This is a genomic window from Aliiroseovarius sp. Z3 (assembly GCF_029105185.1).
GTDB lineage: Bacteria > Pseudomonadota > Alphaproteobacteria > Rhodobacterales > Rhodobacteraceae > Aliiroseovarius.
The window spans coordinates 57,163-168,471 of the sequence record NZ_JAFMZK010000004.1; the positions used below are offsets into that span (position 1 = coordinate 57,163).

The 111,309-nt window shown below is 58.3% G+C and carries 115 protein-coding genes, 1 tRNA gene and 2 pseudogenes (2 of these 118 cut by a window edge); 52 read left to right on the top strand and 66 right to left on the bottom strand.

Features of this window, described 5'->3' with window-relative positions:
- From J3R80_RS08380 to J3R80_RS08440, 13 genes are all read right to left on the bottom strand, one after another.
- Positions 1-214, bottom strand: the beginning of a protein-coding gene (locus J3R80_RS08380; protein ID WP_275393322.1) for a 2Fe-2S iron-sulfur cluster-binding protein. It extends 851 nt beyond the left edge of the window; the window shows 214 of its 1,065 coding nt (coding positions 1-214); it begins with the start codon at positions 212-214; its stop codon lies beyond the left edge, outside the window.
- 19 nt (positions 215-233) lie between these two features.
- Positions 234-695 (bottom strand): 1,2-phenylacetyl-CoA epoxidase subunit PaaD, encoded by a 462-nt coding sequence (gene paaD, locus J3R80_RS08385; protein ID WP_275393323.1) that lies wholly within the window; start codon positions 693-695, stop codon positions 234-236.
- A 1-nt stretch (position 696) separates the two neighbouring features.
- Positions 697-1,458, bottom strand: coding sequence for a 1,2-phenylacetyl-CoA epoxidase subunit PaaC (paaC, locus tag J3R80_RS08390; protein ID WP_275393324.1), 762 nt, complete (start codon positions 1,456-1,458; stop codon positions 697-699).
- Entirely contained in the window at positions 1,458-1,742 is a 285-nt protein-coding gene (gene paaB / locus J3R80_RS08395; protein WP_108856777.1) for a 1,2-phenylacetyl-CoA epoxidase subunit PaaB, read from the bottom strand. Before paaB ends, paaC begins: the two co-directional genes overlap by 1 nt.
- Positions 1,743-1,753: 11 nt before the next feature.
- Positions 1,754-2,746, bottom strand: coding sequence for a 1,2-phenylacetyl-CoA epoxidase subunit PaaA (gene paaA, locus J3R80_RS08400; RefSeq protein ID WP_275393325.1), 993 nt, complete (start codon positions 2,744-2,746; stop codon positions 1,754-1,756).
- Between the two features lie 2 nt (positions 2,747-2,748).
- Entirely contained in the window at positions 2,749-3,951 is a 1,203-nt protein-coding gene (gene pcaF / locus J3R80_RS08405; RefSeq protein WP_275393326.1) for a 3-oxoadipyl-CoA thiolase, read from the bottom strand.
- A 156-nt stretch (positions 3,952-4,107) separates the two neighbouring features.
- Positions 4,108-5,049, bottom strand: a complete 942-nt coding sequence (locus tag J3R80_RS08410; RefSeq protein WP_275393327.1) for an AEC family transporter — start codon at positions 5,047-5,049, stop codon at positions 4,108-4,110.
- The gene (locus J3R80_RS08415) at positions 5,046-5,858 is read right to left on the bottom strand and encodes an MBL fold metallo-hydrolase (RefSeq protein ID WP_275393328.1); all 813 of its coding nucleotides are present in this window, start codon (positions 5,856-5,858) and stop codon (positions 5,046-5,048) included. The genes J3R80_RS08410 and J3R80_RS08415 overlap by 4 nt, the downstream gene beginning before the upstream one ends.
- Positions 5,858-6,661: a TatD family hydrolase gene (locus J3R80_RS08420; RefSeq protein WP_275393329.1), complete on the bottom strand. Its 804-nt coding sequence runs from the start codon at positions 6,659-6,661 to the stop codon at positions 5,858-5,860. Before J3R80_RS08420 ends, J3R80_RS08415 begins: the two co-directional genes overlap by 1 nt.
- Before the next feature lie 16 nt (positions 6,662-6,677).
- Entirely contained in the window at positions 6,678-7,808 is a 1,131-nt protein-coding gene (locus tag J3R80_RS08425) for a DNA polymerase III subunit delta' (RefSeq protein WP_275393330.1), read from the bottom strand.
- Positions 7,805-8,443, bottom strand: coding sequence for a dTMP kinase (tmk, locus tag J3R80_RS08430; RefSeq protein WP_275393331.1), 639 nt, complete (start codon positions 8,441-8,443; stop codon positions 7,805-7,807). The genes J3R80_RS08425 and tmk overlap by 4 nt, the downstream gene beginning before the upstream one ends.
- A gap of 7 nt (positions 8,444-8,450) precedes the next feature.
- Entirely contained in the window at positions 8,451-9,650 is a 1,200-nt protein-coding gene (locus J3R80_RS08435; RefSeq protein ID WP_275393332.1) for a D-alanyl-D-alanine carboxypeptidase family protein, read from the bottom strand.
- A gap of 48 nt (positions 9,651-9,698) precedes the next feature.
- Entirely contained in the window at positions 9,699-10,556 is an 858-nt protein-coding gene (locus tag J3R80_RS08440; RefSeq protein ID WP_275393333.1) for an SPOR domain-containing protein, read from the bottom strand.
- Positions 10,557-10,755: 199 nt separating this feature from the next.
- On the opposite strand from J3R80_RS08440, the gene J3R80_RS08445 reads away from it, so the two are divergent.
- Positions 10,756-10,845: transfer RNA gene (locus tag J3R80_RS08445), tRNA-Ser, on the top strand.
- Between the two features lie 48 nt (positions 10,846-10,893).
- Here J3R80_RS08445 and J3R80_RS08450 read toward each other — a convergent pair.
- The 8 genes and pseudogenes from J3R80_RS08450 to J3R80_RS08480 form a co-directional block, all read right to left on the bottom strand.
- Positions 10,894-11,391 carry a GMC oxidoreductase gene (locus J3R80_RS08450; protein ID WP_275393334.1) on the bottom strand — a complete coding sequence of 166 codons (498 nt, stop codon included), beginning with the start codon at positions 11,389-11,391 and terminating at the stop codon, positions 10,894-10,896.
- A complete protein-coding gene (locus J3R80_RS08455; RefSeq protein WP_275393335.1) occupies positions 11,375-11,722 on the bottom strand; it encodes a GMC family oxidoreductase N-terminal domain-containing protein in 348 nt (115 codons plus the stop codon). Before J3R80_RS08455 ends, J3R80_RS08450 begins: the two co-directional genes overlap by 17 nt.
- Positions 11,701-11,874, bottom strand: a pseudogene (locus J3R80_RS17285) (hypothetical protein); the annotation flags it as partial. The gene J3R80_RS08455 and the pseudogene J3R80_RS17285, both read right to left, overlap by 22 nt.
- Positions 11,796-12,113, bottom strand: a pseudogene (locus J3R80_RS08460) (GMC family oxidoreductase N-terminal domain-containing protein); the annotation flags it as partial. The pseudogenes J3R80_RS08460 and J3R80_RS17285, both read right to left, overlap by 79 nt.
- 631 nt (positions 12,114-12,744) lie before the next feature.
- Positions 12,745-14,580 carry a Na+/H+ antiporter NhaA gene (gene nhaA, locus J3R80_RS08465; RefSeq protein ID WP_275393337.1) on the bottom strand — a complete coding sequence of 612 codons (1,836 nt, stop codon included), beginning with the start codon at positions 14,578-14,580 and terminating at the stop codon, positions 12,745-12,747.
- A 63-nt stretch (positions 14,581-14,643) separates the two neighbouring features.
- Positions 14,644-14,829: a PLD nuclease N-terminal domain-containing protein gene (locus J3R80_RS08470; RefSeq protein ID WP_275393338.1), complete on the bottom strand. Its 186-nt coding sequence runs from the start codon at positions 14,827-14,829 to the stop codon at positions 14,644-14,646.
- Positions 14,830-14,914: 85 nt separating this feature from the next.
- Positions 14,915-15,721: a formate/nitrite transporter family protein gene (locus J3R80_RS08475; RefSeq protein ID WP_275393339.1), complete on the bottom strand. Its 807-nt coding sequence runs from the start codon at positions 15,719-15,721 to the stop codon at positions 14,915-14,917.
- 3 nt (positions 15,722-15,724) lie between these two features.
- Positions 15,725-17,113, bottom strand: a complete 1,389-nt coding sequence (locus tag J3R80_RS08480) for a mechanosensitive ion channel family protein (protein WP_275393340.1) — start codon at positions 17,111-17,113, stop codon at positions 15,725-15,727.
- Between the two features lie 171 nt (positions 17,114-17,284).
- Between J3R80_RS08480 and J3R80_RS08485 the strand changes: the two genes are divergently transcribed.
- The 3 genes from J3R80_RS08485 (at position 17,285) to J3R80_RS08495 (ending at position 19,783) form a co-directional block, all read left to right on the top strand.
- A complete protein-coding gene (locus J3R80_RS08485; protein WP_275393341.1) occupies positions 17,285-17,752 on the top strand; it encodes a CreA family protein in 468 nt (155 codons plus the stop codon).
- 90 nt (positions 17,753-17,842) lie between these two features.
- Positions 17,843-18,958, top strand: coding sequence for a hypothetical protein (locus J3R80_RS08490; protein WP_275393342.1), 1,116 nt, complete (start codon positions 17,843-17,845; stop codon positions 18,956-18,958).
- A gap of 9 nt (positions 18,959-18,967) precedes the next feature.
- The gene (locus tag J3R80_RS08495; protein ID WP_275393343.1) at positions 18,968-19,783 is read left to right on the top strand and encodes a mechanosensitive ion channel domain-containing protein; all 816 of its coding nucleotides are present in this window, start codon (positions 18,968-18,970) and stop codon (positions 19,781-19,783) included.
- A gap of 296 nt (positions 19,784-20,079) precedes the next feature.
- Here J3R80_RS08495 and J3R80_RS08500 read toward each other — a convergent pair whose 3' ends face one another.
- From J3R80_RS08500 to J3R80_RS08520, 5 genes are all read right to left on the bottom strand, one after another.
- Positions 20,080-20,499: a CBS domain-containing protein gene (locus J3R80_RS08500; RefSeq protein ID WP_275393344.1), complete on the bottom strand. Its 420-nt coding sequence runs from the start codon at positions 20,497-20,499 to the stop codon at positions 20,080-20,082.
- A complete protein-coding gene (locus J3R80_RS08505; RefSeq protein WP_275393345.1) occupies positions 20,496-20,849 on the bottom strand; it encodes a P-II family nitrogen regulator in 354 nt (117 codons plus the stop codon). The genes J3R80_RS08500 and J3R80_RS08505 overlap by 4 nt, the downstream gene beginning before the upstream one ends.
- Positions 20,846-21,628 (bottom strand): DUF1538 domain-containing protein, encoded by a 783-nt coding sequence (locus J3R80_RS08510; RefSeq protein WP_275393346.1) that lies wholly within the window; start codon positions 21,626-21,628, stop codon positions 20,846-20,848. Before J3R80_RS08510 ends, J3R80_RS08505 begins: the two co-directional genes overlap by 4 nt.
- Positions 21,625-22,368, bottom strand: coding sequence for a DUF1538 domain-containing protein (locus tag J3R80_RS08515; RefSeq protein ID WP_275393347.1), 744 nt, complete (start codon positions 22,366-22,368; stop codon positions 21,625-21,627). Before J3R80_RS08515 ends, J3R80_RS08510 begins: the two co-directional genes overlap by 4 nt.
- 160 nt (positions 22,369-22,528) lie before the next feature.
- Positions 22,529-23,437 carry a LysR substrate-binding domain-containing protein gene (locus J3R80_RS08520; RefSeq protein ID WP_275393348.1) on the bottom strand — a complete coding sequence of 303 codons (909 nt, stop codon included), beginning with the start codon at positions 23,435-23,437 and terminating at the stop codon, positions 22,529-22,531.
- Between the two features lie 115 nt (positions 23,438-23,552).
- On the opposite strand from J3R80_RS08520, the gene J3R80_RS08525 reads away from it, so the two are divergent.
- The 7 genes from J3R80_RS08525 to J3R80_RS08555 all read left to right on the top strand — a co-directional run bounded on the left by J3R80_RS08525 (position 23,553) and on the right by J3R80_RS08555 (position 30,638).
- The gene (locus J3R80_RS08525) at positions 23,553-24,614 is read left to right on the top strand and encodes a dipeptidase (RefSeq protein WP_275393349.1); all 1,062 of its coding nucleotides are present in this window, start codon (positions 23,553-23,555) and stop codon (positions 24,612-24,614) included.
- A 51-nt stretch (positions 24,615-24,665) separates the two neighbouring features.
- The gene (locus J3R80_RS08530; RefSeq protein WP_275393350.1) at positions 24,666-26,261 is read left to right on the top strand and encodes an ABC transporter substrate-binding protein; all 1,596 of its coding nucleotides are present in this window, start codon (positions 24,666-24,668) and stop codon (positions 26,259-26,261) included.
- A complete protein-coding gene (locus J3R80_RS08535; protein ID WP_275393351.1) occupies positions 26,262-27,335 on the top strand; it encodes an ABC transporter permease in 1,074 nt (357 codons plus the stop codon).
- A 14-nt stretch (positions 27,336-27,349) separates the two neighbouring features.
- The gene (gene nikC, locus J3R80_RS08540) at positions 27,350-28,258 is read left to right on the top strand and encodes a nickel transporter permease (protein WP_275393352.1); all 909 of its coding nucleotides are present in this window, start codon (positions 27,350-27,352) and stop codon (positions 28,256-28,258) included.
- Entirely contained in the window at positions 28,258-29,115 is an 858-nt protein-coding gene (locus tag J3R80_RS08545) for an ABC transporter ATP-binding protein (protein ID WP_275393353.1), read from the top strand. The genes nikC and J3R80_RS08545 overlap by 1 nt, the downstream gene beginning before the upstream one ends.
- The gene (locus J3R80_RS08550; protein ID WP_275393354.1) at positions 29,112-29,852 is read left to right on the top strand and encodes an ABC transporter ATP-binding protein; all 741 of its coding nucleotides are present in this window, start codon (positions 29,112-29,114) and stop codon (positions 29,850-29,852) included. Before J3R80_RS08545 ends, J3R80_RS08550 begins: the two co-directional genes overlap by 4 nt.
- Before the next feature lie 132 nt (positions 29,853-29,984).
- Entirely contained in the window at positions 29,985-30,638 is a 654-nt protein-coding gene (locus J3R80_RS08555) for a Crp/Fnr family transcriptional regulator (protein WP_275393355.1), read from the top strand.
- Between the two features lie 310 nt (positions 30,639-30,948).
- Here J3R80_RS08555 and J3R80_RS08560 read toward each other — a convergent pair whose 3' ends face one another.
- A complete protein-coding gene (locus tag J3R80_RS08560; RefSeq protein ID WP_275393356.1) occupies positions 30,949-33,831 on the bottom strand; it encodes an AAA family ATPase in 2,883 nt (960 codons plus the stop codon).
- A 7-nt stretch (positions 33,832-33,838) separates the two neighbouring features.
- Positions 33,839-36,751, bottom strand: coding sequence for an acetoacetate decarboxylase family protein (locus tag J3R80_RS08565; protein ID WP_275393357.1), 2,913 nt, complete (start codon positions 36,749-36,751; stop codon positions 33,839-33,841).
- A 405-nt stretch (positions 36,752-37,156) separates the two neighbouring features.
- Between J3R80_RS08565 and J3R80_RS08570 the strand changes: the two genes are divergently transcribed.
- Together J3R80_RS08570 and J3R80_RS08575 are read left to right on the top strand one after the other, a co-directional pair.
- Positions 37,157-37,609: a MarR family transcriptional regulator gene (locus J3R80_RS08570; RefSeq protein ID WP_275393358.1), complete on the top strand. Its 453-nt coding sequence runs from the start codon at positions 37,157-37,159 to the stop codon at positions 37,607-37,609.
- A gap of 142 nt (positions 37,610-37,751) precedes the next feature.
- The gene (locus J3R80_RS08575) at positions 37,752-39,002 is read left to right on the top strand and encodes an imelysin family protein (RefSeq protein WP_275393359.1); all 1,251 of its coding nucleotides are present in this window, start codon (positions 37,752-37,754) and stop codon (positions 39,000-39,002) included.
- A 54-nt stretch (positions 39,003-39,056) separates the two neighbouring features.
- On the opposite strand, the gene J3R80_RS08580 is transcribed toward J3R80_RS08575, so the two are convergent.
- Complete coding sequence (locus J3R80_RS08580) at positions 39,057-40,160, bottom strand: CaiB/BaiF CoA-transferase family protein (protein WP_275393360.1); 1,104 nt, start codon at positions 40,158-40,160, stop codon at positions 39,057-39,059.
- Positions 40,161-40,168: 8 nt separating this feature from the next.
- Positions 40,169-40,750: a cupin domain-containing protein gene (locus J3R80_RS08585; protein WP_275393361.1), complete on the bottom strand. Its 582-nt coding sequence runs from the start codon at positions 40,748-40,750 to the stop codon at positions 40,169-40,171.
- A 137-nt stretch (positions 40,751-40,887) separates the two neighbouring features.
- Here J3R80_RS08585 and gabT point away from each other — a divergent pair, with 137 nt between their 5' ends.
- Both gabT and J3R80_RS08595 read left to right on the top strand, forming a co-directional pair.
- Positions 40,888-42,183, top strand: a complete 1,296-nt coding sequence (gabT, locus tag J3R80_RS08590; RefSeq protein ID WP_275393362.1) for a 4-aminobutyrate--2-oxoglutarate transaminase — start codon at positions 40,888-40,890, stop codon at positions 42,181-42,183.
- 3 nt (positions 42,184-42,186) lie between these two features.
- Complete coding sequence (locus J3R80_RS08595) at positions 42,187-43,398, top strand: acyl-CoA dehydrogenase (protein WP_275393363.1); 1,212 nt, start codon at positions 42,187-42,189, stop codon at positions 43,396-43,398.
- Positions 43,399-43,451: 53 nt separating this feature from the next.
- Here the strand turns inward: J3R80_RS08595 and J3R80_RS08600 are convergent, their stop codons facing one another.
- Positions 43,452-43,604 carry a hypothetical protein gene (locus J3R80_RS08600; RefSeq protein ID WP_275393364.1) on the bottom strand — a complete coding sequence of 51 codons (153 nt, stop codon included), beginning with the start codon at positions 43,602-43,604 and terminating at the stop codon, positions 43,452-43,454.
- Positions 43,605-43,644: 40 nt separating this feature from the next.
- Between J3R80_RS08600 and J3R80_RS17290 the strand changes: the two genes are divergently transcribed.
- Both J3R80_RS17290 and J3R80_RS08610 read left to right on the top strand, forming a co-directional pair.
- Complete coding sequence (locus tag J3R80_RS17290; RefSeq protein ID WP_343075819.1) at positions 43,645-44,022, top strand: metal ABC transporter permease; 378 nt, start codon at positions 43,645-43,647, stop codon at positions 44,020-44,022.
- Positions 44,023-44,041: 19 nt separating this feature from the next.
- Positions 44,042-44,914: a phosphate acyltransferase gene (locus J3R80_RS08610; RefSeq protein ID WP_275393365.1), complete on the top strand. Its 873-nt coding sequence runs from the start codon at positions 44,042-44,044 to the stop codon at positions 44,912-44,914.
- On the opposite strand, the gene pta is transcribed toward J3R80_RS08610, so the two are convergent.
- The 6 genes from pta to J3R80_RS08640 form a co-directional block, all read right to left on the bottom strand.
- Entirely contained in the window at positions 44,911-45,915 is a 1,005-nt protein-coding gene (gene pta, locus J3R80_RS08615) for a phosphate acetyltransferase (RefSeq protein WP_275393366.1), read from the bottom strand. The two genes, J3R80_RS08610 and pta, sit on opposite strands and share 4 nt — an antisense overlap.
- Positions 45,916-46,022: 107 nt before the next feature.
- Entirely contained in the window at positions 46,023-47,795 is a 1,773-nt protein-coding gene (gene xsc, locus J3R80_RS08620) for a sulfoacetaldehyde acetyltransferase (protein ID WP_275393367.1), read from the bottom strand.
- Between the two features lie 106 nt (positions 47,796-47,901).
- Positions 47,902-49,380: a PLP-dependent aminotransferase family protein gene (locus tag J3R80_RS08625; RefSeq protein ID WP_275393368.1), complete on the bottom strand. Its 1,479-nt coding sequence runs from the start codon at positions 49,378-49,380 to the stop codon at positions 47,902-47,904.
- 55 nt (positions 49,381-49,435) lie between these two features.
- A complete protein-coding gene (locus tag J3R80_RS08630) occupies positions 49,436-49,738 on the bottom strand; it encodes a hypothetical protein (RefSeq protein ID WP_275393369.1) in 303 nt (100 codons plus the stop codon).
- Between the two features lie 120 nt (positions 49,739-49,858).
- Positions 49,859-50,449: a GNAT family protein gene (locus J3R80_RS08635; RefSeq protein WP_275393370.1), complete on the bottom strand. Its 591-nt coding sequence runs from the start codon at positions 50,447-50,449 to the stop codon at positions 49,859-49,861.
- Positions 50,450-50,550: 101 nt separating this feature from the next.
- The gene (locus tag J3R80_RS08640; protein ID WP_275393371.1) at positions 50,551-51,948 is read right to left on the bottom strand and encodes an aminotransferase class III-fold pyridoxal phosphate-dependent enzyme; all 1,398 of its coding nucleotides are present in this window, start codon (positions 51,946-51,948) and stop codon (positions 50,551-50,553) included.
- Positions 51,949-52,182: 234 nt separating this feature from the next.
- Between J3R80_RS08640 and J3R80_RS08645 the strand changes: the two genes are divergently transcribed.
- Complete coding sequence (locus tag J3R80_RS08645) at positions 52,183-52,833, top strand: GntR family transcriptional regulator (protein WP_275393372.1); 651 nt, start codon at positions 52,183-52,185, stop codon at positions 52,831-52,833.
- Between the two features lie 6 nt (positions 52,834-52,839).
- On the opposite strand, the gene J3R80_RS08650 is transcribed toward J3R80_RS08645, so the two are convergent.
- Positions 52,840-53,547 (bottom strand): type 1 glutamine amidotransferase, encoded by a 708-nt coding sequence (locus tag J3R80_RS08650; RefSeq protein WP_275393374.1) that lies wholly within the window; start codon positions 53,545-53,547, stop codon positions 52,840-52,842.
- An 87-nt stretch (positions 53,548-53,634) separates the two neighbouring features.
- Here J3R80_RS08650 and J3R80_RS08655 point away from each other — a divergent pair, with 87 nt between their 5' ends.
- Genes J3R80_RS08655 through J3R80_RS08670 form a run of 4 tightly spaced genes read left to right on the top strand, consistent with a single transcriptional unit; the run spans position 53,635 to position 56,992 of the window.
- The gene (locus J3R80_RS08655) at positions 53,635-54,894 is read left to right on the top strand and encodes a cytochrome P450 (RefSeq protein WP_275393375.1); all 1,260 of its coding nucleotides are present in this window, start codon (positions 53,635-53,637) and stop codon (positions 54,892-54,894) included.
- A gap of 46 nt (positions 54,895-54,940) precedes the next feature.
- Complete coding sequence (locus tag J3R80_RS08660; protein ID WP_275393376.1) at positions 54,941-56,230, top strand: glutamine synthetase family protein; 1,290 nt, start codon at positions 54,941-54,943, stop codon at positions 56,228-56,230.
- Positions 56,231-56,257: 27 nt separating this feature from the next.
- Complete coding sequence (locus tag J3R80_RS08665) at positions 56,258-56,575, top strand: 2Fe-2S iron-sulfur cluster-binding protein (RefSeq protein WP_275393377.1); 318 nt, start codon at positions 56,258-56,260, stop codon at positions 56,573-56,575.
- Between the two features lie 48 nt (positions 56,576-56,623).
- A complete protein-coding gene (locus J3R80_RS08670) occupies positions 56,624-56,992 on the top strand; it encodes a VOC family protein (RefSeq protein WP_275393378.1) in 369 nt (122 codons plus the stop codon).
- Between the two features lie 49 nt (positions 56,993-57,041).
- Here J3R80_RS08670 and J3R80_RS08675 read toward each other — a convergent pair whose 3' ends face one another.
- Both J3R80_RS08675 and J3R80_RS08680 read right to left on the bottom strand, forming a co-directional pair.
- Positions 57,042-58,394, bottom strand: coding sequence for an aspartate aminotransferase family protein (locus tag J3R80_RS08675; RefSeq protein ID WP_275393379.1), 1,353 nt, complete (start codon positions 58,392-58,394; stop codon positions 57,042-57,044).
- Position 58,395: 1 nt separating this feature from the next.
- Positions 58,396-59,196, bottom strand: coding sequence for an IclR family transcriptional regulator (locus J3R80_RS08680; RefSeq protein WP_275393380.1), 801 nt, complete (start codon positions 59,194-59,196; stop codon positions 58,396-58,398).
- A 169-nt stretch (positions 59,197-59,365) separates the two neighbouring features.
- Between J3R80_RS08680 and J3R80_RS08685 the strand changes: the two genes are divergently transcribed.
- The 8 genes from J3R80_RS08685 (at position 59,366) to yciA (ending at position 66,635) form a co-directional block, all read left to right on the top strand.
- Positions 59,366-60,307, top strand: coding sequence for a tripartite tricarboxylate transporter substrate-binding protein (locus J3R80_RS08685; RefSeq protein WP_275393381.1), 942 nt, complete (start codon positions 59,366-59,368; stop codon positions 60,305-60,307).
- Positions 60,308-60,362: 55 nt separating this feature from the next.
- Positions 60,363-61,052, top strand: coding sequence for a tripartite tricarboxylate transporter TctB family protein (locus J3R80_RS08690; protein ID WP_275393382.1), 690 nt, complete (start codon positions 60,363-60,365; stop codon positions 61,050-61,052).
- A gap of 7 nt (positions 61,053-61,059) precedes the next feature.
- Positions 61,060-62,700 carry a tripartite tricarboxylate transporter permease gene (locus tag J3R80_RS08695; protein ID WP_275393383.1) on the top strand — a complete coding sequence of 547 codons (1,641 nt, stop codon included), beginning with the start codon at positions 61,060-61,062 and terminating at the stop codon, positions 62,698-62,700.
- Complete coding sequence (locus J3R80_RS08700) at positions 62,628-64,049, top strand: aldehyde dehydrogenase (protein WP_275393646.1); 1,422 nt, start codon at positions 62,628-62,630, stop codon at positions 64,047-64,049. The genes J3R80_RS08695 and J3R80_RS08700 overlap by 73 nt, the downstream gene beginning before the upstream one ends.
- Entirely contained in the window at positions 64,046-65,278 is a 1,233-nt protein-coding gene (locus J3R80_RS08705; protein ID WP_275393384.1) for a Tm-1-like ATP-binding domain-containing protein, read from the top strand. Before J3R80_RS08700 ends, J3R80_RS08705 begins: the two co-directional genes overlap by 4 nt.
- Before the next feature lie 74 nt (positions 65,279-65,352).
- Positions 65,353-65,751 carry a 5-carboxymethyl-2-hydroxymuconate isomerase gene (locus tag J3R80_RS08710; protein ID WP_275393385.1) on the top strand — a complete coding sequence of 133 codons (399 nt, stop codon included), beginning with the start codon at positions 65,353-65,355 and terminating at the stop codon, positions 65,749-65,751.
- A complete protein-coding gene (gene hpaR / locus J3R80_RS08715) occupies positions 65,748-66,173 on the top strand; it encodes a homoprotocatechuate degradation operon regulator HpaR (RefSeq protein WP_275393386.1) in 426 nt (141 codons plus the stop codon). The genes J3R80_RS08710 and hpaR overlap by 4 nt, the downstream gene beginning before the upstream one ends.
- Positions 66,174-66,245: 72 nt before the next feature.
- Positions 66,246-66,635: an acyl-CoA thioester hydrolase YciA gene (gene yciA, locus J3R80_RS08720; protein WP_275393387.1), complete on the top strand. Its 390-nt coding sequence runs from the start codon at positions 66,246-66,248 to the stop codon at positions 66,633-66,635.
- A 1-nt stretch (position 66,636) separates the two neighbouring features.
- Here the strand turns inward: yciA and J3R80_RS08725 are convergent, their stop codons facing one another.
- The 3 genes from J3R80_RS08725 to ettA form a co-directional block, all read right to left on the bottom strand.
- Positions 66,637-67,128, bottom strand: a complete 492-nt coding sequence (locus J3R80_RS08725; protein WP_275393388.1) for a histidine phosphatase family protein — start codon at positions 67,126-67,128, stop codon at positions 66,637-66,639.
- A 252-nt stretch (positions 67,129-67,380) separates the two neighbouring features.
- Positions 67,381-68,226, bottom strand: coding sequence for a hypothetical protein (locus J3R80_RS08730; RefSeq protein WP_275393389.1), 846 nt, complete (start codon positions 68,224-68,226; stop codon positions 67,381-67,383).
- A 115-nt stretch (positions 68,227-68,341) separates the two neighbouring features.
- Entirely contained in the window at positions 68,342-69,997 is a 1,656-nt protein-coding gene (ettA, locus tag J3R80_RS08735) for an energy-dependent translational throttle protein EttA (protein ID WP_275393390.1), read from the bottom strand.
- A gap of 75 nt (positions 69,998-70,072) precedes the next feature.
- On the opposite strand from ettA, the gene mgrA reads away from it, so the two are divergent.
- The 3 genes from mgrA (at position 70,073) to dacB (ending at position 73,326) form a co-directional block, all read left to right on the top strand.
- Positions 70,073-71,104 (top strand): L-glyceraldehyde 3-phosphate reductase, encoded by a 1,032-nt coding sequence (gene mgrA / locus J3R80_RS08740; RefSeq protein ID WP_275393391.1) that lies wholly within the window; start codon positions 70,073-70,075, stop codon positions 71,102-71,104.
- Positions 71,105-71,143: 39 nt separating this feature from the next.
- Positions 71,144-71,752 (top strand): nicotinate-nucleotide adenylyltransferase, encoded by a 609-nt coding sequence (locus tag J3R80_RS08745; RefSeq protein WP_275393392.1) that lies wholly within the window; start codon positions 71,144-71,146, stop codon positions 71,750-71,752.
- Positions 71,753-71,835: 83 nt separating this feature from the next.
- The gene (gene dacB, locus J3R80_RS08750; RefSeq protein WP_275393393.1) at positions 71,836-73,326 is read left to right on the top strand and encodes a D-alanyl-D-alanine carboxypeptidase/D-alanyl-D-alanine-endopeptidase; all 1,491 of its coding nucleotides are present in this window, start codon (positions 71,836-71,838) and stop codon (positions 73,324-73,326) included.
- Between the two features lie 33 nt (positions 73,327-73,359).
- Here dacB and J3R80_RS08755 read toward each other — a convergent pair whose 3' ends face one another.
- Entirely contained in the window at positions 73,360-74,058 is a 699-nt protein-coding gene (locus tag J3R80_RS08755) for a glutathione S-transferase N-terminal domain-containing protein (RefSeq protein WP_275393394.1), read from the bottom strand.
- 79 nt (positions 74,059-74,137) lie between these two features.
- Positions 74,138-74,539, bottom strand: a complete 402-nt coding sequence (locus tag J3R80_RS08760) for a tellurite resistance TerB family protein (protein ID WP_275393395.1) — start codon at positions 74,537-74,539, stop codon at positions 74,138-74,140.
- A 142-nt stretch (positions 74,540-74,681) separates the two neighbouring features.
- Between J3R80_RS08760 and J3R80_RS08765 the strand changes: the two genes are divergently transcribed.
- The 5 genes from J3R80_RS08765 to J3R80_RS08785 all read left to right on the top strand — a co-directional run bounded on the left by J3R80_RS08765 (position 74,682) and on the right by J3R80_RS08785 (position 82,703).
- Positions 74,682-76,328 carry a lysine--tRNA ligase gene (locus tag J3R80_RS08765; RefSeq protein WP_275393396.1) on the top strand — a complete coding sequence of 549 codons (1,647 nt, stop codon included), beginning with the start codon at positions 74,682-74,684 and terminating at the stop codon, positions 76,326-76,328.
- A 211-nt stretch (positions 76,329-76,539) separates the two neighbouring features.
- Complete coding sequence (locus J3R80_RS08770; protein ID WP_275393397.1) at positions 76,540-78,831, top strand: glycosyl hydrolase family 28-related protein; 2,292 nt, start codon at positions 76,540-76,542, stop codon at positions 78,829-78,831.
- 145 nt (positions 78,832-78,976) lie between these two features.
- A complete protein-coding gene (ppk2, locus tag J3R80_RS08775) occupies positions 78,977-79,960 on the top strand; it encodes a polyphosphate kinase 2 (protein ID WP_275393398.1) in 984 nt (327 codons plus the stop codon).
- A gap of 149 nt (positions 79,961-80,109) precedes the next feature.
- Positions 80,110-81,258, top strand: coding sequence for a lytic murein transglycosylase (locus J3R80_RS08780; RefSeq protein ID WP_275393399.1), 1,149 nt, complete (start codon positions 80,110-80,112; stop codon positions 81,256-81,258).
- Positions 81,259-81,329: 71 nt separating this feature from the next.
- A complete protein-coding gene (locus J3R80_RS08785; protein ID WP_275393400.1) occupies positions 81,330-82,703 on the top strand; it encodes an MATE family efflux transporter in 1,374 nt (457 codons plus the stop codon).
- Here the strand turns inward: J3R80_RS08785 and J3R80_RS08790 are convergent.
- From J3R80_RS08790 to J3R80_RS08800, 3 genes are read right to left on the bottom strand one after another with little or no spacing between them, the layout of a single operon-like run.
- Positions 82,700-83,101, bottom strand: a complete 402-nt coding sequence (locus tag J3R80_RS08790) for a hypothetical protein (protein WP_275393401.1) — start codon at positions 83,099-83,101, stop codon at positions 82,700-82,702. The two genes, J3R80_RS08785 and J3R80_RS08790, sit on opposite strands and share 4 nt — an antisense overlap.
- Entirely contained in the window at positions 83,101-83,484 is a 384-nt protein-coding gene (locus tag J3R80_RS08795; RefSeq protein ID WP_275393402.1) for a bleomycin resistance protein, read from the bottom strand. Before J3R80_RS08795 ends, J3R80_RS08790 begins: the two co-directional genes overlap by 1 nt.
- Positions 83,484-84,686, bottom strand: a complete 1,203-nt coding sequence (locus J3R80_RS08800; RefSeq protein WP_275393403.1) for a pyridoxal phosphate-dependent aminotransferase — start codon at positions 84,684-84,686, stop codon at positions 83,484-83,486. The genes J3R80_RS08795 and J3R80_RS08800 overlap by 1 nt, the downstream gene beginning before the upstream one ends.
- A 108-nt stretch (positions 84,687-84,794) precedes the next feature.
- On the opposite strand from J3R80_RS08800, the gene J3R80_RS08805 reads away from it, so the two are divergent.
- The 3 genes from J3R80_RS08805 to J3R80_RS08815 all read left to right on the top strand — a co-directional run bounded on the left by J3R80_RS08805 (position 84,795) and on the right by J3R80_RS08815 (position 86,106).
- Complete coding sequence (locus J3R80_RS08805) at positions 84,795-85,199, top strand: helix-turn-helix domain-containing protein (RefSeq protein WP_275393404.1); 405 nt, start codon at positions 84,795-84,797, stop codon at positions 85,197-85,199.
- Positions 85,196-85,504, top strand: coding sequence for a succinate dehydrogenase assembly factor 2 (locus J3R80_RS08810; protein WP_275393405.1), 309 nt, complete (start codon positions 85,196-85,198; stop codon positions 85,502-85,504). Before J3R80_RS08805 ends, J3R80_RS08810 begins: the two co-directional genes overlap by 4 nt.
- Before the next feature lie 104 nt (positions 85,505-85,608).
- Complete coding sequence (locus tag J3R80_RS08815) at positions 85,609-86,106, top strand: winged helix DNA-binding protein (RefSeq protein WP_275393406.1); 498 nt, start codon at positions 85,609-85,611, stop codon at positions 86,104-86,106.
- A 19-nt stretch (positions 86,107-86,125) separates the two neighbouring features.
- Here J3R80_RS08815 and J3R80_RS08820 read toward each other — a convergent pair whose 3' ends face one another.
- Positions 86,126-86,866 (bottom strand): DUF1194 domain-containing protein, encoded by a 741-nt coding sequence (locus J3R80_RS08820; RefSeq protein ID WP_275393407.1) that lies wholly within the window; start codon positions 86,864-86,866, stop codon positions 86,126-86,128.
- Complete coding sequence (locus J3R80_RS08825; RefSeq protein ID WP_275393408.1) at positions 86,833-87,261, bottom strand: VOC family protein; 429 nt, start codon at positions 87,259-87,261, stop codon at positions 86,833-86,835. The genes J3R80_RS08820 and J3R80_RS08825 overlap by 34 nt, the downstream gene beginning before the upstream one ends.
- 154 nt (positions 87,262-87,415) lie before the next feature.
- On the opposite strand from J3R80_RS08825, the gene thyX reads away from it, so the two are divergent.
- Together thyX and J3R80_RS08835 are read left to right on the top strand one after the other, a co-directional pair.
- Positions 87,416-88,324, top strand: a complete 909-nt coding sequence (gene thyX / locus J3R80_RS08830) for an FAD-dependent thymidylate synthase (RefSeq protein WP_275393409.1) — start codon at positions 87,416-87,418, stop codon at positions 88,322-88,324.
- A gap of 110 nt (positions 88,325-88,434) precedes the next feature.
- The gene (locus J3R80_RS08835; RefSeq protein ID WP_275393410.1) at positions 88,435-89,196 is read left to right on the top strand and encodes a hypothetical protein; all 762 of its coding nucleotides are present in this window, start codon (positions 88,435-88,437) and stop codon (positions 89,194-89,196) included.
- A gap of 196 nt (positions 89,197-89,392) precedes the next feature.
- Here the strand turns inward: J3R80_RS08835 and J3R80_RS08840 are convergent, their stop codons facing one another.
- Entirely contained in the window at positions 89,393-89,611 is a 219-nt protein-coding gene (locus J3R80_RS08840; RefSeq protein ID WP_275393411.1) for a cold-shock protein, read from the bottom strand.
- A 279-nt stretch (positions 89,612-89,890) separates the two neighbouring features.
- On the opposite strand from J3R80_RS08840, the gene J3R80_RS08845 reads away from it, so the two are divergent.
- Positions 89,891-90,223, top strand: coding sequence for an ArsC/Spx/MgsR family protein (locus J3R80_RS08845; protein WP_275393647.1), 333 nt, complete (start codon positions 89,891-89,893; stop codon positions 90,221-90,223).
- A gap of 37 nt (positions 90,224-90,260) precedes the next feature.
- Positions 90,261-90,617, top strand: a complete 357-nt coding sequence (locus tag J3R80_RS08850) for a hypothetical protein (protein WP_275393412.1) — start codon at positions 90,261-90,263, stop codon at positions 90,615-90,617.
- 6 nt (positions 90,618-90,623) lie between these two features.
- On the opposite strand, the gene J3R80_RS08855 is transcribed toward J3R80_RS08850, so the two are convergent.
- The 5 genes from J3R80_RS08855 to thrS all read right to left on the bottom strand — a co-directional run bounded on the left by J3R80_RS08855 (position 90,624) and on the right by thrS (position 95,617).
- Entirely contained in the window at positions 90,624-91,172 is a 549-nt protein-coding gene (locus J3R80_RS08855; RefSeq protein ID WP_275393413.1) for a DoxX family protein, read from the bottom strand.
- Positions 91,173-91,192: 20 nt separating this feature from the next.
- Positions 91,193-91,981: a DNA-binding domain-containing protein gene (locus J3R80_RS08860; protein WP_275393414.1), complete on the bottom strand. Its 789-nt coding sequence runs from the start codon at positions 91,979-91,981 to the stop codon at positions 91,193-91,195.
- Positions 91,978-92,847, bottom strand: coding sequence for a DUF692 domain-containing protein (locus J3R80_RS08865; protein ID WP_275393415.1), 870 nt, complete (start codon positions 92,845-92,847; stop codon positions 91,978-91,980). Before J3R80_RS08865 ends, J3R80_RS08860 begins: the two co-directional genes overlap by 4 nt.
- 111 nt (positions 92,848-92,958) lie before the next feature.
- Entirely contained in the window at positions 92,959-93,267 is a 309-nt protein-coding gene (locus J3R80_RS08870) for a DUF2282 domain-containing protein (protein ID WP_275393416.1), read from the bottom strand.
- Between the two features lie 403 nt (positions 93,268-93,670).
- On the bottom strand, positions 93,671-95,617 hold the full coding sequence (thrS, locus tag J3R80_RS08875; RefSeq protein ID WP_275393417.1) for a threonine--tRNA ligase: 1,947 nt from the start codon (positions 95,615-95,617) through the stop codon (positions 93,671-93,673).
- Positions 95,618-95,785: 168 nt separating this feature from the next.
- Between thrS and J3R80_RS08880 the strand changes: the two genes are divergently transcribed.
- Together J3R80_RS08880 and J3R80_RS08885 are read left to right on the top strand one after the other, a co-directional pair.
- Positions 95,786-96,535: an alpha/beta hydrolase gene (locus J3R80_RS08880; protein ID WP_275393418.1), complete on the top strand. Its 750-nt coding sequence runs from the start codon at positions 95,786-95,788 to the stop codon at positions 96,533-96,535.
- A gap of 96 nt (positions 96,536-96,631) precedes the next feature.
- Positions 96,632-97,342, top strand: coding sequence for an alpha/beta fold hydrolase (locus tag J3R80_RS08885; protein ID WP_275393419.1), 711 nt, complete (start codon positions 96,632-96,634; stop codon positions 97,340-97,342).
- Positions 97,343-97,411: 69 nt separating this feature from the next.
- On the opposite strand, the gene phaZ is transcribed toward J3R80_RS08885, so the two are convergent.
- A complete protein-coding gene (gene phaZ / locus J3R80_RS08890) occupies positions 97,412-98,731 on the bottom strand; it encodes a polyhydroxyalkanoate depolymerase (RefSeq protein WP_275393420.1) in 1,320 nt (439 codons plus the stop codon).
- 103 nt (positions 98,732-98,834) lie between these two features.
- Here phaZ and phaC point away from each other — a divergent pair, with 103 nt between their 5' ends.
- The 3 genes from phaC (at position 98,835) to phaR (ending at position 101,955) form a co-directional block, all read left to right on the top strand.
- Entirely contained in the window at positions 98,835-100,628 is a 1,794-nt protein-coding gene (gene phaC / locus J3R80_RS08895) for a class I poly(R)-hydroxyalkanoic acid synthase (protein WP_275393421.1), read from the top strand.
- A gap of 133 nt (positions 100,629-100,761) precedes the next feature.
- Positions 100,762-101,205, top strand: a complete 444-nt coding sequence (locus tag J3R80_RS08900; RefSeq protein WP_275393422.1) for a Phasin — start codon at positions 100,762-100,764, stop codon at positions 101,203-101,205.
- 186 nt (positions 101,206-101,391) lie between these two features.
- Entirely contained in the window at positions 101,392-101,955 is a 564-nt protein-coding gene (gene phaR / locus J3R80_RS08905; RefSeq protein ID WP_275393423.1) for a polyhydroxyalkanoate synthesis repressor PhaR, read from the top strand.
- A gap of 85 nt (positions 101,956-102,040) precedes the next feature.
- On the opposite strand, the gene lexA is transcribed toward phaR, so the two are convergent.
- The 6 genes from lexA to J3R80_RS08935 all read right to left on the bottom strand — a co-directional run bounded on the left by lexA (position 102,041) and on the right by J3R80_RS08935 (position 106,985).
- On the bottom strand, positions 102,041-102,739 hold the full coding sequence (gene lexA, locus J3R80_RS08910; RefSeq protein ID WP_275393424.1) for a transcriptional repressor LexA: 699 nt from the start codon (positions 102,737-102,739) through the stop codon (positions 102,041-102,043).
- 156 nt (positions 102,740-102,895) lie between these two features.
- The gene (glp, locus tag J3R80_RS08915) at positions 102,896-104,068 is read right to left on the bottom strand and encodes a gephyrin-like molybdotransferase Glp (protein WP_275393426.1); all 1,173 of its coding nucleotides are present in this window, start codon (positions 104,066-104,068) and stop codon (positions 102,896-102,898) included.
- The gene (gene moaC, locus J3R80_RS08920; RefSeq protein ID WP_275393427.1) at positions 104,068-104,550 is read right to left on the bottom strand and encodes a cyclic pyranopterin monophosphate synthase MoaC; all 483 of its coding nucleotides are present in this window, start codon (positions 104,548-104,550) and stop codon (positions 104,068-104,070) included. The genes glp and moaC overlap by 1 nt, the downstream gene beginning before the upstream one ends.
- Complete coding sequence (gene trpC, locus J3R80_RS08925; RefSeq protein ID WP_275393428.1) at positions 104,547-105,347, bottom strand: indole-3-glycerol phosphate synthase TrpC; 801 nt, start codon at positions 105,345-105,347, stop codon at positions 104,547-104,549. The genes moaC and trpC overlap by 4 nt, the downstream gene beginning before the upstream one ends.
- A gap of 46 nt (positions 105,348-105,393) precedes the next feature.
- Positions 105,394-106,407, bottom strand: a complete 1,014-nt coding sequence (gene trpD / locus J3R80_RS08930; protein ID WP_275393429.1) for an anthranilate phosphoribosyltransferase — start codon at positions 106,405-106,407, stop codon at positions 105,394-105,396.
- Entirely contained in the window at positions 106,404-106,985 is a 582-nt protein-coding gene (locus J3R80_RS08935) for an aminodeoxychorismate/anthranilate synthase component II (RefSeq protein ID WP_275393430.1), read from the bottom strand. Before J3R80_RS08935 ends, trpD begins: the two co-directional genes overlap by 4 nt.
- 131 nt (positions 106,986-107,116) lie before the next feature.
- Between J3R80_RS08935 and J3R80_RS08940 the strand changes: the two genes are divergently transcribed.
- Complete coding sequence (locus J3R80_RS08940; protein ID WP_275393431.1) at positions 107,117-108,448, top strand: polysaccharide deacteylase family 2 protein; 1,332 nt, start codon at positions 107,117-107,119, stop codon at positions 108,446-108,448.
- Between the two features lie 5 nt (positions 108,449-108,453).
- Here J3R80_RS08940 and J3R80_RS08945 read toward each other — a convergent pair whose 3' ends face one another.
- Entirely contained in the window at positions 108,454-108,879 is a 426-nt protein-coding gene (locus J3R80_RS08945) for a cupin domain-containing protein (protein WP_275393432.1), read from the bottom strand.
- 43 nt (positions 108,880-108,922) lie between these two features.
- Here J3R80_RS08945 and J3R80_RS08950 point away from each other — a divergent pair, with 43 nt between their 5' ends.
- Positions 108,923-109,147 carry a hypothetical protein gene (locus J3R80_RS08950; protein WP_275393433.1) on the top strand — a complete coding sequence of 75 codons (225 nt, stop codon included), beginning with the start codon at positions 108,923-108,925 and terminating at the stop codon, positions 109,145-109,147.
- A gap of 204 nt (positions 109,148-109,351) precedes the next feature.
- On the opposite strand, the gene eno is transcribed toward J3R80_RS08950, so the two are convergent.
- Both eno and J3R80_RS08960 read right to left on the bottom strand, forming a co-directional pair.
- Positions 109,352-110,626, bottom strand: coding sequence for a phosphopyruvate hydratase (eno, locus tag J3R80_RS08955; protein WP_275393434.1), 1,275 nt, complete (start codon positions 110,624-110,626; stop codon positions 109,352-109,354).
- Between the two features lie 79 nt (positions 110,627-110,705).
- On the bottom strand, positions 110,706-111,309 hold the 3' portion of the coding sequence (locus tag J3R80_RS08960) for a DMT family transporter (protein ID WP_275393436.1). Its footprint extends 272 nt past the window's final position; only the last 604 of its 876 coding nucleotides appear in the window; its start codon lies beyond the right edge, outside the window; the stop codon is at positions 110,706-110,708.

Below are 111,309 nucleotides of genomic sequence, written 5' to 3' on the forward strand. Positions count from 1 at the left end.
GCTTGATACCCACCTGCAGCTTGCCGTCGTCCAGACCCGAGCAGATCGAGTATGACCGGCGCAGTTCCTGCCCGTCAAAGTCGCGACGGAAGGTGATGTATTGGCCTTGGGTGAAGTCGAACGCCTCGGGGTCGTCAGGGGTCAGCGTCACCACCACCGCGTCGCGGATGGTTTTCTGGATATCGGTCACAGTAAGATTGTGGAAGCGCGCCATATTGGGTCTCCTCAGTGCGTTAGATGCACTTGAAATAGTCAAAGGGTTCAAGGCAGTCGCGGCATCGCCAGAGTGCCTTGCATGGGGTCGAGCCAAACTGGCTGGTGCGTTCCAGATTATGGCCGCCGCAATTGGGGCAGCGGTCTGGTTCACCTTTGGGCGAGGGCGGGGCGATGCCGTATTCTTCAAGCTTCGCGCGGCCCTTGTCCGACAGCCAGTCGGTGGTCCACGGGGGGGACAGTTGTTGTGTCAGGGTCAGCTTCTCGATCCCGCGGTCGCGCAACGCGGTTTCGATATCGAAGTTGATCACGGACGTGGCCGGGCAGCCGGAATAGGTGGGGGTGACGGCAACCTGCAGGGTGTCGCCCTTCCATTTCACATCCCGGATGATGCCCAGATCAACCAGCGAGATCACGGGGATCTCGGGGTCGGGCACCTGATCCAGCCAATCCCAGATCGTATCAACTGACGGCTGACCCATCTTACCAGGTCGCGCCCGGATAGGCGCGCTGCAGCCATTGCATCTGGGTCAGCAGATGGCCCAGATGTTCGGTGTGCATATAGCCCGTGCGCCCGCCCTTGTGGTGGAACGTGTCGGTCGGGATGGTCAGGGTTGCTTGGCCCAGAACCTTAGCCACCAGCGCATCGTATTCTTCGCGCAAGCTTGCAGGGTCGGGGGCAATGCCTGCCTTGACCATGGCCGCATCAACCTCGTCGCTGTCAAACATCTCGCCCACATAGGGCCAGAGGTAATCGAGCGCGGCCTGCATGCGGGCATGGCTTTCCTCGGTCCCGTCACCAAGGCCAACAACCGTGTCGCCCGAGCGTTCCACGTGATAGGCCACTTCTTTCGACGCCTTGGCCGCGATTTCGGCCACGCGTGCGTCGGACGACGTCATCAGGCGCCCCAGCATGATCGAGGACCACGCGTCATAAAGGAATTGACGCATCAGGGTCTGACCGAAGTCACCATTGGGCAGCTCACACAGCAGCACGTTGCGGAAATCCCAAGCATCGCGCAGGAAGGCCAAGTCATCGGCCGTGCGGCCCTTGCCTTCGACTTCACCCGCAAGGCCCAGCCAAAACTGTGTCTGCCCGATCAGATCCAGCGCGGTGTTGGCCAGAGCGATATCTTCTTCCAGCACCGGCGAATGGCCACACCATTCACTGACGCGGTGGCCGAGGATCAGGCTGTTGTCGCCCATCCGCAGCAGGAATTCGAAAAGAGCGTTCTGATCAGCCATTACATGTGCCCCACTTCTTCAGGGATGTCGAAGAAGGTCGGGTGACGATAGACCTTCGAGTTCGAAGGCTCGTAGAGCGGACCTTTTTCTTCGGGGCTGGAGGCTGCGATATGCTGTGCTTCCACCACCCAGATCGACACGCCTTCGTTGCGACGGGTATAGACGTCGCGGGCGTTCTTGATTGCCATTTCGGCGTCCGGCGCGTGCAGGCTGCCCACGTGACGGTGGCTCAACCCGTGCTGGCCGCGGATAAATACTTCCCAGAGGGGCCATTCTTTCGACATGTGATCTCTCCTTATTCGGCGGCTGTGCGCGTTGCTGATTTTTTGCGGGCATGGGCCAGAAGGCCGTCGCGTACCCATGCGCCGTCTTCCCAAGCGGCCACGCGGGCGTCCATCCGGTCGACATTGCAGGGGCCCTTGCCCTTGATGACGTTGAAGAACTCGGCCCAGTCGGGTTCCGAGAAGTCGTGCGCGCCACGTTCTTCGTTCCATTTCAGGTTTTCGTCCGGGATGGTCAGGCCAAGATATTTCGCCTGCGGCACGGTCTGATCGACAAAACGCTGGCGCAGTTCGTCATTGGTGTCGATCTTGATTTTCCATGCCAACGATTGCGCGGAATGCACGCTGTCCTTGTCGGATGGGCCGAACATCATCAGCGACGGATACCAGAAACGGTTCAGCGCGTCCTGCGCCATGCGGCGCTGGGCGTCACTGCCTTGCGCCATCTTCATCATGATGTCGTAGCCTTGGCGCTGGTGGAAGCTTTCTTCTTTACAGATGCGGATCATGGCACGTGAGTAAGGGCCATATGACGTCCGCTGCAGCGGCACCTGGTTCATAATCGCCGCCCCATCAACCAGCCAGCCAACCGCGCCAATATCGGCCCAGTTCAGGGTGGGATAGTTGAAGATGGACGAGTATTTCATCCGGCCTGACAGAAGCTCCTCGGTCAGTTCGTCACGGGTGACGCCCAGCGTTTCAGCTGCGCAATAAAGATATAGCCCGTGTCCGGCCTCGTCCTGCACCTTGGCCAGAAGGATCGCCTTGCGCTCCAACGTGGGCGCGCGGGTGATCCAGTTGCCTTCCGGCAGCTGGCCGACGATCTCGGAATGGGCGTGCTGACCGATCTGACGGATCAGCGTGGCGCGGTAGTCGTCCGGCATCCAGTCCTTCGGTTCAATCTTCTCATCACGGTCCACGCGATCTTGAAAATTTCTTTCCTCGTCAGACATTTCCTCGCGGGTCTTCACGCCAGTGCCTGCGGTTTTCACCAGTTGAGCATACATGGTCAGATCCTTTCCAGAATAAGGGCAACGCCTTGGCCGACGCCGACGCACATGGTGCAGAGCGCATAGCGCCCGCCGGTGCGTTTCAGTTGATAGGCCGCTGTCAGAACAAGCCGCGCGCCCGACATGCCCAGCGGGTGTCCAAGCGCGATGGCGCCGCCATTGGGGTTCACGCGCGGATCATCATCCGCAACGCCCAGTTCGCGCAATGTGGCCAGCCCTTGGGCCGCAAATGCTTCGTTCAATTCTATCACATCCATCTGGTCGATGGTTAGACCTGCTTTTGCCAACACCTTGCGGCTGGCCGGGACAGGGCCGATGCCCATGACGCGGGGGGGCACACCTGCGGCCTGCATCCCGACCACGCGGGCCATCGGGGTCAGCTTGTTCTTCGCGGCGGCGGCTTCGGACGCGATCAGCATCGCCGCCGCCCCGTCATTGACGCCAGACGCATTGCCTGCTGTTACCGTCAGGTCGGGGCCATTCACACCTTTCAGACCGGCCAGCTTTTCAGCCGTTGTGCCGGGGCGCGGGTGTTCATCTGTGTCGACCACAATCGGATCACCCCTGCGCTGCGGGATCGTCACCGGAGTAATCTCATCCGTGAATATCCCGGCGTCGTGCGCAGCGGCCCAACGGGCCTGGCTTCGGGCGGCAAAAGCGTCCTGATCTTCGCGGCTTACAGCGTAATCTTCGGCGACATTGTCAGCCGTTTGTGGCATCGAGTGGGTGCCGTGCATCTTGTCCATTTTCGGGTTCACAAAGCGCCAGCCGATGGTGGTATCGTAAACCGCATTGGCGCGGGTAAACGCGCTGGTGGCCTTGGGCATCACGAAGGGCGCGCGGCTCATGCTTTCGACGCCACCGGCGATGCAAAGGTCATAGTCGCCCGCCTTGATCCCGCGCGCCGCCATGCCGACCGCATCCATGCCCGATGCACACAGGCGGTTGATGGTTGTGCCGGGAACGTCCACAGGCAGCCCCGCCAGAAGGGCCGCCATGCGCGCCACGTTGCGATTGTCTTCGCCCGCCTGATTGGCTGATCCATAAAGCACGTCGTCCACCGACGACCAGTCCACGTCTGGATTGCGTTCCATCAGGGTGGCAATGGGTATCGCGGCCAAATCGTCGGCCCGCACTTGCGACAGGGCACCACCGTATCGCCCGATTGGGGTGCGAATGGCTTCGCAGATCAAAGCGTTCATATGGTCCTCCCAAACCGAAAAATGTGCTCAACTAAAGCTGACCGTTTGGTCGATAATACGTGCGGCAATGATTCGGAGCAAGAGGATATGTTACAGAATTTCCCCTCTCAAAAGGAAATTGTAACGTGCGGTTATGATGTCGGGTTGTCCGGTGGTCTAGAAGCCAGAGGCCGCCAGCAATGCCAGCCATGCCCAAGCGGTTAGCACTGACAGTCCGGTTGCCACCAATACCGTCGTTGCTGCCACGCGTTTCCCCACGCCATAGAGATTGGCAAAGATATAGGCGTTTATGCCAGGCGCGGATGCGGCCGTAACAATGGCCGAGCGGAACTGGTCAACATTCAAGCCAAATGCGAGACCCAGCCCCCATGTGATTGCTGGATGCAGGAAAAGCGAGATCAGGCACAAATAGCTGACGATCCGCAAATCTCCCTCAGGTCGGTAGCGGTAAAGGACGCCACCAAGTGCAAAAAGGGCAGTGGGCAGGGCCGCGCGGCCCAGCAGGTTCAGCGCTTCGACCAAAACGCCCGGCATTGGAATGTGCAGCAGGTTCACGACGAACCCGGCGGCAATCGCCAGTACCAGCATGTTGCGCGTCATCGCCCGGGTGATCTGGCTCAGGGTTTCCAACGGTCCGGCGCCTTGGGCGCGGGCGATCTCCATCGCGGTGATACCGATCGCGTAGCAGATCGGAGCGTGGATCGAGATAATGGCATAGTTTCCCGCCAAGGCGTCCGGCCCGAAGGCGCGCTCGGTGATGGGCAGACCCAGCAACAACGAGTTTGAAAACAGGGTTACGAACCCGAAGGCCACCGCGTCCGGCCAGGGACGTCCAAACAAAAGGCGCGCGCCCAACAGGCCAGCAAAAAAACCTGACACCGCGCCGGTATAGAAGCTGCCCAGAAGGGCCAGGTCAAATTCGGCACCGAGGTCCAAACGGGCGATGGCCAGAAACAGCAGGCAGGGAATGGCAACCGACTGTGCAAAGCGCATCAATCCGTCGATCGCCCCATCGTCCAACATCTGCCGCCAGCGCACCAGATAGCCAAACCCGATCACCAAAAAGACCGGCAGGACGATGTTCACCAGCGTGCTCATTCAAGTGGAATGCGGATGGTCATTCCGTCATAGGCTGGGGTGATGTGTGGGGGCGTTTCGGCATCGACCGTGGCATGGTCCAGGTCGATATGCATGTTGGTCAGCACACCTTGCCGGGCACCAACGCGGTCGATCCATTCCAGCGTCTGGTCAAGATGGAAATGTGTGGGGTGTGGCGACCGGCGCAGGGCATCCAGCACGAAAACATCCAGATCCTGAAGCAGCGGCAACACCTCGTCGGGGATCTCGTTCACGTCGGGCAAATACACCAATCCGCCGATGCGAAATCCCAGTGAATCCATCATTCCGTGACGCACCTCGAACGGCGTCATGCGGATGTCGCCACCTACACCGCCAATAACCACATCGCCCTTGCCAACATTGATCGAATGAAGATCCAGAATGGGCGGATAGCTCGACCCCTCGGGTTGCACAAACGCATAGCTGAACCGCGCCAATAGGGCCTCTTGCGTCGGACCATCCGCCCAGACGGGCAGACGCCGTTTCATGTTGAACACCACCATGCGCAGATCGTCGATGCCATGGGTGTGGTCCGCATGGCTATGAGTGAACACGACCCCGTCCAGCGTACCGACCCCTGCCGCCAAAAGCTGGTGGCGCATATCAGGGGACGTGTCGATCAGCACGCGGGTGACGCCACCATCGTCACCGGTGCGGGTAACAAGCGCCGAACAGCGGGTGCGGGTGTTCTTGGGATTGTCGGGGTCGCAATCCCCCCAGTGACCGCCCAGCCGGGGCACGCCCCCGGACGAACCGCATCCCAATATGGTGAAGTCGATCTTTGCCATCATACCCCCACCGTATGGGCCGCAGCTTTCGAGAATAACCGGTCGAAATTGGCTTGGGTTTGGGCGGCGAAATCTGCGTAGGGCAGGCCAAACACCTCGGCCCCGACCCTGGCCGTATGGGCGGAGTAGGCCGGTTCGTTGCGTCGACCACGATGAGGCGGCGGGGCAAGATAGGGCGCATCCGTTTCAACCAGAATACGGTCCACCGGCGCGGCCGCGAAAATGTCGCGCAGGTCTTGACTGCGCGGGAATGTGGCGATGCCGGACATGGACAGATAGAAACCAAGGTCCAGTGCGGCCTTCGCAAGCTCAGCCCCCGAGCTGAAACAATGCATGACACAGGAATAGGCACCGATCTTGTGTTCTTCCGTCAGAATGCGGGCCATGTCCTCGTCCGCGTCACGCGAATGGATGATCAGCGGCAGACCTGTTTCACGCGCTGCCTGAATGTGAACGCGCAGGCTTTCGATCTGCGCCTCGCGGCTGTCAGCCGTGTAATGATAATCCAAGCCACTTTCGCCAATGCCGACAAACTTCGGATGGTCCGCCAGCGCGATCAGCTCATCAACCGTCACCATTGGTTCCGACGCTACGCTCATCGGATGGGTGGCTGCTGCGAAGAACACCGGGTCATACGTCTCGGCAATCGCGCGCACCTGATCCAGGTTCGACATCTTGGTGCAGATCGTCACCATGCGCGTCACGCCGGCTTCGGCAGCCCGCGCGATCACTTGATCCAGCTCGCCTTCGAAATCCGGAAAATCCAGATGGCAATGGCTGTCGGTGATCCGGGGCGTGCTCATAAGGGGCGTCCTTGCCTCAGGCGGCTTGGCGCGCCGCCGTGTCGTTGATCCTGAAAACCATATCAAGGATGAGCGCGGCAGGGTCAAGGTTCACAGCGCGACCATGGTTGGCGCGGGCCGACAGCTCTTGTTGCAGACTGGCCCAAGCGCGGGCTGCATCAGGGCCGGGCGACAGGCGGGCCAGACATGCGGCCTCGCCCGGTGCAGCCTCGGCGGACGGTGAGAAACCGGCCCCGTGGCGGGCCAGACGCGCCAGAAAGAACTCGAACAGGCGCAGGATCAGCTCGAATTTGTCGGCGTTGGCTTTCCCTACCGCGCTGTTTGCCAACTTCAAAGCCTGCGGGCGGTCAAATTCACGTCCCGCCGAAAAAATATTGATAAGCGAGGCATAGATTGCCAGCCCGTCAAGATGTTGAAGCCGGAGCGCATCCCCCGCCGATCCCGCCGCCAACTCACCCAACCGCAAGGTGGCCTCGGCTGATGGGGTTTCATCCAGCCCTGCCATGATTTGCGCCAGATCGTCCGGGGCCAGCGGCGCAAGCCGCAATTCGCGACAGCGTGAGCGGATCGTGGGCAACAGGCGGGACGGTTGTTGGCTGATTAGCAGCAGAACAGCGCCTTCCGGCGGCTCTTCCAGAAGTTTCAGAAGTGCATTGGCGGCCGATGTATTCATCTCATCGGCCGCATCGACGATCACGACACGACGTCCGCCGCCGGCTGAGGACATCGCGAAAAAGTGCTTAAGCTTACGCACCTCATCGACAGTGATATCGCTTTTAAGGCGCTTGTTCTTCTCGTCCCACGGACGACGCAAAAGAAACAGGCCGGGATCCGACAGAACCCGCACCCGCCGCGCCACAGGGTGATCGTCGGGCACATCAAGGCTGGTGGGCGTGGGGGCCGCAAACATGCCACCATCATCTGGCGGGGTGGCCAGAAGGAACCGGGCGATGCGCCAGGCCAGCGTTGCCTTACCCACACCACGCGGCCCGGTAATCAGCCAACCGTGATGCAAACGGTCCGAGGTATAGGCTTCCAAAAAAGCTGCCTCGGCAGGGGCTTGCCCGATCAGTTGAGGTGCCTCACGGGGGTGGGGGGCGCCTTCAATCCGATCAGATTCGGGTATGTCGTCAAGTTCCGTGCTCATGCGCTGGACTTCAGGCTGTTCACCACTTCGTTGGCGATCCGCAGAACATCCTTGGCGACAATGTTGATGTCGCGGGTTCCGTCGATGACACGGAAGCGGTCAGGATATTGTTGGGCGAGGTCCAGAAATCCAGTGCGCATCTTCTGTTGCAAGTCGGCGCCGAAATCCTCGAACCGTTCCTCGGTGCCGCCGCGCCCCTTGGCGCGCGACAAGCCGATATCGGGATCCATGTCGATCAGGAAAGTCAGGTCCGGTTCGCGCCCGATGACAAGCTCATGGAGCTGATCCACCATGTTGCGCAAATCGCCGGATCTGGTGCCCTGATACATGCGCGTACTGTCGGCGAAACGATCGGTGATCACGATCTTACCCTTGGCGAGAGCGGGATTGATCAGTCGTTCCAGATGGTCGCGCCGGGCGGCCGTAAACAACAGCAGCTCGGTTTCGGCGGACCAGCGATCGGGGTCACCTTCCAGAACCAGCGACCGGATTTCCTCGGCCCCCGTGCTGCCGCCCGGTTCGCGGGTCAGGACAACATCATGCCCCGCTTCTTCCAACGCTTTCGCCAGCAGTTTGGCCTGGGTGGATTTGCCCGAGCCATCAATGCCTTCAAAACTGATAAAAAGCCCTGCCATGCCTACGTCAGTTGCTTGTGGTCGGTGCTTCTGACTGGATTGCGGCAGGCGGCGCGTCATTGCCGATCACCAGCGCCAGCACGCGTTCGGCAGCCACGGTCAGGCGCTTTCCGAACCCGGCATTTCCCACACCTTCCTCGGCGAATAACGGCACCACGGTATCATTCAGACCGTCCCGGCTGATCACCATTTCAGCCAGTTCCTGACCCTGCGCAATCGGGGCCGCAATAGGGCCATTCCAGTTGATGGTGGCTGAAATGCCCTCGCGTTGTCCGGCGGGGATCAGAAGATCGACATCCTGAGCGGGAACAAGACCCACCGTATCGACAGACCCCAACCAAACATCCGCTTCGGCGACGCGCTCTCCAGCCTTCATGGTTGTTTTCATGGTGAACTGACGAAACGCCCAGTTGACGATGGCTTCTGCCTCTTCCGCGCGTTCCTTTTCCGAGTTCATACCGGATACGACAAAGACAATCCGACGATCCCCCTGACGGGCCGAGCCGACCAGACCATACCCGGCTTCCTGCGTGTGACCGGTTTTCAGACCATCAGCACCGATGCCAAGGTCCAGCAACGGGTTGCGGTTGAAACGGTTGTCAGGTGCGCGGCCCTTGTAGTGGTATTCGGACTGGCCGAAATAGTGATACAGGTCCGGAAACTCGACGATGATGTGGCGTGCCAGAATGGCAAGGTCTTTCATCGACATGCGCTGCATGGGGTGCGGCCAGCCCGAGGAATTACCAAAGCTGGAATTCTCCATGCCCAGATCGCGTGCGCGGTCGGTCATCATACGGGCGAATGCGTCCTCGGTCCCGGCCAGACCCTCGGCGACTGCGACGCAGGCGTCATTGCCTGACTGGACGATGATGCCCTGGATCAAATCCTCGACCGTCGGGCGGTCGGTTTGCTCCAGAAACATGGTCGACCCGCCGATGGCGGCGGCGCGCTCGGACACACCAAACGGGGTGCTCATCGTAACGCGCCCATCCGCGAGTGCTTCGAACAGCAGGTTCACGGTCATCAGTTTCGACATGGATGCAGGCGGCAAGGGTATTTCAGCGTTCTTTTCCATCAGAACCGTGCCGGTGTTGATATCCAGCACATAGGCCGAACTTGCACGGGTTTCAAAAGCACGGGCGGGCAGGGAGGCCGCCGCCAGCAGGGATATCAGAGCAGAGAGGAACACGGTCAGACGGATTAGCATCGCAGGTCAGTGGCCTTTATTGACATTATTGAATTGCCGCTACGGGCATTAGTTCGAGACTGGATAGGCATCGGTGAAGCCCATCGCGCCGGTTTTCTTCAGCGCCGCTGCGCGTTCTGCCTGAGTGCCAACCGGGCCGACCAGCACGCGCCAGAAGGATTTGCCGTCCTTTGAGCCGGGTTTGAGGGTTGCAGTCAAGCCAGCCTTCTGCAACTCGGCCACGGTTTGTTTGGCATTGGCTTCGAACGAAAAAATGCCAGCCTGGATATAGGGTTTGGACAAGGTGCTGGCGGCGGAGGCCTGCGGCGCAGTTGGTTTGGGCGGAGGGGCAGACTTTGCCGATGCCGCTTCGGTTTTGGCAAGAGCGGCAGAGGCCGCTGCAATCGGATCGTCCAAGGATGATTGTTCGATATTTGCCGGTGCATCCAGTTCTTCGGTCGGTGCGGCAGGTTCTTCCTTTATGACCTCCTTGCGCAGGGCCGTCACGCTCAATTCGGCGGGGGCGCCCGCCAGCATACCAAGCGCTTCGGCGGCATCCGATGACACCTGAAAGCGCGGGCCGGGCACTTCGCGTTCGCGCCGGAACAGGGCGCCGACGACGGATTTTCCATTGGCCTGGTTACGGATGATCACCCGTTCGGGGTCTGTCGCGTCCGGGTGTGCCACCCAGACACCGCCAAGGCTGGGACGACCGTCCCAAAGTCCTTTTTCAGCCAGCTGAAAAATCTCGGGCGCCTCAACGTCCCGCTCACCACTTTGAGCACGCCCGCTTTTGCCAGCAGCGGCGGAGGCCGAACCCTTGTCGTTCTTTTTCAGAAAGTCGGGAAGTTTGGCGTCGTCGCAACCCGAAAGAAACAGTGCGCTGCCCAATACAATGGCCACTTTCAGAGTGGTCTTGCTTGCCATGTCTCGCCCCTAATTGTCATGCGGGCCTTGCGCCCGGAACTGCTCTGCTGTCGGGTATCGATCCCGATTAGGCGGTAGTCTAACGATACATCGGGCGCGTGAAAAGGCTCTCGCGTAACGCGATCTTCCTGTGGGCAAAAACCAGCCCGCGAAAACCTGCTTTCAGAATCGCATAACCACCGCTATCTCTTCGCTCGTCGGAGGAGTGGCAGAGTGGTTGAATGCACCGGTCTTGAAAACCGACGTAGGTGAAAGTCTACCGTGGGTTCGAATCCCACCTCCTCCGCCATCATCAAAATGCGGCCTAGCGGCAGGGTGCTGCCGCCCGAAACACCGGTTATCTGGCGTTGTGTTTTATCATGTCACCGGCCTGACGCAGCAAGGCCGTGTCGTCCTGATGTGCAGGACCGGGCAGGATTTCCTGGGGACGATAGTGTTTCAGCGCGGCGACTGACATTATCTGGCGCGCCTGCCGGATCGAGGCGACCGCCACCCGCTTGTCATTTTCAGCCGAAAGATAGTTCAGCTGAATTTTCGGTTGCACTGTCTGATCGGTTGATTGTGCATGGCAGCTGTCGATACTTTCCGGCCGCAGATTGCACACCGACACGGTGATCGCCGGGAACGGATGCAGCGGATCACCCAGACGGTCTGTGGATAGTGGCTGCACATGATACTCCAAATCCGGTGTCGCCAACGATGGGTCGGATTTCGTGAATATTCCGAACTGACTTGGCGCCATGGATAACGGGCCGCTTTGGGTCAGCATGTATTGCAGCCCCATGCGCGCTTTTCCCCAAAATGAGTTGGCCATCGTGTTAAGGGTTTTTTGCATCCTGCACCTTGAACACCGTGCGGATTTGCAGGTGGTCCTGAAGGTTTTCGCCGACCCCCGGACAATCATGGGTGGGGGTGACGCCCAGATCAGAAAGTCTATTCGGCTGACCAATGCCCGACAGTTCGAGTATTTTCGGCGAATTGATCGCACCCGCTGCCAGCACCACCTCGGCTGTACAAAACGCCCTGTATGATCGGCCTCTCCAGCGAAAGGTGACCCCCTTTGTGGTCTTTCCATCGAGGACCAACGTTCGGTATGCGTCTGCGTCAGAAGACGAAGATTGGGACGATTCAGAGCGGGTCGCAGAAAGTTGGTCGCGGTGCTCCACCGAACGCCATTTTCTGGTTTACCTCGAAGAAACCCGAACCTTCGTTGTTGCCGTCGTTGAGTTCGTTGCGCGGTTGAGTGCCGTTTTCTTTTGCAGCCTCCTGAACCGCAGAAAGAATGTCCCAGTGCAGTCGTTGTTTCGAAACCTTCCATTCGCCGCCTGTGCGGTGCATGTGGGTGTCGCCGCCGTGGTGATCTTCTGATTTCAGAAAGTAGGGCAAGACATCGTCCAATCCCCATCCGACATTTCCCATTTGCCGCCAGTTGTCATAGTCAGACGACTGTCCACGCATATAGATCATGCCATTGACCGAGGTGCAGCCGCCCACAACCTTGCCACGGGGATGAACCAGTTCACGCCCATTCAGGCCTGGCTCGGACGCGGTTTTCATCACTGCGTCATTCAAACCGCTCCCCTAGGCAGATTTTCGGCCACCGCGACGAGCCATGCGCGCCCATGCTGTGGGTTATTCTGGACCACCCTCTCTGATGGTTGTGTTAAACGCAATGACTTTCCGCTTCTTTCGGTGCCAATTCGGATATGGATACAGGGCGGGGGTTGGTCGGATCCGGATCACCCAAGCAAGATGTGCGCAAGACCTGAACTGCTACCCCTATTGTCGTTGAGGGCAGGGTGGCCGACCCATATCTTCCATCATCTTTTCGTGGAACACCTCGACCGGTGTCTTCCATCAGAGACCGCCCGGATGTCGCGCTTGCGTGGAAGCCATCTGAAGCCATCTTCGGACCCGGCGATTGGTGTTCGCGACAGTGGCTTTCTGCTACGGCGAGAAGGGATCGCAAAACCACGTCTGCGTTTCGATCTCGGCTTGCAGACGCCGCCAGCTGACGAGCTCGGTGCTGCGATCGCAGGTTATGAGGTTGCGACGCCCTTATGTGCGAAGTTGGAACCCCAATCGTTGAGGCCAGAACCTGTTTTTTGATCACCAAACCGTTTCGGCCCGAGCAATGTATTCTCGTTAACCGAAACGCTGGCATAATTGTTCAAGAACGCTTTACCGATCACGAAGCCGGGGTTTCTGCGGGCTGGTCTTCGGTCCTTTTGTGGACCGCGCGGTGAGCATAAACCAAAATGACACTGCCGAGCACCGCCGCAATTACCGAGGCAAGCAGGACGGAAAGTTTTACCGACTCCAATTGAATGCCCGTAAAGGCCGAGTTGGCGATGAAAATCGACATTGTGAAACCAACCCCTGCCAAACACCCCGCGCCGAGAACCTGCATCAAGTTGATCTCTGACGACAGGCGACCCAGACCGAGTTTCGCAGCGACATAGACGAACAGGAAGATGCCCAGCGGCTTGCCGACGACCAAACCCAGGATCGTACCAAGGCTTTCAGGTGCCGTGAAATGCACGCTGTCGGCAGTGATCAGAAGTCCGGTATTGAAGAATGCAAACAGCGGCAGAACAAGGAAGTTGATCCAGTTCTCCAAGGCATGTCTCACATGAACACCCGGCGCGCCAAGCCGGTCCATGATGGTTTGCAATTGCATGAAGGTCGGGGCGGCAACGATGTTTTCTGAACCGATCTGTTTGTCACGCTCGAACAGTTTTGCAGTCTGGGCAGCCACTGCGGCCCGGTTGGCCTTTGCACGGCTGGGCAAGGCAATGGCGGTCAAAACACCTGCCAGGGTCGCGTGCAGACCGCTTTCATGGATAAAATACCAAAGAACCACCCCAAGGATCAGATAGGGTGCGCGCCAATAGATCTTGCCAACATTCATTGCCATCATTGCTGCGAAGATGACGCAGGCTGTGATGAAAGCTGCAAGGTGAAATCCATGTCCATAGAATGCAGCGATGACCAGGATCGCACCCAGGTCATCCACGATGGCCAGTGCCGAGACGAATATTTTCAAAGACGTCGGCACCCGATTGCCCAGCAGCGCCAATATGCCAAGGGTGAATGCGATGTCGGTCGCCATGGGAACGCCCCAGCCATGCACCTCTGGGGTGCCCCAGTTCAGTGCTGCATAGATCCCGGCGGGCACGAGCATGCCACCTAATGCGGCGATGACCGGCATTGCCGCCGCCGTGCGGTTTGACAGCTCGCCCTCGACAAACTCGTGCTTGATCTCGATCCCGACCAAAAGGAAAAACAACGCCATCAGGGCATCATTGATCCAGGCCAGCAGGCTAAGCTCTAATCGCCAGCTTCCGGCAAAAAGGCCGATGCTGGTGTTTCTGAGGGCATCGAAAAAATCGAAAAACCCGACGTTGACGAACAGCAGCGCAGCCACCGTCGCAACAATCAGCGTCATGCCTGCGGACGCGGCCCAATCGATAAAGCGGTACGCGGCGACCTCAAGCCGGACGCCCAGCGGACGCTCAATCGCTTCCAGCAGCGCGGCTTCATCCCAAACGCCCTGATAGAGCGTCCCATCGAAGAACAGATAGGGGGCCGACGGTGGAACCTCTTTGGACAGTGAGTTGCGGTCATGTTGGATACGTTGGGCGACGTCGGGTGCGTCCAGATCCGCTTCAAATCTGGCCAGATCGAGTCCGAGCTTGTTTGCCAGCTTGATGACGGATGGGCGCGTATATTTGGGCGGTGCTTCAAACAGTGCAGTGAACATGTCGAAAAAGCGGCCCTGTTGTCCGGCTGCGATGGCGGCCCGCGCTGCAATGTCTGCCCGTTTATCGCCTTCAGGATAGGTGAAGCGAATGGCGACCGTAACCTGATCAGGTGATAGCCGATCGGCCAGTCGCAGAATGATATCCCGAAGACGCCGGGTGGGCTTGTCGGTAAAGTCGACAAACCAGACAATCCTGCGGGCGGCGGTTTCATTGCCGATGACGAAATCACGGTTGGGGTCGTAGTCTTTGTTCAGCACCATCGCTTTACCTTCATCCTAAAGTGGCAGGTTGTCCTTCTGCGAATGGGTGTCCAGTCGGGCGCGTCAATCCACACTGCGGGGGCCAAACAGCAACCAGACAAGAAACCCAAATATCGGCAGCAGCAGGATAAAGACCGTCCAAAGCACCTTGGAAAGCGGCGACGAACGAGAATTCAGAGTACTGTATATGGCATATATATCAAGGGCTAAGACGATTGCGCCGCCCAAGCTCATGGTCATGTTGTTCATTGGCATGCCTTTCGTTGTCTGAACACAGATCATGCGGTGTGGCCCGCGTTTACATCATCGCACCAGGGGGTGCATCCCGACTGTGTCAGTCGATGTCGCGACGAACCTGCCCCCATGCGAGCATCGCGAAAATTGCTGTACCACCTACCACATTGCCCGCCAGAACCGGCAGGAAGAAACCAAACACTGCCTGTTGCAGTCCAAGCCCACCCGTGACCATCAGGTATGCCATTTCCACCGACCCAGCGACAATATGAGTAAAATCTCCCGCGGCGATCAGCCATGTGAACAGCACGATGATCGACACAGACGAGGCGCCGGCCTCGGGCAGCATCCAGACAATGGCGGCGACCAAGATGCCCGCCGGAATTGCTCGGGCGAAACCTTCGGCAGGCGGCATGCCGGTGGCGTGACGCGACAACTCTTCGATCGCTGGCAGGATCTCGGCAGTGATGGCGCCGCTATGGGCATAGAAAGTCGCGATTGTAAAAGCACCTATTACGTTGGCAAACAGAACGATCGCCCACAGGACAACGATCCTGTTAAGCACGGGCCAGCTTGGGCTGTGCAGAAAGGGCAGGACTGTCGTGATGGTGTTTTCCGTGAACAACTGCATCCGCCCGATGATTACCATCACGAAACCTAAAGAGTACCCAAGATTCTCGATCAGATAGCTATACCCCGTATCGGGCAGATAGGTCCGCAACACCGCCTCGCCCAGAACCGAGAAACTGATGACAATCCCGGCGGACACACCCGACCAGAACAGGGACCCGTTGCTGCGTTCCAGTTCTTCGTCACCGCTGCGCCGGATCACTTCGTAAACCGTAGTAGCGGCCAGTTTTCTGGCGTCTTCGATGGCCTGCTCTTTGGCGATTTCTTCTTCGGTCATGTGTCAGCCTTCCAATAGGTTGCTGTCTTTATCGCCTTCCACCTGCACTTGCATCTGCGGCTCCAGATTGTCCACCTCGTTTGACAGGTCTTCGTCGATCGCCGTGTGTTCTGGCGCGCGCTTGGGCGTGGGTTTTGGCGCGATTGGCGGCTTGGCCTGGTCTGCGGATTGTGCAGGTGCCAATGGAACACCCTCTGGGAAGATGATTTCGCGCGCTTCATCCGGCATGCTGATACCGGCGTCGTTCAACGCCTTCAATACGCGCCGGATCAGGACCGATTTCAGTTTCAGCGGTGAAATCGCTTCTCCATCGAACCAATAGTAGATCTTGATGATTACGGTGGATGCACCCAGCATATCGGCAAGAACCATCGGCTCGGGCTCGTTATATATCGCGTCATGTTGTGATAATTCGCGCAGAATGATTTCTTGCACGTCGCCGATCGAGGCGTCATAGCCAATGCCCACTTCGAATGATCCACGACGGCTGGGGCTGGCCGAAAAGTTTTCGATTGTCGCTTTGAAAACAGCGGCATTGGGGATCTGAATATGATTGCCCTCGGGCGAAACCAGAACTGTGCTGCGGGTGTTCATGCTGTGCACGACGCCTTGGTGCCCTGCCACGTCGACAAAGTCTCCGCGCCGAAAAGGTTGTCGCAGGCTAAGCAGCAGACTGGCCAGAAAGTTTTCGGCAATGTCACGAAAGGCGAAACCGATGACGATCCCGATCACACCCGCACCGCCAAGAACCGAGATTGCAAGCTGCGTCAGACCCGCGATCTGAAGCACGATGTACAGCCCAACCAGAAACACTGGCAACGCGATGAAGCGCGCAGTTATGTCGCGCAGGAACGGCGAGCCGAGCCGCTCTTTCAACGCCCACCGGGCCAGCCGCGCCACGCCCGTTGACAGAAACAGCGCCACCGGCAGGATCAAGAACGCCAGCAGGATCAGTGGCGCAGCGGCGACTGTCTTGTCCCACAGGTTGCGCAGTTCCGAGATCGCCGGGTCGACCGAGAAATCCGCTTCTTGCGCTACCGCCAGTCGATTGACGACAGCGACCACGCCATCGGTTTTCGCCGCCAAGTCACGGGCCCAGTCTTGTCGCTTGGACGAGGCTGCAGTGCCGTCCAGAAAGACGATCCCGTCCTGAACCTCTACCTGAACACCCTCATACCAACCGGTTGCTTTCAGGATCGCCTGAATGGGCGCTGCAATCTGGTCATCCCGCACGTTTTCAGTGACCGAAATGGTTTGCTCCGTATCGACCACTTCGGTTTCTATCCCGTCGTCAATCCCCTCGCTGCTGGATTGGGCCAGCACTGACCCCGACGGCAATGATGTGGCCAGAAGCAGAGCAACGGCCAAAACCTTTGTGATAGTGATCCCCATGGTATGTCCCAGAATTACCTTTGTTTAAGAACATAAGATGACCTGAATGGTTCCCGAGGGCGATGCCTTTTTTGGGTTTGCGGCTGTAACGTTATGGGGTCGGGGTCGCCTTTCGTCTAAACTCAACCCAAACACGCCGAAGGGAAAGCATCAAGAATGGATGTCAAGCCTATGAAATCATACAAAAAAACGCTACTCTGCTTGAGCTTGTTGAGCTTTGCAGGTCTCATCCCCGCACAGGCTGAGCAGGTGGGAAATGTCGATGTCGATTGGCTGGGCAATGACATCGTCATCGAAGCGATCAAAGATCCCGATGTCGAGGGCGTTACCTGTCATGTCGCCTATTTTGAACGCGGACTGGTGGATCGTTTGTCCAACGGTAACTGGTTCGAAGACCCATCCAACAGCGCCATATCGTGCCGCCAAACCGGGCCAATTGTAATCGGTGATATTGATCGTAGTGACGAGGGCGAAGATGTATTCAGCCAGCGCATGTCGATCATCCTTAAAAGCCTGAGGGTGAAACGCATCTTTGATGACGCCAATCAGGTGTTGATCTACATCGCACATGCCCGCGAGGTGGAAAGTGGATCAGCGAAGATGTCGATCTCGACCGTTCCGCTTTACCGTCCGCAGTGAATATGGGTTTGAGAAGGAACATCATTGCTTTTTCCAACTCATGCCGCACATTGATCAAGGACATTTCTTAACCCGCCATACAGGTCCCGAATGACAACATCCTTGCTTCCAGCAGAACTTGTGCCCGTTGATGGATATGACTGGCCCCGCGCGCCTGCATCCAGTTCTTTGAAGGATGGGTATCGGCGGATATGGGAGAAGCTGAGGGTGCTGGACGATCGTAATGTCGACCTGTTGCCCGATGGGCTGGAGCGGTTGCCGGAATCATTGATTCCCGACGACTTGTGGTCCGCCTTGCGCGCGCATCAGTACGCCTGTCTGGACCGCGTTTATCTGGATTGGGCGCGTCGCAAGGATGGTCCAAACACCGTTTGTGCATTTGTGATGATGCCAAGCGTACCGCACGGCTTTCTCGCTGATTGGGCCGCAGATCGCGAGTTGGATTTGGTCGATGCCGCCGCGGTGCCGACCGGGAAAAATGCCCTGATCGTTCCCGACATTTCATCTTTGGTTCGGCGGACGCTGGAAGGCCGGGCGGCGATGCGCGCTTATCTGACCGAACTGAATGACGCGTCGCGTAATGTGCTATTGGGGGTGTCCAGTTGGACGTGGACCTATCTTGCCCAGACCTCTGCCATCGAGGCGGTCGTGTCGGATGCGCGCTGTTTTGCGCCGTTCAGGGACCAAGATCTGGCAGAGCTGATCAAAACCCACATGGGGGAAGAAGTGTTCAAATCCGCGGAGTCTGGCGATGATATTTTGCCCAAGGATGACAGCGACGAGGTTAACGACCCGTATTTGAAAACCCTTGCTGCCCGGGCCTATGGCTGCCCCTGGGCGGCGATCAGGCTGCTGGATGCCGCGGTGAAGCGGGAAGTGGATGGTGACGGCGAGGATGCAGACGGTGATAGAGACGGCGCGACTGATGGGGCAACCTGGTTGCAGGATCCGGCCTCGCCGCAATTGCCGGCGCGTTTCGAACGCATCAGCTGTTTTCTGTTGCATGCGTTGCTGATTCACGGCCCGCTGGTTGCGAAAGACGTGGCGGCGGTTCTGCCGATTACGATACCGGTTGGGCTTGTCGCCGCGTTGGGGCGGATCGGATTGGTGGATGACGAGGCGGGGAAGGTATCTATCCCGCAGTCGGCCTATCCGCATGTGCGGCGCATTCTGGCCGAAGCCGGCCTGCCACTTGATCAGATTTAGGATGCTGCGATGAATGCCGAGAACTACGATCTGACCCGAGTGTTTAACGAAATGTCCGGCTGGACGTTTATGCAGATCGCCCTGGTGATCCTGCTGTGTTTCCTGCTTTATCAACTGCTGCGCTATACCGTGCCGCGGGTGGCCGAGCACCTGCCTGCACGGTTCCGCCTGCTTGCCCTGAACCTGATACCGCTGGCGCGACTTATCCTGTTCGCGGTCGCCTTGGTCACGATCACTCCGATGATCTTCAATGTGACGCTAAAGAACTTCGTGTTGGTGTTGGGCACGGTGGGCGTGGCGTTGGGGTTTGCCATCAAGGATTGGGCCACCAGCGCCGTGGCTGGCATCGTGGCAATATTCGAACGTCCCTATCGCTCGGGCGACTGGATACGAATTGGCGATGACTATGGAGAAGTGATTGATATCCACACGCGGTCGGTGAAGTTGCGCACCGCTGATGACGATGTTGTCACAATTCCACATTCCCGCATTTGGTCCGAGAACATCTCTAACGCCAATGATGGGTCAAAAACCCTGATGTGCATCGCCGAGTTCTTGGTCGCGCCAGACCGATCAACGGCAGGAATTATCGACATTCTGACCGATGTCGCCCACACCAGCCCATATCTTGATTGGTCCCGGCCCGTGAAGGTGATCATGCATAACGAGGTTTATGCCACACGTGTGCGATTGAAAGCCTATCCGTTCGAGCTACGGGATCAGTTCAACTTCGCGACAGACCTGACCACGCGCGGGCGTGACGCCTTGATCAATGCCGATATCAAGATCGTTTCGACACCGGAGTTCGGGACCACCCCAAACTGATCGCGAACCCAAGGGGCTTTCGTTTCTTATTGCAAGTGACTGCAATAAAATAGGAACGCCTTACCAGACTGATTCATTATACGTCTTGTTGTCGCCCTGCTGTTCATATCACTGATCAACAATGACGGCGTTCTTGCACCGCTTGGATGACCCGACGGGCGACAGTTGCGGATTTTGCGGCAACCACGGGGCAGCTTTCAAGTTGGAGCAGTTTTGCGGCCAGTATGAGGTTACCCCGCAACGGGTGTTGTGCCTCACACAAAACGTGGGTCAACTGCTGGGCAAGGTCAGGCGCGTCAGTCCGGGTGGTCGGATGCCGCCGACGCCGCCTCGGCCAAGGTCAGCTCACGCAGGCCGACCGTGCCGATCAGCTCATCATCTTCCACCACCAGTGCGACATTCAGATTCAACCGTGTCAGCAAACGGATCGCATAGCGGGCCTGCATATTGCCGGAAATGTTGACGGCCGGCTTTTCCATCACTTCGTAAACGCTGACCCGTTCGGGGGCGCGGTTTCGGGCAAAGACCTGCCGTGCGATCATGCTGATCGTCAGAACGCCGAACTCGTCATCAGGGGATCGCTTTTCGATCACCATCGTGTCGTGGCCGGATGCCTCAAAGATACGTAGTGCTTCAGCTACTGACGCTAAGCCATTGATGATATGCGGGTCTTCCCGCACGGCGTCGCGGACGCGGGTTTCTTCCGGCTGGCTCATAATTCGTCCTTTTCTAACGAGGCTTTCAGGGCTTTCACCTGTGTTTCAAGCCCGATTGCGTCTTCGATGTCGATCTGGAAGACCACGCCGCGACCCGGTTCTTTCAAGAACTCGCCCGCAGTGGAAATGGTTTCAAGGATGTTGGCGGCAAGGTGTTCCTCTACCAAAAACAGCGCCATATCCCGCTGCCCGGCAACCGTCAGGCCCAGAAAGGTCTTCTTCTTTTCCAACCCTTCACCGCGGACGCTGGTGATCACCGTGGCCCCGGTGGCGCCTGCACTGCGCGCCGCGTCAACAATGACGTCCGTATATGCATCCTGCACAAGCGAGATGATCAGCTTGAACTTCATTTGATGTCCTCCGTTTTGGCATCCGGCGCGGACGGTGCGTCCCGTCGCGCGCTATTCCATTGCACCAATTGCGCGTAGCCCATGACCGTGATCATGGGAAACAGGCTGGCCAATGCGATCAATCCGAAGCCGTCAAGTGCGGGGCTGCGGCCCGGCACGGTCGAGGCCAGCCCAAGCCCCAGCGCAGCAACCAACGGAACGGTGACGGTCGACGTCGTAACGCCGCCGCTGTCATACGCCAGTGGTACGATGTTCTTCGGCGCAAAAATAGTCTGCACGATCACAACCGCATAGCCTACGATCATGTACATATAAAGCGGGGTTCCCGTGACGATACGATAAGTGCCGAACACAAGGCTGAGAGCAACGCCCACCGCAACCGCGATGCGCAACCCCCATTCCTTCACCGTTCCCCCCGAAACCTCGCGTGCCTTTATGGCCACCGCAATCAGGGATGGTTCGGCAATGGTGGTCGAAAACCCGATGGCGAAGGCGAACAGATAGGTCCAGCCATGTGCGGACCAATCCGTGGGGTCGCCCAGGAAATCGGGGTTAGTCAACTGGCGGGCCATGGCTTCGCCCAGCGGAAACAACGCTTCCTTCAAACCGAACAGGAACAAGCCCAGACCCAGAACGACATAGACGCCGCCCACCAGAACGCTGCGCAGATGAGGCACTGGTTTGCGAAGCACCACAGCCTGAAAGAAGATCAGGACAACGAGGATCGGCAGCACATCCTTGATGGTCGCGATGAAGGTGATCAGCAATTCATGGATCATTGCATCGACCCCACGATCCCGAATCCCAGCACGAAAACGATGGGCAAAAGACTGGCAAAAGCAACAAGGCCGAATCCGTCGATCATTGGATTGCGGCCCTTGATGACGCTGGCCAGGCCGACACCCAACGCGGTTGTCAGGGGCACGGTTACGGTCGATGTCGTCACGCCGCCACTGTCATAGGCAATGCCGATGATCTCGGCTGGGGCGAAGGCGGTCATGATCACGACCAGCACATAGCCCCCGATGATCAGGTAATGGATGGGCCAGCCCAGAAGGATTCGCATGACGCCGATAACAAGGGATGACCCGACCGCCGCGGCAACCGTGTATCGCAATGCATCAGCATAGCTGGTCTGCGCCCCCTCGCTTGGGCCAACAGCCCCGATGTCGGACATGACCCGCGCGGCTTCGCGGGTGACGGCGATCAGGGCTGGCTCCGCCACGGTGGTGCCAAACCCCAGCGAGAAGGCAAAGATCAAAAGCCAGAACAGACTGCCTTTGTTGGCAAAGGCATCTGCAAGAGATTCTCCGATGGGAAACAGCGCAAGCTCCAACCCCCGAATGAAGATCGCCAGCCCGGCCATGACAAACAGCAGCCCGATCAACTTCTCGCCCACATCGTCCAGGGGTTGCCGTAGGATCAGAAACTGAAAAACAGCCACGACCGCCACAATGGGCGCCAGATCGCGAGCCGTGCCAAGTGTCAGATACGCAAGGGATTTTATCTCGTCCAGCAACGGGTTCCTGCCATGTGCCTGGATCAAGCAGGTGGACCCGTCAGGTCGCGACCTCTGTCACCGTGTCATCTCGCCCGATACTAGAACCAAGCCCGTTGGCATACAATTCGGTTCTTGCCCTAATGGGCGGGCGTCAACGTCATGTTGCCCAGTCCGGCAATCACGCCTTTTGCGAGAAGGGGTCTTTTGCGGTGTGCAATCTAAGGTGCCTCATGAACGCGCGTGCAACGCTTGAAGTAGGCCGGTCATCCGAGGACACGAAATAGCTGCGGTATTCAATCTGCGAGGCAAAGGGGCGAAAGACGACATCGTCGGATCTGTATTGCACAATCGGAAACGGGTTCACGATGGTCAGCCCCAAGCCTTCCTTCGCAAGATCCACCGCCGCAAACGAGGTCGAGGCTTCGGCGACAATGCGCGGCGTGCTGCGGTGCGCTTGCAGCACTTTGTCCAGTTGCGCGCGCCGGGCATGGCGGTGCGTCAGCGCCACCACCGCCTGTTCGTGCAGATCGGCGGGATGAATGATCGGCCTGTCCGCCAGCGGGTGATCGTGCGGCATTGCACAAACCGCGCTGGCAGAGCGGTAGGGTGTCAGCTTCACACCATTCCGTGTCAACTCAACCCCGCTGACGCCCAAGTCAAATCGACGGTCGAGGATGCCGCGAATGACGTCTTCGGACGGAGCAACATCAAGGCTCACGTAAAAATGCGGGTTTGTTTTTAGGAAGGTGGCGATGTGATGCACCAGAAACCGATGGGCATAGGTGGGAGGGGCGATCAGGCGCAGGGTTTCACGCGCCATTTCGGGCGGGCCGTCGATCCGGTCTAGCGCCTCGAACAATGGATCCAGCCGTCGGTTCATCTGTACCGCCTCGCTGGTAGGGCGCAGCCGTCCGCCTTCACGTTCGAATAAAATTCGGCCCGTGCGGGCCTCAAGGCTGGCGATGGAGCGGCTGATCGCGGATTGGGACAAACCCAGCCTGACCGCCGCTTTTGACGTCGTGCCGCTTTCCATCAACGCGCGGAGCGCCTGATATTCGGGCAGACTGTGCCAGGATTTGGTCGGCATAAGGGCCTCTCTTCATAAGTGTAATCATTCTATGAGAAAATATCATGTATATTTCTCTCGTCCATGAGGAAACCTGTCATAAGCTGACGCGGTGTTGCCTTGGGGGAATTCAAACGTGACAGGCCAAACCACACCTTTGGTGTTTGACGGGCACAATGATGTCTTGCTGAAGCTCTATCGGGCTGGCGGCAAGTCCGCGTCGCGCACATTCTTGACAGGCCGCGACGGAGCGATTGATGTGCTGCGGGCGCGGGCAGGTGGCTTCGGGGGCGGCTTCTTCGCTGTTTACATTCCATCGCCGGTCGATGCGGATTTCAAGATGGAGGAGATGGCGAAGCCCAGCTATGATCTGCCGCTGCCCGATCCCATCGACTGGGAAGACGGGTTTCCCGTGGCGATGGCGCAGATCGCCATTCTGTTTGATCTTCAGGATCGTGGCGCACTGACCGTGTGCCGCACGGCTGCACAAATCCGCAAGACACTCGACGCAGGCCACATCGCCGCAATCCTTCACATTGAAGGGGCAGAGGCGATTGACGCTGAACTGAATACGCTTGAAGTGCTGTATCAAGCGGGTCTGCGCTCACTCGGCCCGGTTTGGAGCCGGTCGACGATATTCGGTCATGGTGTTCCATTTCGCTATCCCGCCACGCCTGATATTGGGGATGGTTTGACCGATCACGGGTTACATCTGGTCCGTCGGTGCAATGAACTGGGTATCATGATAGACTTGTCCCACCTGAACGAAGCCGGGTTCTGGGATGTCGCCCGTCATTCCACCAAGCCTTTGGTCGCGACCCATTCGAACGCCCATGCGATTTGCCCCCATAGCCGCAATCTGACGGACAAGCAGCTGGCCGCAATCCGCGAAAGCGATGGGATGGTCGGGCTGAACTTTGCCGTGGCTTTTCTGCGAGGTGACGGTCGAATGCTGGCCGATGTTCCGCTGACGCAAATGCTGCGCCATCTGGACCACTTGATCGAGCATCTGGGGGAAGATCGGGTTGGATTGGGGTCAGACTATGATGGGGCCGTTGTGCCGGAAGACCTGACGACTTGTGCCGATCTGCCGAAACTCAGGCAGGCGATGGAACAACACGGATATGGCGAGGCGCTGATAACCAAGCTTTGCCATGAAAACTGGCTGCGTGTGCTGGAAAAAACATGGGGGGAATAACCCCAACCGGCATGCAGCCCAAATGATAACTGAACAGGAGAGGTTCAAAATATGAATACCATCAACAGATTGCTGACAAGCGCCGCGATCGGTGTGGCCGTGGGGGTATCGTCCTTTGCAGCTTATGCCGAAACGCCCGCAAATATGCTGGTCATCGCTAACCGTATTGACGATGTGACCACGCTGGACCCGGCAGAAAGCTTTGAATTCGCTGGCTCGGACATCAGCCGCAATGTGTATAGCCGTCTGGTCTATCTGGATCCGCTTGATCTGGCTGCCGGCTATAAACCCGGACTTGCCGAAAGCTGGGAGGTCAGCGAGGACGGCAAGACCATCACCTTCACCATGCGTGAAGGCGTCACTTTCCATTCGGGCAACCCGGTTCGGGCAGAAGACGCCGCGTTCTCGTTGCAACGAGCGGTGATCCTGAACAAAACGCCTGCCTTCATCCTTACCCAATTCGGGTTTACGCCGGAAAATGTCGCCGAGACGATCAAGGCGGACGGCAATAAACTGATGATCACCACGGACCAGCAATATGCGACCTCGTTTGTGCTGAACTGTCTGACCGCCACCATTGGCGCGATCGTCGACAAGGAAACCGTTATGGCCAACGAGGTCGACGGCGACATGGGCAACACCTGGCTGAAAACCAACTCGGCTGGCTCGGGCCCCTATGTGCTGGACAGCTGGAAACCGAATGAAAGCGTCACGCTGACCTCTAACCCCGATTATTATGGCGGTGCACCGGCGATGGAGCGGGTGATCGTGCGTCACGTGCTGGAAAGTGCCTCTCAACGTCTGCTTCTGGAACGCGGTGACATCGACATCGCCCGCAACCTGAACCCGGAAGATATTGCCGGTGTGATGGAAGCTGGCGGGATCAAGGTCGAAGACGAGCTGAAAGGCCGTCTGATGTATTTTTCCCTGAACCAGAAACACCCGGAACTGTCCAAGCCCGAGGTCCGTCAGGCGTTCAAATATCTTGTCGATTACGAGGGTATGAAAAACAGCTTCCTGAAGGGGCAGTATACGATCCATCAGAACTTCCTGCCCGCGACCTATCTGGGGGCATCGGAAGAAAACCCGTTCTCGCTGGATATCGAGAAAGCCAAGGAACTGCTGGCCGCCGCGGGTGTTGAAGGGCTGGAAATCGAAGCCGGTGTGCGCGAGGCGCAGGAACGGATCGAGATCGCGCAATCCCTGCAAAACACGCTGGCGCAGGTCGGGATCACGCTGAATATCACCGTCGGCACGGCGAAACAGATCCTTGCCCGCTATCGCGCGCGTGAATTGGACTTGTATCTTGGGGCATGGGGCCCGGACTATCCCGACCCGCAAACCAACGCCGGGACCTTTGCCTATAACCCCGACAACAGCGACGAGGCACAGGCCACCGGCCTTCTGGCCTGGCGCAACGCCTGGGATGCCGGTGGGCTGACGCCGAAGGTCGAGGCTGCCGTGACCGAAGGCGACCGCGACAAACGCATCCAGATGTATCAGGACATTCAGGCCGAATTTCGCGACATCTCGCCCTTCGGGATCATGTTCCAGCAGATCGAACAATCTGCCCTTCGCGAGAACGTGATGAACTGGTCGACCGGACAGGCCGTGACCTCGGCCGCTTACTGGCAGGTCACCAAGTAAATGGCCCTGAGCGAAGACAATCACGAGAGGCGCCCGCCAAGGGCGCCTCTTTCTGACGTGGTGTGGCCGGTGGCGCGCACCACGCTGCGGACCTTTGGATCAATCGCGGTGACGCTGCTCGGGCTGTTGTTCGTGACATTCATCATCGGGCGGGTCATGCCGATTGATCCGGTGTTGTCAATCGTGGGTGAGCGCGCCTCGCAATCAACCTATGACGCGGTCTATCAGCAGCTTGGGTTGGACAAGCCTCTGATTGTACAGTTTCTTTACTATATCTGGGATGTGCTGCATCTGGATTTCGGCATTTCGCTTCTGAACGCGCGCCCGGTGTCCGAGGATATCGCGCGGGTGTTCCCAGCCACGCTGGAGCTTGCCACGCTGGGCATCCTGTTCGGCGTCGTTCTGGGCGTGCCGCTGGGGGTGCTGGCCGCCGTGCGCAAGGGATCGTGGATCGACCAGGTCGCGCGGGTCGTTGCGCTTGTTGGATATTCCATGCCGATTTTTTGGCTGGGCCTGATGGGGCTGCTTGTTTTCTATGGAATACTTGGCTGGGTCGGTGGACCGGGCCGCGTGGGTATCTTCTATGTTGATGTGGTGCCCAGCGTCACCGGATTGTTGCTTGTGGACGCCGTGCTTGACGGGAACTGGGATGTGTTCAAGGACGCGTTTTCCCACATCATCCTGCCTGCATCGCTTCTGGGCTATTACTCATTGGCCTATATCAGCCGGATGACCCGGTCGTTCATGCTGGAACAACTCAGCGCCGAATACGTCACAACAGCGCGCGTCAAGGGCATGTCGGAATGGGACGTGATCTGGAAACACGCGTTCAAGAACATCCGCGTGCAGCTGATCACCGTGATCGCGCTGAGCTATGCGGGCCTTCTGGAAGGCTCGGTCCTGACCGAGATCATCTTTTCCTGGCCTGGCATCGGCAGCTATATCACCACCGCGCTTCTGTCTGCTGACATGAATGCGGTGCTTGGCGGCACCGTCGTGGTCGGGCTGGTCTTCATCCTGCTCAATATCTTCTCGGACCTGCTCTACAAGGTCTTTGATCCACGCGCGAAATAGGCGGGACACAATCAATGACCGAACAAACACTAAAACAATGGCTGCTGACGGATACGCCGACCTCGCGTCGCCACGCGAAGATCTCGGCGTTCTATCAGGGCTGGCTGTCGTTTCGCAGCAACACGATGGCGATGATCGGACTGGGCATTCTGGTGGCGCTGGTGGTGATTGCCGCCGCTGCGCCCCTGCTGGCACCGCATGACCCGTTCGTGCAGGACCTTGGCAACCGGCTGGCGCCTTTGGGGTCGGAAAACCACGTCTTCGGCACTGACAGTCTGGGCCGGGATATCCTGTCGCGGCTGATCTATGGGGCGCGGATCACGCTTTACATCGTGGCGCTGGTCGCGCTGATTGCGCCCGTGGCCGGGCTGCTGGTCGGCACGATCTCGGGTTATGTCGGGGGCTGGACAGATACGATCCTGATGCGGATCACCGACATCTTTCTGGCCTTCCCCCGTCTGGTTCTGGCGCTGGCCTTCGTGGCGGCGCTGGGCGCGGGGATCGAGAATGCGGTGCTGGCCATTTCGCTGACCGCATGGCCGCCATACGCGCGGATTGCGCGGGCTGAAACGCTGACAATCCGGTCATCGGATTATATCAGCGCGATCAAGCTGCAAGGGGCGGGGGCGCTTCGCATCATCACCAAACACATATGGCCGCTTTGTATTTCGTCGCTGATCGTGCGGGTGACGCTGGACATGGCGGGGATCATTCTGGCGGCAGCCGGTCTGGGCTTCCTTGGTCTTGGCGCACAACCCCCCAGCCCGGAATGGGGCGCGATGATTTCCGAAGGGCGTCGGTTCATTCTGGATCACTGGTGGGTTGCCACCATGCCCGGACTTGCCATTTTCACGGTGTCCTTGGCGTTCAATCTTCTTGGCGACGGTTTGCGTGATGTCCTAGATCCGAAGGCAGGTGAATGATGAGTGTGCTTCTTGATGTCGAAAACCTGTGGGTAAAGTTCCCGTCCCGCCACGGTGTGTTTGACGCAGTGCGCGGGGTATCCTTCACGCTGGGACGCGAGCGGTTGGGGATCGTGGGCGAAAGCGGTTCGGGCAAATCCATGACCGGGCGCGCCATTTTGCGCCTGATCCGCCCGCCCGGGATTGTCGAGGCGGATCATATCAACCTTGAAGGTGTGAACCTGCTGGACAAGACCGAGAAGGAAATGCGCGACGTGCGCGGGCAGCGGATCAGTATGGTGATGCAGGATCCGAAATTTTCGCTTAATCCCGTGATGACGATTGGTGATCAGATCATCGAGGCATACCGCTTGCACAGCAAAGCCTCGAAAGCCGAGGCTTACAAAAAATCGCTGGAGATGCTGGAAGCGGTGTCGATCCGTGACCCCGAACGCGTTATGCGCGCCTATCCACATGAAATGTCGGGTGGGATGGGGCAGCGGATCATGATCGCCATGATGCTGATCCCGAACCCCCAGATCCTCATCGCGGACGAACCGACCTCGGCTTTGGATGTGTCGGTGCAGCGACAAGTTCTTGATATCATGGATAAGCTGGTCAAGGATCGCGGTATGGGGCTGATTTTCATCAGCCATGACCTGAACCTTGTCGCCGATTTCTGCGACCGGGTGCTGATCATGTATGCAGGACGGATTGTCGAGGTATGTGACGCTGAAAAGCTGCATGCAGCAAAGCACCCCTATACCCGCGGGCTGCTGAATTCCCTTCCCCGGCTGGATGCGCCCCGCGACCGTCTGGAGGTGTTACAACGTGACCCGGCATGGTCCGAGGCGCCAAGTGTGAGTGGACGCGTATGAAGATGTTGGAAGTTCAGGACCTGAACGTTTGGTTCGGTGGCGGTCGCGACCGGGTGGACGCCGTCAAACATGCCTCATTCGATGTGGCGCAGGGCGAGAGTTTCGGTCTGGTCGGCGAAAGCGGGTCGGGAAAGTCCACGATCTTGCGTGCCATCACCGGATTGGCGCCTGATTGGTCAGGCAAGATCATGGTCGAGGGGCAAGCGATTGGGCACAAGCGACCCAGGACATTTTTCAAGACCGTTCAGATGGTGTTTCAGGATCCATATGCTTCGCTTCATCCACGCCATTCGGTTGATCAGGTGCTGGGTGAAACCCTGCAGCTGCATGGGTTCAAGGATATTGATGCGCGGGTAGTGAAGCTGCTGGACGATGTTGGGTTGGGGCAGAAGTTCCGTTTCCGTTATCCGCATCAGCTGTCTGGTGGTCAACGACAACGCGTGGCGATCGCCCGCGCTCTTGCGCCTGAACCTGATCTGCTTTTGCTGGACGAACCCACTTCGGCGCTGGATGTGTCGGTGCAGGCGGAAATCCTGAACCTGCTGGCTGACCTGCGCACGGAACACAATCTGACCTATGTAATGGTGTCCCATGACCTGTCTGTGGTCGGCCATATGTGCGACCGGCTGGCGGTCATGAAGGATGGCGAGATCGTCGAGGTGCTGGATGTCGATGTGCTGAGACACCTGAATGCCGAACATCCGTATTCAAGGCAGCTATTGGAAGCCTCGCTTTGACAGGTCTCTGGTCGTTCCTGGTTGATCCCGACGACCGACGCTAACATGTTTCCCTTCACAGCCATCTGATTTAAGCATCAGATCAGTTTTGCAACGCCAGATGCATACTGTCTGAGGGTTCGGGGGGATACAATGGTCATTGAAGCGCTAGAGCGTCAGACGTTTGAACTTCTTGCGGGGAAGGGGCGGCGGCGTGACTTCAAGAAGGGCGCGCAGATTTTCAGTCATGGCGAGCCTGGGGCATCGTTGCTGATCGTGGAAACCGGTCGGGCTGAAGTCAGCATCACAACCGCAACGGGCCAGAAGTCCATTTTGGGCCTTGTCGGCACCGGTGATGTCATCGGTGATATTGCCTGTCTGGATGGCGGACCGCGCAGTGCAGATGTGGTCGCCATCGAGCCGCTAACCGGTCTGGAGGTTGCCCGCCGGGATGTCCTGCAAATCCTGAAAGAGGATGGCGACAGCGCCATTCTTGTCATCATGGCCCTATGCCAGAAAGCCCGTAATGCGTCCGAGATGTTCGAGCTGAAGGCGCTGGCCAGTGGCCGGTCGCGTCTGGCCAGCTGCATCCTGCGTTTGTTGAAGGATCAGAACGGTGAAGCCGGTGTAAGCCGGGTTCAGGTCAGCCAAAGTTGGTTGGGGGCTTATGCGGGTCTGACACGCGAAAACGTAAACAGGCAGCTGCGGATGTGGGCCACGGACGGCATCGCGCAGTTTGAAAAGGGGGCGGTCGTCGTTAAGAACCTTGGTGCTTTGGAAGATATCGCGCTGAACGATGGCGACTGAGAAATCGCGAGTGGCCGCAGCTTTCAGGAAATAATCACATATTTGCTGCAAACATGGCTGAATGTGTGACCTGCGTCACAAGTTTTGACGCATTTGATGGTTATACACAGAACTGGAAGCGCTGAAGGCCCTAACACAAAAGGTTTTTTAGCACGATAACTTAGCAAGGTATCGCTTTGGGTGGCCGCTTCGCGGCGTTGGAGCGACATTAAGTCCCGGCATATGCCGGACATTTCCGGGGTGCTTCCGCCTGACAGATGACGGTCGGGTAGGGCTACATCAATTTTGGTGGCCGTGAGTGGTGAAGGCGCTACGTCAGCTCCGGGTTGTCCGACCCGGAGGCGCCGACCGCCCCTCTTTCTATTTCTTCACGGATCGCTTCGAAACGGGACGACCATTCACGTTCGCCGCGTGTTTCGATCATCTCTGAGGCTTGTTGGATCAGGTTTCGTGCATCTTCAATATCGCCCTGCGCGGCCTTCATCTTCGCCAACACCGCATTATAAAATGGTAGGTTCAACTGGGCGCCTATGGCGCTGGCGTGGCTGATGTAACCTTCGAACTCCGGCGCAGCATCAAGATTGCCGTCGTAAACTCTCAGCAGAGATTGCCACAACCGCCCGATCAATGACCAAAATCCAGCGTTCTGTTCATCTGCAATCTCTATTCCGGTCTGAATTTCAGAGAAGGCAAGCGGCAGGTGGCCGCCTTCGAAAAAGGCCTGCGCCCCGAAGATATGAATCCAAGGCAATTGGGTTGTCGCGCCGATCAGGTTCAAATGGCTCTTCGCCGCCTCGATCGCGGCCACGGCACCGTCCTTGTCGCCTTTGCGAATAAGTATATGCGCATCTGCCGACAGGACGGACGCCAGCGGGTCCGCGCCAATTTCGACAAACAGCATCCCGTGGTCTTCGGTGCGATAAAGTTTCTTCAATGCGTTGCTGCTGTATTCCGCAGCCTCGAAATCTCCGGAATACAGTTCTTGAGCCGTCTTATTGACCAGCCACAGGACAGAGAGTTCGTCAGGCCCGTCCTTGGCCATCTTCGCCATTTGGTCAACCAGTTCACGGCTGGCACGGACTTCACCGCTGATGATGCGGTGCGCGAACAAGCCATAGAGCGTGATCATCCGTTGTCGGTTGGTGCCCTTGGCATAGCTGACAGCGCTTTCCAGCTTCTTGTAGCTGTCCAGGACGGTCGGATGTGAGAATCCCAGCCGCTGTACCAACGCGCTGGCGAGCAGCGAAAGAACCGGAAGATACTCGTCGCGTGCAACGTCTTTCCCCTTCGCCTGCTTCTCCATATCCTTTTGCGCACTGTCCAGATACTTGATGGCGGGATCGAAGTTTGCCGCCATGAGCATTCGGATACCCGCAGCGATACAGGCAGACGGGATCTGGTCATGAGCTTTTGCAGCCAGAATGTGGTCGGCAAGAAGCTCTGGCAGACGGGCAACAAGATCCGGATCTTTCTGACGTAGCTGATCGGCAAACTGCAAATGAAGGGCGCGGCGGCGTTTGCCAGGCAGCATTTCATAGGCAGCGTCGCGTAAAAGGATGTGATCAAAGGTCAGTCCATCCCGCCGCTTGTGTAGAACTCCGTTGATGGTCAGCACTCGCAGTTCGTCCTCGATACTGCTGCGGTCAGGTAGCAGAAAGCCCGCATGTTCAGGATCAACAACGCGTCCAAGAACCGACAGGCATTGCACCACATCCTTCAAAGGACCAAGCCCGTTGATGATGGCCTGAAAGGTTGCTTCGATGGTTTGGGGCAGGGGCCGTTTACCGGCTTGATTGCCCAGCTGGCGGGCGCGTTCTGCAAGGGCCAACAGAAACAGCGGGTTGCCTTCTGCGCCGGAAATGATGTTGCGTCGCGTTTCGTCCGTCAGCTCTGCATAAGCGGAAAGTGCCACATATGCCGCTGCATCAGACAATGGCTGAAGGTCGATGGCGTGTATGTCAGTTTCTTCGATCAGCGCGGTCATCTGTTCGCAGCGTCGGCTGGTGATGATCATCCGGTTTGCGAAATCCGGATCGTCGATCAGATTACGCAGGACGGCGGCGCTTTCTTCATCGACCCAATGGAAGTCGTCGAATGCCAAAGCCGCTTTGTTATGCTGCGCAATTTTCTTTAGGGCCTCGGTCATCAAGGCGATCCGATGTGCCTTTTGTTGTTCCGGTGGAAGGGGCACGGGCGTCGCGTCATGCAGACCCAAAACGGATGCCATCAAATTCAGGTCTTGGTCACTTGGGGCGATGCCAATGCCCGACAGGTCAGCCTGCAACGTGGCCGAGGTCGAGGTGTCGGTCAGCGAAAGCTCGTTTCGCACGGCTTCAACAACAGGGAGAAGCGCCGTTTGGCTGAGGTTGGCGCGTGCGTAAAGGCTGATGACCGGTGTTGGATCAAGCCGGTGGTCCAGTTCGCTTAATACCGCTGATTTGCCGATCCCGGCAGGTCCAACCAGTGCGAAGGTTTTCGCCGTACCTCCCATGAGGACTGACAGTTCGCTCTCGCGCTCAAGAAGCGCCCGACCCGTGTCTGGCTGCTCAAGAAACGTGAAACCGGATACGCCGATTACATCAACGGGTTGGTCGATGCCTTTCAGCAGAAGTTGATCGTGCGACGTGATTTCGACGTCTGCCAGCCGGGACAGGAATGATTGTGTTTCCCCCGAGATGACGACGCCGCCGGTGGGGGCTTGTTCCTGCAGGCGGGCCGCGCGATTCACATGCAATCCGGCCAGCTGCGGAAACAGAGTGCCGGATTGACCGACCCGGCACATGACCTGACCGCTGTCGATCCCGACCCGGACATTCTGTCCATGCAGTTTTCCCGGTGCGTTTTTTGCAATGGACAGGCCTGCGGCAATGGCTGAAAGCGCGGAATCTTCCCCGTCATGGCCCAGCCCGAAACACGACAGCACACCATCGCCGTAGCGTTGCAAGACAGTGCCGCGATATGTGGTGACAACGTCGCTGACCAATGCGTGAAAAGCTGCGATAGTGTCGTCGTAATCCTCAATCTCGGCTGAACTTGCAAAGGCGGTCGACCCGACCAGATCGATAAACTGGATCGTCAGAACGCGCAGCTCGGGGTTTTGCGCATCCAGAACCGCTTCTGCACCACAATTTCCACAGAATTTCGCGCCCTGGGCCAAAGGCTCGGAGCAGACCAAGCAATTTTTTACCTGCATGACATCCTCAATCGTTGCGCCTGACCCAGGACCGTGCCTCTGCCGCATGTCTGACGCGGCGGCTGTCCAACGGGTTGGTCATGGACCACGAGCACCAGATGCGGAATGCGCCAGGAAGCCCCATGCCGCGATGATCCAATAAGGGTCCGACATCCATGCTTGTGTCGGGAAAGCCATCCGCGCTGGGATCCGAGACCGAAACCTCGCCAGTGACCGGCGCAACATAGGATCGGTCCAGCTGCAAATCGAAAGCGTTATAGAACATACGACCGCGGGCATTTCGGGTCACGAAGGTCATGTCCAGAAGGTCCGATATGGCTCCGTGGGCTGCATGGCCGGAGAGGGCGACCGGATCGCGATGCTGCTGGGCACAGAAATCGATGGACAATCCGTCCGCATTCGTGGCGGTGAAGCGGGTGTTCTCGACATTGATATCAGCTTCGGATTTCGGCATCGCATAGAAAAACTTGCCCGCAAAGATGGCCGAAGAATTGTTGACGTAAAGCCGCCGTGGATACAGAAGCGGCGCCGCTCGCCCCTCGTCCGTATGCGTATAGGGGATGGCGAATGTCGCTTCGCCATAGGGGCGCATTGCCAAGAAGTTCGGAATGAACGACCCGCGCACATTGTGATAGCTGCAAAAAGACATGCCAACCGGGTGATAACCCGGCCGCACCATTGGGCAGTGGCCCAGATGGATACCGTCGGGCAGCATTGCCGCCACTTCATCACGAGGTCGTTCATAGAAGAAGAACACGCCCGTCATCTCGCCCCGTGCAAAGAACGGGGTCAGCGGCCAGGAGGTTCCGGAAATCGAGTTCGTCTGAAACATCGCCTTTTCAGGCAGGGTGTTTTCGCGCGGGATATCGTCAGCGCCGACATTGGGAAGCTCGACCCCGGTGATGGCCGATGCACAGGCGATCCCGGACATTGTGGCCCCCTCAACGCAGCCTGCGTTCAGCCCGCAACGGGTCCAGTCCCCTGCAAGATACAAGTTGGAAAACCCGCTCTCGGATGGGGCGAGGCGATGATAGACACTGTTGGTAACAGAGAGAACATAGCGTTCAGACCCATACATGTTGACGCGCGAATATACTGCCGCCTCGGGGCTTTGATAGAAAAGCCCCTTGTCGAACTTGCCGCGTTTCTTGGCCTTGGGCCATATGTCCGGCAGGTCTTTGTCCATCCATGTTGCGACATGGCTGTCGAACTCATCCAATGTTTCTCCATCCAGCGCAGGTGCACAGAAATACGAGATCGACGTGGGGCCGGGATCGGGCCAGGCCTCGTGTGGGATCAGGTGGGACATGTCTGCCCAGGTGTCCAACGGTTCGGCAAATCCGGTGATGATCGTCCGCATCGGGGAAGGGGGGATTGCCTTAGGATTGTTGTGGGCTTCTACCTGACCGTCCCATCCCAAGTCCTTGGCGGACTTGGTCAGCCAAAGCTGTGCGGCGTGGGTTCCAACAGTTTTCACCCTGTCCAGCATGAGGCGCCAACGGTCTGACGCCGCCGACAACTCGCGCGTCATGTATGGCAGAGACCCCAGCGACGCCCCCAACAGAACGATGTCGAAATCCTTGCCGCGTTCCAACACGAATGGTGCGCCGGTAGGCGGCGATTTTTCGCATTCGAAATCGACGCCCCGCGCCTTCAGCTTTGCGCCGTCCACAAGTTGCGACCAAAGCGGCTCGGACGGCCAGCAGGGCAGGCCGCCGACATCGACCAATGGCTGGTAAGGCCCCGATTTCACCTCGGCCTGACGGACCATTGACAGGCGATCGACACGGGTGCCGCTGTCGTTCAAATGCAGATCGCGGGCCGCACAGAAAAACTCGAACTTAACGCCCAAGGCAGAAAGTACTTGATAGTAGGGGCCGAAAATCGTGTCTCCCATCCCGGCCTGCATCTTGTGAAAGATCGACGTGGAGTAGGTGAAAATCAGGCGCGACATGGCGCGGATCGCGGTGCCTGCACCGGTGTCCCCCTGCCGATCCGTGTTGCCTTGCGGAAAGCCGAACACGAAGTCATAGCAGCCACGAATGGCAACCCAATCCAGTGCCTGATCGCTTGCGTTGTTCATTCGCAACCAGTCTGTGAACTCCCACTGATCAAGCACATCATAGCCGCTGGTGAACGTGTCGGACCCAACGACCCCGCGCATATAGGCCAGTCCGATATCCACCAGATAAAGGCCGCGGCGTTTTGCGTCGTCTTGCAGGTTTTCAGGCGTTTCCATCGCATGGACGGCGTTCTGCGCGTCAATGATGAAGTCCAGAAGGATGTTCGTATCGCGCGCGGAGTGCTTTGCCGGGTTAGCGGGCATTGCCGTCACATGGCGGTGAATGGCCTGATGATGGTCAAGCAGACCGGACGGAAGCGCGATCCCCAACTGGTGATGAGGGCCGTCTTCCAGCTCGCCTTTCTTCATGAACTCGATGACGATCTCGAGGATGCGCATCATCATCTGGAACGGGCCGGGGACTTTGGTTTCGGAACCCGGCTGTTTGGTGTTGCCGGGCAGGTCAATCACCCATGGGCGCCATTGGTTGTCATCCAGGGCCGTGGTCGGAACGCGTTCGGCCAGGAACAGGTGGGACAGGGGTTTGAAGGCCTTGTCCATCGTGCCGAGTGGATCGCTTGCTTTGCGAAGCCCCAGCTCGACCAACTGTTCATAGCAACGTCGCATGTTGCGAAAGGCGTTGTCATAGAAACCCGCCCATACATGCAAACCGTGTTCTTCGATCCTTTGACCAAACTCGGCATTGCGACCGCTGGCACCTTTGCCTCCGTTGCGCCATCCCATTTGGTAAATCGTGATGTCGTATTTCTTGTCCCAGTCCGGCGTTTGCGTGATGGCATATACTGCCGTAATCGCACCTACACCGCCGCCAATCACGGCAATCTTCTGTTTGGCCATCCCCATGTCCTTGTTATTATAAGAAAACCCGTCTCGTTGTGGCATTCTGTTGGTGCCAGACAGCTCTCCTTCTGGTTAATTTCTACATTAACACTCGGTTAATTTCTACGTTAACGATTTCCGTAAACGCGAATATCGAGCATGCAGACAGGGCGAAGGGCTGACTGATCTTTTTTGTTTTATGCGTGTCAATCGCGGCGCTGTTTGGGCCAAATCTAGTAAAAGTTGCGAAGGTTTTGACTTAATATCTCGAGGCGAGAGTGACGTCTTCCCAAGGCCCGGCTTGGTGCGCCACCGGTAAATCTGAACTCGTGCCGTGTTCCCGGTGTCCCTATTGCAAGTTAACGGTTGAACAAGGTCGCCGTCGCTTTTCTTATGTCAGGAACATGAGTTCAAGGAGCATTGATGTCCAAACCGTCAAAAGGGCCGACTGAGGCCAAGCTGCCACCGACCAGCCGTTCCCTTCCGATTGCGTTGATTCGTGCCCGCGAGAAGGTTATGGGGCCGGTGCGCGAGATGCTCGCTCCGATAGGTATCACCGAGCAACAATGGCGCATTCTTCGCGTATTGTCAGAGCACGGTCGACAGGATGCGACGCATCTGGGCGAGCGGACCGGTCTGCTTCTACCCAGTCTGACGCGGATTATTCAGTCGATGGTTGAAAACGGGTTCGTGACGCGCACGCAGGATACATCTGACCGGCGACGACAACTGCTCGCGATTACGGCGGCGGGGCAGCAGATTATCGACGACAATCTGAAACAGGCTGGGCAGATTGCGGACAGCTATGTGCGCCACCTTGGGCGGGAACAATACGAAGCGTTGTTGGACGCGTTAGAGCAGCTCGAGAGTTTATAACACATAGAAAAGAGATGATTACGTTTGCGGATATATTGGGGCATCAGTAGGGGTGATAAATCTGATAAAAAAAATCAGGAATGCTTTACCTGACTAAAAAACTCATCTATAGCGAGCCGGAACACAGAAAAACGAGGGCTCCATGTTTCGAACGACGCTTTTCACAACCACAGCACTTATTTGCTGTACCGTTTTTGCACAGGCATCCACGCCGGAAGACATCCTGAAAAACTATGCTGATATCGCGCAGGCCGGGTATGAAGACAGCCTTGCCCTTGCGCAAAAACTGAACACTGCGGTTGATGCGCTTCTGGCGTCTCCGACCGATGCCAACTTGGCAGCGGCCAAGGCGGCTTGGCTGGCCGCCCGCGTTCCCTATCAGCAGACCGAGGCGTTTCGGTTCGGCAACCCGTCGGTCGATGAATGGGAAGGCAAGGTGAATGCTTGGCCGCTGGACGAAGGTCTGATTGACTATGTGTCTGCCGACCTGGGTGCCAACGATGAAAACCCCTTCTCGACTGCAAACGTCATTGCGAACCCCGAACTAACCGTGGCGGGCGCAACAATTGATGCCGCTGAGATCACACCCGCCCTTCTGGAAAGCCTGCACGAGGTCGAAGGGATCGAGGCCAACGTGGCAACCGGCTATCACGCCATCGAATTCCTGCTCTGGGGGCAAGATCTGTCCGGCACCGATCATGGTGCTGGCCAGCGTCCCGTGACCGATTTCGATACGGCCAACTGCACCGGTGGCAACTGCGATCGACGCGCGGCGTATCTGAAGGCAGCAACTGATCTGCTGATCGCGGACCTTCAGGACGCAGTGGCCAACTGGTCCGAAGGCGGGCAGGGGCGCACTGATGCGACCGCAGATGCAAGCCGGGGCATTGTCATGGCCTTCACGGGGTTGGGCAGCCTTTCTTATGGCGAACAGGCCGGCGAGCGGATGAAGCTGGGCCTGCTGCTGAACGACCCGGAAGAAGAACATGACTGCTTCTCGGACAACACCCACAATTCGCATTACTTCGACGGGTTGGGCATTCGCAATGTCTATACCGGGCGCTACGTGCGGGTCGATGGTTCGGTTGTGGAAGGGCCGTCCCTGTATGATCTGGTGAAGGAACAGGACGAAACGTTGGCCAACAACCTGTTGGGTGACATGGATAAAACCATGGTCGCGCTGGGCGATATCCGCACCGCCGCCGAGGCAGGCACCTCCTACGATCAGATGTTGGGCGCGGGGCATCCGGGCGGGGCATTGGTGCAGAACGCGATTGACCATCTGGTTGCGCAGACCCGCAACATCGAACGCGCCGTGGCGCTGGTCGGGGCTGACGGCGTGACGATCGAAGGATCGGACAGCCTGGACAACCCGAACGCCGTGTTCGAGTAACACGTCGAAACTGACAGAACCGGAAAGGGCAGGCGTTGCGCGTCTGCCCTTTTTCTATTTCGGCAAGACGGGCGCAGATTTACCGAGCTTCAGGTCTGCGTCCGAAAACACCCACGGCCCACGCAGGCCGGGCACACCTTCTGGCGCGATCTGCATATCCCGATACTGTATCTGCGGGTTGGCGAAGGTCTGTTCCATTGTGTTGATCGGCCCAGCGGGAACGGTGGCATCCTCCAACGCGGTCAGGATATCGGCCATGGTCCAGTTTGAAAGACTTGCTTCGATCTCGGGCGTCAATGCAGTGCGGTTTGCGACGCGATCCTGATTGGTGGCAAAGCGAGTGTCCCCTGCCAGATCATCCCGCCCAATTACGGAGCAGAAACGTTGGAATTGCCCGTCATTGCCCACGGCCAGAATGATATACCCGTCTTTCACCGGGCAGACCTGATAAGGCGCGATGTTCGGGTGTTCATTGCCCATGCGCGTCGGGCTGTTACCTGTCGCAAGAAAATTCATCGCTTGGTTGGCCATCATCGCGGTGGCGCAGTCCAGTAGGCTCATGTCCACATGTTGCCCGCGCCCGGTGCGGTGGCGTTGCTCGACCGCGGCCAGAATGCCAATCGTGCCGTAAAGACCGGTGACGATATCGGTGATCGCGACGCCGACTTTCTGGGGTTGGCCCGCAGGGTCGCCGGTGACGGACATCAGCCCGGACAACCCTTGCAGAAGAAAGTCATATCCAGCGCGCTTTGCCCAAGGCCCATCCTGCCCGAACCCGGTGACGGAGCAATAGATCAGGCGCGGGTTGATGGCAGACAGGCTGTCATAGTCCAGCCCGTATTTTGCCAGACCGCCCACCTTGAAGTTTTCGATCAGGATGTCGGCATCCTTGATCAGATCGCGCACGGTCTGCTGACCCTCGGGCGTGCGGAAGTCTGCGGTGACGCAGTCCTTGCCCCGGTTCGCGCAATAGTAATAAGCGGCGGTCTTATCGCCATCCCGTTCAATGAAGGGCGGGCCCCATTTGCGCGTGTCGTCGCCATCGGGGCTTTCGACCTTCACCACCTCGGCCCCCAGATCGGCCAGCGATTGGCCGATCCACGGCCCTGCCAGAATGCGGGCAAGTTCAACGACTTTCAGTCCTTCAAGCGGGTGCATGGCGGCTCCTAGAGATATGGGGGGGTGCAGGCGGACACGACGCGGGCAGGCCGGTCCGATATGTTGCGAAAGCGATGAGGCTCGCGCGAGTTGAACAGATAGGCGTCGCCGGCTTTCAGCACGCGGGTGGCGTCGCCCACGGTGATTTCCAACTCGCCTTCGATCACGATGCCGCCTTCATTGGCCTCGTGTTCGATCATGGTTTCACCCGTGTCCGCGCCGGGTTCATAGAGTTCCTGCAAGACCTGAAGCCCGTGCGCCTTGGCGTCGCCCACCTGCTTGATGGTGATCATCCGCCGCGCGGCATCGTTGTCCTGATACAGCGCCGATGTCAGGTCGCGCAGTTCGGTCGGGGTAAAGAACACCTGGTGAGTCGCGGGGGCTTCGGGTTCAAAAAACTCGGACATGGACATGTTCAACCCGCCCAATATCTTGCGCAAAGAGGCGACGGAGGGTGAGGAGTGGTTTCGTTCGATCATCGAAATCTGCCCGTGCGGCACATTCGCCGCCTCGGCCAACTGTCTTTGAGATAAGCCAAATTGCTGTCTCAGCGTTTTCAGCCGTGTGCCGACGTCGAACTCATCCTGCATCCCATCCTCCTCCTGCTGCTGCCATCGGGCAGGCTGCGCCGGTTTCCGCTTTCGCAAATCTTGCGCAAAATTTTGATAGCATTGCTCAGAATTTTGCGCAATATGGGGCGGAATCAAATTTCTCGATGGGGGATCGCATGTCGAACACCGAACAATTGAAGGCGCGGCGCGCGGACGCTGTTGCCAATGGGGTTGCCACCCGCGGCATCTATGCCGCCCGTGCCGAAAACGCCGAGCTGTGGGACGTGGATGGCAAGCGTTTTATCGACTTTGCCGTCGGGATTGCCGTGAACAACACCGGCCATCGTCACCCCAAGATTATGGCAGCGGTGGCCCAGCAGGCCGAGGCGTTCACCCATACCTGTTTCCACGTCGCCCCTTATGAGGGTTATGTGAAGCTGGCCGAGCGTCTGAATGCGGCGACGCCTGGAGATTTTGCCAAGAAAACCATGCTGGTTACAACCGGCGCTGAAGCGGTTGAGAATGCCGTGAAGATGGCGCGCGCCTTCACCGGTCGCTCTGGTGTCATAGCCTTCACTGGCGCATTTCACGGGCGCACCCTGATGGGGATGGCGCTATGTGGCAAGGTGACGCCCTACAAGAAAGCCTTCGGTGCCATGCCGCCCGAAGTCGTGCACGTGCCCTTCCCGAACGCGTTTCACGGCGTGACTGTCGAGCAATCCCTGTCGGTGCTGGACAACATGTTCAAAAGCTCGATCGACCCCGAGCGGGTTGCCGCGATGATCATCGAGCCGGTGCAAGGGGAAGGGGGCTTCAACATTGCGCCGCCCGAGTTCCTGCGCGCCTTGCGAAAGATTTGCGACGAGCATGGCATTGTTCTGATTGCCGATGAAGTGCAGGCTGGTATGGCCCGAACCGGCAAGATGTTCGCCTTTGAGCATTCGGGCGTGGCAGCCGATCTTGTGACCATGGCCAAGGGGCTGGCAGGGGGCTTTCCGCTGTCGGCTGTGACGGGCCGTGCCGAGGTGGTGGATGCCGCCCCGGTGGGCGGGATCGGTGGCACTTATGCGGGCAACCCGTTGGCGGTTGCGGCCTCGCACGCTGTGCTGGATGTGATCGACGAGGAAAACCTGTGCACCCGTGCGACCGAGATTGGCGACAGGATCACTGCACGTCTGACCGACATCGCCGCCCGTCAGGGGATGGAAGCCATCGGTGATGTGCGCGGATTGGGCGCGATGGTCGCCTTTGAACTGGTCACAGATCGCGACACGAACGCGCCCGACACCGCGCTGACGCAAGCCATCGTGGCCGAGGCCGAAGCGCGTGGACTGATCATTCTGCCCTGCGGTACGCGCGCCAATGCCGTGCGACTGCTACCCCCGTTGACAGTTCCGATGGATCAGTTGGACGAAGCCCTCGATATTCTGGAGGCTTCCATCGAAGCCGCCATCAACGCGAAAGGAGCCTGAGATATGGCCCATCTTGCCCCTCAATCCCGCCCCGAACTGTCCAGCTTCAACTGGGAAGACCCCTTTCTGCTGGAAGACCAGTTGAATGAAGATGAGCGCATGGTGCGCGATGCGGCGAAAGCCTATTGCGCCGAGAAACTGGCCCCGCGCGTGACCGAGGCCTATGCCACCGAAACCACCGACCCGGAGATTTTCGCAGAAATGGGCGAGATGGGCCTTCTGGGCACCACCATCCCCGAGGAATATGGCGGCATCGGCGCAGGCTATGTGACCTATGGTCTGGTCGCCCGCGAAGTCGAAGGCATCGACAGCGGCTATCGTTCGATGATGTCGGTGCAGTCGTCGCTGGTGATGTACCCGATCTATGCCTATGGCTCGGAAGAACAGCGCAAGAAGTACCTGCCCAAGCTGGCCTCGGGCGAGTGGATCGGCTGTTTTGGTCTGACCGAACCTGATGCGGGCTCGGACCCCGGTAGCATGAAAACCATGGCCAAGAAGGTCGATGGGGGCTATGTGCTGAATGGCTCGAAAATGTGGATCTCGAACGCGCCGATTGCGGATGTGTTTGTGGTCTGGGCCAAGTCGGACGCCCATGACGGTAAAATCCGTGGCTTCGTACTGGACAAGGGCATGAAAGGCCTGTCCGCGCCGAAAATCGAAAACAAACTCAGCCTGCGCGCATCCATTACGGGCGAGATCGTGTTGGACGGTGTGGAAGTGTCGGAAGATGCGCTGCTGCCCAATGTCGAAGGCCTGAAAGGTCCGTTCGGCTGTCTGAACCGTGCCCGTTATGGCATCGCATGGGGCGCCATGGGCGCGGCCGAAAGCTGCTGGCACGCCGCGCGTCAATACGGTCTGGACCGCAAACAGTTCGGCAAGCCTTTGGCGCAAACGCAGCTGTTCCAACTGAAGCTCGCCAATATGCAGACCGAGATCGCGCTGGGCCTGCAAGCCGCCTTGCGCGTCGGTCGCCTGATGGACGAAGCCAAAGCCGCGCCCGAGATGGTTTCGATCATCAAGCGCAACAACTGTGGCAAGGCGCTGGACATCGCCCGCCACGCCCGTGACATGCATGGCGGCAACGGTATCTCGCTGGAATTCAACGTGATCCGCCATATGGTGAACCTTGAGACGGTGAACACCTATGAAGGCACCCATGACGTCCACGCCCTGATCCTGGGCCGGGCGCAAACCGGGCTGCAGGCGTTTTTCTAAGTCACCTAAACGAATGCGAAAGGGCGCCGGACGGCGCCCTTTGTGTTTGGTGATCAGCTATCCGTTCCGTTCAGGCAATCTGACAATGCATCGGCCTGCTGGCGCAGCAGTTGAAGATAGAGCTTGGGCTTGGGCGTCAGGTTGGTTCCGATAGGGTCCAGAATGCCGAACCCGTCCTCGGTTCCCTTCACCAGGTCACGCATCATATCCTCACCTTTAGTTGCGTCCGCGAATGCGCAATGGACTTTGCCGCAGGAGAGAAGTTCGCTGATTTCGGTCAAACGAGCGGCCGAGGGCGGCGCGCTGGTTCTTTACCATGCGGATTTCTTCAATGATCGGGGCGAGATCGTGGCCATCGTCGGTCCCAACCGGTCAGGAAAGTCCACATTGCTGTGTGCACTTCTGATCGCCGCGATGTTGATCATTCCAGCCGCGGCTGCACGTCTGGCGTCGGCAAGCCCGGTTGCCATGGCAGTGACGGCGGTGGTGATTGGCTGGATTGCCAGTCTGGCTGGACTTTGGGGATCGTTGCGGTATGACACCCCGGCGGGGCCATCAATCATCGTGGCGGCTGCGTTGATTTACCTGGTGTTGACGGGGTGCAGCACTCTGCGAAACACCTGACCTGGCTGAAGGAGCTTGCATGTCCGCCCTTGATCGCGCCACCCAAATCGCTCGGTCGGCCAAAGCCCGCGTCATTCTGCCCGAACGCGACGACCCGCGCATTGCTGTCGCTTCTGACCGATTGCAGAGCGAAGGGCTGGCCGTGCCCGTGCCCTTGTCCGAACTCGGCGGTCATCATGTAGACGCGTTGATGAAAGCACGACCGATGCGCGACAGCATTGCAACCCGGATGCTGGAGCGCCCTTTGATGCGGGCCGCGGCCATGGTGGCAACCGGAGAGGCTGACATTCTGGTCGCAGGCGCCATCGCCCCATCGCGCCGCGTGATCGAAGCGGCGTCGATGGTGATCGGGTTGGATAAGGGCGCCACCACGCCGTCCAGTTTCTTTCTGATGGTCATGCCCGATGGGCGTGAGTTGATTTTCGCCGATTGCGCGGTCAACGTGGACCCGGACCCCGCGCAGTTGGCGGATATTGCGCAGGTGTCATTGATCTCGGCCCAACGGCTTCTGGGCAATGCAAGCGTTGCGATGCTGTCCTATTCGACTGGTCAATCCGGCAGCGGTGCTTCGGTCGACAAGGTTGCGCAAGCGGCGCAACGATCGGGGTTTCCCGGCCCCGTTCAAGGCGATGCGGCGCTGAATCGCGCTGTGGCTGCGCAGAAGGGAAGCACCGGAGAGGGGGATGCCAACGTGTTGATCTTTCCCAATCTGGATGCGGGCAACATAGCTTACAAGCTGATGGTTGAACTGGCAGGCGCGTGCGCTTTCGGGCCGATCCTGCAAGGGTTCAAGCGCCCGGTCTGCGATCTGTCACGCGGGGCGACGGTTGATGACATCGTCGCCAGCACCGTTTTGGCGATCGCTGCGGATCAGATCGCACAGGCGGATTAGGTCGTCGCGCTGGCCTGGGCGGCGGTGACGGCGATCATGTGCAGAATATCCTCGGATGTGCAGCCGCGCGACAGGTCATTGGCGGGTTTGGACAATCCTTGAAGGATCGGGCCAATCGCGGTTGCACTCCCAACACGCTGGGCGATCTTGTAGGCGATGTTGCCGCTTTCCAGGTTTGGAAAAATGAACACATTGGCGGCCCCTTCCAGCGGACTGTCTTCGGCCTTTCGGGCCGCCACATCCGGTACGAAAGCGGCGTCAAACTGCAATTCTCCGTCGATCAGCAGGTCTGGGGCGTGATCCTTGGCAATGCCAGTGGCGGTGACCACCTTCGACACCGAATGATGGTCCGCGCTCCCCCGTGTCGAAAAGGACAGCATTGCAACGCGGGGCACCTCTCCCGTCAGTGTTTTGAAAGAGTCTGCCGATGACAGTGCGATCTTCGCCATTTCTTCGGCTGTTGGGTCCACGACCAAACCGCTATCGGCAAAGATCATCGCGCCTTTACGGGCATGATGCGCTTCACAAAACAGCATCAGGAAGAAGCTGGACACAAGCGTGTTGCCCGGCTTCGTGCCAATGATCTGGATGGCGGTGCGCACAATCTCGGCGGTGGTGGCCACCGCGCCGCCCACCGTGCCATCTGCGTGCCCGGCCTTTACCATCAGGGCGGCAAAGGCATGTGGGTTCAATACCGCAGTCTCAGCATCGGCACGGGTAACCCCTTTGTGCCGGCGCAGGTCGTGGTAAAGGGCGGTCAGTTCGGGCAGGTGGGTGGACGTGGCCGGATCGTGGAGCGTGATTCCGTCAACGATATTCAAGCCGAGGGCTCTGAATTTATCTTCGATTTCGCCCGGATTTCCGACCAAACCGATCTGTGCAATCCCCTGCGCGGCTGCGTCATGGGCCGCTTGCACCACACGTAACGCGGTGCCTTCAGACAGCATGATCCTGTGACGAGACCGTGCGGCATTGCGCAGGAGTGTTTCCAGCGGCTTCATTGAGGACACGCCTTCTGTTCAGGACCGGTTCACAGGTGTCGGTTTTCGTCCCGCCACCGTTGCGCCGGTCAGATTGGCCGGGCGTCAACACAACGCCGGCCCTGTCTTCAGACCTTCTGCGGTCGCATGTCGTCCTTGCTGATCCCGGCGACAACAACCGGTTTTTTCATCGCATCGCGGCGGAACGGTTCGCCAAGTTCCTGATTGATCATTGCTTCGATGATCGTGGTCTTGCCGTCCTTCTGATCCTTGATCGCCTGATCCAGTGCAGCGGTCAATTCGTCCATTGTGCGGGCAACGACGCCTTGCAGTCCGCAGGCCTTTGCGATGCCAGCATAGCTGACCTGAGTGTCTAGTTCGGTACCGACGAAGTTATCGTCATACCACAGGGTCGAGTTTCGCTTCTCGGCCCCCCACTGGTAGTTGCGGAACACGATCTGCGTTACAGCGGGCCATTCCTCGCGACCAATTGCGGTCAACTCCGTGACGGCGATGCCGAACGCACCGTCGCCCGAGAAACCAACGACCGGCGTGTCTGGGCAACCGATCTTGGCACCGACAACAGCAGGCAGGCCATAACCGCAGGGACCAAAAAGACCGGGTGCCAGATATTTCCGGCCAGCCTCGAATGTTGGATAGGCGTTGCCGATGGCGCAGTTGTTGCCAATGTCGGATGAAATGATCGCCTCTTTCGGCAATGCAGCCTGAATGGCGCGCCATGCCATGCGGGGGCTCATCCAATCCGGTTTTGCGCCGCGGGCACGTTCGTTCCATGTGGTGCCGGGATCATCTTCTTCGTGATCCATGGATGACAATTGCTGTGCCCATGCCGATTTGGTCTGCGCGATCACTGATCTCCGCTCTTCCCGCCCGTCATCGCCCGCGTCTGCGGTCAGTTTGTGCAGCAGAGTCGAGGCGACCTTCTTAGCATCGCCGACGATACCGACACTGATCTTCTTGGTCAGGCCGATGCGGTCGGGGTTAATGTCCACCTGAATGATCTTGGCGTCTTTGGGCCAATAATCCAGCCCGTAACCCGGCAAGGTCGAAAAGGGGTTCAGTCGGGTGCCAAGTGCCAGAACCACGTCTGCTTTCTGGATCAGCTCCATCCCCGCCTTGTTGCCGTTGTAACCCAACGGACCGGCGAAAAGGGGGTGGCTACCGGGGAAGGCATCATTGTGTTGATACCCTACGCAAACCGGGGCATCGAGCCGTTCGGCCAATTCCATGGATTCGGCAATCGCGCCACCCAGCACCACGCCCGCACCGTTCAGGATAACCGGAAATTTGGCGTTGGACAGAAGGTCAGCCGCCTCTGACAGTGCCTGTTCGCCGCCAGCAGGGCGTTCGAATTCTGTTATAGCGGGCAGGTCGATGTCGATCACCTGTGTCCAGTAATCACGAGGCATGTTGATCTGTGCAGGGGCACTGGCGCGCTTTGCATTTATGATGACGCGGTTCAGCACTTCGGCGACGCGTGAAGGGTCGCGGACTTCTTCCTGATAGGCCACGCAATCGGCGAACATGTTCATCTGCTCGATTTCCTGGAACCCGCCCTGACCAATGGTCTTGTTGGCTGCCTGAGGCGTTACCAGCAACAGGGGTGTGTGGTTCCAATAGGCGGTTTTCACGGCTGTTACGAAATTCGCGATACCGGGGCCGTTCTGAGCGATCATCATGCTCATCTTGCCCGTGGCGCGGGTGTAGCCATCGGCCATCATGCCGCCAGACCCTTCATGGGCGCAGTCCCAGAAAGTGATGCCAGCGGCTGGGAAATTGTCGGAAATCGGCATGAAGGCCGAGCCGATAATGCCAAACGCGTGCTCGATTCCGTGCAGCTGCAGCGTTTTTACAAAGGCTTCTTCCGTGGTCATCTTCATCTGGTACTCTCCCTTGGAAATAACACGTGTCGCCGGGTTGGACGGCGTGTCTTTGAGAATAGTGTTAGGCAGCGGAAGAGGGAGACTATAGGGCCAGTTGACTAAGCTATTTGGCGCCAGATTGTCGCATGGCTGCGATCTCTTCCCCAATCAGGGAAATTCCCTTGGGAATACGCGCGGCGGGGATCGAACTGTAGGCGATGCGGTAGTAATTGCGTGGCGGTGTGGGGCTGCCGAAAAAGGGTGCGCCGGGTTCGATGACAACCTCTTTGGTCATCAGCCGGTCCGCCAGCACACGGGTGTCAATATCGCCGGGCGCTCGCATCCAGAATGCCGACCCACCAAAAACACCGCGCCCGGCGATGGTCAGTTTGCTGTCTTCAATGGCTTCGTTCATCACGTCGCGCCGTTCATGATACGCTGCGCCAATTCGGCGGATCAGGGCGTCGTAATGACCAAGTGACAGGAAATGAGATACCGTGCGCTGGATCAGGCCGGGGGGGTGACGCAGCACGACAGATCGCAAGGCGCGCGCTTCACGGATGAAGGGTTCCGACCCGACCAGATACCCAAGGCGCAATCCCGGAAACAGGGATTTCGAGAAACTGCCGACATAGATCACCCGGCCTTCGCGATCCAGCGACTTCAAAGCAGGCGAAGGCGGGTTCAAAAATGACATCTCGAAATCATAGTCGTCCTCGACCACCACCGCCTCCAGTTCGCGCGCACGTTTCAGAAGCGCCTTGCGGCGCTCCAGCGGCATCGTGGCGGTTGTCGGGCTTTGGTGGCTGGGCGTGGTATAGATGACATCCGTGCCATCAGGCACAGCCTCTGGGGCAAGCCCGCCGCGATCCACGGGGATCTTTACCAAGTGGCATCGGCTTTGCGTTAGAATGTCACGAAGCGAATAATAGCATGGGTCTTCAATGGCAGCCGTGCGTCGTTGTGTCAGCAACACCTGCGCGGTCAGCCACAATGCGTTCTGCGCGCCAAGCGTGATCAGAATTTCCTCGGGGCGGGCCAGAATGCCACGACGTGGCAGAATGTGGCGGGCGATGAATTCGATCAGTTGCGGGTCATCTTGATCGTAATAATCGCGCATCATCGCGGGGTGATCTTTTTGCCCCAATGCACGAAGCGCGCATAACCGCCAGGAATTGTGGTCGAACAGCGTGGGATCGGCTTGGCCATAGATGAATGGGTATTTCATCCGCCGCCAATCAAGTGGCTTGGTCGGTGTGCTGCCCCCGGTGAAATTGGTGCCTATGGCGCGGCCCCAATCCACTTTATCCTCACCACGTGTGCGCAATTTGAAAGATGGGGGTTCGGGCGCGTTTTCAGATACATAAAACCCGCTGCGGCCTTTCGAGGATAAATAGTCATTCGCTTGCAATTCCGTATAAGCAAGCGTGACCGTGATCCGGCTGACCCCCAGATGGGCTGCCAGCCGCCGGGTCGATGGAAGCTTCTCGCCTCGTGGCAGACGACCGGACAGGATCGCCTCGGCGATCATCTGTTGGATTTGCGCCTGAAGCGTGCCTTGGGCGTCTTGATCCAGAAAAAAGGTCTCTACGGGTGCGGCCATGTGGGCGACCGTAACGTGGACTTAGATGCAAAGCAATCTGGACCTACGCTTGCCCCTAACGATTGGACGAAATCCACGCGGACATCAAGCCTGCATCACGGAAGCATTCATCCGGGATGGCGCGGCGTTTTGCCCGTGCGATGCGTTCGGCAAATGCGACCTGTCGCGAGGTCGCCCGGCCATCCGTCTTTCGCTGGGTGGATGAGTTAAGCCGAGCTTGATGCTCTCCGATCCAGCCTGAAAGGGCGGCACGATCGCTGATCTTGTCCGCCGGGATGCTGGCACCCAAGCGGGCCGCAATATGGCGGGCGTAATCGACCTGTTTCGGAGTCGGCGGCAAAATGCGGGCAGCTTGCATGTTCGATCCTCCTGTTCCTGATCTGTTTCATGGCAATCTCATGAGAACAAATATAGAACATTTTGGTGAAATGTCCAGTCTGCGTGGCGAAACCGGTGTTTGCCATGGTGCCAGATGCCATTACCCGCGGGGCTGTTCCAATCTCCATGTCAGATTGGTACGCACGGCGGGCCATTCCGACGCAATGATCGAATAGACGGCTGTATCGCGTATTGCGCCACCCGGTCCGATCATGTGGCTGCGCAGGATGCCATCCAGCTTTGCGCCCAGCCGTTCTATCGCGCGACGGCTTTGCTGGTTCATGAAGTGGGTGCGGAATTCGACCGCGATGCAATCCAACTTGTCGAACGCATGGGACAACAACAGGCGTTTGGCCTCGGTGTTCAATGGGCTGCGCTGCACCGAGCGGCGATACCATGTGGATCCGATCTCGACTCGTCGATTGGCGGCGTCGATGTTCATGTAGGTGGTCATGCCGACAGGGGTTTCATCCGGTGTCATCACGCAGAAGGGCAGCATGGACCCCGCTTTCTGAAGGTCAAGCCGTCGGTCGATCTCGGCCTCCGTCCCTTCGGGGCTGGGAACCGACGTGTACCAGAGCCTGTGCAATGCGCCATCGGCGCAGGCTTCGCGCAGGGCAGGGGCATGATCCGGCGTCAGCGGGGCAAGAATGACATGCTGTCCGGTCAGGGTAACGGGGGCGGGCCACATGGGGCTGTCCTTCTTGGTTGGGATGGAAAACGTATCATGTCCAGAAAGCAAGAAAGCGGGCCAATGAAGAGGCCCGCTTTTCCAGCGTTTCAGAAAGGTGACTAGCCAAAGACCTTGGTCAGCGCCTTGTCGACGGCATCCGTGATCCGGTCCACATCCTCGGCGGTCACGATCAGTGCGGGGCTGAAGCACAACACGTTGTTGCGCCCGGGAATCGACCGGTTGCTTGCCCCGATGATCACACCCAGCGCACCGCATTCGCCCACAACTGCGGCGATGTCCTTTTCCGCCACGGGTTCTTTCGTCTCGCGATCCTTCACAAGTTCGACCCCAAGGAACAGACCCTTGCCCCGCACATCGCCCATCACGCCGTGTTTTTCCATCAGGGCTTGCAGGTTGCCAAGCATCCGCTCGCCCATCTTCGTGGTGTTTTCAAGCAGCCCTTCATCTTCGATGATGCGCATGTTTTCCAGCGCAGCAGCCGGGCCAGCGGTACAACCCCCGAAGGTCGAGATGTCGCGGAAATGGTTCATGATATCGCCGGAATCGTCCTTGAACATCTCGAACACTTTTTCGGTGGTGACGCAGCAGGCAATCGCCGCATAGCCGGACGCTACCCCCTTGGCCATTGTGACGAAATCGGGCTGGATGCCGTAGTGCTGGTATCCAAACCACGTGCCCGTGCGACCAAGTCCGCAGACGACCTCGTCAATATGCAGAAGGATGTCATAGGTGTCGCAAATCTCGCGCACCCGATCCCAATAGCCTTCGGGCGCTTCGATCACGCCGCCGCCTGCGGTGATTGGCTCAAGGCACAATGCACCGACAGTGTCTGGTCCTTCGCGCAGGATCACCTCTTCGATCAGGTCGGCCGCAGCGCGACCCAGCTCGGCGCCGGACAGATGACCAAGCCCGATTTCATCCTTGCGATACTCCATACAATGCGGCACGCGCACGAAATCCGGCGCGAACGGGCCATATTGCATGTTGCGTTCATCCTGCCCGCCTGCCGACATCGCCGCCAGGGTTGATCCGTGATAGTCGCGGTCGCGATACAGGATCTTTGTCTTCTTCCCGCCGTAACGTTTATGGGCGATTTGGCGGATCATCTTGAAGGCTTTCTCGTTCGCCTCTGAGCCTGAATTCGTGATGTAAACACGGCTCATTCCCGGCATTTTCGAGATCAGCTTTTCCGAGAACATCGCGCCCGGAATGGACCCCGCCGAACCAGCAAAATAGTTCAGCTTTACCAGTTGGTCGCGGACAACATCGGCGATGCTTTCGCGGCCATAGCCAACATTGACGGTCCAGACGCCGCCGGACACCGCATCGATGTATTCTTTGCCGTTCTGATCCCAAACGCGCATCCCTTTGCCTTCAACGATGATCCGGGGATCAACCGTTTCAAATGGCTTGTGCTGGGTCAGGTGGTGCCAAACGTGTGCTTTATCTGCTTCGACAACGTGCGAGATGTCATTTTCTTTCAGGGCGCCGTCCATTTTATCCTCCAACGCTTGGTGATCCCGGTGCGCTAGGCAAAGGGAGACTCAGTATCTTTGATCAAAAAACAGGATCGCATTTCTGGTTCTGAAAAATAGGTCCAGCGCTATCTTGTTTTAAATCCAGTTTAGGGGCGTAGCGGGTGGTCGTTCAATAGGCGCGGCAGGTGGACGAAATGCTGCGGAGCTGTGGCAAGGGCTGGATTTCACCGCTGTTATTGCTTAACTCGCAGTATGGCCGGACAAACAGAAACAGTCTTGAATGCGATCCTGTTAGGGATTGATCGTGGGGAGCTAAATCCCGGCGATCCAATCGACGAAAACGCGCTGATTGAGAAGTATGAAGTATCGCGCACCCCGCTGCGCGAGGCGTTGTTGCGATTGGCGGCGATGGGGTTGATCCAGCGCCAGCCCCGCAAGGGCGCTGTATTGTTCAAGCCGACGCTTGAGGAGTTTCTGGCCATTCTTGAGGTTCATGCGCGGCTGGAGGGGCAGGCGGCAGGGCTTGCGGCGCGGCGCATATCTCGTCCGTCCGCTGATCGTCTGATGCAGATTGTCGAGGCCTGTGAGGCTCATGCATCTGATCAAGGGGATGGCGACCCGGATGGTTATTATGCGTTGAACCTTGAGTTCCACAAACTAGTTGGCGAAGCGTCTGGTAATCCGTTTCTTTTGGACATGATAAAGATGAACGCGCGCAAATTGCTGGCCTATTACCGCGCACGATATGCCTATCCGGGTGCAATTGCGCAAAGCGCACAGGAGCATCGGCAGATCGCCGAACTGATATTGTCACGTAAAGCTGACGAGGCTGAAGCCCTGATGGTGCGCCATGTTCAGTTTGACCGGGTGACGGTAATGGACCTTCTGGCGGCGCTGGCCTGATTAGCGTCAGGTCGCCCGCTTCTGTTCGAAAAACCTGATGATACAGTCCGAGAACAAACCGTTATCGGCGGACATCGGCAACGATGCGCGGGCTTTCGCGATTACGTCGGCGGGTTTGCTGGACGCCAGTTCCTCGACCAGAGCGGCAATGAAATCATGGGTCATTTCCGGGTGGTTTTGCGTCGTGAAAACGTGGTTGCCGATCCGGAAACCACCGATCGGACAACCGTCGTGACGCAAGACGATTTCGGCGTCGTCGGGCAGTCTGGTCACCTGTTCAATATGCGCACCGTATTGCCAGAAACGGCGCGCTTCCATCCAAGCCGGGCGTGCGGTCGCCTCTACTTCGACCGACCCCAAAACCCAGCCATCCGGGTTTTGACCGACCTCACCACCCAATGCCAGGGCGATGGCTTGATGGCCGAAGCAGGCGCCGAACAGCGGTTTCTTTGACGCCTCAATACGGGTGATCAGGTGCAGCAAGCGGGCAATCCACGGTGAGTCGTCATTCACGGAAGCAGGGCTGCCAGTGACGATCCAGCCATCATATTTCGACTCGTTTTTTGGAAACTCGTCATCTTTCACGGAATAGACGGTGAAGCGCCAATCCGGGCGTTTCGGGGAAAGAAGTGCCTTCCACTTGTCGCCATCTTTCGGATGTTGCTGAGAAAACTCGCTTTCATCGGTGTTTGTCATCAAGATCGCGATACGCATGATTTCTCCGCTTTACATATTTAACACGTTATATAATATATTTAGGAACGCGCAAGATACAACCATATTACAATCAGGGAGGCGCGCATGACGGTCTGGACCCCTAATGACGACGGATTTGCCGATCTGTCCAGTCACGACACTTTCGTAAACGGTGCTCCGCACAACACCTTCGCACGCTTGCGTCGGGACGATCCGGTCAGTTGGTTGGACTGGGATGGCGGTAAGGGGTTCTGGAACATCGTGCGCCATGCCGACATTTCTGAGCTGAACCGGAATTATCAGGTGATGTCCTCGGCACGTGGTATTCGGATGGAAGATCAAACCTACGAAGAATATCTTGCGCGGCGCACCTTTCAGGAGACCGACCCGCCAGAGCATATGAAAACGCGGGTGAAGGTGGGCAAAGCGTTCTCGCGCCCGGTGGTGACGGGGTTTGAGCAACAAATTCGCGATTTGTGCCACCCCATCCTTGATGCGGCGCTGGACAAGGGCACCTTCGACGCCACCAAGGAAATCGCGCGGCAATTGCCGATGATGATGCTGGGGCGGATCATCGGGACGCCTGACGAAGACCTGCCGTGGCTGGTCGAAAAGGGGGATGCCCTGATCGCAAACACAGACCCGGACTTCACCGATCACGTGTTGGACAAGATGGACACCGACGAATACCGGATGATGCCGTTCAACAGCCCGGCGGGGGCAGAGTTGTTTGACTATGCCAAGCGGCTGATTGAGGAAAAGAACCGCAAGGGCGACACGGACGGTGTGCTGCACATGATCCTGCAACCTGACAAGGACGGCAACGTGATGCCCGAGCAGGAGTTCCGCAACTTCTTTTGCCTGCTCGTGGCGGCGGGCAACGACACCACGCGCTATTCGATTGCGGCGGGTATTCAGGCCATGTGTCACCAGCCCGAGCTTCTGGGTCAGATGCAGGAGGGTGGCGACATCTGGGCCACTGCCCCTGACGAGATCATCCGCTGGGCGACGCCCGCGCTTTATTTCCGGCGCACCGCAACCTGCGATCACGAGTTGCACGGCAAAACCATCCGCGAAGGCGACAAGGTGCTGTATTGGTGGATATCGGCCAATCGCGATGAAGAGGTGTTCGACAATCCGAACCGCGTTGACCTTAACCGCAGCCCCAACCGGCACATGTCGTTTGGGCAGGGAGGGCCGCATGTCTGTCTTGGAATGCATTTGGCGCGGTTGGAGGTGCGGGTTTTGTTTGAAGAACTCGCAAAACGCGTCAAACTGGTGGAACCGGCAGGAGAGCATAAGTTTCTGCGGTCCAACTTTGTCGGTGGCATAAAGGAATTGCCTGTCACGATGCAGGCCCAATAGCCCGGTCAATCGGGATGGCCCGCCGAAAGTCGGGCAGGGAGGTTAGATGAAAGACCGTTTGCGCGCCCTTTGGTGTGATCACTTGAGCATTTTGCGCGGCAAGTACCTGCCCAACCACAAGATCGAGGATGGAAATACTCGTTTCTGTCGGTCCACTTTCGGCGTCCACTACGACAAGGATTTGCTGGACGCTCCTGGCGCAATGATGAAGCAGGGTCTGCCGGATATGGAACTGCGCTGGCGCGAGGCGGATATTCGCGACAGTTGGGAAAGCGCGACCCAGATCGTGATCGGTGATCTTTACGATCAGGACGGCGCACCGTTGGAACTGTGCGGACGGCAGGCGTTGAAGCGCGCGATTTCGGCGTGGCAGGCGCGGGGCCTGACGCCCATGGTCGGGATCGAGCTGGAATGCTATGCGCTGATGGCCAACGAGATTGGCCGCCTTGTGCCCTATGATGCGCCGGGTGGTGTGGTCTATGGGACGGGCCCGTTTTCGGACCCGCTCCGGTTCACCGATGATATCTGGGAACGTGCGGACAATCTGGGCTTTAAGCTGGACATGGTCACGGCGGAATACGACAGCCCGCAGTTTGAGTTTACGCTCACCTTCGACGAGGCGCTGAAGCAGCTTGATGATATTGTCCTGTTCCGTCAGATGGCACGCGAGGTCGCGTTGGAGCACGGATTGGTCCTGACCTTCATGCCCAAACCGATTGCCGAGGCGGGCGGATCGGGGATGCATATCAACTTCAGCTTCCAGGATCAGGATGGGCGCAACGCGTTGGACAACGGTCCGGTCGGCGGGCCGGACAACATGAACGATCTGGCGCGGGGCTGTATTGCGGGGTTGATGCATCACCACAAGGGGCTGTCCGGTCTGGTGGCACCGACATCGAATTCCTATCAGCGTTTGCAGCCCGGATCGCTGTCTGGCTACTGGCGTAACTGGGGGGGCGACCACCGCAACGTCACGACGCGCATTTCAGGTGAGGGTGGCGCGAAAACCCGGCTTGAGCACCGGATGGCAGACGCCACGGCGAACCCCTATACGGCGGTCGCGGCTGTTCTTCAGGCATCTCTTCTGGGGCTTGAGAACGAATATGCGCTTGGGCCGATGGAGACAGGCGATGGGTTTGACCGTACGGATGCCACGGAAGGTACGGCGGTGGACCTGAAACGCGCGATGAATGATCTGGAAGCGGACCGCGTCCTGGGCGACGCAGTCGGCCGCTTGCTGGTCGATAACCATGTTTTCATGAAGCGCAAGGAAGTCATCAAAACCCGCGATCTGGAAGGCGACGGGCTTCGGGATTTCTACGTGCATTTCGTCTAACCGGCGGAAAGAAAAAGGAGAAAAGATATGAAAGTGACCTGGGTCTTGCCTGGGGGCGAGGAAGTTGTGGCTGACGTCAAGGAAGGCGTGAACATGATGGAAGCCGCCGTTGCCAACAATGTCGCCGGTATTCAGGGCGAATGTGGTGGGTCGTTGTCCTGTGCCACCTGCCACGTGCATGTTGACGGTGATTGGCTGGAGAAAACTGGGGAAAAGGGCGATTTCGAAGAGGCGATGCTGGACATGGCCGATGGCGAAGTCACCGGGGCGTCGCGTTTGTCCTGCCAGATCACAGCGTCAAATGAACTGGATGGAATTAGGTTGATGGTACCCGAGGCGTTCTGACCGCGCTGGTCTGTGATACACTGCATTGACACAACGGAGGATCACATCATGCAACTTGGCGCATTTTCAGTCAGTCTGGGGGTCAAAGACCTGTCAAAATCCCGCGCGTTTTACGAGACGCTGGGATTTACCACCTATGCCGGGACGGAAGAACATAACTACCTGATCATGAAAAACGGCGACATGCTGGTGGGGCTGTTTCAGGGGATGTTCGAAGGCACGATGCTGACCTTCAACCCGGGTTGGGATCAGTCCGCGCAGAATGTTGACCCGTTCGAAGATGCGCGGCAGATCAAGGAACGGCTGAAAGCCGCGGGGCTGGAGATCACGCAAGAACAGGGGGGTGATGACGGACCGGCCAGCTTTGTGGTTGTTGACCCGGATGGTGTGCCGATTCTGATTGACCAGCACCGTTAAGCAAAAGCCGCCCGGACGGGGCGGCTTTCCATCTTTTGCCTGACCGCGATCAGACCGCGGCCAATCCGGCTTTCAACGCGTCAACGATGGTGGTGACGTCATCCGTCGTCAAAACAAGGGGCGGCGACAGAATGATGTTGGGTCCAGAGACACGCACCATCGCACCGTTTTGGTAGGCGACCTCTTGAATGGTGCCGATGCTCTTCTTGTCGATCGGCGTTTTCGTGGCTGGGTCCGACACAAGTTCCATGGCGCACATCAGCCCGTGGCCACCGCGCACGTCCCCGATGATGTCATGGGCCGCGCCGATCTCTTGCAACCCGGCAAACAATTCGGCCCCGCGCGCGGCGGCGTTTTCGTTGACCTTCAGGCGCAGGGTTTCCCCAAGGCAGGCGATGGCGGCAGCGGCGCCAACGGGGTGACCCGAATAGGTGTAGCCGTGACCAATGGCGGCTTTGCCCGTCGTGTCGGCTTCGAAGGTTTCGACCACGTGATCGGCGATCATCACAGCACCGAAGGGGAAATATCCGTTGGTAATAGCCTTGGCGGTGCACATGAAATCGGGCTGGACACTCCAGTAGCGGCTTCCGCTCCACCCGCCGGTGCGGCCGAAGGCGGTGATGACTTCGTCCGCGATCAACAGGATGCCGTGGCGCGAACAGATCTCGCGCACGCCCGGCATGAAGCTTTCATGGGGTGGGATGACACCACCGGCCCCAAGAATCGGTTCCATGATGAAGGCGGCGATGGTGTTTGCGCCTTGGAATGCGATCTCGTCTTCCATCGCTTGCAGGCACAGCTGGGCCAGGCGCTCGGGGTCGGTTTCGTTGAACGGGTTGCGATAGGTATAGGGCGCCGGGATGTGGAAGCAGCCGGGCAGAAGTGGCTCGTACTGGGTGCGGAAATTGGCGTTTCCGTTCACCGAGGCCCCGCCCATATGTGTGCCGTGATAGCCTTTTTTCAGGCTCAGAAACTTGGTGCGCCCTGTGTCGCCCTTCACCTTGTGATACTGGCGCGCAAGGCGCAGAGCGGTTTCGACGCTGTCCGACCCGCCCGAGGTGTAAAACGCGCGGGTCAGCCCGTCGGGCGCAAAAAACTCGCGCAGCATTTCGGACAGCTCGATCACCTTGTCATTCGTCGTGCCGCGGAAAGTTGAGTAGTAGGGCAGCTGGTCAAGCTGTGCTGCAATCGCATCTTTGATGGGCTGGCAGGAAAACCCAAGGTTGACGTTCCAAAGGCCACCGACACCATCGACCACCTCGTGACCGTCGACATCCGTGATCCGAACCCCCTGCGCCCCGGTGACGATGGTGGGCGGATTGGCCAGACTGTCCGCCGGATGCGCCATGGGATGCCAAAGCGATCGGGCGTTCTTTTCTTTCAGAAAGTTGGAGTCTTTCATTTCAAGCCTCTCTCAGTAGCGAGTTTTGCGGTTCGTAGGGGGGAAAGCCATCGGGTGGAAAACCACCAAGAATGCGGGTTGTCTGACGCGCGTGGATCATCAGTTTGTCGCAAATATCCTGACGTAGCTCGTCGGTCATGCGCGATACGGGTGCGGCAACGGCCATGGCGCCGATGCACGCCGAACGTGCATCAAAAATTGGCACGGCATAAGAAATCACGTCTTCTTCGAACCCGCCTGTCGAGGTTGCCATCCCCCGCTTGCGGATGGCTGGCAGCAGCGCGCGAATTTCAGCAGGATCTGTGAGTGTCTTCGAAGTCCGGGCGATCAATGGGCGCGACAGGGTTTCATTCACGAAACGCGTTGGCGAAAAGGCCAGTACGGCCAGCCCTGAGCCGGTGGAATGAAGCTCCAGAACTTCGGCATCTTCCATCATCACCATCGTGCCGTGGCGGTTGGAATAGGCATAGGCAAGGTTGGACAGGACATCACCGTTTAGCAGCGACATATGGGCGGTCTCTCCGGTCTTGGTGCTGAGTTCAGTGAGTTGTTGCAGGGCAACTTCGCGCATTGGAACCTGCTTTTCTCGTAATGCAGCAAGGCGCAGAAAGGCCGGACCCAGACGATATTCACGCCCGGCCCCGACTTGTTCGACGAATCCATGTGACGTGAGTTCGGCAAGCAAACGATGCACCGTGGCCTTGTTCAACCCCGACAGGCGCGCCAATTCGCTCAGCCCGATCTGCGGGGTGGCGCGGCTGAAATGATTCAGCAATGACAGTGCTTTAGAGGTTGTTCCCATCGGTGATCCCAAATTATTGCGAGGCGGAGGTGAAGGCGCAGCCCGCAAAATTACTTCGCATGTTCATTGTTTTCTTGACAGGAATAACCCGGCTCTGTCAATCTAAATTAAAACCAATGGTTCAAATAATGAACCGATACAGAAAATACGACGTAACAGGGAGATCGTTATGAACACCAAGACCATTATCGCAGGGGCGGTTGCGCTGACTGCCGCAGCGCTTGCTGGCCCGGCGCTGGCTGAATACCCGGAAAAACCTGTCAGTTTCATCGTGCCATGGCCTCCGGGCGATCTGGAAGATGTGCTGACACGGATGATTGCCGAGGACTTTCAAACCGAATACGGCGTATCTGCCGCTGTGGTGAACAAGCCCGGCGGTGGCGGTGGGCCGTTCCCCGGTGCGATCGACGTGGCAACCGCGCCCGCCGACGGTTACACTATCGGTAGCTTCGTGCCCGCCGTGCCTGTGATCGGTCACGAGATCGGCATTGACGAGCTGTCGCCTGCCAAGTTCGACCCGATCGGCATTTTCCTGACCTATCCGTTTGTCATCGCGACCGGCAAGGATGCGCCCTATAGCTCGATGGAAGAGCTTGCCGCCTATGCCAAGGAAAATGATGTTGCATTGGGCCATTTCGGCGATGTGCTGACGCCCACACAGGTGACGAAAGCCTATGCAATCAATGCCGGTTTCAGTTGGGGGTCGGATGCGGCATTCGATGCGCTGGATTGCAACACGCTTGCCTCGGGGGACGCGGATGTCATCAACACCACGTTGCAGTTGATCCTGCCCTGCCTTGACAGTGTTAAGGTGTTGATGGCCGTCACCGACGAGCGGATCAGCCTGATCCCAGACGTGCCGACCATCGGTGAGCTGGATGAAGACCTGAACATCGCGCTTTGGAACGGGCTTTTCGTAACCAAGGACACGCCGGCGGATGTGCGCGAGAAGATCGCGGCAGTTGCCTCGAAAACCGTGATGAGCGAACGCGCACAGGCTGTTGCCAAGGAAACCGGCGCTTTGGTCTATTGGATGGATGCAGAGGCGTCAGCCGCCCGTATTGCCACGGATCAAGAAACCGGCGCACGGATCGGCAAGATCCTGGAGTAATGCAAACGGAGCAGGGCTGGCACAGTCCGGCCCTGTGGTTTTGTTGGGGGCGGGCATGAGCGACGAAATCTCAGAACATCCGGATCGTCCACAACGTGGGCAGGTGTTGTTTGCTGCGTTGTTTCTGATCTGTGCGACGCTGTTGATTGCCGCGTTGGGGGATCAAACCAAGTGGCTGAAGGGTAAAGAGTTTTTCGCTCAGCCACGGTTCTGGCCCGCGATTGGCGTGGGTGGTATGGTGATCTTCTCAGCTTTGCATTTCTGGCATTTGCCCCGCAAACCCCGCCGCCTTCCGCGCTGGATGCGCGAAGCGGACTGGTTGCAGTGGGCCGAAAGCCTGTTTTGGGCGGTTTTGGCCATCGTTCTGTCCCTTTGGCTGGGCCCGATCGCCGCCGCGCCAATCGTGTTCCTTGTGGCGACCATTCGGGTGACATGGTTGTACCAACATTGGACAGATCGGCGTGAAGCCAAGATCTGGGCGTCGATCTTTGAATGGGCTGCCTGGTTTCTGGCCTATGTTCTTTTGGTCCCGATCATCGGGTATCTTCCTGTCACCGTGGCCTTCACTGTGCTTTTGACATGGCGGGTGGGCTATCGCGACCGCATCATGACGATAAGCGCGGTTTTGTTCGCGATTGCCGTCGTGGTGGTGTTCAAGAGCTTCTTGCAGGTCAAAATACCGGGCGCAGCTCTCTACGAATATCTGCCCGGCGCCCTGCGCTCGTTTTTCATCCTGAACTTCTGAGGGGCCAATGGACCTGATTTTTGATTTTCTTGCACAGGTTCAGGCCAGTTCGAACTACCTGGCGCGATGGGACGTCGTTCTGGCGCTTCTGGTGGGGTCGATGGGCGGCGTGATCATCGGGGCAATCCCGGGTGTGGGACCAGCGGTGGCCATCGCCATCCTGCTGCCCGCCACGTTCTCGATGGACCCGATTGTCGGTCTGACGGTGCTTTTGGGAATATACGGAAGCTCGATGTATGGTGGGTCGATACCAGCGATCCTGATCAACACGCCGGGCACTGCTGTCAATGCGCTGACCACCTATGACGGCTATCCAATGACCACGCGGGGCGAGGCGCGGCGCGCTTTGTCGCTGGCTTACAGTTCGTCGTTTTTTGGCGGTTTGTTTTCGGTGATGTGCCTGATCTTCTTTGCGCCTGTGCTGGCCAAAGTGGCCCCGATGTTCGGTAGTCGAGAGATCTTTCTGGCGGCCCTGTTGGGGATCATCCTTGTGGTGACGGCCCATCGCAAACACACGTTGATTGCCGCTGCCATGGCGTGTTTCGGCATCTGGCTGAACACGATCGGGCTTCACTCTGCCAGCTATTCAAAACGCTATACCTTTGACCAAAGCTGGTTGTCTGGGGGCGTGAACCTGATTGTGGTCGTGTTGGGGCTGTTTGCGCTCAGCCAGGCGTTTACGCTGTTACACGGGGACGACGAAAAGGTGCGCCTGACACGGTTGAAAGGCAGCTTCTTTCAGGGGTTCCGCGAACTTGCGCGCCATCCTCGCATCGCGGGTGTGTCCGCGTCATTCGGGGTTGTTATGGGCATGATCCCGGGCGTGGGAGAGTTTACAGCGCAGTTCATGTCTTACACCTACGCGCAGAAATCCTCGAAACGGCCCGAGGATTTCGGGCATGGCTCAAGCGAGGGTTTGATCGCGGCGGAAACCGCCAACAACGCGGTGCCTGCGGCAGCGATGGTGCCGCTGCTTGCACTGGGTATCCCCGGCGAGGCGCTGACCGCGATGATGCTGTCTGTCTTTTACGTTCATAATGTCATCCCCGGCCCCCAGCTTTTCCAGAATGACATGGATTTTGTCGTGGCGTTGTATCTGGCGCTGCTGGTCCTGAATGTTCTGGTCGTGGTTTTCTTGTTGGTTGCGACCAACCAGTTGATCAAGGTGGTGAAAATCCCTAACCGGTTCCTAGGCGTCTGCATCCTGATCCTCAGCTTCGTGGGGGTCTATAGCCTGCGCAACTCGCTGACCGACTGCATCATTGCCGCCGGTTTCGGCATCTTCGGCTTCATCATGAAACGCATGCAGCTGCCCGTCGTGCCCATCGTGCTGGGCATGGTTCTGGGCGGCATCATGGAGGTCAAACTGCGCAGCGCAATGGCGCGCGTGAAATCCCCCCTGGACTTTGTTGATCGCCCTGTCGCGGCGATCCTGTTTGGAATGATCGTTCTGGTTCTGGCCCTGCATTTCCGCCGGGTCTGGCTGGACTATAAGGAAAGAAAGAAAGACGAATGGCAGATCAGTCACGCATCAACGAGCTTTCCCGCCATCCTGTCGCGCCGCAGAAACTTTATATTGACGGAGCGTGGCAAGACGCTGAGGGCGAAGCGCAAGACGTTCTCTCGCCGATTGACGGACAAAGACTGACCACGATTGCGCGCGCTTCCGCGGCAGATGTGGACCGGGCCGTTGCGGCGGCCCGGCGGGCGTTTGACGACGGGCGCTGGTCGCGGGCAGACCCCGCGCATCGCAAGAAGATCCTGCACAAGCTGGCGGATTTGATCGAGGCGAACGCGCTGGAGCTGGCGGTTCTGGGCGTGCGCGACAACGGGACCGAGATCGGCATGGCCCTGAAGGCCGAGCCGGGATCGGCGGCGGGCACGTTTCGCTACTATGCCGAGGCGCTGGATAAGGTTTACGGCGAGATCGCCCCGACAGCGCCGGGTATCCTGGGGCTGGTCCACAAGGAGCCTGTGGGCGTGGTGGGCGCAATCGTGCCGTGGAACTTCCCCTTGATGATTGGTGCGTGGAAACTGGCACCTGCCTTGGCGGCGGGCAATTCGGTTGTCTTGAAGCCCGCCGAAACCGCATCCCTGACCCTGTTGCGGCTTGCTGAACTGGCCACAGAGGCCGGGTTGCCGGATGGCGTCTTGAACGTCGTAACCGGCGCAGGATCGGTCACCGGCGAAGCCCTGGCCATGTCGATGGATGTGGATGTTCTGGTCTTCACGGGCTCGGGTGGGGTGGGACGCAGGCTTCTGGAATACTCGGCGCGGTCAAACCTGAAACGCTGCTATCTGGAGCTTGGGGGCAAGTCGCCCAACGTGGTCTTTGCCGATGCGCCGGATCTGGAACAGGCGGCGAAGGTGTCGGCCGCTGGCATTTTTCGCAACGCAGGCCAGGTCTGTGTGGCCGGGTCGCGATTGTTGGTGGAAAAGGCCGTGCATGACGAGTTTGTCGAGGCATTGTCGCGTCATGCCGCCGCGATGAAAGTGGGCGATCCGTTGGACCTGAGCACCAATATCGGGGCGGTGAACAACATTCCGCAGCTTGAGGGCAACCTGGGTTTCGTCGCCCGCGCAGTCGAGGAAGGAGCCACACTGGCCCTTGGCGGGTCGCGTATTCTGGAAGACACCGGTGGATATTATATGGAGCCGACGGTGCTGACTGGTGTGACCCCTAAGGATCATGTGGCCCAGAACGAGGTGTTCGGGCCAGTGCTGGCCGTGACCTCCTTCACGTCGGATGAAGAAGCAGTGCAGATCGCCAATTCTACAAAATTTGGTTTGGCAGCAGGGGTTTGGACGTCGAACCTAAGCCGTGCGCACAGGGTGGTGCGTGATATTCAGGCAGGTGTCGTACACGTGAACACATATGGTGGCCCGGATGGCACGGTGCCGTTGGGCGGCGTCAAGCAATCGGGCAACGGTCATGACAAGTCGATGCACGCTTTCGACAAGTATTTCGACCTCAAGACAGCATGGATGCAGCTATGAGCGATAAGGTAATTCTGGTCGTCGGCACCTATGACACCAAAGATGACGAACTGAACTATATCGCCGATGTGATCCGGGCGCAGGGTGGTGGCGTGGCCACGATGGACATCTCGGTTCTGGGGGATCCAAGCGCGCCGTGCGACTATACCAAACACGATGTGGCCGAGGCCGGAGGGTCGTCCATCCAAGCCGCCATCGACAGCGGGGACGAGAACACGGCCATGCAGATCATGGCCCAAGGCTCTGCCGCATTGGCGTTGAAACTCTATCGCGAAGGCCTGTTTGACGGGTTGATTGTTCTGGGTGGAACGATGGGCACCGACGCCGCGCTGGACCTGTGTCAGGCGCTGCCGATTGGGGTGCCGAAATACGTCGTGTCTACGGTCAGCTTCTCACCCTTGATCCCGCCTGAACGTCTGCCTGCCGATGTGCAGATGATCCTCTGGGCCGGGGGGCTCTACGGGCTGAACTCGATCTGCAAAGCGTCGCTGTCACAAGCCGCTGGTGCCGTGCTGGGTGCAGCCCGTGCGGTCGAAAAACCGGACTTCCAAAAACCACTCATCGGCATGACCAGCTTCGGAAAAACGGTTCTGCGCTACATGGTCAGCCTGAAACCAGCGCTGGAAGAACGTGGGTTCGAGGTTGCGGTGTTTCACGCAACTGGCATGGGAGGGCGCGCCTTTGAATGCCTGGCGGGTGAGGGCGCTTTTGCCGCCGTTCTGGACTTCGCCCCGCAGGAACTTGGCAACCACATCATGGGATCGACAATTTCTGCGGGGGCGGACCGGATGACCAATGCGGGCGCCTCCGCCACTCCGCAGATGGTGTCCATTGGCTGTTATGACCTGGTGGATTTCATCGGCTGGCAGGACGTGCCGCCGAAACTGGCAGGCCAAGAGGTGCATGCGCATAACCGCCTGCTATCCTCGGTGATGATGACCCCCGACCAGCGGCGCGAAATGGCGCGGGCCATATGCACGCAGCTGGCCGGCGCGAAAGGCCCGGTGAACCTGATCCTGCCGCTTGAGGGTGGCAATGAATGGGACCGTCCCGGTGGGCCTTTGCACGACGCCGAGGGACTTGCCGCCTTTATCGACGAACTCCGCGTCCGTTGCCCCGACAACGTGACCCTGATCGAACTAGACAGCCATATCAACGACGCGGCGTTCTCGGACCGGGTGCTGGCGGAGTTTGACGCATGGGTCGCCGCGGGCGTGATCACCCCCTGAGACAACTTGTTGCACCTGCAATGATTTGCAATTTCCGAAAGACAGGTATTTATTACCAGTGTTAAGGAGTGAACATGCCACACCTGTCTTTCGAGTTTAGCTACGGGTTGGGCCAGCAGGCAGACCTGCGGGCCTTGACCGAGACCATGCGTGCCGCATTGGCTGCAACCGGGCATTGTCCCGTGGGCGGCATCCGCGTGCGCGGGTTCGAGGCTGACATCGACGCCATTGGCGACGGGGCGGGCGGGTATCACTTCCTTGATATGATCCTGAGGCTTGGGCAGGGTCGGGACGAGGTGACGCGCGACGCCATCGCCGACCAACTTTACGGCGCAGTTGAGGCTGCCCTACGCCCGCAAATGGGGGGCACCCCCTTCATTCTCAGCCTTGAGGTTCAGGAAATCGAAACCCGTTTCAGCCGTAAAAGCTGGAGCACGATCCACGCGGCACTCCGCGAAAAGGAACCGGAATGAGAAAACTTGAACGCGCGCTTCCCATCGCGCTGCTTCACGCGCGCGAAGCCACGCTGAAACCCTTTCGCCACGAACTGGATCAGATTGACCTGACCGTTCAGCAGTGGCGCGTTATCCGTGTGTTGGCCGAGGGGAAACCCTGCTGCGCCACGGAACTGGCCGAACGCTGCGTGCTTATGCCGCCCAGCCTGAGCCGCATCCTGAAAAACCTGACGGAACGCGAGCTGATCGAACGCGTGGACGACAATGATGGTCGCCGCCGCAAGGTGCAGATCGCGCCCGCAGGCTGTGCGAAGTACACGCAGATGTCTGGCAAGGCGGCGAAGATTTATGAAGATCTTGAAACCCGCTTCGGGCACGAGAAGATGGAAACACTTCTGGACCTTTTGAACGAGCTTTACGCGGTCGCGGGGGCGGACTGACGCTGCGATCCGCTTGCGCCCGGGTGGCGTGCGCCTTACCCATGGGAAAGATCATTTCTGGACGAGGTTCTCATGAGCGACCATCACTCTGCGCCGGAAGGCGAAATCATACTGCGCACGCTGGCGATGCCGAAAGACACCAATACGGCGGGCGATATCTTCGGCGGTTGGGTGATGAGCCAGATGGACATCGCCGGTGGCATCATCGCAGGTGAACGCGCACAGGGGCGCGTGGCGACCGTGGCGGTGAACGCGATGAAATTCATCCAGCCGGTGAAAGTGGGCGATGTGCTGTGCATCTATGGCCGCGTGGGGCGCGTCGGCACCACGTCGATGTCGATCGAGTTGGACGCCTGGGTCAAACGCGACCGCATGGGGGAGCGCCACAAAGTGACCGAAGGCGTGTTCGTGTTTGTGGCGTTGGATGAGGATGGGAAGCCCGTGGCGGTGGACAAGGACTGACCTAAACGGCTGGCCCGTGATGTCGCCGGTCAATATGCAGCCCCGCCAACCTGTCGGACGTCACGATGAACAGGTCGCCATAGTTAAGCGGCGGTTCACCACCTGCGCCCAGGGCGTCCCAGATCTCGCGCAGATTGCCCTTGTTCCCGATCCAGACCACGGTTTTGCCAGCGGCTTCGTTGATCAGCCGCGCCGCCATGCCGTTGGCAGGCAGACGGTTGATCGGCAAATCACGGTCAGTGGCGAGCGGCTGAGCCGTGTCGAGATTGCGCTGCACACTCGGGGCATAGATCGCGTCGACCCCGACCCCTTCCATTGCGCCCACCAACGCCTTCGCCCGTGCACGCCCTGTGGCGTTCAGATCCGGCCCACTCCGATCCCCATGCCTGAGGATAATCAATGTGGTACCCGGTGTGAGTCTTTGATGCCCCGAACGCGCGCAAGCGGCCACGATCCCGACGCCCGTCAGCGCCAGAAACACCCGTCTTTTCATAATGTTTCCCCTCTTCTTAATGAGGGAAGTGTAAGGTGCGGAGGGAGGGTGGTCTACTTGACGGAAAGGTCAGGTGTCGGTGGTGAGAGACTGGTTGTTCTTATCTGTGAGCTTCCGCCCCGGTCGATGTCGATAGGCCGGACAGCGCCCGACCCTCCCCGTCGTGCCGGAGGCACGCCTTCGGCGTGACGGGGCGCTTCACGCCTACCCAGGGTCAGGCGCTGTCCTTTGCTAGTTTGTCGCTCAGTGCGATCAGTTCAGCATTGCATCTAGGTACATGCGAATTTCAGTGGCTATGTTTGGTTGTCCCATTCCTTTTCCGGAAATTTCAATGTGGTACTCTCCGCTACCTACATGAATTCGATTAATCAAAACCTCTTTTCGAGAAGATGCCAACAAGTCGTTAGCCAATTCTTCTGCAATCTCGGCTTTCCGCTCAGAAACGCCATTCAAGATAACCAGTGTAGTGTGTTCGTTCGGTTGAATGGTCTCTACCTTCGATCCGGACTGGTAGAGTGATGCCAACGCATTTCTTGGGCGAATAGAAGTGTTGACCATTTGCCTTTCAATTTTTTCCAATCTTTCGAGAATGAGCTCTGCTGCTGGAACGCTAGCACTTTCTACATCTGGAATATGAAATGGGCCAAGTTGGCCAATGAAACTGTTCTCTTTGGATTGTTTGGAGGTTTTCTCAATTGAGGCAGAAAGGTCTTTTTTGAACTTCTCTATTACCGGATGACGCATATCGCGCGGATATTGTATATAACGATTTGGGCCTGTGTCGAACGGGTAGGATGTAACTTCATCTTTAATAATAACCGTGGGCTTTTGTGTCGCCATTCGAATGCCAAGTTCGAAGAATACATTGGGGTTACGGCCGCTGACATCACAGATGATCAAGTCATCATTGTAGATATTTTGTAAAATTTCTTTGTGAATCAGGTTAGATTCAAAGGTGTCGGAGACAAGCCGCGTTTCAAACCCTGCTTCTGATGCTACACCTTCCACTATTTTTCTTACGTCGCCCCAATGAGATGCGCCTAGTCCATCACACTCGGAGATTGGCATAACAATTCCACATGTCTTTTTCTTGGCCATTAGGTCCTCCCCGAAGAATTCTTGCTCGATCAATAAACCTATGCGCGCACCCGGATTTGAAGTTAAATCCACTGCCTCACGCCGATGAAAAACGGCCCCCGAAGGGGCCGCTCTCTCACCTCGTAAACTTCTTATGCTTCAACCGCTTGGGCTCCAAAGCATCCGGTCCCAGCCTGCGCTTCTTGTCCTCTTCGTAATCCTCGAAGTTGCCTTCGAACCACTCCACATGCGCTTCTCCTTCGAAGGCGAGGATGTGGGTGCAGATACGGTCGAGGAAGAAGCGGTCGTGCGAGATGACCACGGCGCAGCCGGCGAAGTCGACCAGCGCGTCTTCCAGTGCGCGCAGGGTTTCGACGTCAAGGTCGTTGGTGGGTTCGTCGAGAAGGAGGACGTTGCCGCCCTCTTTCAGAAGCCGCGCCATATGGACACGGTTGCGTTCGCCGCCGGACAGCAGCGACAGTTTCTTTTGCTGATCGCCACCTTTGAAGTTGAAGGACGAGCAGTAAGCCCTTGAATTAACTTGTGCGTCGCCCAGTTCGATCAACTCGGCACCGCCGGAAATGGCTTCCCACACGGTGTCATTCGCGTTCAGGTCGTCGCGCGACTGGTCCACGTATGACAACTTGACGGTATCGCCCAGTTCAATCGTGCCTTCGTCGGGCTGTTCCTGCCCGGTCAGCATTTTGAACAGGGTCGATTTACCCGCACCGTTCGGACCGATCACGCCGACGATGCCGCCGGGGGGCAGGCTGAAGGACAGGTCTTCGATCAACAGCTTGTCGCCCATGTGTTTCTTCAGGCCCTCAACCTCGATCACTTTCGAGCCAAGGCGCGGGCCGTTGGGGATGACGATCTGGGCACGACCGACCTTGTCCCGCTCGGATTGGCTGGCCAGTTCGTTATAGGCGTTGATCCGGGCCTTGGATTTCGCCTGACGGGCTTTCTGGCCCTGACGCATCCATTCCAGCTCGCGCTCCAGCGTCTTCTGCTTGGATTTGTCCTCGCGGGCTTCCTGTTCCAAACGCTTGGCCTTCTGTTCCAGCCACGAGGAATAGTTGCCCTCGTAAGGAATGCCCGACCCGCGGTCGAGTTCCAGAATCCAGCCGGTGATATCGTCAAGGAAATAGCGGTCGTGGGTGACGATCAGGATCGTGCCCTTATAGTCGATCAGGTGCTGTTGCAGCCAGGCGATGGTTTCGGCGTCCAAATGGTTGGTCGGTTCGTCGAGCAGCAGCATGTCGGGCGCTTCCAGCAGCAGCTTGCACAGCGCGACCCGGCGTTTTTCACCGCCCGACAGGCTTGTGACGTCGGCGTCATCGGGGGGGCAGCGCAGCGCCTCCATCGACACGTCGATCTGTGCGTCAAGGTCCCACAGGTTCTGGGCGTCGATCTCGTCTTGCAGCTTCGCCATCTCGTCGGCGGTTTCGTCCGAGTAGTTCATGGCGAGTTCGTTGTAGCGCTCAAGGATCGCCTTCTTCTCGGCCACGCCCTGCATGACATTGCCGCGCACGTCCAGCGACGGGTCGAGTTCGGGTTCCTGCGGCAGGTATCCCACCTTGGCGCCTTCGGCGGCCCATGCCTCGCCCTGGAAATCCTTGTCGATCCCGGCCATGATCCGCATCAGCGTCGATTTACCGGTGCCGTTCACGCCGACCACACCGATCTTCACGCCGGGCAGGAAGCTGAGCCGGATGTTTTCGAAGCATTTCTTGCCACCCGGATAGGTCTTGGAAACCCCGTCCATGTGGTAAACGTATTGATATGCGGCCATGGAATGTGTCCTCGCGTTTGACTTCGGAGTGTCTTAGCCAGACAAAGGGGGCAGGGCAATCCCGAAGGAGCAACCATGACCTATCAGCCAGCAGAAGACCGCTATGAAAAGATGACCTATCGGCGCTGCGGTCGGTCGGGATTGAAACTGCCTGTGATCAGTTTGGGGCTGTGGCACAATTTCGGGCACGACTTTCCCCACACGACCAAGCAGGCGATATGCCGGGCAGCGTTCGACAACGGCATCACGCATTTCGATTTGGCGAACAATTACGGCCCGCCCTATGGCAGCGCGGAAGAGGCGTTCGGCGAGATTCTGCGGACGGATTTCGCGGGGTTTCGCGATGAGCTGATCATCAGTTCCAAGGCCGGGTATGACATGTGGCCGGGGCCGTACGGTGAATGGGGTAGCCGGAAATACCTGATCGCCTCATGTGATCAAAGCCTGAAACGGATGGGCGTGGATTACGTCGATATCTTTTATAGCCATCGGTTTGACCCCGACACGCCGCTTGAGGAAACAATGGGCGCGCTGGATCACATCGTGCGGTCTGGTCGGGCGCTCTATGTAGGTATTTCGAGCTACAATAGCCAACGGACCCGTGAAGCCGTGGCGATCCTGAACGATCTGGGCACGCCCTGCCTGATCCATCAACCCAGCTACAACATGCTGAACCGCTGGGTCGAGCGGGACGGGTTGAAAGACACGCTGACCGAACTTGGTGTCGGGTCGATTGCGTTCACCCCGCTGGCGCAGGGGCTTCTGACCGGGAAATACCTGAAGGGCATTCCCGAGGGCAGTCGCGTCTCTCAGGGCAAGTCGCTGGCGCCGGATGCCGTGTCGGAGAATGTCATCAAGAGCCTGCGCGCTTTGGCCGATATTGCCGAACGTCGTGGGCAGACACTTGCGCAGATGGCGCTGGCCTGGGTCTTGCGCGATGGCGGCATTACAACGGCGCTGATCGGCGCCTCGCGGCCCGAACAGGTTCTGGATTGTGTGGGAGCGATTGATCGGTTGGACTTCAGTCAGGCAGAGCTGGACGAGATTGATGCCAGCATCAGTGAAGAGACCGTGAACCTTTGGGCGCGGTCTGCCGAGATCGAATAGGGCTGGACAGCGCTGGTCGCGCCGGGCAATGGCAATCTGATGCGTTACGAACTTCCATATGCGCGACCGGGTCAGGTTGTCGGCCTGTTGGGCGGATCTTTCGATCCGGCCCATCGCGGCCATGCCCATATCACCCGCGAGGCATTGAAGCGTTTCGGGCTGGATCGGGTCTGGTGGCTGGTCACGCCCGGCAACCCGCTGAAGGCCAACGGACCGGCGCCCATCGCCTCGCGGCTTGGGCGAGCGCGGGTCGTGATGCAGCACCCGCGGGTCGAGGTCACGGACATCGAAAGCCACACCCAAACGCGATACACTGCCGAGACGCTGCAGGCGCTGCAGCATCTCTATCCGGGTGTTCGGTTTGTGTGGTTGATGGGGGCTGACAATCTTGCCACGTTCCATCGCTGGGATCGTTGGGAATGGATCATGGCTAATGTGCCGATCGGGGTGATTGCTCGTCCGGGTGAACGGGTGGCCGCACGAACGTCGCCAGCAGCCAAGCGGTTTGAACACGCTAAGATTCCGGGGCGCATGGCGCGTAGATTGGCAACTGCGGACGCTCCGGCATGGTCGCTGATCAACGTGCCAATGGTCGACATCTCGTCGTCACAAATTCGCGCACGGGGCGATTGGCAAAGCGGTGAGTAGTTCACTTATCAGGCCGAACGCTTGCCTTGTCGATCACGATAAATCAGGTTGCCCTGTGTTCGCCCACGCGGTTTAATTCATCCATGGCTAAAGTGATTACGCGGCGTGCATTATTGGGGGGGCTGGGCGCAAGTCTGGCCAGTCCGGCTTTTGCAAACGCACCCGAGCTTTCGATCCGTCCCGCCCCCAAGCTTCTTGATTTTTCAAAGCGCCTGATTCCGTCAGCGGATCGGTTGATCGCAGATGCCAATCTGGGGGGAAAGATCGGCTTCGTGGTGGCAGATGCTATGACGGGCCAAATCCTTGAAGCGCACAGCCCGGTGTTGCCTTTGCCGCCCGCAAGTGTCGCGAAGGCGATCACGGCGGTCTATGGTATTTCGGCGCTTGGTCTTGAACACAGCTTTGAAACACAAGTGATTGCGACCGGCCCGATTGAAGCAGGTGTGGTGCAAGGTGATCTTGTGTTGGTGGGCGGTGGTGATCCGACGCTGGATACCAATGCCTTGGCGACGCTGGTGAAGGCGCTGAAGCAAAAAAGCGTTATGACGATCAAGGGCGATTTTATCGTCTACGGCCACGGGCTTCCTTATCAGCGGATGATTGATCCGGAACAGCCGGACCATCTGGGATATAACCCCGCCGTGTCCGGTTTGAACCTGAATTACAATCGGGTGCATTTTGAATGGAAGCGCGCGGGTCAGGATTTCGACGTGTCGATGGAGGCGCGATCAGATCGTTTTCGCCCGCCGGTCAAGATGGCCCGGATGCAGATCATTGATCGCAAGGTGCCCGTCTATACTTATGAAGATGCCAAAGGCGTCGACAACTGGACGGTGGCGCGTGGGGCTTTGGGGAAGGGTGGGTCGCGCTGGCTGCCCGTGCGCCGCCCCGACCTTTATGCAGGGGAAGTTTTTCAGGTTCTGGCGCGTGGAGAAGGTATCCGACTGCCAAGCCCAACAGCACGATCAGAAAGGCCAGAGGGGACGGTTCTCGCCGCTCATCGCTCGCGCCCGCTTCGGGATGTGACGCAGGGCATGCTGAAATATTCCACCAACCTGACGGCCGAACTGATTGGCTTGTCCGCCAGCGCATCGCGCGGAGCTTTGCCTGACAGTCTTGCCGCATCGGGTGCGGCCATGGCCAACTGGATGAACTCGGAACTGGGTGCAAGACGCGCGTCTTTTCAAGATCACAGTGGGCTTAGCGATCAATCACGTGTGTCGGCCAATGACATGGTCAAAGCGCTGAACAGTGTTGGAGCAGATGGCTATCTGAAAGGCTTGATGAAGGACGTGACACCGCTGGACCCCAAAGGGCGCCCTGTCAATGATGCGTCCTATGGGGTTAAGGCGAAAACCGGCACTCTTAACTTTGTCAGCTCACTGGCGGGATACGTGACCGCACCGAATGGAAAGCCGATGACCTTTGCCATCTTTACAGCTGATATGGATCGGCGCGCGGCAATCCCCAAAGCGGATCGCGAACGCCCCCAAGGGGCAAAAGGGTGGAGCCGCAGGTCGCGCGTGTTGCAACACCAGCTCTTGTCGCGCTGGGCATTGCAGTATGGCGATTGAGGGGGCGGCTCCCCTCAATCACAAATCTGATACCTAAGGGCTTGGCGGAATGTTGATCGCGGCCTGCGATGCCGGTCGGTCCGCGCATTCCGTGTGCCAGCGTAATACGTTTGCGTATCGCTCAAGCTCCAGCGCTTCGGCGGCCTTGTAGCCGGTGAACAACGCGCGCACCCATGGCCATATCGCAACGTCAGCGATCGAGTAGTCGTCTCCTGCGACCACGGTCCGACCTTCAAGATGTTTGTCCAGAACGGACAACAGGCGTTTCGCTTCGGTCTTGTATCGGTCCAGCGGGCGCGGATCTTCGATCTCCTTGCCGCCATAGGCATGGAAGAAGCCAAACTGTCCCAACATCGGACCAAACCCACCCATCTGCCACATCAGCCACTGCAGCACTTCCGCGCGCTTGGCGCCGTCCGGGGGCAATAGCTTTCCGGATTTTTCAGCCAGATAGATCAGAATTGCGCCGCTTTCCCACAGCGGTAGCGGTTCGCCATTGGGACCATTAGGGTCGATGATCGCCGGGATCTTGTTGTTGGGGTTCAGAGACAGAAATTCAGGTGTGAATTGGTCGTCGGTCTGAAAACTGACGCGATGCGCCTCGTAGGGCAGGCCGGTTTCCTCTAACATGGCCGAGGCTTTGATGCCATTCGGCGTTGTCAGAGAATAAAGCTGGATGACGCTGGGATCCTTCGCAGGCCAGCGCTTGGTGATGTCGAACTGGTCGAGCATTTCGATCCTTTCAGGACGGCAGGTTGATTTGGTGTATGAGCGACGGGAGTGGCGTCCAATTGCCGCTCGGACTTTTGGTTCAGAGCGTCATGTGACGCGCACGCGCGCCGCGTTCGATGGCGGCGGCATGCAAACGTTCGATATTCAACTCGTACCTGATTTCTTCCAGAATGCGCAGCTCAGGCCCTTGAAGCTCGCCGTCCGCGGCTGCGACGTCGCAGGCCAGCGCATAGGCGGTTTCCCAAAGTGGCTCGGGCAGGTTCTCACGCACCAGTCCAAATAGGGCGTCCAGACCATCTTCAACGCCAAACAGGTCGAACACGGTCTGCGATACGGTCTTGATGCGGTCCGGATCGTATTTTGCAAACACCGGTAAATGGTTCACGATGCTTTCGATTGTGACCAGTTCTGCTGACGTAATCTCTTCGTCCGAGGCCGAAACGGCGACCATCACAGCAATCAGGCTGTCTTCAGGGGTCATGGAATGGGGCGTTTGTTGCAATGGTTATGCTCCTGTCTGTTGCAGCGCAGAATATTGACCCCGCGCGTCCATCGCAATAGGGAGAACACCTAGCGACAAAGCAGCGCGGATCACATGTCCGCGACACAAAAGGAAAAAGCACATGTCCGAGATGCGAGACGCCGCGATGAGTTCGAAAGCCTGGCCCTTTGAAGAAGCGCGCCGGGTGCTCAAACGTTATCAAAAGGCGCCGCCCAAGAAGGGGTTTGTGCTGTTTGAAACGGGCTATGGCCCGTCGGGTCTGCCCCATATCGGCACCTTTGGCGAGGTCGCGCGCACCACGATGATCCAGCGCGCATTCGAGGTGATCTCGGATATCCCAAGCAAGCTGATCTGTTTTTCCGACGATCTGGACGGGATGCGCAAGATCCCCGGCAATGTGCCCAACGCAGAAGGGCTGCAGGCGCATTTGCAAAAACCGCTGACCTCGGTGCCTGATCCGTTTGGCGAGTATGAGAGCTTTGGCCATCATAACAACGCCATGCTGCGCCGGTTCCTGGACACGTTCGGGTTTGAATACGAGTTCTATTCGGCCACCGAATTCTATGGTTCGGGTCAGTTTGACGAGGTGCTAAAGCGCGCGGTCGAAAAGTATGATGACATCATGGAGGTGATGCTGAAGTCCCTGCGGGAAGAGCGTCGGCAGACCTATTCGATCTTCCTGCCGATCCACCCGGAAACCGGTCGCGTGCTCTATGTGCCGATGAAAGAGGTGAACGCAGAGAACCACACCATCACCTTTGACGATGAGGACGGCAAAGAATGGACGCTGCCTGTCACCGGCGGCAATGTGAAATTGCAATGGAAGCCTGATTTCGGCGCGCGCTGGGCGGCGCTGGAAGTCGATTTCGAGATGTACGGCAAGGACCACAGCACCAACACGCCGATCTATGACAAAATCTGCCGCATACTCGGTTGGCCAGCGCCCGAACATTTCACCTATGAGCTGTTTCTGGACGAGAACGGGCAAAAGATTTCGAAAACAAGCGGTAACGGGGTGTCGATTGATGAATGGCTGACCTATGCCTCGACCGAAAGCCTTGCCTATTTCATGTACCTAAAGCCGAAGACGGCGAAACGGATGCATTTTGATGTGATCCCGAAGGCGATGGATGAATATCATCAACAACTTAACGCCTATCACAAACAAGACCTGAAAGGGCAGTTGAACAACCCGGTCTGGCACATCCACGGTGGTGACGTGCCGCAATCGAACATGGTGGTGCCGTTCACCATGCTTTTGAACCTTGCCTCGGTTGCGTCGGCGGATGATAAGGATCAGCTTTGGGGCTTCATCAAGCGCTATGCGCCTGAGGCGTCACCGGAAACCCACCCCGATCTGGACGCCGCTGCAGGCTATGCCGTGAAATACTTCCAGGACTTCGTGGCCCCCGCCCGCACGTTCCGCGCACCGACCGAGCAAGAGCGCGCGGCGATGGAAGAACTGGCAGCTGCCTTCCGAGATGGCGACACGGCACTAGACGTGATTGCCCGCAAGAACGCACAAATGGGCAATGACGACCCCGCGCCCGAGGTTGATTTCACCTCGGACGAATTCCTGCAATCCATCGTTTTCGCGGTGGGCAAGTTGCACGGGTTCGACAACCTGCGCGACTGGTTCAAGGCGCTTTACGAGGTGCTGCTGGGCGCAAGCCAGGGCCCGCGTTTCGGCAGTTTCGCTGCCCTGTACGGTGTTGAAGAAACCGCAACCCTGATTGATCAGGGACTTGCAGGTGAGTTGATGAAATAGGGATTTCCGACCCGAACAAACAAACGGCGCGCCAGATTGGTGCGCCGTTTTTCGTTGCGCGAACAGGCCACCGTTCGCCCCTGTTCCGTCTCGTTAACGACTGATTGATAGCTCTTTCGCTGTTTTTGCCCCGTCGCCCATCGCGCGATGGGCCATGCGTCGATGGCGCATCGCCACAGGGGCTGCATGTCTGGACCTGAAAGGGAAATCAATGAACAAGGCGCTTACCGATGGGGTGGTCTTCATGCCCCCCGCATTCGAAGATGGGTTGACGGTCTGGTCAAGCGAGGATGGAACACCCGGGTCTCAGACCTATGTGGGGGCGGGCAACGCCGCTCTGGTGCCTGCCGATCAGGATTTCGATGGATGTCTTGAGCTTCTGAAAACCGCGACCACGCAGAAGCTCCGCTATATGGGGCAGACGCCTTATGAGCAGGGGTGCTATCTGCGAGTGTCGGCCAAGGTCAAAGCGATCTCTGGCCCGCTGCCATCGGTGCGGGTGGCCGCGTGGCCCGCGCAAAGCGGCGGTGCCCATGCCGTGGGCAACCTGGAAACCGGCCCTGTGACCGCGCTGACCGCTTATGGCGAAGTGGTTGAGATTTCGGCCATTATTGGGTCCGGCAGCCGGAATGGTGTCGATATCATCTGGGGCGCAGACGTGGCCTATGCCCATGTGGGGCTGGATCTGATCGGATCCAACGGCGGCGTGGTGCGGATCGACGATCTGGTGGTCGAGGACGTGACCGGAGCATACCTTCGTGACATGATGGATTGGGTCGATGTACGCGATTTCGGGGCGGTAGGTGACGGGGTCACTGATGACAAGCCTGCCTTTGAAGCCGCCGACGCGGCCGCCAACGGGCGCACGGTGCTGGTGCCCGAGGGCAGCTATCGGATTGGGTCGAACCTGACCCTTCACGCCGATATCCGGTTTGAAGGCACGGTAACGATGGCGGATGACGTCTATCTGTCGTTGACCCGCAATTTTGACCTTCCCACCTATATCGACGCGTTCGGAGCGGAAGAACTGGGGTTTCGCAAGGCCTTTCAGGCGCTTTTGCATTATGCGGACCATGAAATTCTGGACATGTGCGGGCGCCGTGTGGATGTCACTGCGCCGATTGATATGCAGGCCGCCTATGACGCGGGTGACACATTCCTGATCCGACGCGTGATCAAGAACGGCCAGTTTTATGTGATCGGCGGGTCAGCCTGGGACAGCGAAAGCAGCAGTTCCAGCGCAAAATACAACCCTGCCAACCCCTATAAACTGACCAATGTTGCCAATATCGCGGCGGTTCAGGCCGGGTCGGTTGTGACGGGCGCTGGCGTGGGGCGCGAGGTGTATGTCAAAGCGGTCAATATCGGCGCGTCCGAAGTTGAGCTGAGCCAACCGCTTTGGGGGCCAGCCGCAAACCAGACATACACGTTCACCCGGCACAAATACGTGTTGGATTTCGGGGGCTTCGCGCAAGTCAACCGTATGAACCTGACCGAGGTCGAGTTTCAGTGCAACGGCCATGCTTCGGCGGTGTTGCTTCCGAGAGATGGCGAGAATTTCGTGTTTCAGGACTGTTTCTTCATCAAGCCGAAGAACCGGGGTATCAGTTCGATCGGTCGTGGGTGTCAGGACTTGCATCTGGACCGGTGCCAGTTTGTCTCGAACGAACAAAGCCAGCCAGCCACCACGCGACAGTCGGTTGCCTTCAACGTGAATGCCAATGACGCCAAGATTCGGGACAACCGGTTCCAACGTATGGGCACCTCGATGGTGTTGCACGGGTCTGGGCATATCATTCAGGGCAACCACCTGTTCCAGGGCGATGAGGTCACGGACGGCCCCCGCGTCGCGGGTATGGTGTTCACTTACGAAAACAACAAGACCGTCCTGAATGGCAACTACGTCGATAACTGTTTCATCGAATGGAACAACGAACACGACGCCTACCCTGATCACGGGTCAGAGTACTCGTTCGGGGGGATGACGATCACCGGCAATATCTTTACCGCCAACGACGTGGCGTCTTGGTTCAAGTGGATCCTGATCAAACCGTTCGGTAACGGGCATTATGTCTCGGGTCTGCATGTGACCAACAACACGTTCCGCACACTGGCCGGATGGATCGACCGGGTTGAAGGGGTGTCCACGACCCATGCCGGTCTGGATTACTGGAGCATGAAGGACGTGACGTTTGAGAACAACGCCTTCACGGGTGTGACGCAATCGACGGTTTCGCCGGTGACGTTGGAATTCAATCAGAACACCGCCGCCGCGACCTGGACCTTGGACGGGTCGGCCTATTTCCCGTTTGGAGGAAATGCGCGAACGGTGCCCAGTGTCACGATCGAAGGAGATTTGCGTGACGCGTCCAACAATCAGGTTTGGGACAATCCGCATGTTCTGGTGAACCGCGGGGCGACCTATAAGCAAGTGCAACTGAAATGGTCGCGCGCCGTGCGGGGCACTGCCCATGTGACTATGCGTGTGGATCGCCCGGTTTGAAGGATGTCCTGACAAGTGACTTGGAAAGGCCTGCGTCGACGCGGGCCTTTTTTATTGGAAACGGCGATTTCCATTGATTCGGATCAAGGTACTGAACGCGATAAGATGCTACCAGTGCCGTGGACCCCTAAAAGGAGATTGGCGTATGACAGCAAAGCAGGCACGTGTATCGAAAACCACCCAGAAAACTGTGGAAAGTGACAGTACCCCCTCGGCAAATGCGGCCGAGGAGTTAGCTCCCGAGCTGCAGCAAAGCAAGAACGGCTTTCCGACTGTCACCGAAGACAAGATTCGACAGACATTCGAGAATGGAAAGTACCCATACCGAGTCAAACTGGGCCGCCGCGAATATGAAGCGTCCAAGGCTAAGTTGCAGGCAGAGCTGTTGAAAGTGCAGCGTTGGGTTGGAGAGACCGGTCAGAAATTTGTGCTGCTGTTCGAAGGCCGCGACGCTGCGGGCAAGGGCGGCACAATCAAACGGTTCATGGAGCATCTAAATCCCCGTGAAGCGCGGGTTGTGGCCCTGAACAAGCCCACGGATAAAGAGCGTGGGGAATGGTTCTATCAACGATATGTGTCGCACCTGCCGACGTCGGGCGAGATGGTGTTCTATGATCGGTCCTGGTACAATCGTGCCGGTGTCGAGCGCGTCATGGGCTTTTGCAACGCTAATGAGTATCTTGAATTCATGCGCCAGACGCCGGAGTTCGAGCGTATGCTGACAAGGTCCGGCGTTCAGCTTTATAAATACTGGTTCTCGGTGACGCAGCCGGAACAGAAACGCCGCTTTGACAGCCGCAAGGATGATCCCCTGAAGCGTTGGAAGCTGAGCCCGGTTGATGTGGCGTCCTTGTCGAAATGGGATGATTACACCGAAGCGAAAGAGGCGATGTTTTTCTATACGCATACGGCAGATGCCCCTTGGACCATCATCAAATCCAATGACAAGAAACGCGCGCGTCTGGAATGCATGCGTCATTTCCTGTCAACGTTGGACTACCCTGACAAGGACCATGAATTGGTTGGCGAACCAGATCCATTGATTGTTGGCCATGCAAGTCAGGTGATCCACAAAGCAGATCACATACTTGGCTCAAGCCTGCATCCCGATCAGCGGCGCGGCAGCTAATCAGATTTGAGCGTTGGAACTGAAAAGGGGGTCAGAAACCGGCCCCCTTTTCTGCATCCAGTCGCCGTTCCTGCCACCTGGTGAAAGCGATGCTTGCCTTCGCTTGGCAGCCCTTTAAGCTTGGCGCAAAACAAGGGCAGGAGCATCCGATGACCTATTCACGACGTTTTATCGTCTGCGGCTTGGCCGGGCTTTATCTGTCCGGATGCCAGTCCGGTGCGGCCACGCAATCGACGTCGCGACCCGCCACTGGTTCGGCCATGCGCGCGGCCCCGAATGCGGCGTTCGATCGCTGGGTCGAAGGCGCGAAAGCACGGGCGAAGGCCCGCGGTATCGGCGCCTCTACGGTCGACCGTGCGTTCCGCAATGTCGGTTATCTGCCCGGCGTGGTGGAACGGGACCGAAATCAGACCGAATTTGTCCGCTCGTTCGAGGATTATCTGGCCATTGCCGCTTCTGATGACCGGATTGCCAAAGGGCGCAGCATGTTGCGACGTCACGCGAGCTTGCTGTCGCAGCTTGAAGCGAAATACGGCGTCGAGGAAGAGGTGATCGTGGCGGTCTGGGGGCTGGAAAGCCGCTATGGCGCACGGCGCGGGGATGTGCCTGTGATCTCGGCCTTGTCGACATTGGCGTTTGATGGACGGCGCGGCAGGTTTTTCGAGGGGCAGTTGATGGCCGCTCTGAAAATTCTCGAACGCGGTGATGTCACGCCCGACCGCATGACCGGAAGCTGGGCAGGGGCAATGGGGCACACCCAGTTCATCCCGACCTCATATCTTGCCTATGCTGTTGATTTCCGGGGCGATGGTCGACGCGACATCTGGTCGGACGATCCCACCGACGCGCTGGCCTCGACCGCAGCTTACCTTAGCCGGTCGGGCTGGCGGACCGGGCAGCGTTGGGGGGACGAGATCACCGGGCGTGCGCCTTCGGGGCGCGGTCGTGTTGTGACACCAGCAGGCGCAAACGGCCCTGTGTTCGAGGTCTATCACAACTACAGCGTGCTGGGTCGCTACAACAACGCACAGAAATATATCATCGGTGTCGGGCATTTGTCAGACCGTCTGAAAGGGCGGCCCGCTTTGCGCGGCACCTTCGGGCCGGATGGGAATGGATTGACGTTGCAGGATCGCAAGGCGCTGCAGCGCGGCCTGACCCGCGCAGGGTTTGATGTTGGCGAAGCGGATGGCGTGATCGGCAAGAAAACCCTGCAAGCGATCGAGGCGTTTCAACATGCGCGTGGCCTTCCGGTCACTGGCACACCGTCCCGGTCGCTTCTCAGCCTGTTGGGCTAGATTACAGCAGGCAGACCAATCCGGGCATTCGATGTCTTGCCCCGCATCTTGTTCCGGCATAGGTCTGGGTGATGTTGCAAACACTCACCCTGTCACAGCACATGCGCGCCGTCCTTGTCCTGGGCCTTCCGCTTGTCGCGTCTCATCTTGCACAGTTCGCTGTGCAGATCATCGACACGATCATGCTGGGCTGGTACGGGGTCGAGGAACTGGCCGCCGTAACGCTGGCCGGAACTTTCTTTTTCATGTTCCTGATCATGGGGTCGGGTCCGGCCTGGGCCTTGATGCCGATGGTCGCCGAGGCGTCGGAGGCCCGCGACGATGTGCGGGTGCGCAGGCTGACCCGGATGTCGATGTGGTTCTCGGTTGGTTTCGCGCTTCTGGTCTTGCCGCTGATGTGGATGTCGGCACCGATATTGCGCGCCATCGACCAGGATCCGGACCTGAGCCTGTTGGCGCAAGATTACCTGCGCATTGCCGGGGTGGGGCTTGTTCCCGCGCTGTTGGTGATGGCGCTGAAAAGCTATCTGGCGGCGCTGGAACACACCCGCATCGTGTTGTGGGCAACCGTGCTTGCCGCCGTGATGAACGGGTTCATCAACTATGCGCTGATCTTCGGCAATTGGGGGGCGCCCGAGCTTGGCGTGCGCGGGGCGGCCATCGCTTCGGTGCTGATCCAGATCGCATCCGGGTTGGTGCTGGTCATCTATGCCGCGCGGCTGAACGCCGAAGCCAGCCTGTTCCGGCGGCTTTGGAAACCGGATTGGGAGGCATTGAGCCAGCTTCTGCGGCTCGGTATTCCCATCGGGCTGACCACCCTTGCCGAGGTCGGGATGTTCTCGGCCTCGACGGTTGTGGTCGGGTTGATCGGAACGCTGGAACTGGCTGCGCATGGGATTGCCCTGCAAATCACGGCGGCGTTCTTCATGGTGCATCTGGGCCTGTCCAACACGGCGACGGTCAGAGCGGGCCGCGCGCTGGGCCGCCGGGACGAAGCCAGCCTGCGACGTGGCGCGCTGGCCGTAACGCTGGCGTCAGTTGTGTTTGGTGGTCTGACCGTGGTCCTTTTCCTTGGAGCGCCGGAACCAATGATCAAATTGTTCCTGCACCCCAATGAAATCCGACGGGACGAGATTGTCGCCCTTGGCTCGGTCCTTCTGATCGTGGCGGCCTTGTTTCAATTTGCGGATGGGGCACAAGCCATCGCGATGGGGCTGCTGCGCGGGGTGCAAGACACACGCGTGCCGATGATCATCGCCACGCTCAGCTATTGGGGCGTTGGGATGACCATGTCCTATGTGCTGGGGATCACGCTGGGATATGGCGCGCCGGGGGTGTGGATCGGGTTGTTGTTGGGATTGGTCTGCGCTGGCATCTTCATGTCATGGCGGTTCTGGAAAAGCTCGTCTCGGATCGGCGGCGGACAACCACAGCACGCAGCCTAGCTTTGTTTTAGCCGGTCGGCTTTCTTTCGAACCAGCACCGCGCGCAGATCATGCATCGCCAACAAAAGTGCATCTGTCACCTGTTCCAACGCTTCAGGCGTGGCGCGGGTTTGCGCCCAATGGGCGGTCATGTTCAGATGATCGACACTGCGCAAGATGTCATCCAGATCACGTGTCTGAAGTGTAGCGCGTCGTTGTTCCATCCATTCTGATATCGCGGCATGATCCGCGTCAGTCAGCACATACTCGCCATGCGGTTTGACCTCGCCATTCCTGATGTTCACAGCGGCGATCTGGTCAAGCTCCAGCGGGCGTTGACGATTGTCGGTATTCACACGAAAGACGAACGCACCGTTCTCGCGCACACGAAAGTAATACTCGGGCAGGGAAACACTCATCAGACGTCCTTGTCTTCTATCACGCGCCACAGGCTGCCATCGGGGTCAACCAGATAGAACATGCGCGGTGCATTTTCGGTGGGGTCAGCGATGGCTGTCAGGCGGGGAAACCCGGTGGGATTGGTCGAAATATCCAACTGGCGCCATTTGTCATGAAGCGCATCGATACTTGACAGACGCAAACAGGCCGAGAACCAGCTTTCCTTTGGATCAAGCTCGGAATGCGGAAAGAATTCCACGGACATACCGTCCATTTCAAGGATCATCCAGCCGTCGCCACGCCAGGCCAGCCGAAACCCAAGCCCTTCATAGAAGGCCAGCGTGGCATCAAAGCTGCGACTGGGCAGGTTTGCCGTGATGCTTCCCTGCGACCGGGCGGACATCAGCGAAGCCCCTCGCAAAACGATTGAATGCGCGCGCAGGCTTCTTTCAGCGCCTCGTCCGAAGTCGCGTAGCTGACCCGGAAATTCGGGCTCAGCCCGAACGCCGCACCAAAGACAACGGCCACACCTGTTTCTTCCAGCAACGCTTTGGCGAACACCTCGTCGTCAGTGATTTCCACGCCCGCCGGCGTGGTCTTCCCGATACAACCCTTAATCGAGGGATAGACATAAAATGCGCCGTCCGGCACCGGGCATTCCAACCCCTCGGCGGCGTTCAGCATGTCGACCACCAGATTGCGGCGGCGCACGAATGCCGTGTTGTTCTCGGCGATGAAATCCTGCGGGCCATTCAACGCCTCAACGGCCGCCCATTGGCTGATCGAACAGGGGTTCGAGGTCGATTGCGACTGGATCTTGCGCATCGCGGAAATCAGGTCGACCGGCCCGCCCGCATAGCCGATCCGCCAGCCCGTCATCGCATAGGCCTTGGACACGCCATTACAGGTCAGCGTACGGTTGTAGAGGCCCGGTTCCACTTCGGCGGGGGTGCAGAACTCAAACCCGTCATAGGCCAGATGCTCATACATATCATCCGTCATCACCCAGACTTGCGGGTGACGCATCAGCACATCGGTCAGCGCCTTCAACTGATCGCGCGTGTATCCCGCGCCGGTCGGGTTCGAGGGCGAGTTGAAGATCAGCCATTTTGTTTTCGGCGTGATCGCAGCCTCCAGCTGTTCCGGCGTCATACGAAACCCCGTTTCGATCGGGCATTCAATCACCACCGGCTCGCCGCCCGCCAGCAGCACCATATCGGGGTAACTGACCCAATAGGGGGCCGGGATGATCACCTCATCACCGGGGTTCAGCGTGGCCATCAGCGCGTTGTACAGGATCTGTTTGCCGCCGGTCCCGACCGAGATCTGGTTGGGTGCATAGTCCAGCCCGTTCTCGCGTTTGAACTTGTCACAGATGGCCTGTTTCAGTTCGGGCATCCCGTCGGGGGCGGTGTATTTCGTCTTGCCCGCATCAATCGCGGCCTTTGCCGCCGCCTTGATGTTTTCTGGTGTATCGAAGTCTGGTTCGCCTGCGCCCAGCCCGATCACATCGCGCCCGGCGGCCTTCAACTCGGCGGCCAAAGTGGAAACGGCGATGGTCGGTGATGGTTTTACGCGATCAAGTGTCGCAGAAAGGAAAGACATGGTGTCCCCGATTTGTAAGTTGGTCCCAGTTCTTCTAGGGTCAGGCGCGAAACCAATCAAGCCAGAACCCGGTGCCCAGCGTGGTGCTTGAAATACTAGGAAAAGCAAATGGACGACTTAGTGCAGGACGAAAACTGGTTCTCGGAAGAGGCTGCAACCTTTGGCGACCGCTTGGCTGGCGCACGCGAGGCTGTGGGATTGTCGCAGGACGATCTGGCCCGGCGTTTGGGCGTCAAGGTCAAGACATTGCGCGGTTGGGAAGAGGATCTGAATGAACCGCGTGCAAACAAGTTGCAGATGCTATCAGGCATCCTGAACGTATCGCTGCGCTGGTTGCTGACCGGCGAAGGTGAAGGGGTTGCCGAGCCAGTGGCCAATCTGGACGATATACCCGAAGTGCGTGACCTGCTGCTTGAAATCCGTGACATCAAGTCTCAGATGTCGCGGTCTGCCGATCAGTTGGGGCGGCTTGAGAAACGTCTTCGCAAAAGGCTTGAGGGTGGCGTCGTATGACCGGCGTGCCATTGGATCAGCTGAAGGAAACCCCCGGCGCGCGTCCGGGGGAAACGCGGGATGTGCGGGTCAAGCGTTTGGGCATGCGATCAATGCGTCGTGGCATCAAGGAAATGGATATCATCCTGCACCGCTATGCGTCTGATCGTCTGGCGCATATGAATGATGACGAGCTTGACCTGTACGAGGCGCTTTTAGGTGAAAACGATCAGGATCTTTATCAGTGGGTTTCCGGGCAACAGGAACCGCCCGCGCATCTGACCGATATGATTGAACACATCATCCGCCATACGACGACGCGCTGAACCGCCAGATTCGTTGAAAATTTTTAGCAACTGCTGATCGCATTTAACTGAATGTTCTCATTTCTCTCTGAATAGTCGCCTAAGTTATTAGGTCGGAGAGACGGATGAGTATGCACTCCCCCATTGGGCAGACGAACAACCAGACATTTGTGTATCAGTATCTTGAGGCATTGGCGTTGGTCGAACGCCTGCATCGCTTGTTGCTGGACGTGATCAAGGACGAGTTTGAACGGGTCGGCGTGTTGGAAGTGAACGCGGTACAGGCCCTGTTGTTGTTCAATATAGGCGATAACGAGGTGACGGCGGGCGAGTTGAAGACGCGCGGCTATTACCAAGGGTCCAACGTGTCCTACAACCTCAAGAAACTTGTCGAAATGGGCTATATGCATCACCAGCGATGCGAGATTGACCGCCGCAGCGTTCGGGTGCGGCTGACCGAAAAAGGGCGAGGCATTCGCGATACCGTCGCCGGGTTGTTTGAACGCCATGCAGACGGGCTGCAAACACGTGATGTGCTGTCGTCGTCGGGGATCGAGGATATTAATATCGCATTGAAACGGGTGGAGCGGTACTGGACAGATCAAATCAGGTATATCTATTAACCCGGATGGCCGGACGCGGCTATTGCAGGTCAGACACCACGATGCCCCTTAGCTCCCGCAACAATTTGCGGGCCATGGCGTCTTCGTAATCTTTGAAGTCATCGGCTTGTTCGACAAATCGACCGAAGCCGTGGATGACCAGTTCCTTGTAATAGGTCACAAGATCGGTGTCCGCGTCGCCTGACCCAATCACCAGCCCGTTGATCGTGATCCCGTTAAATCCAGACAGATAGCGCACGTCTTGCGGTCGTGGTCCGGTGTTGGTCGGCCCGTCCCCGGAAATGTCCAATGTCCGCGTTTCGCACTTGCGCCCAGCCAAAAGCCGCTGGCCATAGATCATCGCCGCCCCGATCCCGGTCGAGGGGTCCGCCTTGATGCGTGCCGTGCCGCGCAGACGGTTTGCGATCGATGCAACAACCGTCCGGTCGGTGATGGTCGCCCAGTCCTGCAACAGGCGCTGATGGGATGGGCCGCTCCATTCGTAAACCGCGATCTGGATCGGACGATCGGGCTGGGACAGCAGCGCCCGCAGCACATCTGCGTGTTCCAACGCGGCGGCCAGCCCGTCCAATTGCAATCGGTACTCACCTTCATCGACAGACCCGGACACATCCAGCCCTAGCGCCAGCGCCTGGCGGCAGGGTGTATCGGTTTGCGCCACCACACCACCCGCCCACAGGGCGGCCAACAGGGCCAGCGCGTATCGTCCAAACTGCCGGGGTCGCATCACCAGTGACCGGTGTTTTCCATGCTGGCCCATGGCTCCTGCGGGGGCAGGGCGTCACCGGCCTGCAGCAGCTCGACCGAGATGTTGTCGGGCGAGCGCACGAACGCCATATGGCCATCCCGCGGCGGGCGGTTGATCGTCACGCCATTGTCCATCAGGTGTTGGCACATGTCATAGATATTCTCGACCTCATAGGCGAGATGCCCGAAATGGCGGCTGTCCGACGGCAGCCCGTCATCGCCATCCCAGTTATAGGTCAGTTCGACCGGGCAGTCCGGCTGGCCCGGCGGGGCCATGAAGATCAGCGAAAACCGCCCCTGTTCCGAATCCATCTGCCGTGTTTTCTCAAGCCCCAACAGCTTGTAAAACCGCATACTGTCTTCCAGGTTTTTCACGCGCACCATCGTGTGCAGGTATCGAAGTTTCATCGCAATCTCTCCGTATCTCGGGTGGATATGAGGTCAGCCTAACAGGTCAAGCGGGCGAGAAAAGCAGAAACGCGGCATCCACGTCATCTTGCTGTTTTGCCAAAGGCCGCGACTATATATAGTGGCCAGGCAACCATGAGACGAGAGATTCGACATGCCCCTGAGCCCCGAGCAGAAACAAGAAATCGAAGAACAACGCAGCACCTCGCAGCCGACCTTGCGCGCGGTCAGCCCGGGGATGGAAAAACACCTTTATACCGCGCATGAGGTGCTGGATCACGGCTTTGTCCGCGTGATCGACTATATGGGCGATGACGCTGCGATTTGTCAGGCCGCGCGGGTCAGCTATGGCAAGGGCACCAAGTCAGTGCAGAATGACGAAGGCCTGATCCGTTACCTGATGCGCCACTGGCATTCGACCCCGTTCGAGATGTGCGAGATCAAGCTGCACGTCAAACTGCCCGTCTTTGTCGCCCGTCAGTGGATCCGCCATCGCACCGCGAATGTGAACGAATACTCGGCGCGTTATTCCATTCTGGACCGCGAGTTCTATATTCCCGCGCCCGAACACATCGCCGCGCAATCGGTGGTGAACAATCAGGGCAGGGGCGCTGCGTTGCAGGGCGAGGAAGCCGCCCGCGTGTTGGAGATTTTGAAGGCCGACAGCAACCGCTGCTATGACAATTACGAGGCGATGATCTCGGACGACGGCCAACAGGGTCTGGCCCGCGAACTTGCGCGGATGAACCTGCCCGCCAACGTCTATACCCAATGGTATTGGAAGGTTGATTTACACAACCTGTTCCACTTCCTGCGCCTGCGCGCCGACCACCACGCCCAATACGAAATCCGCGTCTATGCGGACGCGATCTGCAAAGTGGTCGCCGACTGGGTCCCCGCCGCCTATGGCGCGTTCGAGGATTACCGCCTTGGCGGCGCCAACCTGTCCGGCCGCGCCATGGACTGTATCCGTCGGATGCTGAAAGGCGAAGAGGTCACGCAGGAGACTTCGGGGATGTCGAAAGGCGAGTGGAGGGAGTTTGAGGCGGAGTTGCGGGGGTGATGAATGGTCGGGGCGAAACCCCGATCAATTGATCTGGGGGATCAATTGAAGTGAAGAACGGGCGCGCCGCTAGGCGCGGCCAGTTTCCGGCTACAAAACTAGAGATTGTATTGGCTACAGACGATATTCTTAGACAGAAAAAACTACTTCTTGATGTTCCAGAACAGCAAGAAGGATTAATTCAATCGGTCCCTGATAACCTTGAGCCGATTGAATTATTAAATCGTTATAGGTCTGAAGAAAAGCTGCGCTGTGGAGTTTGCCGCACGGATAGAAAACACCTTTCGGGGGTCACAATCTTACTCTCCGATGGGAGCAAAGTGCTATCAGGATTGGATTGCGCAAAAAAACACTTCGGTGGCGAAAAGATCGAAAGACTTCGCATGGCGCTACAATCGAAGGAAGATGCTATCAGGCTGCAGCAACTTGTAGGTCCAACACTTGCCGCTTGTGAAGAAACACTTGCAATACTCAGTGAACACTGGGTACACGCCGACCAAAATTCAAGAAGTGTTCTTGCTGAACTCGGAAGCAGTGAGTTGAGATACCAACTGTCGAGCCAGCTCAAGGAATTGAGCAGTCCCTTTTTCCGAGTGAGCGTCACAAACCTGATAGATCAGCTAGATAGGTTGGTTAAGCTGCTGTCTAAACCAACCATCCCTGACGCCGAGCTAAAGGCTGCAAGAAAAAAACGTCAGCATATTGCGGGGCGTTTGCGAGTTTTGGACGAAAAGCACAGAAAGATTAACTCACTTCAAAAGTTAGATGGCGTGGTTGAGTTCTTAAACGGGAGAAAGGACGTCGATTCGACCGATTATCTTATACTCCCCGATCTATCTCGCGAAGTTCTGAGGCTTGAAAAACTAGAATGAGCAGACAGCCCGTGCCACGCACGGGCAGCGCCCGACCCTCCCCGTCGTGCCGGAGGCACGCCTTCGGCGTGACAGGGCGCTTCTCGCCCACCCAGGGTCGGGCGCTGCCCTCCGAACCCTGAGCACCCCCCCCCAAACAAAACCCCGCCGAGTTTCCACTCCGCGGGGTTTCTGAATTCTTTAACCTATCGACCGCTTATTCAGCCAGTTCAAGGTCCACTGCCGATTGGCGCCCGTCTCGGCCCTCTTGCAGGTTGAAGCGGACCTTTTGGTTGTCGGCAAGGCCGGTCAGGCCCGAACGCTCTACGGCCGAGATATGCACGAATACGTCATTCCCGCCGCCTTCCGGTGCGATAAAGCCATAGCCTTTGGTGGTGTTGAACCATTTAACGGTTCCGGTTTGTTGGTCGGACATCTCCGTCCCTCCTTGTCGTGGTGTCCCTGCGGTGTGCAGGGCCTTCTGGCGCAGTCAGGTATCGTCCGACTGCATGAAAGGAGGCGGTAGATAGTTCTGTCTTACGCAAACAGAGTTGGGCGTTGCCCGTAAAAAATCAAGCATTTCCTGAACGGGCCGTGCTTTGGGCATTGTTTTGCGTCCTTTCGTTTTGCGCCGGTTCGCGTCATAACGGGCGCTGGACGGCACAGTGGCAACGCTGTGCGACAGGAATGTGACGGGATGAAAAACGGGGGCGACATGCGCGTTTGGGGTTTGAAAAACTGCGATACCTGCCGAAAAGCGGTGAAGGCGTTGGAGGGGGCGGGCTATCCGCTCGATTATGTCGATGTGCGCGCCGATGGGGTGGACGCGGGCGATCTGGCGCGATTTCACGCGGCGTTTGGGGATGCGCTGGTCAACAAACGCTCAACCACGTGGCGCGGGTTGTCCGAAGCGGATCGTACGGGTGATCCCGTTGATTTGCTTGCAAAACATCCCACCTTGATGAAGCGTCCGGTGATTGAACACGAGGGTCGGTTGACGTTGGGTTGGGATGCAAAAACCCGTGACATCTGGTTGGATCAGGCGTGACAAGCCCCTATCTGAGGGCAAAGTAGGAGGTATCTGCATGCGCAACGCTGCATTGGTTTTGGGGATCATCGCCGGGATTTGGGGGATGATCGTTGGCTTTTTCGGATATGGATATACCGAAGTAATCGACCGGATCGGGGAATTGCCGGATCTGGCCGAACAGGTGGACCATCCGGGGCGTGTACGCGCCTTTGCCCTGATCGCGCCGGTTCTGGCGTTGGCAGGGGGCGCAATGGCACGTTCTGCCGCTCAGGTCGGTGGTGTTCTTTTGCTGCTGTCAGCGGCCGGCATGTATTTTGCCTTTGGTTACGGGGTCTTCACTATGTTCCCGATTGCGTTGGCCGGATTGGGCGGTTTGCTGGCGCTGTTTGCTGTGAAGCCTGACCCGCACTGATGGGGGTCAGCGGATCTTCAGAAGCCTGTCGATGGACAGCGGTCCCGCACCTTTCAACACCAGCGTCACCAGCACGACCATCCAGAACAGACGTTGATCAAGGATCACCGCATCAGGAATGCGGTCAAACCATGCGCCGAGCGTTTCTGGATGTTCGATCCCGCCATGCCCGTAGAGGTCGGTCAGGCTTTGCACGACGACGAAGCCGATCATCCCCAAAGACGCCAATCGCGTCAGCAATCCGATGGTGATCAAAAGCGGCAGGGTGAACTCGGCCAGCGTGCCTGCAACGACCACCGCCCAATGGAACATGCCAAGCTGGCCGACATCATAGGACACGGCCTCCATCGCTTTGGGAAAGATCTGCGCATAGGCCCCAAGGGAAGGTTGAAAAAGGCCCAGCACGCCATCGCCGGTCTTGGTCAGGGCAGAGGCCCAGAAATACCCAAGCAAAGTTGCGGCGAAGGTGAACCGGGCCAGCGTGGACAAGGTCACCGGGGCCAGCCGCTCGGCCAGGTTGACCAGCGGGTTATAGAGGTTTGCCAGGGCGCGCATGGCGATATCCTTCCGAAGTGTTAATCTGGTTTGTCGATGCCGGTTATGGCGTGTGTCGCGATCAGAACGCTGAGCGTTGCGGTCAGGTCGAAATCGGGCGTGTCAGCGGTGGCCAACCCCAGAGCCGTGCCAAAGCTGCGCCCTTTGATCAATGATCTGACGAAGGCGGCGCCCCCGTTTGGCAACCGCTCGGCCATCGGATCAAAGCCGACGCGGCTGATCAGGATATCTTCTGCGCCACCCGTCGGTTGTGGCCCGTCCTTCATGTTAAAATCCCAGATCGCCTTTGCGGGCCACTTGGTCGAAAGCACCTCGCAAGCGGGTGACATTTTCAGGCGCGCACGCATCAAAGCAGCTTGGTCAAGCTGGGTCAGTGCCGTTGGATCAATGGGCGTCGCATCGGCGGCGTGATAGGCGCGGCGTAGGGCCAGTTCCAACCGGGCCACGTCGGGCAGGTATTTCAGATGCAGCGTGCCCGGAAAGCTCTCCAGAAATCCGGGCAGCGCCGCCCCGTAATGCATCATCAAGGGCGAGGCTGGCGGGTGAATGCGCAGGTAAACCTTGGCCATCTCGCGGAAAAAATCATCGCCGACCAGTTTGGCGAGCACGGGAAATCCGGTCAACATCGCCTCGGACAAGCCGTGCGCCACATTGTTGCGATAGACCGAGAACCGCTTGTCGGCTTGCTTGCCGTCGGGGTTGGTCAAACCCTCTGGCACGCGTTGTTGCGGGTCCAGAAGCGCCTTGCGAAACGCGGTTTGAGTGACGGTTGTATCGCCCGTGCTTGAAAGGGTCACGCTATCGTTCATGCGGACACCACTGCGGCTGGTGCGGGCTTCATATGTCGCGTGGCGCGGGCGGCCTCGGCTTCCAGCACGTCCCATTCGGGCACATCATTGTCCCATTCCACAAGGGCCGGGCGGGCGCCAGCGCGTGCGATGATATGATCGAACAAGGCCCAAACGGGTTCGTCGACCGGTTTGCCATGACTGTCGATCAGCAGCTTGCGTCCCAGTTCGTCGGCGTCTTCATCGTGGCCCGCCAGATGAAACTCTTCCACAAGATCAAGTGGATAGGCGTCGATATAGGCGCGCGGGTCGAATTCCAGATTGGTGGCAGACACAAAGACGTTGTTCACGTCCAAAAGCAGCCCGCACCCGGTGCGCCGGGCGACTTCGCGCAAGAAATCAGGCTCGGACCAAGTGCTTTCCGCGAAGGCCAGATAGGAAGATGGGTTTTCAAGAAGCATCTTGCGCCCAAGATGGTCCTGCACCTCGTTGATATGGGTCGTGATGCGGGTGAGCGTGTCGGATGTATATGGAAGGGGAAGAAGGTCGTTTAAAAATGCACCGTCATGGGTGGACCATGCCAGATGTTCGGAAAACATCGCAGGGTTCAGCCAGTCGATCAGTGTTTTCAGACGCGCCAGATGTTCTGGGTCCAATCGGGTCTCGCCACCTATGGATAGCCCAACCCCGTGCGCCGAAATCGGAAAACGTTCAGCAAGGTGGCGCAGCTGTGCCAAAGGCCGACCGCCATCGCCCATATAGTTTTCCGCGTGTATCTCCAGCCAGCAAACCGTGCCGGGATCATCCAACAGTGCATTAAAATGCTGAGATTTATATCCGACTCCCGCCCCGTTGGGCAGTTTATTGTCATGGGCGATATCAAGCATGGAAAGCTCCATCGGATGCCAGTTTGAAGGATTATACGCTATTGATCGCGTCGCGGGTGACGCGTTGACGCTCTGGCCGGACGTTCCGGCCAGAGCAGATTGCAGCCAGTATTAGCTGGCGGGCAGGTCGCGCTCCAATGCTTCCAGCGAACCCATACGGTTCATGCCGTCGGCAGCATCGGTGATTTCCATCGTTTCGCAGGAACCAGCCGGGACCAGTTTCCAGGCGTTGCCCTGATAGTCGACGGTCGAGGTGCCAGCGCAAGTGGTGCCGGGGCCGGCAGCGCAATCGTTCTGACCAGCCAGCGACACGCCAAAGCATTTTTCCTGATCGCCATCAGCGAAGGCAGGAAGAGCGCTGGCAGCGACAGCAGCAGAGACAGCACCAAGAACGGCGACGGTTTTCATATTGTTGGACATCGAGTTTCCTTTCGGGTTTTTATTCGCACCGCTGAAGCGCGGTGAGAGCAGATTAGTCGGCAGGGTGCCGCACGCTCCATTCACGAAAGCGTAAATCACGGTTCCGTTAACGGAGGTGAACACAGCCCATTGGTCTATGAGCGTAGGAAATGAAGGCATTCAGGTCGATGATGCCTCTATTTCTAAGGGTTTCGTGACTGCGGATCGTGGGAAGAGCGGAAAGAGATTACGTTCTGCGCTCGGGTCCACCGTGAAAAATTACAACGAAACTGTCGTCTGCATGGCTTTTGTTACAAGGTGACGGCCATTCCACATTGGCCGTCACAGGGAACGTGATGTTCTGTAACGATTGGGCAAAAGAAAACCCCCGCGCGAGGCGGGGGTGATCAGCCGTGACGTGTTCTTAGGCGAGATCGGGAGGCGTCGCTTCGCCCGCCAGCGCCGCCGCAACCTCGTCCAGCGGCAGCACTTTCGAATGCTTTTCGCCCAATCGGCGCATCGAAACAGTGCCGTCCTCAACCTCTTTCATGCCGCACGCCAGAATTACCGGAACCTTGCCCACTGAATGCTCGCGGACCTTATAGTTGATTTTCTCGTTGCGGATGTCGGCCTCGGCACGGATGCCCTTGGCGGTCAAAGCGTCAACCACCTGCTGAACATAGTCGTCGGCATCCGAAACGATCGAAGCGACAACGACCTGACGCGGCGCCAGCCAAAACGGCAACTTGCCGGCGTGGCTTTCGATCAGGATGCCGATGAACCGCTCGAACGAACCAAGGGTCGCGCGATGCAGCATTACGGGGCGATGCTTTGCGCCATCTTCACCGATATAATTCGCATCCAGACGTTCCGGCAGGACAAAGTCCACCTGATGGGTGCCACATTGCCAATCCCGCCCGATCGCGTCGGTCAGGACGAATTCCAGCTTCGGACCATAGAATGCCCCTTCACCGGGGTTCAATTCCGGCTCAATGCCAGCGGCGCGGGTGGCGGCCAGCAGGGCGGTTTCGGCCTTGTCCCAGACCTCGTCCGATCCGGCGCGCATTTCGGGCCGATCCGAGAATTTGACCGAAAAACTCTCAAATCCGAGATCCTTATAGATCTTGGACAGGAACGAAATGAATTCGGCTGTTTCGCTTTCGATCTGGTCTTCGCGACAAAAGATATGGCCATCATCCTGCGTGAACCCGCGCACACGCATGATCCCATGCAATGCACCTGATGGTTCATAGCGGTTGCACGACCCAAACTCGGCCATGCGCAACGGCAAATCGCGATAGCTTTTCAGACCCTGATTATAGATTTGCACATGACACGGGCAGTTCATCGGCTTCAGCGCGTTCACCGACTTCTCGCGCGCGTGTTCCTCGTCCACTTCGACGATGAACATGTGCTCCTGATACTTTTCCCAGTGGCCCGAGGCTTCCCACAGTTTGCGGTCGACGACCTGCGGCGTATTCACTTCGACATAACCACCGCGTTTTTGCTGGCGCCGCATGTAATCCTGAAGCTCGGTATAGACGGTCCAGCCATTGGGGTGCCAGAAAATCTGGCCCGGGGCCTCTTCCTGCATGTGGAACAGGTCCATTTCTCGGCCCAGCTTGCGGTGGTCGCGTTTGGCAGCTTCCTCCAGCATATGCAGGTGCTTTTTCAGCTGTTCCTTGTTCTGGAAGCCCACGCCATAGATTCGCTGCAACATCGCGCGATCACTGTCGCCGCGCCAATAGGCACCAGCCACGCTCATCAGTTTGAACGCGTCTGCGGGCAGTTGGCCCGTATGTTGCAGGTGCGGTCCGCGGCACAGATCCTGCCAATGGCCATGCCAATACATGCGCAGCGGCTCATCGCCGGGAATGGCCTCAATCAACTCGACCTTGTAAGGCTCGTTGTTGGCCTCATAGAACTTCACCGCGCGGTCGCGGTCCCAAATCTCGGTTGTCACCGGCTCGCGCTTGTTGATGATCTCTTTCATCTTGGCTTCGATCTGGCCCAGGTCTTCCGGCGTGAACGGCTCTTCGCGGTCAAAGTCGTAATACCAGCCATTGTCGATGACCGGGCCGATGGTGACTTTCACATCCGGCCAGATTTCCTGTACCGCCCGCGCCATCACGTGCGCGAAATCGTGGCGGATCAGTTCCAACGCCTGTGCGTCGTCCTTCATCGTGTGAAGCGAGATTGATGCATCTTCGTTGATTGGCCACTGCATGTCCCAGTGGTTGCCGCTCACAGTTGCGGAAATGGCTTTCTTCGCCAGCGAGTTGGAAATGCTCGCCGCGACTTCGGCAGGGGTTACGCCCGCGTCATAGTCACGCGAATTGCCGTCAGGAAATGTAAGGGAAATCTGGCTCATGGCCTGCTCCTCGTCGTTTTGGCGCCCACGGAACGCCCGGTTGCGGGTTATGTGTAGGCGCGTTTTGAACGTTGTGTGCGGCGCTGTCAACGGGGGTGGGCAAAGTTGGGGATTGCAGAGCATTTCGCGCCCGGTATGGTTTGCGCAACACAACAGACGGGGAAGATCATGTCCGACATCCAGTTTCTTGAGACCGCCAATGGTCGCCGCATTGCATACGCAAAGACAGACGGGCAGGGGCCGACGATTCTGTTCCTGTCTGGCCTGAAATCGGACATGGAGGGAACGAAGGCCGTTGCGCTGGAAGCCTGGGCCAAGACCGAGGGGCGGGCGTTCCTTCGGTTTGATTACTCGGGCCACGGGCAAAGCTTGGGTGAATTTACCGATGGCTGTATCGGAGACTGGCACGAGGACACGCTGGCTGTGGTCGATCAGTTGATTGATGGACCGGTCCTTGTTGTGGGAAGCTCGATGGGCGGCTGGCAATCGCTGCTTTTGGCACGAGCGCGACCGGGCCGTGTGGTTGGCCTTGTCACCATCGCTGCCGCACCGGATTTCACCGAAGATGGGTATTGGGCCGGATTCAGCGATGACCAGAAGGCCGAGTTGGAGCGCGAGGGTTCCCTGTCGATCCCGTCGGAGTATGACGAGGACTATATCATCACGAAGCGCCTGATCGAGGACGGGCGCGACCATCTGGTGTTGCGCAACCCCCTGACGCTCGACATGCCCGTCCGTTTCTTGCAAGGGACCGAGGATACGGCAGTGCCGACCACGCAGGCCGTCAAGTTATTGGAGCATGTCGACGGAAAAGACATCCGATTGACGTTGGTCAAAGGGGCCGATCACCGGTTCTCGGACGATGAATGTCTGCGTACGATCCAAAAAATGGTCAAAGTGGTGTTGGCACGCGGCTGACGCCCTGGGGGTCATCGCGCCCGGCAATAGCGGCTTGCGCAATTGATTGCGGCACGCCAAAGTCCGGTCGAGGCACGACAAACAAGCGAGCAAACAATGCAGGAACCTGTGGTTCTGATCCCCGGAATGATGTGTGACGCGCGTGTCTTCGGCCCGCAGATAGAGGACTTGTCGCGCGATCATATCGTGATTGTCGCCCCCCCGGTGCACGGCGAGACGATCCGTGACATGGCCGGTAACATTCTGGAAAACCTGCCGCCGCGCTTTGCGCTGGCCGGGCTGAGCATGGGGGGCATCGTTGCGATGGAAATCGCACGCCGCGCGCCAGATCGGGTGTCGCGGCTGGCTTTGATTTCCACAACGCCCCTGCCGGACACGCCCGCCCAAGCGGCATGGCGCGAGCCACAGATCGTGCGTGCCAGTGCCGGACGGCTGGATGAAGCCATGGCGGAATCGCTGTCTCCGAACCATCTGGCCCCCGGTCCCGGACGGGATGCCATCGTTGCTTTGGTGCAAGACATGGCACATCGGCAGGGAGGTGAGATGTTCGTCCGCCAGTCACGCGCCCTTCAACGTCGCCCCGATGCTCAACGCAGTCTGCAACGTTTGAAAGTGCCGGCCATGGTGATGTGCGGTGCGCATGATGGGCTGACTCCGCCCAAGCGCCACGAGACCATGGCCGCCCTTATTCCGGGCGCCGAGCTTGTGATTTTGCCGGAGGCTGGACACTTGCCGACGATAGAAGTGCCGCAGCAGGTTAACATCGGAATACGGGCATGGCTCGGCATGCCGCTGGAACTGAGGTGAAGAGATTACCGTCTGAGCCATAAGAAAAGGCGCAGGGATGACTGCGCCTTGTTCTTAAGATCAGTTGTGTTACTTGCCCGCGGCTTTCACGACCTTCAACTTGGCAGGTTTCGATGCCGTTTTCTTGGCGCGTTTCTTGGCTGCTTGTGCCGCGTGTCGTCCGTCGTTCTGATCAATGAAGTCCAGAACCAAAGGACGGATATTGTTGCGCCAGCTTTTGCCCGCAAAGATGCCGTAATGGCCTGCGCCATCTTCGACATGGCTGGCTTTCTTATCGGCAGACAAGCCGGTCAGCAGGTCCAATGCCGCGATGCACTGGCCGGGGGCAGTGATATCGTCTTTGGTGCCTTCGACCGTTTTGACCGCGACATCGGTGATCGCACCGATATTCACCGTATGGCCGTCAACGACAAATGCGTTCTTGGCGATTTCGCTGTTCTTGAAGACCCGTTCAACGGTCGTCAGGTAAAATTCAGCGGTCATATCCATAACGGCAAGATATTCGTCGTAGAAGCGGTTGTGCTTGTCATGCTCGGTTGCTTCGCCCTTGGCCACGCGCATGATCTGCTCCGAGAAGGCTTTGGTATGCTTCTCGCCATTCATGGACATGAAGCCTGCCAATTGCAGCAGGCCGGGATAGACCATCCGACCGGCGCCCTTGTATTTGAACCCGACGCGTTGAATGGCGGTTTCCTCTAACTGCCCCATCGTCACACGACGGCCGAAATCAGTCACATCGGTGGCTGCGGCATCGGGATCAATCGGTCCGCCGATCAGCGTCAGTGTCTGGGGTTGGGCGTCGGGGTCCAACTCGGCCAGATAGGCCGTGGCCGCGAGCGTGAGGGGGGCAGGCTGGCAGACCGCGACAACGTTGATGTCAGGGCCAAGATGGCGCATGAAATCGACCAGATAGAGGGTATAATCCTCGATATCAAATTTACCGGCGCTGACCGGAATGTCGCGCGCGTTGTGCCAATCCGTGATGTAAACTTCGGCATCTGGAAGAAGGCTTGCGACGGTCGACCGCAGAAGGGTTGCATAGTGGCCTGACATCGGGGCCACCAGCAGAATGCGGCGATTTTTCTCGGGGCGACCGGTGACTTTGAACTGGATCAGGTCGCCAAATGGACGTTCGACCAGTTTGTCGATCTGCACAACATGATCGCGACCATCGTCACCGACGACGCTCATGATGCCCCAGTCGGGTTTGGTGACCATGCGATCAAAGCTGCGTTCGGTGACTTGGCCCCAAGCCGCCATAATCTGAAAAAACGGGTTGGGAACCAAGGCGGTTGCTGGGTACGAGCCCATGGCGGCAGCCGTTGCGCCCAGCCACTGATTCGTGTTGCGGATCGTCTCCATCAGATCGTAAGTCGCCATGTACCGCATGTTATATTAGCCTTTGATTTTACGCGCTGCATTCGCATAATTGGTATCATATGCAGTTTTTTCGATGCTGCACCTGCAAAAACCATAGGGGGGAATTTGTTTCATGACAACTGACCAAGTAAACAATGGCCAGGAACTGAGTGAACTGAACAACAACCTCGCCCGCATCGAAGAGCTGTCAAAGCGTCTGGCCAACATCATGGCAAATCGAAAACCCGTGCGCCCCAGTTTGCAAGCGCCGGGGCAGGAATTCTATGTGAAAGCAGCGGGGACGATTTGGGCCGACATGATGGCGAACCCGACAAAGATGTTCGAACATCAGGTCGCCTTTTGGGGCAAATCGCTGGAACATGCGATTGAAGCGCAAGCGGCGCTGGCCGCCGGTGACTTCAAGGCGCCCGAGGATCCCGGCCCGAAGGACCGCCGTTTCTCGAACCCGCTCTGGGATTCCCACCCCTATTACAACTTCGTCAAGCAGCAATACCTGATCAGTTCGCAGACCATGGAAGACGCACTGAAAGACGTCGAAGGGCTGGACGCTGCAGATACAAAACGGATGGAGTTCTTTACCCATCAAATCATCGACATGATGAGCCCAACGAATTTCTTAGCCACCAACCCCGATGCATTGGAACGCGCTGTCGAAACAAACGGACAGTCGCTGGTACAGGGGCTGGAAAACCTTGTTGCGGATCTTGAGGCCAATGATGGCGAGCTTTTGGTCAAGCTGGTGGACGAAAGTGCGTTTGAGGTCGGCAAGAACATCGCGACGACGCCGGGGCAGGTGGTCTATCGCAACCGGATGATGGAACTGATCCAGTATGCCCCGACGACCGAAAAAGTGCATGCGACGCCCCTGATCATCTTTCCGCCCTGGATCAACAAGTTCTACATCATGGACCTGAAAGAACAGAACAGCCTGATCAAATGGATAGTGGATCAGGGCTATACCCTGTTCGTCGTCAGCTGGGTAAACCCGGACGCGTCCTATGCGGACGTGGGGCTGGGCGACTATATAGAAGACGGCTATCTGGCCGCGATGCGCGAGGTGAAAGCCATCACCAACCAGAAGAAAGTCAATGTGGTTGGATATTGCATCGCAGGCACCACCCTGTCGCTAACATTGTCTTTGATGAAGAAACGCGGGGATAAATCCGTCAACTCCGCCACCTTCTTCACCACCCTGACCGATTTCGAGGATCAGGGCGAAGTGGGTGTCTTTCTGGACGATGATTTTGTCAGCGGTATCGAGGAAGAGGTGGCCGAGCGCGGCTATCTGGACAGCTTCTTCATGTCGCGGACATTCTCGTATCTGCGGCCCAATGACCTGATCTATGGACCTGCGATCAACAGCTATATGCTGGGCAAGACGCCCCCGGCCTTCGACCTTCTGTATTGGAACGGGGACAGCACAAACCTGCCCGCCAAGATGACCGTCGAATACCTGCGCGGCCTGTGTCAGGACAACCGCTTTGCCAAGGGTGATTTTGAACTGTTGGGCGAGCATCTTTCGATTTCGGATGTGGAGGTGCCGCTTTGCGCGATTGCGTGCGAGACCGACCACATTGCCGCGTGGAAGACATCATATGATGGTGTTCGGCAGATGGGATCAAAGGACAAGACCTTTATCGTTTCACAAAGCGGGCATATCGCGGGGATCGTGAACCCGCCGTCGAAAAAGAAGTATGGTCACTATGTCAACGAAGACTGGCCCGCCGCGTCGGATGACTGGATGGACGGGGCGACTTTCAACGAGGGGTCCTGGTGGGGGCGTTGGGACGCGTGGCTGTCCAAACGTTCCGGCAAGCAGGTCGAGGCACGAGAGGTCGGCGATTCGTCGCACAAACCTCTGGCGCCAGCACCGGGCACCTACGTTGTGGCCAAACCAAACACCTGATTTTCAACAACTTAAAATTGTTACATGCTGCAGTGCAGAAAAAGCTTGATTTTCTGCACTGCAGCATACATATTCTCCTCATAACAAATTCAGGCGCCCTCCTCCTCCCGGCGCCAAACCACGGAGAAATGAAATGACTAAGGCACAAGACTTCACCAAGATGTTCCAAGACATGATGGGCAACTTCCCTGTTGACATGTCGGTTGCTCAAGACGCCTTCAAAAACCAGGCTGCTCTGGGCGAAAAACTGTCGAAAGTTGCTCTGCAAGCTGCAGACAAATCGGCTGAAATCTCGACCAAATGGACCAAAGAAACTCTGGTCAAAATGGGCGACGTCACGACTGCAAAAGAAGAAGCTGCTGAATATGGCAAAGCCGTAACCGACTTCGCTTCGGCTCAGGCCGAGCTGGCCGCTGAAAACCTGGCTGCCTTCGCTGAAGTTGCGAAAAAAGTTCAAGCTGAAACCGTCGAGCTGCTGATGGCTGCCGGTAAAGAGCTGGGCGACGACGCACAAGCTGCTGTTAAAAAAGCAACTGACGAAGTTCAGAAAGCCGCCAAAAAAGCGACTGCCAAGTAAGCGAATACTGCCGGATACCAACCTCCCGATCCGGCCTATTGCTGAAGGGCGAGCCTCGTGCTCGCCCTTTTTCTGTTTGAGTTGGCACTTGTCCCTCACGTAATGTTTGATCAAAACGCTTGCCTTTGATGTGGGCTTTGTTAGGCTTTTGCAGTGCAGCAAACACAGCTGCTGCGGGGAGAGAAGATGGCTCAGAAACAAGAACCACTGCTGATCAAGCGCTACGCAAGTCGTCGCCTTTATAACACCGAAACCTCGGACTACGTCACATTGGACGACATAGCCGGGTTCATCCGCGATGGTCGCGAGGTGCAGATTATCGACCTGAAATCGGGTGATGATCTGACGCGCCAGTATCTGCTTCAGATTGTTGCCGAACATGAAAGCCGGGGCGAAAGCGTTTTGCCGGTGGATGTGCTGACCGATCTGGTGAGGTCCTATACCACGCAGGCGAATAGTGTCGTGCCGCAATTTCTGGCCGCGAGTTTCGAAATGTTGCGCGATGGCCAATCCAAGATGATGGAGAACTTCGGCGCAATGGGAAATCCGATGGCGCAGATGCCCGGGTTCGAGGCGATGCAAGCGCAACAGGAAGCTTTCATGAAAGCAATGATGAGCGGCTTTCCCGGTGGTGCAGCATCTTCAGATGACGATGAGGCGGAAAAACCGGAAGCGGGATCCAAGGACGAACTGGACGCCATAAAGAAACAGTTGGCTGAACTTCAGAAAAAGCTATCTGGTCTGGGCTGACCAACAAGCCCAAACCGATCATGAGAAAGGGACGCGTCTTGCTCGCGTCCCTTTGTTCATTTCAGGGCGGCTTGCCAGAAGATGATCAGTAGGTGCGGATCAACCCCACCAGTTTACCTTGTACCTTGACCTGACCTTCCGGCAACAAGCGGGTTTCATAGGCCGGGTTGGCGGCTTCCAGCGCAATCATCCCATCGGTTTTGCGAAACCGTTTCAACGTGGCCTCATACCCGTCCACCTGCGCCACGACGATGTCACCGTTCTGCGCCTGACTGGTCTCGCGGATGACCACGACATCACCGTTGTTGATCCCCGCGTCGATCATCGAGTCGCCCTTGACCTCGAGCGCATAGTGACGCCCGCCCGTGGCCAGCATGGTTTCCGGCACAGACACGTGTTGCGCGCCGTCCGTGATGGCTTCGATCGGTTCACCCGCCGCGATGCGTCCCATCAGGGGCAGGTCGCTAACCCCTAAACCTTCGAGGGGAATGGCATTTGCTGGCGTCTGTTCGGGGCGGTCGCCTTGGATCACGCGCGGCTCGAAACCGGCGCGCCCGGCATTTTCAAGTGGTTCGGGCAGCTTCACAATCTCGATTGCGCGGGCGCGGTGGGCAAGGCGGCGGATAAAACCACGCTCTTCCAAAGCGGTGATCAACCGGTGAATCCCGGATTTGGATCGCAGGTCCAGGGCTTCTTTCATCTCGTCAAAGGACGGAGGTACACCGTCGCGTTGAATCCGTTTGTGAATGAAATCCAAAAGTTCCAACTGCTTGCGTGTCAACATGCTCTCGCACCTCCGTCTTTGTTCACTCCTGCGCTGCTGGCTAGACCAGCGGCTGGAAGGGCCCTCGTTGCGGGGCGTTCAAGGAATGTTCTATCCCTGTTCCCTTTTTGTGTCAACGGCGCACGTCGGACGGGAAAGTCCGGCTTGCAGATCGTGTCAGATCGGCAAGTAGTCAAGTCGCTCGCCTGCATCACGCGCGCGGTCTGAAGCCGGGCGAATGGCCAGCGCGTTGGCTTGCGACAACACGCTAAGAAGCGCGCTGTCCTGACGGTCAAAGATCGTGATCTTGTCGCCGTCGATCCGCGCCCGCATGTAGTGTTCGCGCGGGCCATTTTCCTTGACGGCGGTCGACAAAACCGCCGTCATGCGCGGCGCTGCCGCCGCTCCCAATCCCAGCATTGCGCGAAGGGTTGGCACCAGGAACACGTGGCCACAGACCATGGCTGAAACCGGATTGCCGGGCAGGCCGATCATGACGGCATCCCCCATTCGTCCCGCCATCAATGGCTTTCCGGGGCGCATCAAGACCTTGTAGAAGCTTTGATCCATCCCCATTTCGGCGGCCACGTCCCCCACAAGGTCATGGTCGCCAACAGATGCGCCTCCTATCGTCACAATCAGATCGGCGTCCGAGGCAAGTTCGAACGCGGTGCGCAGGCTGCCCGCGTTGTCACGCGCAATGGGCAACATACGGGCGTGGCCTCCGTTCGCCTCGATCAAGGCTTTCAGGCCAAAGCTGTTGGACGCGATGATATGGTCCGGGCCCGGTTCCTCGCCCGGCATGACAAGTTCGTCCCCGGTTGCCAGAAGCGCGACAATGGGTTTGCGGGTGACGGTCAGGGTGGGGACGTTCATCGCCGCCGCCAATGCAATGTCGGCGGGTGACAACACGCGCGGTGCCGGGATTGTGTCGCCGGGCGCGAAGTCTGCGCCAGCAGGGCGCGCATGTGGACCTTTGTCCAGATTGCGCGCCAGCGTGATCAGATCGCCCTTGCGGTCCACATCTTCCTGAATGATCACGCGGTCGGCACCTTCGGGCATTGGCGCACCGGTAAAGATGCGCACGCATTCGCCGGGGCCAACGCGACCCTGAAACCCATGGCCAGCAGCACTTTCGCCAATCACGCGGAACATCGCTTCGGGGTCGGCTTCGACGCCGTTCAGCGCGTAGCCATCCATCGCGGACGCGGCGAAGGGCGGTTGCAGGCGGGTGGCGGTGACAGGGGCGGCAAGGGCGCGACCAGCGGCCTCGGCCAGCGGCACTTCTTCGGTTCCACAAGGCGTGACCAGCTCAAAAATTGCGTCCAACGCCTCGTTCACCGTGATCATCAGTCAGCCTCGTAGATACCTGATTTCCCACCTTCTTTGCGCAGAAGGCGAATGCCTGTGATCTCCATACTCTTTTCCGCCGCTTTCAGCATGTCATAGACCGTCAAGCAGGCGGTCGACACGGCGGTCAGGGCTTCCATTTCCACGCCGGTCTGGCCGCCGGTTTTCACTGTGGCGGTGATGCGGACGCCCGGCAGGTCGGGTTGAGGTGTCAGCTCAACGGCGACTTTGGTGATGGAAAGCGGATGGCACAGGGGGATCAGGTCAGACGTGCGTTTGGCCCCCATGATTCCAGCCAACCGTGCCACGCCAAGAACATCGCCTTTCTTGGCGGTGCCGGATGTGACCAGCGCCAATGTCTCGGGCGTCATGCGCACAAAGCCTTCCGCCAACGCAACGCGGTCTGTAACGGCTTTGTCCGAGACATCGACCATATGGGCTTGTCCCTCGGCGTCGAAATGGGTCAGGGGGCTATTGCTCATGCGGACACCGGGTTGGCAAGAAGCGCGCGGGTTGCGGCCTCGACATCGTCCTGACGCATCAGGCTTTCACCGATCAGGAAGCTGCGCGCGCCGTGGGCGGCCATGTCGGCCAGATCTTGTGGGGTGAAGAGGCCACTTTCGCAGACCAGATGACGCTCTTTCCCGGCCAGTTTCGACAGGCGACGGGTGGTGTCGAGCGTCGTCTCGAAGGTCTTCAGGTTGCGGTTGTTCACGCCCAGAAGCGGCGACTTCAGCACCGTGGCGCGTTCCAGTTCTTCTTCGTCATGCACTTCGACCAGAACGTCCATGCCCCAGGAAAAGGCCGCATCTTCAAGCTCTTGTGCTTGGCTGTCTTCGACGGATGCCATGATGATCAGGATACAGTCAGCGCCCAACGCGCGGGCTTCGGCGACTTGATAAGTGTCATACATGAAGTCCTTGCGCAGCGCGGGCAGAGACACGGCCGAGCGGGCAGCCACAAGGAATTCGTCCGCACCCTGGAAGGACGGGGCGTCGGTCAAAACCGACAGGCAGGACGCGCCCCCAGCTTCATAGGCTTTGGCGATCGCGGGTGGGTCGAAATCCGGGCGGATCAAGCCTTTGGACGGGCTGGCTTTCTTGACCTCGGCGATCAGGCCATAGCCGGTATCTGCCGCTTTCATCAGCGCCTGCGCAAAGCCACGGGTGGGGCTTGCGGCGCGGGCGGCGGCCTCGACCTCGGACAAGGGACGGGCGGCTTTGCACGCGGCCACATGGTCCAGTTTGTAGGCTTTGATTTTGTCTAATACTGTGCTCATGGGCGTGGTTTATGCCTTCGTGTTCTGGGGGGCAAGGCGCGCAATATCACGCCGAGGTCAGCGCAGCCAGCGCTTCGATCTTCGCTTTCGCAGCCCCGCTGTCGATGCTTTCCGCGGCCAATCCTACACCCTCTTTCAGATCACCCGCCTTGTCAGCCACCACCAAAGCCGCTGCCGCGTTCAGCAGGACGGCATCGCGGAAGGCCGACGGCTCGCCATCCAGAAGCGCGCGGAAGGCAATGGCGTTCTCGGACGGCTCTCCGCCAAGGATCGACGCCAGCTTGTGTACCGGCAGGCCCGCATCTTCGGGGTGAATTTCGCGGGCATATATCTTGCCGCCTTCCAGCGCTGCGACCGAGGTCGCCCCCGTGATCGAAATTTCATCCATCCCGTCAGCCCCATGCACCAGCCATGCTTTCTCCGACCCCAGTGATTGCAGCGTTTCGGCCATTGGAAAGATCAGGTCGGCGGCAAATGCACCGGTCAACTGGCGCTTGACACCCGCCGGGTTGGTCAGGGGGCCGAGGATATTGAAAATTGTCTTGCAGCCCATTTCCTGGCGCACCGGCATGACGTGTTTCATCGCCGGGTGGTGCATGGGGGCCATCATGAAGCCGATCCCAACCTCGTTGATTGCGCGTTCAGCCACATCCGCACCGACCATCACGTTCACACCCATTTCGGTCAGCGCATCCGCCGCGCCGGACTTGGATGACAGATTGCGGTTGCCGTGTTTGGCGACAGTCACCCCAGCTCCCGCGACAACAAAAGCCGTCGCGGTCGAGATGTTCAGCGTTCCCATCCCATCGCCGCCCGTGCCCACGATGTCCATCGCCCCATCGGGGGCGGACACCTTCGCACATTTGGCGCGCATCACGGCTGCTGCTGCCGAATATTCCGACACACTTTCGCCACGTGCCCGCATTGCCGCCAATAACGCACCGATTTGGGCGGGTGTGGCGCGACCTTCGAACAGCTCTTCAAAGGCGGCTTCCGCCTGTGCACGCGACAATGGACCTTCGGTTGCCGCATAGATCAGCGGTTTCATTGCGTCGCTCATGCCGCCACCTTTGTTTTCTTCAGGAAGTTTTCCAGCATCGCGTGGCCGTGCTCGGACCGGATGCTTTCGGGGTGGAACTGCACGCCCTCGATCTCAAGCTCTTTATGGCGCAGGCCCATGATCAGCCCGTTGTCCAGCTCGGCGGTGATCTCAAGACAATCGGGCAGGGTATCGCGGTCCACCACCAGCGAGTGATAACGCGTGGCCAGAAGCGGCGAGGGCAGGCCTTCGAACACGCCTTTGCCCTGGTGCACGATCTCGCCCATTTTGCCATGCACGATCTCGGGTGCGCGCACGACCTTGCCGCCAAACGCTTCGCCAATCGCTTGATGGCCAAGGCAGACGCCGAACAGCGGGACTTTCGCCTCGGCAGCGGCGGCGGTCAGGGCCAGGCAGATGCCCGCCTGTGCCGGATCACAGGGGCCGGGGGACAGAACGATTCCATCCGCGCCCATGCCCATCGCCTCTTGCACATCCAACGCGTCATTGCGCTGGACAACCACTTCGGCCCCCAGCTCGCCAAAATAATGGACAAGGTTGTAGGTAAAGCTGTCATAGTTATCGATCAGCAGGATCATGATGCGGCCTTTCGCCAAGAATGCTTACACAGGGGTTACGTCCTGCGATTGTCGGGCTATACATGATCCACGCAGGTGCCGACGGTCAAGAGCAGCACGTGCAAAGGATGAGGTTTCGGGGAGAGAAAGCCATGGCAAAGGGCTTCTTGTCAGGTGTTTTGGCTGGAACGGTCGTGTCCGTTCTGGGTCTTGGCGTCGTTTCGTTACAATTGGCGCCGGTTCAACCAACGCCGGTGGATCCGCCTGCCGCCGATCAGGATGTCGCCACACCTGACGCTGACATTCCGCAGGCAACGCCTCAGACCGAGGACGCGCCGGTCGCCAATGACACCCCGCCAGACGCAATCAGCGCGCCGGACACACCGGCGAACATGGAAACCACGGAAGCAACACCCGATGCGGATGTTCCGGTGGCGGACGCACCCGCTCCACCGCCCGACCCTGTCGTGCCGGAGAGCGACGCGCCCGTGGAAACCGATGCGCCCCCCGCGCCGCCGCCCGAGGATGCGCCACAATCAGCAGAGCAAATCCCGGAAGAGCAAACCCCCGAAGGGGACGTGTCTGGCGAGGCTGGCGACGATGCCGCCGAAGCCGGGGAAACGGTAGAGCCTGACCTGCCGAAATCCATTCCCGATCTTGCCAACACACCCCAGATCAAAAGCGACCCCGTCGCCCCAATCGGCGATTTGGCAGAAGGGGTGACGACCAACCGCTTGCCCACAATCGACCAGCCAACCACCGACGATGCCGCTGACCCGTCAGGGGACGGTCCGGTGCTGGCTGACACATCTGCGCTTGCCATCGACCAGAATGCGGCTGCCTTTACCAATCCCGAAGGCCGACCCTTGATGTCGGTCGTGTTGCTGGATCAAGGCGCGGCGCGTCAATCATTGGGCGATCTGAACAATCTGCCATTCCCGGTTACCTTTGTGGTGGATGCCGGCGCCCCGAACGCCGCGCAGGCCATCAATTTCTATCGCGATGCCGGGGCCGAGGTGCTGATCGTGCCCGCCATGCCCACGAACGCGACCCCCTCTGACGCCGAGGTGATCTTTCAAGCGCAGGCAGGATTGCTGGATCAAGCCGTTGGGGTGTTCATGGCCGAAGAAAGCGGGTTCCAAGGCAACAGCCAGCTTGCCGCGCAGATTTCTGAAATACTGGTCGCAAGCGGGCATGGGCTTGTGTCCGAACCGCAGGGCCTGAACACAGGTCACAAGACAGCGTTGAAAAACGGTGTCGCAGCTGGTGTTGTGTTCCGCGAATTGGATGGCGAGGGGGAAGATGGTAAGGTCATGCGCCGCTTTCTGGACAATGCAGCCTTCAAGGCAGGGCAGGAAAACGGCGTGATCATGCTGGGCCGTGCGCAGGCCGAAACCCTGCAGGCCCTGATCGAATGGAACCTCGGGAACCGGGCGAAATCGGTGGCGATGGCTCCTGTCTCGGCCCTGCTTCTGGGTGGTTAAACCGCTCAGGCGCGGGGGATGTCGAACCCGTCGGGCGCAAGAGTGAACCCTTCGAATTGGAAACCCGGTGACACCGTGCAGCTGACCAGAGTGTATGCTCCGGTCGATTGCGCCGCCTGCCAGTGGTCTTTCGGCACGATGAGTTGCGGCGATTGCCCGGCGGTCAAATCCGGGCCAAGCACATGGTCCATTGCCGGACCGGTGTCGGTGTCTGCCATCGACAGGATCAGCGGCACCCCCGCGTGATACAGCCATATCTCGGTCGCATCGACCCGGTGCCAATGGCTCTGCTCGCCGTCTTTCAGAAGAAAATAGATACAGGTGCCTGACGGACGCCCCGTGGCATCCGTATCCACCCATGTCTGGCGATAATGCCCACCCTCTGGATGAGGGGTGAGGTTCAGGTGGGCGATGATTTGGTCGGGGGTCATTGGGCCTCATGAAGATTTGCCGCACAGTGTGGCGGGGTTCCTGTTGACTGATGTCGAAATCGAATCGCTGAAAGGAAATCCAATGGCAATGATGAAAGATGACAAGTCCAACGACGATTTACATGCGGAAATCGTAGAGGTTTTGGAAATCCAGAAAACTGGAAAACTAGATGACAGCCAAGCCTGCTTGGTCCGTTTCAAAAACGGCGATGTCAGATGGATGATGCACCGTGACCAAGGAGAATGGCTTGAAGTATGTAGGGGATAGTCTGACGCGGCTTTAACACGACGACATTTACTGATGACGTTCGCCCGGTCGCCAGACCGGGCCGCGCCGACCCGCCCCCATGGGGCGGCGCGATCGCGCCACCCCGCGGGTCTCTGCGACCCTTCGCGCAAAGCTTTGCAAGTCAACAAAAAAGAAAGGCCGGAGCGCTGCTCCGGCCTTTCTCGTTTCTGTCCAACGAGCGTTTTACTTCAAAATCGACCGTCCGGCATATTCCGCGGTCACGCCCAGCATTTCCTCGATCCGGATCAGCTGGTTGTATTTCGCCAACCGGTCGGACCGCGCCAGCGAGCCGGTTTTGATCTGGCCGCAATTGGTGGCGACGGCAAGGTCGGCAATCGTTGCGTCCTCGGTCTCGCCGGACCGGTGGGACATGACGTTGGTCATGCGCGCGCGGTGGGCCATGTCGACGGCTTTCAGCGTCTCGGACAGGGTGCCGATCTGGTTCACCTTGACCAGCATCGAGTTGGCAGCCCCTTTCGCGATCCCCTCGGCCAGACGGGCGGGGTTGGTCACGAACAGGTCGTCGCCCACAAGCTGGATCTTGTCGCCCAGCAGCTCGGTCAGCGCCACCCAGCCGTCCCAGTCATCTTCCGACATGCCATCCTCGATCGAGATGATCGGGTAGTCGTCGCACAGGGCCTTCAGGTATTGTGCGTTTTCCTCGGAGGTCAGCGACTTGCCTTCACCTGACAGCACGTATTTGCCATCCTTGTAATACTCGGTCGCGGCACAATCGAGGGCCAGATAGATATCCTCGCCCGGTTTGTATCCGGCCTTTTCAATCGACTTCATGATGAAATCCAGCGCATCGCGGGTCGATGCGATATTGGGGGCAAACCCGCCTTCGTCACCAATGCCGGTGGACAGGCCCGCCGCCGACAACTCCTTCTTGAGCGTGTGGAATACCTCTGACCCCATGCGCACCGCTTCGCGGATGTTTTCTGCCGCCACCGGCATGATCATGAATTCCTGAATGTCGATGGGGTTGTCGGCATGTTCACCGCCGTTGATGATGTTCATCATCGGCACCGGCAGCACCCGTGCCGAGGCCCCGCCAACATAGCGATAAAGGGGCAGGGCAGAGGCATCTGCGGCAGCTTTCGCTACAGCGAGCGATACACCCAGAATGGCGTTGGCGCCCAGACGGCCCTTGTTGTCGGTGCCGTCCAGCTCGATCATCGCGGCGTCGATGGCTTCCTGTTCGGTCGCATCGAACCCGACCAGCGCATCTGCGATCTCGCCGTTCACGGCTTCGACCGCTTCCAGGACGCCCTTGCCCATGTAACGGGATTTATCGCCATCGCGTTTTTCAACCGCTTCGTGGGCGCCGGTCGACGCGCCCGAGGGCACGGCGGCGCGGCCCAGCGTGCCATCGTCAAGGATCACGTCCACCTCAACCGTGGGATTGCCCCGGCTGTCCAGAATCTCGCGGGCAAAAATATCGACGATGATGGTCATGTTAGCGCTCCCAATAAGAAGAAATCTTCGGTTGAGGCTCTTTAGCGCGTCCGGGGCGTTACGACAACAGAATTGAAACCTATTCCTGCGCGCTGGCCTTCTGTTCGCGCAGGAAGGTGTAGATTCCGGTCCCGATCACGATCGCCGCCCCCAGATAGGTCAGCTTGTCCGGGTCTTCGCCGAACACGATGATCCCCAGGATGATCGAAAAGATCAGCCGCGTGTATCGGAACGGCATGATGATCGAGGTTTCAGCCATCCGCAGCGCAATGACGATGGCATAGTAGCCGGACACGCCGAACGTGGTTGCCCCCAGCATCAGCAGCCAGCCGGAAAGTTCGGGAACGACGAATGCCCCGCTGACCGGGATCATCAAAAGGCCCGCCGGGATGCAGGACAGGAAGGCAAAGAACGCCACGCTGGTCGACGGGATCGTCGGGTCAAGCTGCCGGGTCAGCAGATCGCGCAGGGCAATGCCGAACACGGCGGCGATGGGCAGAAGGGCGGCCATCTGGAACCCCTCGGCGCCCGGTCGGATGATCAGCAGAACCCCGAAGAACCCCATTCCGATGGCGCTCCACCGTCGCCAGCCGACCTGTTCCCCAAGAAACAGCGCAGCACCCGCCGTGGTGGCAAGGGGCATTGCTTGAAACACCGCCAACACCGTTGACAAGGGCACAAGG

Excerpts from the sequence above, each read along its gene's own strand:
- paaD (WP_275393323.1), bottom strand. The coding sequence starts at position 695 with ATGGGTCAGCCGTCAGTTGATACGATCTGGGATTGGCTGGATCAGGTG.
- paaC (WP_275393324.1), bottom strand. The coding sequence starts at position 1,458 with ATGGCTGATCAGAACGCTCTTTTCGAATTCCTGCTGCGGATGGGCGAC.
- paaB (WP_108856777.1), bottom strand. The coding sequence starts at position 1,742 with ATGTCGAAAGAATGGCCCCTCTGGGAAGTATTTATCCGCGGCCAGCAC.
- paaA (WP_275393325.1), bottom strand. The coding sequence starts at position 2,746 with ATGTATGCTCAACTGGTGAAAACCGCAGGCACTGGCGTGAAGACCCGC.
- pcaF (WP_275393326.1), bottom strand. The coding sequence starts at position 3,951 with ATGAACGCTTTGATCTGCGAAGCCATTCGCACCCCAATCGGGCGATAC.
- J3R80_RS08410 (WP_275393327.1), bottom strand. The coding sequence starts at position 5,049 with ATGAGCACGCTGGTGAACATCGTCCTGCCGGTCTTTTTGGTGATCGGG.
- J3R80_RS08415 (WP_275393328.1), bottom strand. The coding sequence starts at position 5,858 with ATGGCAAAGATCGACTTCACCATATTGGGATGCGGTTCGTCCGGGGGC.
- J3R80_RS08420 (WP_275393329.1), bottom strand. The coding sequence starts at position 6,661 with ATGAGCACGCCCCGGATCACCGACAGCCATTGCCATCTGGATTTTCCG.
- J3R80_RS08425 (WP_275393330.1), bottom strand. The coding sequence starts at position 7,808 with ATGAGCACGGAACTTGACGACATACCCGAATCTGATCGGATTGAAGGC.
- tmk (WP_275393331.1), bottom strand. The coding sequence starts at position 8,443 with ATGGCAGGGCTTTTTATCAGTTTTGAAGGCATTGATGGCTCGGGCAAA.
- J3R80_RS08435 (WP_275393332.1), bottom strand. The coding sequence starts at position 9,650 with ATGCTAATCCGTCTGACCGTGTTCCTCTCTGCTCTGATATCCCTGCTG.
- J3R80_RS08440 (WP_275393333.1), bottom strand. The coding sequence starts at position 10,556 with ATGGCAAGCAAGACCACTCTGAAAGTGGCCATTGTATTGGGCAGCGCA.
- J3R80_RS08450 (WP_275393334.1), bottom strand. The coding sequence starts at position 11,391 with ATGCAAAAAACCCTTAACACGATGGCCAACTCATTTTGGGGAAAAGCG.
- nhaA (WP_275393337.1), bottom strand. The coding sequence starts at position 14,580 with ATGGTGCTGAACAAAGACTACGACCCCAACCGTGATTTCGTCATCGGC.
- J3R80_RS08470 (WP_275393338.1), bottom strand. The coding sequence starts at position 14,829 with ATGAACAACATGACCATGAGCTTGGGCGGCGCAATCGTCTTAGCCCTT.
- J3R80_RS08475 (WP_275393339.1), bottom strand. The coding sequence starts at position 15,721 with ATGACCGAAGAAGAAATCGCCAAAGAGCAGGCCATCGAAGACGCCAGA.
- J3R80_RS08480 (WP_275393340.1), bottom strand. The coding sequence starts at position 17,113 with ATGGGGATCACTATCACAAAGGTTTTGGCCGTTGCTCTGCTTCTGGCC.
- J3R80_RS08485 (WP_275393341.1), top strand. The coding sequence starts at position 17,285 with ATGAAATCATACAAAAAAACGCTACTCTGCTTGAGCTTGTTGAGCTTT.
- J3R80_RS08490 (WP_275393342.1), top strand. The coding sequence starts at position 17,843 with ATGACAACATCCTTGCTTCCAGCAGAACTTGTGCCCGTTGATGGATAT.
- J3R80_RS08495 (WP_275393343.1), top strand. The coding sequence starts at position 18,968 with ATGAATGCCGAGAACTACGATCTGACCCGAGTGTTTAACGAAATGTCC.
- J3R80_RS08500 (WP_275393344.1), bottom strand. The coding sequence starts at position 20,499 with ATGAGCCAGCCGGAAGAAACCCGCGTCCGCGACGCCGTGCGGGAAGAC.
- J3R80_RS08505 (WP_275393345.1), bottom strand. The coding sequence starts at position 20,849 with ATGAAGTTCAAGCTGATCATCTCGCTTGTGCAGGATGCATATACGGAC.
- J3R80_RS08510 (WP_275393346.1), bottom strand. The coding sequence starts at position 21,628 with ATGATCCATGAATTGCTGATCACCTTCATCGCGACCATCAAGGATGTG.
- J3R80_RS08520 (WP_275393348.1), bottom strand. The coding sequence starts at position 23,437 with ATGCCGACCAAATCCTGGCACAGTCTGCCCGAATATCAGGCGCTCCGC.
- J3R80_RS08530 (WP_275393350.1), top strand. The coding sequence starts at position 24,666 with ATGAATACCATCAACAGATTGCTGACAAGCGCCGCGATCGGTGTGGCC.
- J3R80_RS08535 (WP_275393351.1), top strand. The coding sequence starts at position 26,262 with ATGGCCCTGAGCGAAGACAATCACGAGAGGCGCCCGCCAAGGGCGCCT.
- nikC (WP_275393352.1), top strand. The coding sequence starts at position 27,350 with ATGACCGAACAAACACTAAAACAATGGCTGCTGACGGATACGCCGACC.
- J3R80_RS08545 (WP_275393353.1), top strand. The coding sequence starts at position 28,258 with ATGAGTGTGCTTCTTGATGTCGAAAACCTGTGGGTAAAGTTCCCGTCC.
- J3R80_RS08550 (WP_275393354.1), top strand. The coding sequence starts at position 29,112 with ATGAAGATGTTGGAAGTTCAGGACCTGAACGTTTGGTTCGGTGGCGGT.
- J3R80_RS08555 (WP_275393355.1), top strand. The coding sequence starts at position 29,985 with ATGGTCATTGAAGCGCTAGAGCGTCAGACGTTTGAACTTCTTGCGGGG.
- J3R80_RS08560 (WP_275393356.1), bottom strand. The coding sequence starts at position 33,831 with ATGCAGGTAAAAAATTGCTTGGTCTGCTCCGAGCCTTTGGCCCAGGGC.
- J3R80_RS08565 (WP_275393357.1), bottom strand. The coding sequence starts at position 36,751 with ATGGCCAAACAGAAGATTGCCGTGATTGGCGGCGGTGTAGGTGCGATT.
- J3R80_RS08570 (WP_275393358.1), top strand. The coding sequence starts at position 37,157 with ATGTCCAAACCGTCAAAAGGGCCGACTGAGGCCAAGCTGCCACCGACC.
- J3R80_RS08575 (WP_275393359.1), top strand. The coding sequence starts at position 37,752 with ATGTTTCGAACGACGCTTTTCACAACCACAGCACTTATTTGCTGTACC.
- J3R80_RS08580 (WP_275393360.1), bottom strand. The coding sequence starts at position 40,160 with ATGCACCCGCTTGAAGGACTGAAAGTCGTTGAACTTGCCCGCATTCTG.
- J3R80_RS08585 (WP_275393361.1), bottom strand. The coding sequence starts at position 40,750 with ATGCAGGATGAGTTCGACGTCGGCACACGGCTGAAAACGCTGAGACAG.
- gabT (WP_275393362.1), top strand. The coding sequence starts at position 40,888 with ATGTCGAACACCGAACAATTGAAGGCGCGGCGCGCGGACGCTGTTGCC.
- J3R80_RS08595 (WP_275393363.1), top strand. The coding sequence starts at position 42,187 with ATGGCCCATCTTGCCCCTCAATCCCGCCCCGAACTGTCCAGCTTCAAC.
- J3R80_RS08600 (WP_275393364.1), bottom strand. The coding sequence starts at position 43,604 with ATGATGCGTGACCTGGTGAAGGGAACCGAGGACGGGTTCGGCATTCTG.
- J3R80_RS08610 (WP_275393365.1), top strand. The coding sequence starts at position 44,042 with ATGTCCGCCCTTGATCGCGCCACCCAAATCGCTCGGTCGGCCAAAGCC.
- pta (WP_275393366.1), bottom strand. The coding sequence starts at position 45,915 with ATGAAGCCGCTGGAAACACTCCTGCGCAATGCCGCACGGTCTCGTCAC.
- xsc (WP_275393367.1), bottom strand. The coding sequence starts at position 47,795 with ATGAAGATGACCACGGAAGAAGCCTTTGTAAAAACGCTGCAGCTGCAC.
- J3R80_RS08625 (WP_275393368.1), bottom strand. The coding sequence starts at position 49,380 with ATGGCCGCACCCGTAGAGACCTTTTTTCTGGATCAAGACGCCCAAGGC.
- J3R80_RS08630 (WP_275393369.1), bottom strand. The coding sequence starts at position 49,738 with ATGCAAGCTGCCCGCATTTTGCCGCCGACTCCGAAACAGGTCGATTAC.
- J3R80_RS08635 (WP_275393370.1), bottom strand. The coding sequence starts at position 50,449 with ATGTGGCCCGCCCCCGTTACCCTGACCGGACAGCATGTCATTCTTGCC.
- J3R80_RS08640 (WP_275393371.1), bottom strand. The coding sequence starts at position 51,948 with ATGGACGGCGCCCTGAAAGAAAATGACATCTCGCACGTTGTCGAAGCA.
- J3R80_RS08645 (WP_275393372.1), top strand. The coding sequence starts at position 52,183 with ATGGCCGGACAAACAGAAACAGTCTTGAATGCGATCCTGTTAGGGATT.
- J3R80_RS08650 (WP_275393374.1), bottom strand. The coding sequence starts at position 53,547 with ATGCGTATCGCGATCTTGATGACAAACACCGATGAAAGCGAGTTTTCT.
- J3R80_RS08655 (WP_275393375.1), top strand. The coding sequence starts at position 53,635 with ATGACGGTCTGGACCCCTAATGACGACGGATTTGCCGATCTGTCCAGT.
- J3R80_RS08660 (WP_275393376.1), top strand. The coding sequence starts at position 54,941 with ATGAAAGACCGTTTGCGCGCCCTTTGGTGTGATCACTTGAGCATTTTG.
- J3R80_RS08665 (WP_275393377.1), top strand. The coding sequence starts at position 56,258 with ATGAAAGTGACCTGGGTCTTGCCTGGGGGCGAGGAAGTTGTGGCTGAC.
- J3R80_RS08670 (WP_275393378.1), top strand. The coding sequence starts at position 56,624 with ATGCAACTTGGCGCATTTTCAGTCAGTCTGGGGGTCAAAGACCTGTCA.
- J3R80_RS08675 (WP_275393379.1), bottom strand. The coding sequence starts at position 58,394 with ATGAAAGACTCCAACTTTCTGAAAGAAAAGAACGCCCGATCGCTTTGG.
- J3R80_RS08680 (WP_275393380.1), bottom strand. The coding sequence starts at position 59,196 with ATGGGAACAACCTCTAAAGCACTGTCATTGCTGAATCATTTCAGCCGC.
- J3R80_RS08685 (WP_275393381.1), top strand. The coding sequence starts at position 59,366 with ATGAACACCAAGACCATTATCGCAGGGGCGGTTGCGCTGACTGCCGCA.
- J3R80_RS08690 (WP_275393382.1), top strand. The coding sequence starts at position 60,363 with ATGAGCGACGAAATCTCAGAACATCCGGATCGTCCACAACGTGGGCAG.
- J3R80_RS08695 (WP_275393383.1), top strand. The coding sequence starts at position 61,060 with ATGGACCTGATTTTTGATTTTCTTGCACAGGTTCAGGCCAGTTCGAAC.
- J3R80_RS08705 (WP_275393384.1), top strand. The coding sequence starts at position 64,046 with ATGAGCGATAAGGTAATTCTGGTCGTCGGCACCTATGACACCAAAGAT.
- J3R80_RS08710 (WP_275393385.1), top strand. The coding sequence starts at position 65,353 with ATGCCACACCTGTCTTTCGAGTTTAGCTACGGGTTGGGCCAGCAGGCA.
- hpaR (WP_275393386.1), top strand. The coding sequence starts at position 65,748 with ATGAGAAAACTTGAACGCGCGCTTCCCATCGCGCTGCTTCACGCGCGC.
- yciA (WP_275393387.1), top strand. The coding sequence starts at position 66,246 with ATGAGCGACCATCACTCTGCGCCGGAAGGCGAAATCATACTGCGCACG.
- J3R80_RS08725 (WP_275393388.1), bottom strand. The coding sequence starts at position 67,128 with ATGAAAAGACGGGTGTTTCTGGCGCTGACGGGCGTCGGGATCGTGGCC.
- J3R80_RS08730 (WP_275393389.1), bottom strand. The coding sequence starts at position 68,226 with ATGGCCAAGAAAAAGACATGTGGAATTGTTATGCCAATCTCCGAGTGT.
- ettA (WP_275393390.1), bottom strand. The coding sequence starts at position 69,997 with ATGGCCGCATATCAATACGTTTACCACATGGACGGGGTTTCCAAGACC.
- mgrA (WP_275393391.1), top strand. The coding sequence starts at position 70,073 with ATGACCTATCAGCCAGCAGAAGACCGCTATGAAAAGATGACCTATCGG.
- J3R80_RS08745 (WP_275393392.1), top strand. The coding sequence starts at position 71,144 with ATGCGTTACGAACTTCCATATGCGCGACCGGGTCAGGTTGTCGGCCTG.
- dacB (WP_275393393.1), top strand. The coding sequence starts at position 71,836 with ATGGCTAAAGTGATTACGCGGCGTGCATTATTGGGGGGGCTGGGCGCA.
- J3R80_RS08755 (WP_275393394.1), bottom strand. The coding sequence starts at position 74,058 with ATGCTCGACCAGTTCGACATCACCAAGCGCTGGCCTGCGAAGGATCCC.
- J3R80_RS08760 (WP_275393395.1), bottom strand. The coding sequence starts at position 74,539 with ATGACCCCTGAAGACAGCCTGATTGCTGTGATGGTCGCCGTTTCGGCC.
- J3R80_RS08765 (WP_275393396.1), top strand. The coding sequence starts at position 74,682 with ATGTCCGAGATGCGAGACGCCGCGATGAGTTCGAAAGCCTGGCCCTTT.
- J3R80_RS08770 (WP_275393397.1), top strand. The coding sequence starts at position 76,540 with ATGAACAAGGCGCTTACCGATGGGGTGGTCTTCATGCCCCCCGCATTC.
- ppk2 (WP_275393398.1), top strand. The coding sequence starts at position 78,977 with ATGACAGCAAAGCAGGCACGTGTATCGAAAACCACCCAGAAAACTGTG.
- J3R80_RS08780 (WP_275393399.1), top strand. The coding sequence starts at position 80,110 with ATGACCTATTCACGACGTTTTATCGTCTGCGGCTTGGCCGGGCTTTAT.
- J3R80_RS08785 (WP_275393400.1), top strand. The coding sequence starts at position 81,330 with ATGTTGCAAACACTCACCCTGTCACAGCACATGCGCGCCGTCCTTGTC.
- J3R80_RS08790 (WP_275393401.1), bottom strand. The coding sequence starts at position 83,101 with ATGAGTGTTTCCCTGCCCGAGTATTACTTTCGTGTGCGCGAGAACGGT.
- J3R80_RS08795 (WP_275393402.1), bottom strand. The coding sequence starts at position 83,484 with ATGTCCGCCCGGTCGCAGGGAAGCATCACGGCAAACCTGCCCAGTCGC.
- J3R80_RS08800 (WP_275393403.1), bottom strand. The coding sequence starts at position 84,686 with ATGTCTTTCCTTTCTGCGACACTTGATCGCGTAAAACCATCACCGACC.
- J3R80_RS08805 (WP_275393404.1), top strand. The coding sequence starts at position 84,795 with ATGGACGACTTAGTGCAGGACGAAAACTGGTTCTCGGAAGAGGCTGCA.
- J3R80_RS08810 (WP_275393405.1), top strand. The coding sequence starts at position 85,196 with ATGACCGGCGTGCCATTGGATCAGCTGAAGGAAACCCCCGGCGCGCGT.
- J3R80_RS08815 (WP_275393406.1), top strand. The coding sequence starts at position 85,609 with ATGAGTATGCACTCCCCCATTGGGCAGACGAACAACCAGACATTTGTG.
- J3R80_RS08820 (WP_275393407.1), bottom strand. The coding sequence starts at position 86,866 with ATGGGCCAGCATGGAAAACACCGGTCACTGGTGATGCGACCCCGGCAG.
- J3R80_RS08825 (WP_275393408.1), bottom strand. The coding sequence starts at position 87,261 with ATGAAACTTCGATACCTGCACACGATGGTGCGCGTGAAAAACCTGGAA.
- thyX (WP_275393409.1), top strand. The coding sequence starts at position 87,416 with ATGCCCCTGAGCCCCGAGCAGAAACAAGAAATCGAAGAACAACGCAGC.
- J3R80_RS08840 (WP_275393411.1), bottom strand. The coding sequence starts at position 89,611 with ATGTCCGACCAACAAACCGGAACCGTTAAATGGTTCAACACCACCAAA.
- J3R80_RS08845 (WP_275393647.1), top strand. The coding sequence starts at position 89,891 with ATGCGCGTTTGGGGTTTGAAAAACTGCGATACCTGCCGAAAAGCGGTG.
- J3R80_RS08850 (WP_275393412.1), top strand. The coding sequence starts at position 90,261 with ATGCGCAACGCTGCATTGGTTTTGGGGATCATCGCCGGGATTTGGGGG.
- J3R80_RS08855 (WP_275393413.1), bottom strand. The coding sequence starts at position 91,172 with ATGCGCGCCCTGGCAAACCTCTATAACCCGCTGGTCAACCTGGCCGAG.
- J3R80_RS08860 (WP_275393414.1), bottom strand. The coding sequence starts at position 91,981 with ATGAACGATAGCGTGACCCTTTCAAGCACGGGCGATACAACCGTCACT.
- J3R80_RS08865 (WP_275393415.1), bottom strand. The coding sequence starts at position 92,847 with ATGCTTGATATCGCCCATGACAATAAACTGCCCAACGGGGCGGGAGTC.
- J3R80_RS08870 (WP_275393416.1), bottom strand. The coding sequence starts at position 93,267 with ATGTCCAACAATATGAAAACCGTCGCCGTTCTTGGTGCTGTCTCTGCT.
- thrS (WP_275393417.1), bottom strand. The coding sequence starts at position 95,617 with ATGAGCCAGATTTCCCTTACATTTCCTGACGGCAATTCGCGTGACTAT.
- J3R80_RS08880 (WP_275393418.1), top strand. The coding sequence starts at position 95,786 with ATGTCCGACATCCAGTTTCTTGAGACCGCCAATGGTCGCCGCATTGCA.
- J3R80_RS08885 (WP_275393419.1), top strand. The coding sequence starts at position 96,632 with ATGCAGGAACCTGTGGTTCTGATCCCCGGAATGATGTGTGACGCGCGT.
- phaZ (WP_275393420.1), bottom strand. The coding sequence starts at position 98,731 with ATGCGGTACATGGCGACTTACGATCTGATGGAGACGATCCGCAACACG.
- phaC (WP_275393421.1), top strand. The coding sequence starts at position 98,835 with ATGACAACTGACCAAGTAAACAATGGCCAGGAACTGAGTGAACTGAAC.
- J3R80_RS08900 (WP_275393422.1), top strand. The coding sequence starts at position 100,762 with ATGACTAAGGCACAAGACTTCACCAAGATGTTCCAAGACATGATGGGC.
- phaR (WP_275393423.1), top strand. The coding sequence starts at position 101,392 with ATGGCTCAGAAACAAGAACCACTGCTGATCAAGCGCTACGCAAGTCGT.
- lexA (WP_275393424.1), bottom strand. The coding sequence starts at position 102,739 with ATGTTGACACGCAAGCAGTTGGAACTTTTGGATTTCATTCACAAACGG.
- glp (WP_275393426.1), bottom strand. The coding sequence starts at position 104,068 with ATGATCACGGTGAACGAGGCGTTGGACGCAATTTTTGAGCTGGTCACG.
- moaC (WP_275393427.1), bottom strand. The coding sequence starts at position 104,550 with ATGAGCAATAGCCCCCTGACCCATTTCGACGCCGAGGGACAAGCCCAT.
- trpC (WP_275393428.1), bottom strand. The coding sequence starts at position 105,347 with ATGAGCACAGTATTAGACAAAATCAAAGCCTACAAACTGGACCATGTG.
- trpD (WP_275393429.1), bottom strand. The coding sequence starts at position 106,407 with ATGAGCGACGCAATGAAACCGCTGATCTATGCGGCAACCGAAGGTCCA.
- J3R80_RS08935 (WP_275393430.1), bottom strand. The coding sequence starts at position 106,985 with ATGATCCTGCTGATCGATAACTATGACAGCTTTACCTACAACCTTGTC.
- J3R80_RS08940 (WP_275393431.1), top strand. The coding sequence starts at position 107,117 with ATGGCAAAGGGCTTCTTGTCAGGTGTTTTGGCTGGAACGGTCGTGTCC.
- J3R80_RS08945 (WP_275393432.1), bottom strand. The coding sequence starts at position 108,879 with ATGACCCCCGACCAAATCATCGCCCACCTGAACCTCACCCCTCATCCA.
- eno (WP_275393434.1), bottom strand. The coding sequence starts at position 110,626 with ATGACCATCATCGTCGATATTTTTGCCCGCGAGATTCTGGACAGCCGG.